Origin of the sequence: Escherichia sp. KTE114, from assembly GCF_000407765.1 — a bacterium.
GTDB classification, from domain to species: domain Bacteria; phylum Pseudomonadota; class Gammaproteobacteria; order Enterobacterales; family Enterobacteriaceae; genus Escherichia; species Escherichia ruysiae.
In genome coordinates, this window is record NZ_KE136626.1 from 2,236,116 (window position 1) to 2,351,458 (window position 115,343).

At 51.0% G+C, this 115,343-nt stretch carries 103 protein-coding genes and 3 pseudogenes (2 of these 106 cut by a window edge); 63 read left to right on the forward strand and 43 right to left on the reverse strand.

What is annotated here, in order from left to right; all coding sequences use genetic code 11:
- A protein-coding gene (gene zorC / locus WC5_RS10305; protein ID WP_000199508.1) for a type I Zorya anti-phage system protein ZorC crosses the window boundary here: on the forward strand, positions 1-1,218 show its 3' portion. Its footprint begins 570 nt before the window's first position; the window shows 1,218 of its 1,788 coding nt (coding positions 571-1,788); its start codon lies beyond the left edge, outside the window; the stop codon is at positions 1,216-1,218.
- Positions 1,218-4,457: a type I Zorya anti-phage system protein ZorD gene (zorD, locus tag WC5_RS10300; RefSeq protein ID WP_000473722.1), complete on the forward strand. Its 3,240-nt coding sequence runs from the start codon at positions 1,218-1,220 to the stop codon at positions 4,455-4,457. Before zorC ends, zorD begins: the two co-directional genes overlap by 1 nt.
- A gap of 363 nt (positions 4,458-4,820) precedes the next feature.
- Here zorD and WC5_RS10295 read toward each other — a convergent pair whose 3' ends face one another.
- A complete protein-coding gene (locus WC5_RS10295; RefSeq protein ID WP_000371334.1) occupies positions 4,821-5,453 on the reverse strand; it encodes a LysE family transporter in 633 nt (210 codons plus the stop codon).
- Positions 5,454-5,586: 133 nt separating this feature from the next.
- Positions 5,587-8,232 (reverse strand): autotransporter outer membrane beta-barrel domain-containing protein, encoded by a 2,646-nt coding sequence (locus WC5_RS24850; RefSeq protein WP_016231595.1) that lies wholly within the window; start codon positions 8,230-8,232, stop codon positions 5,587-5,589.
- A 571-nt stretch (positions 8,233-8,803) separates the two neighbouring features.
- On the opposite strand from WC5_RS24850, the gene yahO reads away from it, so the two are divergent.
- Entirely contained in the window at positions 8,804-9,079 is a 276-nt protein-coding gene (yahO, locus tag WC5_RS10290) for a DUF1471 family periplasmic protein YahO (protein WP_000848012.1), read from the forward strand.
- A 108-nt stretch (positions 9,080-9,187) separates the two neighbouring features.
- On the opposite strand, the pseudogene prpR reads toward yahO, so the two are convergent.
- A pseudogene (gene prpR, locus WC5_RS10280) lies at positions 9,188-10,774 on the reverse strand (propionate catabolism operon regulatory protein PrpR).
- Between the two features lie 238 nt (positions 10,775-11,012).
- On the opposite strand from prpR, the gene prpB reads away from it, so the two are divergent.
- The 6 genes from prpB to codA all read left to right on the forward strand — a co-directional run bounded on the left by prpB (position 11,013) and on the right by codA (position 19,664).
- Positions 11,013-11,903 carry a methylisocitrate lyase gene (gene prpB, locus WC5_RS10275; RefSeq protein ID WP_000052181.1) on the forward strand — a complete coding sequence of 297 codons (891 nt, stop codon included), beginning with the start codon at positions 11,013-11,015 and terminating at the stop codon, positions 11,901-11,903.
- A gap of 160 nt (positions 11,904-12,063) precedes the next feature.
- Positions 12,064-13,233 (forward strand): bifunctional 2-methylcitrate synthase/citrate synthase, encoded by a 1,170-nt coding sequence (gene prpC, locus WC5_RS10270; protein ID WP_001285921.1) that lies wholly within the window; start codon positions 12,064-12,066, stop codon positions 13,231-13,233.
- A 285-nt stretch (positions 13,234-13,518) separates the two neighbouring features.
- Positions 13,519-14,970 carry a 2-methylcitrate dehydratase gene (gene prpD / locus WC5_RS10265; protein ID WP_001275871.1) on the forward strand — a complete coding sequence of 484 codons (1,452 nt, stop codon included), beginning with the start codon at positions 13,519-13,521 and terminating at the stop codon, positions 14,968-14,970.
- Between the two features lie 39 nt (positions 14,971-15,009).
- A complete protein-coding gene (gene prpE / locus WC5_RS10260; RefSeq protein WP_000010246.1) occupies positions 15,010-16,896 on the forward strand; it encodes a propionate--CoA ligase in 1,887 nt (628 codons plus the stop codon).
- 235 nt (positions 16,897-17,131) lie between these two features.
- Positions 17,132-18,391: a cytosine permease gene (gene codB / locus WC5_RS10255; protein WP_000076243.1), complete on the forward strand. Its 1,260-nt coding sequence runs from the start codon at positions 17,132-17,134 to the stop codon at positions 18,389-18,391.
- On the forward strand, positions 18,381-19,664 hold the full coding sequence (codA, locus tag WC5_RS10250) for a cytosine/isoguanine deaminase (protein ID WP_010349666.1): 1,284 nt from the start codon (positions 18,381-18,383) through the stop codon (positions 19,662-19,664). The genes codB and codA overlap by 11 nt, the downstream gene beginning before the upstream one ends.
- 39 nt (positions 19,665-19,703) lie before the next feature.
- Here codA and cynR read toward each other — a convergent pair whose 3' ends face one another.
- Complete coding sequence (gene cynR / locus WC5_RS10245) at positions 19,704-20,603, reverse strand: transcriptional regulator CynR (protein WP_016231596.1); 900 nt, start codon at positions 20,601-20,603, stop codon at positions 19,704-19,706.
- Positions 20,604-20,712: 109 nt separating this feature from the next.
- Here cynR and cynT point away from each other — a divergent pair, with 109 nt between their 5' ends.
- From cynT to cynX, 3 genes are read left to right on the forward strand one after another with little or no spacing between them, the layout of a single operon-like run.
- Positions 20,713-21,372, forward strand: a complete 660-nt coding sequence (gene cynT, locus WC5_RS10240) for a carbonic anhydrase CynT (RefSeq protein WP_016231597.1) — start codon at positions 20,713-20,715, stop codon at positions 21,370-21,372.
- Positions 21,373-21,402: 30 nt separating this feature from the next.
- Positions 21,403-21,873 (forward strand): cyanase, encoded by a 471-nt coding sequence (gene cynS / locus WC5_RS10235; protein WP_016231598.1) that lies wholly within the window; start codon positions 21,403-21,405, stop codon positions 21,871-21,873.
- Positions 21,874-21,878: 5 nt separating this feature from the next.
- The gene (gene cynX / locus WC5_RS10230; protein WP_016231599.1) at positions 21,879-23,060 is read left to right on the forward strand and encodes a cyanate transporter CynX; all 1,182 of its coding nucleotides are present in this window, start codon (positions 21,879-21,881) and stop codon (positions 23,058-23,060) included.
- A 156-nt stretch (positions 23,061-23,216) separates the two neighbouring features.
- Here the strand turns inward: cynX and lacA are convergent, their stop codons facing one another.
- The 5 genes and pseudogenes from lacA to WC5_RS24035 form a co-directional block, all read right to left on the reverse strand.
- Positions 23,217-23,837 carry a galactoside O-acetyltransferase gene (gene lacA / locus WC5_RS10225; protein ID WP_001057322.1) on the reverse strand — a complete coding sequence of 207 codons (621 nt, stop codon included), beginning with the start codon at positions 23,835-23,837 and terminating at the stop codon, positions 23,217-23,219.
- A 29-nt stretch (positions 23,838-23,866) separates the two neighbouring features.
- Positions 23,867-25,120, reverse strand: a complete 1,254-nt coding sequence (lacY, locus tag WC5_RS10220; RefSeq protein ID WP_000499564.1) for a lactose permease — start codon at positions 25,118-25,120, stop codon at positions 23,867-23,869.
- Between the two features lie 51 nt (positions 25,121-25,171).
- Entirely contained in the window at positions 25,172-28,246 is a 3,075-nt protein-coding gene (gene lacZ / locus WC5_RS10215; RefSeq protein WP_016231600.1) for a beta-galactosidase, read from the reverse strand.
- A 122-nt stretch (positions 28,247-28,368) separates the two neighbouring features.
- On the reverse strand, positions 28,369-29,451 hold the full coding sequence (lacI, locus tag WC5_RS10210; RefSeq protein WP_000805868.1) for a DNA-binding transcriptional repressor LacI: 1,083 nt from the start codon (positions 29,449-29,451) through the stop codon (positions 28,369-28,371).
- Between the two features lie 36 nt (positions 29,452-29,487).
- Positions 29,488-29,589, reverse strand: a pseudogene (locus WC5_RS24035) (GlxA family transcriptional regulator); the annotation flags it as partial.
- A gap of 62 nt (positions 29,590-29,651) precedes the next feature.
- Here WC5_RS24035 and WC5_RS10205 point away from each other — a divergent pair.
- Positions 29,652-30,191, forward strand: coding sequence for a DUF2058 domain-containing protein (locus WC5_RS10205; protein WP_001096716.1), 540 nt, complete (start codon positions 29,652-29,654; stop codon positions 30,189-30,191).
- A 57-nt stretch (positions 30,192-30,248) separates the two neighbouring features.
- On the opposite strand, the gene frmA is transcribed toward WC5_RS10205, so the two are convergent.
- The 5 genes from frmA to WC5_RS10180 form a co-directional block, all read right to left on the reverse strand.
- Positions 30,249-31,358: an S-(hydroxymethyl)glutathione dehydrogenase gene (frmA, locus tag WC5_RS10200; RefSeq protein ID WP_000842099.1), complete on the reverse strand. Its 1,110-nt coding sequence runs from the start codon at positions 31,356-31,358 to the stop codon at positions 30,249-30,251.
- A 34-nt stretch (positions 31,359-31,392) separates the two neighbouring features.
- Complete coding sequence (gene frmR, locus WC5_RS10195; protein WP_001141271.1) at positions 31,393-31,668, reverse strand: formaldehyde-responsive transcriptional repressor FrmR; 276 nt, start codon at positions 31,666-31,668, stop codon at positions 31,393-31,395.
- Positions 31,669-31,871: 203 nt separating this feature from the next.
- Positions 31,872-32,645, reverse strand: coding sequence for a YaiO family outer membrane beta-barrel protein (locus WC5_RS10190; protein WP_000596110.1), 774 nt, complete (start codon positions 32,643-32,645; stop codon positions 31,872-31,874).
- 1 nt (position 32,646) lies between these two features.
- Positions 32,647-33,240: an LbetaH domain-containing protein gene (locus tag WC5_RS10185; RefSeq protein WP_237709596.1), complete on the reverse strand. Its 594-nt coding sequence runs from the start codon at positions 33,238-33,240 to the stop codon at positions 32,647-32,649.
- Positions 33,206-34,402, reverse strand: a complete 1,197-nt coding sequence (locus WC5_RS10180) for a glycosyltransferase family 2 protein (RefSeq protein WP_000860452.1) — start codon at positions 34,400-34,402, stop codon at positions 33,206-33,208. The genes WC5_RS10185 and WC5_RS10180 overlap by 35 nt, the downstream gene beginning before the upstream one ends.
- A 24-nt stretch (positions 34,403-34,426) precedes the next feature.
- On the opposite strand from WC5_RS10180, the gene WC5_RS26155 reads away from it, so the two are divergent.
- Positions 34,427-34,495 carry a hypothetical protein gene (locus WC5_RS26155; protein ID WP_420842033.1) on the forward strand — a complete coding sequence of 23 codons (69 nt, stop codon included), beginning with the start codon at positions 34,427-34,429 and terminating at the stop codon, positions 34,493-34,495.
- Positions 34,496-34,672: 177 nt separating this feature from the next.
- Here WC5_RS26155 and WC5_RS26160 read toward each other — a convergent pair.
- A pseudogene (locus WC5_RS26160) lies at positions 34,673-35,098 on the reverse strand (PIG-L deacetylase family protein); the annotation flags it as partial.
- A gap of 604 nt (positions 35,099-35,702) precedes the next feature.
- Here WC5_RS26160 and tauA point away from each other — a divergent pair.
- The 4 genes from tauA to tauD are packed head-to-tail and all read left to right on the forward strand — an operon-like array spanning position 35,703 to position 39,117.
- The gene (tauA, locus tag WC5_RS10170; protein WP_001018421.1) at positions 35,703-36,665 is read left to right on the forward strand and encodes a taurine ABC transporter substrate-binding protein; all 963 of its coding nucleotides are present in this window, start codon (positions 35,703-35,705) and stop codon (positions 36,663-36,665) included.
- A gap of 12 nt (positions 36,666-36,677) precedes the next feature.
- Positions 36,678-37,445, forward strand: coding sequence for a taurine ABC transporter ATP-binding subunit (gene tauB / locus WC5_RS10165; protein WP_000939388.1), 768 nt, complete (start codon positions 36,678-36,680; stop codon positions 37,443-37,445).
- Positions 37,442-38,269 carry a taurine ABC transporter permease TauC gene (gene tauC / locus WC5_RS10160; protein WP_000114853.1) on the forward strand — a complete coding sequence of 276 codons (828 nt, stop codon included), beginning with the start codon at positions 37,442-37,444 and terminating at the stop codon, positions 38,267-38,269. The genes tauB and tauC overlap by 4 nt, the downstream gene beginning before the upstream one ends.
- Positions 38,266-39,117 carry a taurine dioxygenase gene (gene tauD, locus WC5_RS10155; protein ID WP_000004054.1) on the forward strand — a complete coding sequence of 284 codons (852 nt, stop codon included), beginning with the start codon at positions 38,266-38,268 and terminating at the stop codon, positions 39,115-39,117. Before tauC ends, tauD begins: the two co-directional genes overlap by 4 nt.
- Before the next feature lie 40 nt (positions 39,118-39,157).
- Here tauD and hemB read toward each other — a convergent pair whose 3' ends face one another.
- A complete protein-coding gene (hemB, locus tag WC5_RS10150; protein ID WP_010352188.1) occupies positions 39,158-40,132 on the reverse strand; it encodes a porphobilinogen synthase in 975 nt (324 codons plus the stop codon).
- Positions 40,133-40,658: 526 nt separating this feature from the next.
- Between hemB and ehaB the strand changes: the two genes are divergently transcribed.
- Both ehaB and iprA read left to right on the forward strand, forming a co-directional pair.
- Positions 40,659-43,637, forward strand: coding sequence for an autotransporter adhesin EhaB (gene ehaB, locus WC5_RS10145; protein WP_000556479.1), 2,979 nt, complete (start codon positions 40,659-40,661; stop codon positions 43,635-43,637).
- Between the two features lie 85 nt (positions 43,638-43,722).
- On the forward strand, positions 43,723-44,346 hold the full coding sequence (iprA, locus tag WC5_RS10140; RefSeq protein WP_010344702.1) for a hydrogen peroxide resistance inhibitor IprA: 624 nt from the start codon (positions 43,723-43,725) through the stop codon (positions 44,344-44,346).
- Here the strand turns inward: iprA and ampH are convergent, their stop codons facing one another.
- Entirely contained in the window at positions 44,347-45,504 is a 1,158-nt protein-coding gene (ampH, locus tag WC5_RS10135) for a D-alanyl-D-alanine-carboxypeptidase/endopeptidase AmpH (protein WP_000830753.1), read from the reverse strand.
- A gap of 351 nt (positions 45,505-45,855) precedes the next feature.
- On the opposite strand from ampH, the gene sbmA reads away from it, so the two are divergent.
- Complete coding sequence (gene sbmA / locus WC5_RS10130) at positions 45,856-47,076, forward strand: peptide antibiotic transporter SbmA (protein WP_000477001.1); 1,221 nt, start codon at positions 45,856-45,858, stop codon at positions 47,074-47,076.
- A 12-nt stretch (positions 47,077-47,088) separates the two neighbouring features.
- Positions 47,089-48,183, forward strand: a complete 1,095-nt coding sequence (yaiW, locus tag WC5_RS10125) for a surface-exposed outer membrane lipoprotein YaiW (RefSeq protein WP_000084714.1) — start codon at positions 47,089-47,091, stop codon at positions 48,181-48,183.
- A gap of 57 nt (positions 48,184-48,240) precedes the next feature.
- Here the strand turns inward: yaiW and WC5_RS10120 are convergent, their stop codons facing one another.
- Positions 48,241-48,549 (reverse strand): YaiY family protein, encoded by a 309-nt coding sequence (locus WC5_RS10120; RefSeq protein ID WP_000763150.1) that lies wholly within the window; start codon positions 48,547-48,549, stop codon positions 48,241-48,243.
- A 259-nt stretch (positions 48,550-48,808) separates the two neighbouring features.
- Between WC5_RS10120 and WC5_RS25300 the strand changes: the two genes are divergently transcribed.
- Complete coding sequence (locus WC5_RS25300; RefSeq protein ID WP_016159209.1) at positions 48,809-49,021, forward strand: DUF2754 domain-containing protein; 213 nt, start codon at positions 48,809-48,811, stop codon at positions 49,019-49,021.
- Positions 49,022-49,225: 204 nt separating this feature from the next.
- On the opposite strand, the gene ddlA is transcribed toward WC5_RS25300, so the two are convergent.
- Positions 49,226-50,320 (reverse strand): D-alanine--D-alanine ligase, encoded by a 1,095-nt coding sequence (ddlA, locus tag WC5_RS10110; protein ID WP_000413687.1) that lies wholly within the window; start codon positions 50,318-50,320, stop codon positions 49,226-49,228.
- A 460-nt stretch (positions 50,321-50,780) separates the two neighbouring features.
- Here ddlA and iraP point away from each other — a divergent pair, with 460 nt between their 5' ends.
- From iraP to adrA, 4 genes are all read left to right on the forward strand, one after another.
- Positions 50,781-51,041 (forward strand): anti-adapter protein IraP, encoded by a 261-nt coding sequence (gene iraP / locus WC5_RS10105; RefSeq protein ID WP_000792966.1) that lies wholly within the window; start codon positions 50,781-50,783, stop codon positions 51,039-51,041.
- Positions 51,042-51,142: 101 nt separating this feature from the next.
- Positions 51,143-52,555 carry an alkaline phosphatase gene (phoA, locus tag WC5_RS10100; RefSeq protein ID WP_000814408.1) on the forward strand — a complete coding sequence of 471 codons (1,413 nt, stop codon included), beginning with the start codon at positions 51,143-51,145 and terminating at the stop codon, positions 52,553-52,555.
- 121 nt (positions 52,556-52,676) lie between these two features.
- Positions 52,677-52,997, forward strand: a complete 321-nt coding sequence (gene psiF / locus WC5_RS10095) for a phosphate starvation-inducible protein PsiF (RefSeq protein WP_010349022.1) — start codon at positions 52,677-52,679, stop codon at positions 52,995-52,997.
- Positions 52,998-53,098: 101 nt separating this feature from the next.
- Positions 53,099-54,214, forward strand: a complete 1,116-nt coding sequence (gene adrA, locus WC5_RS10090; protein WP_000484072.1) for a diguanylate cyclase AdrA — start codon at positions 53,099-53,101, stop codon at positions 54,212-54,214.
- A gap of 17 nt (positions 54,215-54,231) precedes the next feature.
- On the opposite strand, the gene proC is transcribed toward adrA, so the two are convergent.
- Entirely contained in the window at positions 54,232-55,041 is an 810-nt protein-coding gene (gene proC, locus WC5_RS10085; protein ID WP_010344698.1) for a pyrroline-5-carboxylate reductase, read from the reverse strand.
- A 119-nt stretch (positions 55,042-55,160) separates the two neighbouring features.
- On the opposite strand from proC, the gene WC5_RS10080 reads away from it, so the two are divergent.
- The 5 genes from WC5_RS10080 (at position 55,161) to ppnP (ending at position 57,857) form a co-directional block, all read left to right on the forward strand.
- A complete protein-coding gene (locus WC5_RS10080) occupies positions 55,161-55,619 on the forward strand; it encodes a YaiI/YqxD family protein (protein ID WP_000158148.1) in 459 nt (152 codons plus the stop codon).
- 181 nt (positions 55,620-55,800) lie between these two features.
- The gene (aroL, locus tag WC5_RS10075) at positions 55,801-56,325 is read left to right on the forward strand and encodes a shikimate kinase AroL (RefSeq protein WP_000193382.1); all 525 of its coding nucleotides are present in this window, start codon (positions 55,801-55,803) and stop codon (positions 56,323-56,325) included.
- 49 nt (positions 56,326-56,374) lie between these two features.
- Positions 56,375-56,566, forward strand: a complete 192-nt coding sequence (yaiA, locus tag WC5_RS10070) for a protein YaiA (RefSeq protein WP_001142439.1) — start codon at positions 56,375-56,377, stop codon at positions 56,564-56,566.
- A 257-nt stretch (positions 56,567-56,823) separates the two neighbouring features.
- Positions 56,824-57,501: an AroM family protein gene (locus WC5_RS10065; RefSeq protein WP_001276431.1), complete on the forward strand. Its 678-nt coding sequence runs from the start codon at positions 56,824-56,826 to the stop codon at positions 57,499-57,501.
- A gap of 71 nt (positions 57,502-57,572) precedes the next feature.
- On the forward strand, positions 57,573-57,857 hold the full coding sequence (gene ppnP / locus WC5_RS10060; protein WP_000941942.1) for a pyrimidine/purine nucleoside phosphorylase: 285 nt from the start codon (positions 57,573-57,575) through the stop codon (positions 57,855-57,857).
- 355 nt (positions 57,858-58,212) lie between these two features.
- Here the strand turns inward: ppnP and rdgC are convergent, their stop codons facing one another.
- Complete coding sequence (rdgC, locus tag WC5_RS10055; protein WP_024192210.1) at positions 58,213-59,124, reverse strand: recombination-associated protein RdgC; 912 nt, start codon at positions 59,122-59,124, stop codon at positions 58,213-58,215.
- Positions 59,125-59,248: 124 nt separating this feature from the next.
- Here rdgC and mak point away from each other — a divergent pair, with 124 nt between their 5' ends.
- Positions 59,249-60,157 (forward strand): fructokinase, encoded by a 909-nt coding sequence (mak, locus tag WC5_RS10050; RefSeq protein ID WP_001219346.1) that lies wholly within the window; start codon positions 59,249-59,251, stop codon positions 60,155-60,157.
- A gap of 125 nt (positions 60,158-60,282) precedes the next feature.
- Here the strand turns inward: mak and araJ are convergent, their stop codons facing one another.
- From araJ to sbcD, 3 genes are all read right to left on the reverse strand, one after another.
- Positions 60,283-61,467, reverse strand: a complete 1,185-nt coding sequence (gene araJ / locus WC5_RS10045) for an MFS transporter AraJ (RefSeq protein ID WP_024192211.1) — start codon at positions 61,465-61,467, stop codon at positions 60,283-60,285.
- 125 nt (positions 61,468-61,592) lie between these two features.
- On the reverse strand, positions 61,593-64,736 hold the full coding sequence (gene sbcC, locus WC5_RS10040; RefSeq protein WP_016231601.1) for an exonuclease subunit SbcC: 3,144 nt from the start codon (positions 64,734-64,736) through the stop codon (positions 61,593-61,595).
- On the reverse strand, positions 64,733-65,935 hold the full coding sequence (gene sbcD / locus WC5_RS10035; RefSeq protein WP_001221344.1) for an exonuclease subunit SbcD: 1,203 nt from the start codon (positions 65,933-65,935) through the stop codon (positions 64,733-64,735). Before sbcD ends, sbcC begins: the two co-directional genes overlap by 4 nt.
- A gap of 189 nt (positions 65,936-66,124) precedes the next feature.
- Between sbcD and phoB the strand changes: the two genes are divergently transcribed.
- From phoB to malZ, 5 genes are all read left to right on the forward strand, one after another.
- The gene (phoB, locus tag WC5_RS10030; RefSeq protein WP_000113933.1) at positions 66,125-66,814 is read left to right on the forward strand and encodes a phosphate response regulator transcription factor PhoB; all 690 of its coding nucleotides are present in this window, start codon (positions 66,125-66,127) and stop codon (positions 66,812-66,814) included.
- Between the two features lie 57 nt (positions 66,815-66,871).
- Entirely contained in the window at positions 66,872-68,167 is a 1,296-nt protein-coding gene (phoR, locus tag WC5_RS10025; RefSeq protein WP_000893607.1) for a phosphate regulon sensor histidine kinase PhoR, read from the forward strand.
- A 407-nt stretch (positions 68,168-68,574) separates the two neighbouring features.
- Positions 68,575-69,894 carry a branched-chain amino acid transporter carrier protein BrnQ gene (brnQ, locus tag WC5_RS10020; protein ID WP_000149635.1) on the forward strand — a complete coding sequence of 440 codons (1,320 nt, stop codon included), beginning with the start codon at positions 68,575-68,577 and terminating at the stop codon, positions 69,892-69,894.
- Positions 69,895-69,970: 76 nt separating this feature from the next.
- On the forward strand, positions 69,971-71,344 hold the full coding sequence (proY, locus tag WC5_RS10015) for a proline-specific permease ProY (protein ID WP_010349444.1): 1,374 nt from the start codon (positions 69,971-69,973) through the stop codon (positions 71,342-71,344).
- A gap of 153 nt (positions 71,345-71,497) precedes the next feature.
- Entirely contained in the window at positions 71,498-73,315 is a 1,818-nt protein-coding gene (gene malZ / locus WC5_RS10010) for a maltodextrin glucosidase (protein ID WP_000979373.1), read from the forward strand.
- Positions 73,316-73,319: 4 nt separating this feature from the next.
- Here the strand turns inward: malZ and acpH are convergent, their stop codons facing one another.
- On the reverse strand, positions 73,320-73,901 hold the full coding sequence (gene acpH / locus WC5_RS10005; protein WP_001009862.1) for an ACP phosphodiesterase: 582 nt from the start codon (positions 73,899-73,901) through the stop codon (positions 73,320-73,322).
- Between the two features lie 92 nt (positions 73,902-73,993).
- On the opposite strand from acpH, the gene queA reads away from it, so the two are divergent.
- From queA to yajD, 8 genes are all read left to right on the forward strand, one after another.
- A complete protein-coding gene (gene queA, locus WC5_RS10000) occupies positions 73,994-75,064 on the forward strand; it encodes a tRNA preQ1(34) S-adenosylmethionine ribosyltransferase-isomerase QueA (protein ID WP_001266509.1) in 1,071 nt (356 codons plus the stop codon).
- A 54-nt stretch (positions 75,065-75,118) separates the two neighbouring features.
- Positions 75,119-76,246, forward strand: coding sequence for a tRNA guanosine(34) transglycosylase Tgt (tgt, locus tag WC5_RS09995; RefSeq protein ID WP_016231602.1), 1,128 nt, complete (start codon positions 75,119-75,121; stop codon positions 76,244-76,246).
- 22 nt (positions 76,247-76,268) lie between these two features.
- Complete coding sequence (yajC, locus tag WC5_RS09990) at positions 76,269-76,601, forward strand: preprotein translocase subunit YajC (RefSeq protein ID WP_000007629.1); 333 nt, start codon at positions 76,269-76,271, stop codon at positions 76,599-76,601.
- Positions 76,602-76,628: 27 nt separating this feature from the next.
- A complete protein-coding gene (gene secD / locus WC5_RS09985; protein WP_000934816.1) occupies positions 76,629-78,476 on the forward strand; it encodes a protein translocase subunit SecD in 1,848 nt (615 codons plus the stop codon).
- Positions 78,477-78,486: 10 nt separating this feature from the next.
- Positions 78,487-79,458: a protein translocase subunit SecF gene (secF, locus tag WC5_RS09980; RefSeq protein ID WP_000046637.1), complete on the forward strand. Its 972-nt coding sequence runs from the start codon at positions 78,487-78,489 to the stop codon at positions 79,456-79,458.
- A gap of 150 nt (positions 79,459-79,608) precedes the next feature.
- Positions 79,609-79,851: a type II toxin-antitoxin system ParD family antitoxin gene (locus WC5_RS09975; protein ID WP_001226938.1), complete on the forward strand. Its 243-nt coding sequence runs from the start codon at positions 79,609-79,611 to the stop codon at positions 79,849-79,851.
- Complete coding sequence (locus WC5_RS09970; protein WP_000277486.1) at positions 79,844-80,125, forward strand: type II toxin-antitoxin system RelE/ParE family toxin; 282 nt, start codon at positions 79,844-79,846, stop codon at positions 80,123-80,125. Before WC5_RS09975 ends, WC5_RS09970 begins: the two co-directional genes overlap by 8 nt.
- Positions 80,126-80,212: 87 nt before the next feature.
- Positions 80,213-80,560 (forward strand): HNH nuclease YajD, encoded by a 348-nt coding sequence (yajD, locus tag WC5_RS09965; protein ID WP_000974823.1) that lies wholly within the window; start codon positions 80,213-80,215, stop codon positions 80,558-80,560.
- A 37-nt stretch (positions 80,561-80,597) separates the two neighbouring features.
- Here the strand turns inward: yajD and tsx are convergent, their stop codons facing one another.
- Entirely contained in the window at positions 80,598-81,482 is an 885-nt protein-coding gene (gene tsx, locus WC5_RS09960; RefSeq protein ID WP_001295328.1) for a nucleoside-specific channel-forming protein Tsx, read from the reverse strand.
- Between the two features lie 297 nt (positions 81,483-81,779).
- A complete protein-coding gene (locus WC5_RS09955) occupies positions 81,780-82,319 on the reverse strand; it encodes a SadB/YajI family lipoprotein (protein ID WP_001093514.1) in 540 nt (179 codons plus the stop codon).
- Between the two features lie 150 nt (positions 82,320-82,469).
- On the opposite strand from WC5_RS09955, the gene nrdR reads away from it, so the two are divergent.
- The 6 genes from nrdR to pgpA all read left to right on the forward strand — a co-directional run bounded on the left by nrdR (position 82,470) and on the right by pgpA (position 86,576).
- Positions 82,470-82,919 carry a transcriptional regulator NrdR gene (gene nrdR, locus WC5_RS09950; protein WP_016231604.1) on the forward strand — a complete coding sequence of 150 codons (450 nt, stop codon included), beginning with the start codon at positions 82,470-82,472 and terminating at the stop codon, positions 82,917-82,919.
- Between the two features lie 3 nt (positions 82,920-82,922).
- Entirely contained in the window at positions 82,923-84,026 is a 1,104-nt protein-coding gene (ribD, locus tag WC5_RS09945) for a bifunctional diaminohydroxyphosphoribosylaminopyrimidine deaminase/5-amino-6-(5-phosphoribosylamino)uracil reductase RibD (protein ID WP_001150423.1), read from the forward strand.
- 89 nt (positions 84,027-84,115) lie between these two features.
- Positions 84,116-84,586: a 6,7-dimethyl-8-ribityllumazine synthase gene (gene ribH / locus WC5_RS09940; RefSeq protein ID WP_001021161.1), complete on the forward strand. Its 471-nt coding sequence runs from the start codon at positions 84,116-84,118 to the stop codon at positions 84,584-84,586.
- A gap of 19 nt (positions 84,587-84,605) precedes the next feature.
- Positions 84,606-85,025, forward strand: a complete 420-nt coding sequence (gene nusB, locus WC5_RS09935) for a transcription antitermination factor NusB (RefSeq protein ID WP_000801125.1) — start codon at positions 84,606-84,608, stop codon at positions 85,023-85,025.
- Positions 85,026-85,102: 77 nt separating this feature from the next.
- Entirely contained in the window at positions 85,103-86,080 is a 978-nt protein-coding gene (gene thiL, locus WC5_RS09930) for a thiamine-phosphate kinase (protein ID WP_000752125.1), read from the forward strand.
- A complete protein-coding gene (gene pgpA, locus WC5_RS09925) occupies positions 86,058-86,576 on the forward strand; it encodes a phosphatidylglycerophosphatase A (protein ID WP_000154039.1) in 519 nt (172 codons plus the stop codon). Before thiL ends, pgpA begins: the two co-directional genes overlap by 23 nt.
- Positions 86,577-86,661: 85 nt before the next feature.
- Here the strand turns inward: pgpA and yajO are convergent, their stop codons facing one another.
- Genes yajO through xseB form a run of 4 tightly spaced genes read right to left on the reverse strand, consistent with a single transcriptional unit; the run spans position 86,662 to position 90,719 of the window.
- Positions 86,662-87,636 carry a 1-deoxyxylulose-5-phosphate synthase YajO gene (yajO, locus tag WC5_RS09920; RefSeq protein ID WP_001199792.1) on the reverse strand — a complete coding sequence of 325 codons (975 nt, stop codon included), beginning with the start codon at positions 87,634-87,636 and terminating at the stop codon, positions 86,662-86,664.
- 54 nt (positions 87,637-87,690) lie between these two features.
- Positions 87,691-89,553 carry a 1-deoxy-D-xylulose-5-phosphate synthase gene (gene dxs, locus WC5_RS09915; RefSeq protein WP_000006803.1) on the reverse strand — a complete coding sequence of 621 codons (1,863 nt, stop codon included), beginning with the start codon at positions 89,551-89,553 and terminating at the stop codon, positions 87,691-87,693.
- A gap of 24 nt (positions 89,554-89,577) precedes the next feature.
- Positions 89,578-90,477 carry a (2E,6E)-farnesyl diphosphate synthase gene (ispA, locus tag WC5_RS09910; RefSeq protein ID WP_000347246.1) on the reverse strand — a complete coding sequence of 300 codons (900 nt, stop codon included), beginning with the start codon at positions 90,475-90,477 and terminating at the stop codon, positions 89,578-89,580.
- Complete coding sequence (gene xseB, locus WC5_RS09905) at positions 90,477-90,719, reverse strand: exodeoxyribonuclease VII small subunit (RefSeq protein WP_001124935.1); 243 nt, start codon at positions 90,717-90,719, stop codon at positions 90,477-90,479. Before xseB ends, ispA begins: the two co-directional genes overlap by 1 nt.
- Positions 90,720-90,924: 205 nt before the next feature.
- On the opposite strand from xseB, the gene thiI reads away from it, so the two are divergent.
- Positions 90,925-92,373, forward strand: coding sequence for a tRNA uracil 4-sulfurtransferase ThiI (gene thiI / locus WC5_RS09900; protein WP_000668671.1), 1,449 nt, complete (start codon positions 90,925-90,927; stop codon positions 92,371-92,373).
- Positions 92,374-92,426: 53 nt separating this feature from the next.
- On the opposite strand, the gene yajL is transcribed toward thiI, so the two are convergent.
- Positions 92,427-93,017, reverse strand: coding sequence for a protein deglycase YajL (gene yajL / locus WC5_RS09895; RefSeq protein ID WP_001276327.1), 591 nt, complete (start codon positions 93,015-93,017; stop codon positions 92,427-92,429).
- A complete protein-coding gene (panE, locus tag WC5_RS09890; RefSeq protein WP_000705826.1) occupies positions 92,980-93,891 on the reverse strand; it encodes a 2-dehydropantoate 2-reductase in 912 nt (303 codons plus the stop codon). The genes yajL and panE overlap by 38 nt, the downstream gene beginning before the upstream one ends.
- A gap of 167 nt (positions 93,892-94,058) precedes the next feature.
- Here panE and yajQ point away from each other — a divergent pair, with 167 nt between their 5' ends.
- Positions 94,059-94,550: a nucleotide binding protein YajQ gene (yajQ, locus tag WC5_RS09885; RefSeq protein ID WP_001138897.1), complete on the forward strand. Its 492-nt coding sequence runs from the start codon at positions 94,059-94,061 to the stop codon at positions 94,548-94,550.
- 138 nt (positions 94,551-94,688) lie between these two features.
- On the opposite strand, the gene WC5_RS09880 is transcribed toward yajQ, so the two are convergent.
- From WC5_RS09880 to WC5_RS09845, 8 genes are all read right to left on the reverse strand, one after another.
- A complete protein-coding gene (locus WC5_RS09880; RefSeq protein ID WP_016231606.1) occupies positions 94,689-96,053 on the reverse strand; it encodes an MFS transporter in 1,365 nt (454 codons plus the stop codon).
- A 150-nt stretch (positions 96,054-96,203) separates the two neighbouring features.
- Positions 96,204-97,094, reverse strand: a complete 891-nt coding sequence (gene cyoE, locus WC5_RS09875; protein ID WP_000971333.1) for a heme o synthase — start codon at positions 97,092-97,094, stop codon at positions 96,204-96,206.
- 11 nt (positions 97,095-97,105) lie between these two features.
- A complete protein-coding gene (locus WC5_RS09870; RefSeq protein ID WP_000019801.1) occupies positions 97,106-97,435 on the reverse strand; it encodes a cytochrome o ubiquinol oxidase subunit IV in 330 nt (109 codons plus the stop codon).
- Complete coding sequence (locus WC5_RS09865) at positions 97,435-98,049, reverse strand: cytochrome o ubiquinol oxidase subunit III (protein WP_000179822.1); 615 nt, start codon at positions 98,047-98,049, stop codon at positions 97,435-97,437. The genes WC5_RS09870 and WC5_RS09865 overlap by 1 nt, the downstream gene beginning before the upstream one ends.
- Positions 98,039-100,030 carry a cytochrome o ubiquinol oxidase subunit I gene (cyoB, locus tag WC5_RS09860; RefSeq protein ID WP_000467154.1) on the reverse strand — a complete coding sequence of 664 codons (1,992 nt, stop codon included), beginning with the start codon at positions 100,028-100,030 and terminating at the stop codon, positions 98,039-98,041. The genes WC5_RS09865 and cyoB overlap by 11 nt, the downstream gene beginning before the upstream one ends.
- 21 nt (positions 100,031-100,051) lie before the next feature.
- Positions 100,052-100,999, reverse strand: a complete 948-nt coding sequence (cyoA, locus tag WC5_RS09855; protein ID WP_001239436.1) for a cytochrome o ubiquinol oxidase subunit II — start codon at positions 100,997-100,999, stop codon at positions 100,052-100,054.
- A gap of 458 nt (positions 101,000-101,457) precedes the next feature.
- Positions 101,458-102,933, reverse strand: coding sequence for a muropeptide MFS transporter AmpG (gene ampG / locus WC5_RS09850; RefSeq protein WP_000098460.1), 1,476 nt, complete (start codon positions 102,931-102,933; stop codon positions 101,458-101,460).
- Between the two features lie 43 nt (positions 102,934-102,976).
- Positions 102,977-103,555, reverse strand: coding sequence for a lipoprotein (locus tag WC5_RS09845; protein WP_000473501.1), 579 nt, complete (start codon positions 103,553-103,555; stop codon positions 102,977-102,979).
- 304 nt (positions 103,556-103,859) lie between these two features.
- On the opposite strand from WC5_RS09845, the gene bolA reads away from it, so the two are divergent.
- The 9 genes from bolA to fadM all read left to right on the forward strand — a co-directional run bounded on the left by bolA (position 103,860) and on the right by fadM (position 114,198).
- Positions 103,860-104,177 (forward strand): transcriptional regulator BolA, encoded by a 318-nt coding sequence (gene bolA, locus WC5_RS09840; protein ID WP_000973458.1) that lies wholly within the window; start codon positions 103,860-103,862, stop codon positions 104,175-104,177.
- A gap of 341 nt (positions 104,178-104,518) precedes the next feature.
- A complete protein-coding gene (gene tig / locus WC5_RS09835) occupies positions 104,519-105,817 on the forward strand; it encodes a trigger factor (RefSeq protein WP_001198383.1) in 1,299 nt (432 codons plus the stop codon).
- Positions 105,818-106,062: 245 nt separating this feature from the next.
- Positions 106,063-106,686 carry an ATP-dependent Clp endopeptidase proteolytic subunit ClpP gene (gene clpP, locus WC5_RS09830; protein WP_000122253.1) on the forward strand — a complete coding sequence of 208 codons (624 nt, stop codon included), beginning with the start codon at positions 106,063-106,065 and terminating at the stop codon, positions 106,684-106,686.
- Between the two features lie 125 nt (positions 106,687-106,811).
- The gene (gene clpX / locus WC5_RS09825; RefSeq protein ID WP_000130309.1) at positions 106,812-108,086 is read left to right on the forward strand and encodes an ATP-dependent protease ATP-binding subunit ClpX; all 1,275 of its coding nucleotides are present in this window, start codon (positions 106,812-106,814) and stop codon (positions 108,084-108,086) included.
- Between the two features lie 187 nt (positions 108,087-108,273).
- Positions 108,274-110,628 (forward strand): endopeptidase La, encoded by a 2,355-nt coding sequence (gene lon, locus WC5_RS09820; protein WP_001295325.1) that lies wholly within the window; start codon positions 108,274-108,276, stop codon positions 110,626-110,628.
- A gap of 190 nt (positions 110,629-110,818) precedes the next feature.
- Complete coding sequence (gene hupB / locus WC5_RS09815; protein WP_254892905.1) at positions 110,819-111,109, forward strand: nucleoid-associated protein HU-beta; 291 nt, start codon at positions 110,819-110,821, stop codon at positions 111,107-111,109.
- Positions 111,110-111,300: 191 nt separating this feature from the next.
- Complete coding sequence (ppiD, locus tag WC5_RS09810; RefSeq protein ID WP_000969347.1) at positions 111,301-113,172, forward strand: peptidylprolyl isomerase; 1,872 nt, start codon at positions 111,301-111,303, stop codon at positions 113,170-113,172.
- A 150-nt stretch (positions 113,173-113,322) separates the two neighbouring features.
- Positions 113,323-113,694, forward strand: a complete 372-nt coding sequence (locus WC5_RS09805; RefSeq protein WP_000680286.1) for a helix-hairpin-helix domain-containing protein — start codon at positions 113,323-113,325, stop codon at positions 113,692-113,694.
- Between the two features lie 105 nt (positions 113,695-113,799).
- The gene (gene fadM, locus WC5_RS09800; protein WP_001194524.1) at positions 113,800-114,198 is read left to right on the forward strand and encodes a long-chain acyl-CoA thioesterase FadM; all 399 of its coding nucleotides are present in this window, start codon (positions 113,800-113,802) and stop codon (positions 114,196-114,198) included.
- A 51-nt stretch (positions 114,199-114,249) separates the two neighbouring features.
- On the opposite strand, the gene queC is transcribed toward fadM, so the two are convergent.
- Both queC and WC5_RS09790 read right to left on the reverse strand, forming a co-directional pair.
- Positions 114,250-114,945 (reverse strand): 7-cyano-7-deazaguanine synthase QueC, encoded by a 696-nt coding sequence (gene queC / locus WC5_RS09795; protein ID WP_000817223.1) that lies wholly within the window; start codon positions 114,943-114,945, stop codon positions 114,250-114,252.
- A 64-nt stretch (positions 114,946-115,009) separates the two neighbouring features.
- Positions 115,010-115,343: the 3' end of an SgrR family transcriptional regulator gene (locus WC5_RS09790; protein ID WP_001238154.1), read on the reverse strand. 1,367 nt of this gene lie beyond the right edge of the window; only the last 334 of its 1,701 coding nucleotides appear in the window; the start codon falls outside the window, past its right edge; the stop codon is at positions 115,010-115,012.

Sequence of the window (115,343 nt, forward strand, 5' to 3'; positions counted from 1 at the left end):
GGGCGTGGAGAAATCACGGATATTTCGGTGCTGGAGAAAGTCGCGCAAATTCCGCAAACCAGCTGGTTATGGCGCAAAATTGTTAACCACCTGGTCAATGAGATTTTTTGCCTGACTGACGATGATTTTCAGCAGAAAATTAATTCTCTTATCGCCTTAAGCCGCCAGCTTACGCGGTTTAAAGATAATATTCTGGCAGCCACGCTGACCCGTTATTATCAGTCAGCTTTTAAACATCAAACGCATTTCGAACTCAAGCAATTAGCCCTGGAATATTGGGGAAATCCGCAGTTAACCAGCCGTAATAAAAGCTGGCAGGTTCACGTTGAAAATCCCGTATTACTGATGGTGCAAGGATGGTTCGCCAAAGACGACCTGAAACTGTTCTTTGAATTGCTGAAAGGCAATCGGGATGTTGACCATGCGCGCCTGTTCTACTGGCTACGTTTTGCTAATCAAATGAGCTATACGCGCATTGTGCTGGGCGAAGATGCACTGCGATCCAAAGATGCCGATTATGTTGAATTCAGGGCGAAAAACGCAGGGCGATTAAGCCGCCTGCAAGGTTCTGGTTCACGCGATAACAATGCCATGATTATGCGCATTGGCGATTATCTGTTTGTCGAATTTTCGAAAGTGGGGGCGATGTATGCCTACCATATGGGGAATGCGCCTTTTAATCCGGAAACCGGCATTCTTGATATTGATTATGATCTGAAAGATAAGCGGAATAACCGCCGTAAAGTCCGGTTGCGTTTACCGCATTTATCGCCGGTATTTCTCTACTCACTCAACCGAATTGAGGGGTGGATGAGCCGATATGATGAAGAACTTCGTAAGCTGGGTATTGATTACGTTGCGGAAGATATAAATCAGTCCTCTGTCACTTTGGATATCTCTCGCTTCAATGCGTCAAAGACCGTGAGTCGGCCTGAACCTGCATCGTTACCTGAACATGAAGTCAGTGATGTAAAGTCAGACCGGGAAGAGCAAATCAAAATCATCGCCTCCTCGTTAAAAGCCAAAAAAGAGCTCCCTGGCCGGGAACAGCAAATCCGGGAGATTATTCGTTCGGTCGATTGCAAAGTGATGGATAAACGAGGGCTGGGGGGCGCAATCCACATTCAGTTCAATGAACCTGACCATGAAGCGGCACAAAAATTACTCAGCCTTGGGTTTAAACCGGTGCTGGGTAAATTTACTTACTGGAGCAAATAGTGTTCAAAAAATTGTTGGGTAAATTTATTAAAGAGAATACCTCACTACCCGCTTCATTTGTGCCGTTGTATGTGATGAAAGAAGAGGGTTTTGCTTTCCCCTTTAGTCTTGCCGATAGCGAAGATAACTGGCCTGTCGCCTCATGCCTGGAACAGCTTCATGAGGAAGATTATGTTTCTCACTGGTCTGATTGCTGGTTTCTTGGTTGGGATGATTTTTACCGCATCCGGAAAAATGACGACTATGCCAGCAGCCTGGCGATTTTCGCTTTTCCCCCACAGCGCAATCTGACGGCTCATCTTGCTGCAACAGGAAGCATTAGCGATGACACTTTTCGCGTTTTCATTGATAAATGGACCCTGCCTGACGACTATCGCCCTGTTGAGATAACTTGCACAGGCGCCAGCTTTTCCTCTGCGGAAGGCACCTTTGTGTTAAGTGAAGAGAACTGGCAACTTCTGGACGCACTACAGCAACTCAGGTTGCAGCAGCGACAGACGCCGGGCGAAACGGTCAACCAAACCAGTTGGGCCAAAATACGGCGGCAGGCCAAAAAAGCAGGGGCAAAACTGGATGACTATCTCGCGAAAACGATCGTCATCAGGCCGGAATCGTTGCAGTTAAAACTGCGGAAATCGCTGGTGGTGGATACTCCGGTGCTGGAAATTGAACCTGTTTTTGATGAGCAGCCTGCCAACTGGTTACAGAGTTTTGACCGCACGCAACAGGTGCAGGATCGTTACCGTGTTTTAGGGGACGATGGTGTCTTAAACCATGTCATTCTTTCTCCTGAAGTCAAAGACGTTCTGACCTCCGTACACGCTATTACAGGGCGTCGCGTGGCGGGGGATGATGCGCTCTCATTTGTTCGCAACCCCTACACCTGGATTGGTGAAGAGGCGAGCCAGGTGCTCGATCCTGACGTTTATGAGCAGAATTTACAGGACGCCGGGATCTACTTTTATGATTTCCGCCTGGAACCGCAGATTGATGAAAACAGGCAAATTGCGTCGGTAACGCTTCTTCTCAGTCCCAGAACTGAGCAATCTGTGGCGGATGAAACCTATATCTTTAAACGACCTGGTGAACTGGCGGCGTTGCTTTCTGAACTGGAGCAAAAGTTAGCGGCACAACTGCCCGCCGGAGTCTGGCAGGGTTACGATCTGGAGCTTTCCAGATTCAGCCAGGAAGAACTGCAAGGTTATCAGGCATTGCTTGAAAACTGGCAGCACCAGGCGGCGGGAATGAATTTTACCCACGTCCTCGATCTGAACAAATACAGCGACCGGGTTATCGGGATCGGTGAATTTGAAAAAATAAGTTCGCCTTATCTGGTCAAAAGTGAAAGTGAAAAATGGCTTCCAGAGAACCTTGCGCAAGAGATGTGCGAGGCCATGTTCTCTGGCTGGGATCTCGATAATCATCAACATTTTCAGGAACTGGAAGAGCGGCTGGAAGAGGCAAAAGCCACGGATGCGCCGGAAGTCGCCATGCCCTGGAACGACAACCTTTTGCCCCGTGAAGAAGCAGAAATTTTCCACGATAAATGGAAAAAGAAAATCGATGGCGAAACAAATGATGGTGTCAATAGTGAGCCGGTCAGTCGCGCCGTTCTGCTGATAGAACAAAATATCGAGCAGGCGCTGTATGTTAAACAACGGCGGGACTCTTTGCTCGGTGCACATCAGGCAGAAGTCGAACTACCGATGATCCTCAAAACGTCCATTCAGCTACGTGAACACCAGCGTAAAGGGGTAGCGTGGCTCCAGCAGTTGTATCTAAAGTCGCCAACCGAGACGGCGGGATGTTTACTGGCAGACGATATGGGGCTGGGTAAAACCTTACAGATTCTAACTTTTCTCATCTGGCACCGTGAACGTTTCCCGGATGCGCCTCCTTCGCTGATCGTTGCTCCGGTGTCGTTACTCGATAACTGGGAGCGTGAGGTTGGGAATTTCTTCCTGCGCGAGCAGGTGTCGATTTTAAAACTCTACGGTAATGAACTTAAGGCGAAGAAATGCGCGAAAGAGAGCATTCCTCAGGCGCTTAAAAGTAAGGGGATTAAGAACTTACTGCAAAGTGACTGGGTGGGGGACGCGCATATTGTTCTTACCACCTATGAGACGTTGCGCGATCAGGAATTTTCGCTGGCTCGCCAACCCTGGTCCATAATGGTGTGCGACGAAGCGCAGAAAATTAAAAATCCGGCGGCATTAATTACCCAATCGGCAAAAGCCATTCAGGCACAATTTAAAGTCGCATGTACCGGGACACCAGTCGAAAATACCCTTGTCGATCTGTGGTGTTTATTTGACTTCGTTCAGCCTGGTTTGTTGGGGGCTTTAAATAATTTTGGTAAAGATTATCTGCGCCCCATTGAGCAACAGAATGATAATGCTGTCCTCGAATCGCTACGTAAATTAATAGAACCGCAGACGCTGCGCCGCACCAAAGAAGAAGTGGCGAAAGACCTGCCGGATAAGATTGAAGATCAACGCTGTAAGCAGTTGAATATGCTGCCATTGCAACGGGATCTCTATACCCACTCGGTTGCAAGCTGGCAAAACCAACAGGAGATCAGCGAAGGGCTGGATCAACGAGGCTCAGGTATGCTGGGGTTACTGCATCGCCTGAAACTTATTTGCGCATGGCCTTATTCCGTCAGTGCAGATCTGCGCTTACGGAACGATGCCCCGAAAGTAAAATGGCTGCTGGAGACATTAAATACGATTCGCCAGTCATCCGATGACAAAGTGATTATTTTTACGGAACTGCGCGATATTCAACGAGAACTGCAACATCTGATTGCGCAGCATTTTGGCTTTAAGCCTTTTATTATTAATGGTGATACCAGTACCAAATCTGGCAGCGATCAAAATCGTCAGAGCCTGATCGATGCATTTCAGTCAACGCCCGGTTTTAACGTCATTATTTTATCCACCATTGCGGTTGGGTTTGGCGTCAATGTCCAAAAAGCAAATCATGTCATCCACTTTACCCGTTGCTGGAATCCGGCGAAGGAAGATCAGGCGACCGATCGGGCCTACCGTATCGGGCAGCAGAAAGATGTTTACGTCTATTATCCGACGGTGCGTGATAGCCAGTTAATGACTTTTGAAGAAACGCTGGATGAATTACTGAACCGACGCCGGGCATTGGCGAGAGATATGCTCAAAGGGGCAACCGATCTGACCGCCGCAGATTTTGAAGCGGTGCTGGCGGGTACACCGCAGGCGTAGGGAATGCAATGGGTGATGCTAAGACTCAAAAAAGCGTGCGGAGTTGTCTTCGCTATAACCGGGCGAGTAAATCGACAGGGATTCGTTATTGCTTTATTAATGAACAACAAAGATATTTTGTGAATGTATGAGTTGACATTCATATGAAAAAAATCATAATTTCGTCATGTTTGCGTAGGGCACTTTCTGTATCTTATGCATCGCACCAGGGCCTGACAGAAAATATGCTGTAAGGTTCGTATCAAAAAACCGCCATTAGCTCATCAGGAAGAGCAGACGACAACCAGGATTGTTGTATGGTACGGGGTTCGAGGCCTCGATGGCGGTCCAACTTTTCAATCATATTAATTACCAATCATCAGCTTATTGCCGCGTCATCCCTTCATAAATCAGCCGTAGCGCGAATACACCAATAATCATCCCAATAATCCGACTGGCGACCTGCTGCATACGTCCATATGCGCGACGCACGGCAGGTAAAGAAAACGCCTGACTAAGAAATACACGCCAGATAACAGACGCGAACACGATCCCTGCCCAGGCCATTAAACGCGCCCAGGTCGGCGTTTCTGCACTTAACGTCACTGAGAAGATACTGATAAAAAATAAAACTGTTTGTGGATTAGAGAGATCGGTAATGAGTCCACGGCGGAAAAATACATACCAGGGGGCACTAAGGGGCTGCTGTAACGCGCTCATCTGTGGTGTTGATTGTCGGCGCATACTGTTCCAGGCAAACCATAAGAGATAAGCACCGCCGACGATTTTAATGAGTGAGAAAACCTCTTCACACTGGGTAATGAGCGTTGCCATCCCAAACAATCCCAGCCCGGAATAGATGGCGTCGCCCAGCGCCACACCAAGCCCGGTGAGTACGCCCGCACGACGGCCGGAAGCCAGACTGGTTTGAACCACGACAAAGAGATTTGCGCCTGGATTAAAAAATGTGATGACGAACAGTCCCACGGTCAGGTAAACGGCGTGCAAAGGATCCATAGTGATTTCATCCATAAATAAGCTGAATTAACTTCATCATATTTATAGTAAAAATGACTGAATGCGAGCGCGATCACAAAGAACGTTGATCTAAAAAGAGTGCCACCCGCACGTGACGGGCGGCAAAGTGGCATTAAAAGAGATATTTCATGCCCAGCATTCCCTGGGTATCGCTGTAACCGTTGTCACCCAACTGCTGGGCGACGTTTCCCCACAGTTGCAGACGTGGATTAAGCTGACCTTCCACCCCAACTTTTAACTCACCGATATTGCGCGTGCCGATGATCTCATCGCTGATGCCATCCATCTTCACGCTGTAATTGCGGGAGTTATAAATCCAGTTGGCTTCCACGAAAGGCTGGAAGGAACGCGCTTTATGATCATCAATAGCATTATGACCTTGCAGGTACGCTTTCACCCCCAGACGCGTTTGCAGGTTACCTTCGGTGCTGTCCTCAACCAGAGTGCCATTGTCTTCAGTATGATTATCGGCCTTCACATCCATCCACGTCAGTTGCATTTTAGGCTGCAACCAGTAGCTGGTGCGGGCATCTGCGCTTTCACCAAGACGGAAGGTATAACCCGCTTCAATGGCGGCGGTGATACCGTCAGAGTGATATTTTTCACTGGGCAGATACTCGCCGGAGACGGTGTTATCAAACCAGTTATAGAGCAACCAGCTATCAACATAAGTCCCTGTTTTATCTGCTTCGTTAGCGTACCAGGTGCCATACACGCCCACACTGTAGCCGTCGATTTGCCCGCGTGAGTTGTACCCGGTCAGGTTGGAATGTGTGTGACTCTTGCTGTTGGCATAGCCAGCCATCAGGCCGAGATGCCAACGATCGAGAGCATTACTGCTCCATTGCGCAATATCGCCGCCAAGTTGCAGAACATAACGGTTGCTCTGGGTGTTCAGTTCATCTGAGCGATCCTTAAAGCGGTTATGTCCGCCAATGTTACGTAACCACAGACTGGTCACTTTCTGCTCGCCGGTCAGGAGGTCGGTGTATTGTGTTTCCCCCAGACGGTCATGCAGTCGGGTATTAAACAGGGTATTTGCCGCCTGAATATTGGCCACATAGCTGCCAATCTCCGGGCGATACTGATGCTTTCTTTCCGGCTGCGGAACAGATGGCGTAACAGGCGGCTCCGGTGTCACTGGCGGTTCTGGTGTTACAGGGGGTTCTGGTGTTACAGGAGGCTCAGGATCTGGTTCCGGGACTACAGGCAGTTCCGGTGGGGTATACGGTCCTGCGGGAATTTCACTGGTTAAAAACCAGTTCTGGTTGTCGCTTTTGGTCACGTTGTAATCATAGGGACCGGCAACAATACGCCCCTCTTTACTGAAAACGCCCTCTGACAGGCCGTCAACCTCTACAATTTTTATCCCTTCCAGGGTATCCGCGCCCAGGCCGCCCGCATTGTTGACCATGATGCGGGTGCTACCGGAAGTATCACCTTTTACGACGAGTTTATCCGTTGCGGAATTATCATCGCCTAATACAGTATGCATGACTAACAAACCATCACTGGCAGTATAGTTGCCGTTAATGGTCAGTGTGGTCGGCGTGAACTCGTGGCCTTGTTCATACGAAGACAGCGTTGCTGTTCCAGCCAGCGCCAGCGTTTTTAACGCTTGCGAATAACCGTTTAAATCGAGGTGTCCACCACCGTCGACAATAAAATCGGAGTTGGGGCTGAAGGTATTCTCTTTACCCGTACGTAGGCTGCCTTTGGTTATATAGGTATTACCGGCATAGTTATTCATACCGGATAATGTTGTCGTCCCGGAGCCGACCTGGTTAACCTGGCCGTTTCCCTGTATAGGTGAGGCCAGGAGAAAATCGGTACTGGAGTGATTAAAGTTTACTACCGATGTGGAGGAAGCATCTGCGGCTCCCAAATGAATAAATGGCGTATTAATCGAACCTGCAGGCTGTTCAGCCTCACCTTGCGCACCACCAATATTTAAAACGCCTGTGGCGCCAGGTGCGACAGTAACCCAGATAAACGAATTGGCATTGATTGTTGCACCGTTATTAACGGTAAGGATACCGGTAGTATTAAAAGCAACATCTGGGCTGAATCCACCAAGATAAACATATTCAGCATTCAATGTTGAATTTTTACCGTCAACCAGAACCTCGCCATAACTATTACGATTTTTTGATGTACCATTGCCTGGATAAGCATATCCAATAGCTACCTGAGCTGAGGTAGTGAGTGTGCCGCCATTAGTAATACGTAAATTGCCGGTTCCCTGATCGCCAACAAGAGCAATGTTAGAGGAAACTGATGAGTTTTCCCCATCAATAACCATCAACCCTTTGGCATCACCATAATACTCACCAATCCTGAGTTCCTGCAGGCCACTTATCTTACTGCCTTCTAACACGTATACGGTGCCGGAACCTTCATTTGTACCCAAATACATTTTGGAGGTAGGGGTATCAAACTGCCAGTTGGTATGGTCGGATAAAGTGAGGGAACCTTCAGAGTTATTGCCTACGGTAGCATTAGCAGTAATAAGTGAAATATTTTCAATGAGTAATGAGCCGTTAGAGTTTTGGCCTACATTCAAAGAAGTAAAATGATTCCATCCGGGAGCATAACCCTCAGAGGCAATAACTTTTGCTTCTTCGCCATTATTAATGACAACAGTGCTATTTTCATCTGTGGGTGGGGTTACGGCCAGAGATACGGGTGTGGATAATATTGTTGAAATGGCTATAGCCAGGGTTGATAAAGCATGTTTTGCTAGTTTCATATCACTCACTTTCATCCTTAAATTTAAATGGCGAGATGTTTTTATTGCACTGTTTTTCTTCCCGAAGCCTTGTAAGGCGTAAATATACAAGTTGCTAAATGAGAATATCTGTAATATTAGATGCCATAAATTTATTAAAGTGTTAGTTGTTTATTGCATTGATAGGTTTTAGTGGTTTGTAAGTGGTGTGAATGAATTTTTCAATGTTATTATTAAAAAATAATGGCAAATCGTCTTAAGGTTAATAATGGATAAGGCAAATAATGCTTATAAAAATCAACTCAATAGATTGTTTTGTTTTTTTTGTTCAGAAAAATAATGTGGGTGGCGTAAGTTTTATATTGAATATCTGGCAGAGTGAAAATTTGAGATTTTTATAAAAAATAATTCAAATAACACCAGCGATAATTGCAGTGAAAGTTATTAACCAGTCGGACAAGAGTGGTTCGCATTAAGAACAATACAAATATATTCTCTTTTCCTGTGGATTTTTCCTAACCGCTGAACTACTTATTAATCAACCCTGATGATGACTGTTAGCTTCAGGGCATTAGCCAATCACACATTATGGAGTTCACCTATGAAAACTGGAACTAAGCTCTTAGTTGGTGCGTTAGCTTTTGTTGTCACAAACGTCTATGCCGCTGAATTGATGACTAAAGCGGAATTTGAAAAGGTTGAATCGCAATATGAAAAAATAGGTGATATTTCAACAAGTAATGAAATGTCGACCGCAGATGCAAAAGAAGATCTAATCAAAAAAGCGGATGAAAAAGGTGCTGATGTGTTGGTACTGACCTCCGGTCAGACTGACAATAAGATCCACGGCACGGCAAATATTTATAAGAAGAAGTAATTCTGAAACCATGTAAATATGCCCGATGTGCACGTCTATCGGTGAATGCAATATATTGAAATTCATGATTTTGTAGGCCGGATAGGGGGTCACACCGCATCCGGCAATTTAATTTTTCAGCCGCCGCCAGAACGTCGTTCGGCTGATGCCTAAATAATTCGCCGCTGCTGTTTTATCACCATTAAATTTCTCCAGTGCCTGTTGGGGTGTCAGCAAGGGAGAGGCGGTAATTTTCGCCGACGCGTGGGCTAATTCCGGCAGTAGCCGTTGCAAAAACTGCGGCGTTAAATCCGGCGTCGGTTCCACACTTAAAAATAGCGCCAGTCGCTCCATCATATTGCGGAGTTCACGAATATTTCCCGGCTACTCATAGTGCAATAAAACCACCTGGCAGGTATTTAACCCCTCGCGTAACGCAGCAGAAAACGGGGCGGAGAGCGCCGCCAGAGACACTTTTAAAAAGCTTTCTGCCAACGGCAGAATATCCGCACCCCGCTCGCGCAGTGGCGGCAATTGCAGACGTAAAATACTCAGTCGATAAAACAGATCACGGCGAAAACGTCCTTGCTGCATATCCTCTTCCAGATTGCAGTGGGTGGCGCTGATGACCCGCACATTTACCGGAATCGGTTGATGTCCGCCGACGCGAGTGACCTCTTTTTCTTCCAGCACCCGCAGCAGGCGAGTCTGCAAAGGCAGCGGCATTTCGCCAATTTCATCAAGAAACAGCGTGCCGCCGTGGGCAATTTCAAACAGCCCGGCGCGGCCTCCGCGTCGCGAGCCGGTAAACGCCCCTTCCTCATAGCCAAACAGCTCCGCTTTCAGCAATGATTCAGCAATCGCTCCGCAGTTCACTGCAACAAACGGATGCGACTTTTTGCCCTGTCGCGCATCGTGGCGGGCAAAGTATTCCCGATGTATCGCCTGAGCCGCCAGCTCTTTACCGGTTCCCGTTTCTCCCTGAATCAGCACCGCCGCACTGGAGCGGGCATAGAGCAAAATGGTTTGCCGCACTTGTTCCATCTGTGGCGATTGACCAAGCATATCGCTCAGAACGTAACGAGTACGCAGGGCGTTGCGGGTAGTGTCCTGGGCGTTATGCCTTAGAGACATGCGCGTCATATCCAGCGCATCGCTGAACGCCTGGCGCACGGTGGCAGCGGAATAGATAAAAATTCCGGTCATTCCGGCTTCTTCTGCCAGATCTGTAATCAGCCCGGCACCGACCACGGCTTCGGTGCCGCTAGCTTTTAGCTCGTTAATCTGCCCGCGTGCGTCTTCTTCGGTGATATAGCTACGTTGGTCGAGGCGCAGATTAAAGGTCTTCTGAAACGCGACCAGCGCCGGAATGGTTTCCTGATAAGTAACGACGCCAATCGATGAGGTGAGTTTTCCGGCTTTTGCCAGTGCCTGTAACACATCAAAGCCGCTCGGTTTAATCAAAATAACGGGCACTGACAGGCGGCTTTTCAGGTACGCGCCGTTAGAGCCAGCGGCGATGATGGCGTCGCAGCGTTCACTTGCCAGTTTCTTGCGGATGTAGGCCACCGCTTTTTCAAAGCCAAGCTGGATAGGCGTTATGTTCGCCAGGTGATCAAACTCAAGGCTGATATCGCGAAACAGTTCGAACAGACGCGTCACTGATACCGTCCAAAAAACGGGTTTATCGTCGTTCAGCCGTGGTGGATGTGCCATAGCACCCCAAAGAATTAAGAAACCGAATATTGGGTTTAGTATTGTTTCATAATTGTTGCAATGAAACGCGGTGAAACATTGCCTGAAACGTTAACTGAAACGCATATTTGCGGATTAAGTAAGAGTGTTTTTGTTAACAAATTGAAATGTATTGATTATTTTGAGTTTATCAATTGTGGCATAGCCCTTGCTTTGTGTTTATCAACGAAAATAACAAGTTGATAACAAAGGATGGGCTATGTCTCTACACTCTCCAGGTAAAGCGTTTCGCGCTGCACTCTCCAAAGAAACTCCGTTGCAAATTGTTGGCACCATTAACGCCAACCATGCGTTGTTGGCGCAGCGTGCCGGATATCAGGCGATTTATCTCTCCGGTGGTGGCGTGGCGGCAGGTTCGCTGGGGCTACCCGATCTCGGTATTTCTACCCTTGATGATGTGCTGACCGATATTCGGCGTATCACCGACGTTTGCTCGCTGCCGCTGCTGGTTGATGCCGATATCGGCTTTGGCTCTTCGGCCTTTAACGTGGCGCGTACTGTGAAATCGATGATTAAAGCCGGTGCGGCAGGATTGCATATTGAAGATCAGATCGGCGCGAAACGCTGCGGTCATCGCCCGAACAAAGCGATCGTCTCGAAAGAGGAGATGGTTGATCGGATCCGCGCGGCGGTGGATGCGAAAACCGATCCTGATTTTGTGATCATGGCGCGCACCGATGCGCTGGCAGTGGAAGGTCTGGACGGCGCGATCGAACGCGCGCGAGCCTATGTTGAAGCCGGTGCCGAGATGCTGTTCCCGGAGGCTATTACTGAACTCGCCATGTACCGCCAGTTTGCCGATGCGGTGCAGGTGCCAATCCTCGCCAACATTACCGAATTTGGCGCCACGCCCCTGTTCACCACCGATGAATTACGCAGCGCCCATGTCGCAATGGCGCTTTACCCGCTTTCAGCATTCCGCGCCATGAACCGCGCCGCTGAACATGTCTACAACGTCCTGCGTCAGGAAGGCACGCAGAAAAGCGTGATCGACACCATGCAGACCCGCAACGAGTTGTACGAAAGCATCAACTACTACCAGTACGAAGAGAAGCTCGACGACCTGTTTGCCCGTAGCCAGGCGAAATAAAAAACGCCCGTTGGTTGTATTCGACAACCGATGCCTGATGCGCCGCTGACGCGACTTATCAGGCCTACGGGGTGAACTGAACTGTAGGTCGGATAAGACGCATGGCGTCGCATCCGACAACAATCTCGACCCTACAAATGATAACAATGACGAGGACAACATGAGCGACACAACGATCCTGCAAAACAGTACCCATGTCATTAAACCAAAAAAATCTGTGGCACTTTCTGGCGTTCCGGCGGGTAACACCGCGCTTTGTACCGTAGGCAAAAGCGGCAACGACCTGCACTATCGCGGCTACGATATTCTCGATCTCGCAGAACATTGCGAATTTGAAGAAGTGGCGCATCTGCTGATCCACGGCAAACTGCCGACCCGTGACGAACTCGCCGCTTACAAAACGAAACTGAAAGCCCTGCGCGGTTTACCGGCTAACGTACGTACCGTGCTGGAAGCCTTACCGGCGGCGTCACACCCGATGGATGTCATGCGCACCGGCGTTTCCGCGCTCGGCTGCACGCTGCCGGAAAAAGAAGGGCACACCGTCTCCGGCGCGCGGGATATTGCCGACAAACTGTTGGCGTCGCTGAGTTCGATTCTTCTCTACTGGTATCACTACAGCCACAACGGCGAACGCATCCAGCCGGAAACCGATGACGACTCTATCGGCGGTCACTTCCTGCATCTGCTGCATGGCGAAAAGCCATCGCAAAGTTGGGAAAAGGCGATGCAAATTTCGCTGGTGCTGTATGCCGAGCACGAGTTTAACGCCTCCACCTTTACCAGCCGGGTGATTGCAGGCACCGGCTCTGACATGTACTCAGCCATTATCGGCGCAATCGGCGCACTGCGCGGGCCGAAACACGGCGGGGCGAATGAAGTGTCGCTGGAGATCCAGCAACGCTACGAAACGCCGGACGAAGCCGAAGCGGATATCCGTAAGCGCGTGGAAAACAAAGAAGTGGTGATTGGTTTTGGCCATCCGGTTTATACCATCGCCGACCCGCGCCATCAGGTGATCAAGCGTGTGGCGAAGCAGCTCTCGCAGGAAGGCGGCTCGCTGAAGATGTACAACATTGCCGATCGCCTGGAAACGGTGATGTGGGAGAGCAAAAAGATGTTCCCCAATCTCGACTGGTTCTCCGCTGTTTCCTACAACATGATGGGCGTTCCCACAGAGATGTTCACACCACTGTTTGTTATCGCCCGCGTCACCGGCTGGGCGGCGCACATTATCGAACAACGTCAGGACAACAAAATTATCCGTCCTTCCGCCAATTATGTTGGGCCGGAAGACCGCCCGTTTGTCGCGCTGGATAAGCGTCAGTAAGAAGAACGGCGCAGGAGGTAACAGCGTGCACAATTTGCCCGTTAGGGTGAGGGGGAAGGCCAGCTCAGGTGCGGACATATACCCTCACCCCGGCCCTCTCCCTGGAAGGGAGAGGGGGAAAAACGCGCTCCATTTTGACCAAGTGCACGAACAGTTCCCTCGCCCCTTTGGGGAGAGGGTTAGGGTGAGGGGAAAGGCCTGCTCAGAAGCAAACACTCACCCTCGATAACAGAGTAAAAAAATAACCACTTTAACTTTATAAAAAATCCGAAGGAAACGTACCCAATGTCAGCTCAAATCAACAACATCCGCCCGGAATTCGACCGTGAAATCGTTGATATCGTCGATTACGTGATGAACTACGAAATCAGCTCCAAAGTAGCCTACGACACCGCACATTACTGCCTGCTCGACACTCTCGGCTGCGGTCTTGAAGCCCTTGAATACCCGGCCTGTAAAAAACTGCTGGGGCCAATTGTCCCCGGCACCGTCGTACCCAACGGCGTGCGCGTCCCCGGAACTCAGTTTCAGCTCGACCCCGTCCAGGCGGCATTTAACATCGGCGCAATGATCCGTTGGCTCGATTTCAACGATACCTGGCTGGCGGCGGAGTGGGGGCATCCTTCCGACAACCTCGGCGGCATTCTGGCAACGGCGGACTGGCTTTCGCGCAACGCGGTCGCCAGCGGCAAAGCGCCGTTGACCATGAAACAGGTGCTGACCGGAATGATCAAAGCCCATGAAATTCAGGGCTGCATCGCGCTGGAAAACTCCTTTAACCGCGTCGGCCTCGACCACGTTCTGTTAGTGAAAGTCGCTTCCACCGCCGTGGTCGCAGAAATGCTCGGCCTGACCCGCGAGGAAATCCTCAACGCCGTTTCGCTGGCGTGGGTAGACGGTCAGTCGCTGCGCACCTACCGTCATGCGCCGAACACCGGCACACGTAAATCCTGGGCAGCAGGCGATGCCACATCCCGCGCGGTACGTCTGGCGCTGATGGCGAAAACCGGCGAAATGGGTTACCCATCAGCCCTGACCGCGCCGGTGTGGGGCTTCTACGACGTCTCCTTTAAAGGCGAGTCGTTCCGCTTCCAGCGCCCGTATGGTTCCTACGTCATGGAAAATGTGCTGTTCAAAATCTCCTTCCCGGCGGAGTTCCACTCCCAGACGGCAGTTGAAGCAGCGATGACGCTCTATGAACAGATGCAGGCAGCAGGCAAAACGGCGGCAGATATCGAAAAAGTGACCATTCGCACCCACGAAGCCTGTATTCGCATCATCGACAAAAAAGGCCCCCTCAATAACCCGGCTGACCGCGACCACTGCATTCAGTACATGGTGGCGATCCCGCTGCTGTTCGGGCGCTTAACGGCGGCAGATTACGAAGACAAGGTTGCGCAAGATAAACGTATCGATGCCCTGCGCGAGAAGATCAATTGCTTTGAAGATCCGGCGTTTACCGCTGACTACCACGACCCGGAAAAACGCGCTATCGCCAATGCCATTACCCTTGAGTTCACCGACGGCACGCGCTTTGAAGAAGTGGTGGTGGAGTACCCGATTGGTCATGCTCGCCGCCGTCAGGATGGCATTCCGAAACTGGTCGATAAATTCAAAATCAACCTCGCGCGCCAGTTCCCGACTCGCCAGCAGCAGCGCATTCTGGACGTTTCTCTCGACAGAACTCGCCTCGAACAGATGCCGGTCAATGAGTATCTCGACCTGTACGTCATTTAAGCAAACAGCGGTAAGGCGTAAGTTCAACAGGAGAGCATTATGTCTTTTAGCGAATTTTATCAGCGTTCGATTAACGAACCGGAGCAGTTCTGGGCTGAGCAGGCTCAGCGTATTGACTGGCAGACGCCCTTTACGCAAACGCTTGATCACAGCAACCCGCCGTTTGCCCGTTGGTTTTGTGAGGGGCGAACCAACTTGTGTCACAACGCCATCGACCGCTGGCTGGAGAAACAGCCAGAGGCGCTGGCATTGATTGCCGTCTCTTCGGAGACAGAAGAAGAGCGCACCTTTACCTTTCGCCAGTTGTATGACGAAGTGAACGCGGTGGCGTCCATGCTGCGCTCGCTGGGCGTGCAGCGTGGCGATCGGGTACTGGTGTATATGCCGATGATTGCCGAAGCGCATATTACGTTGCTGGCCTGCGCGCGCATTGGCGCTATTCACTCGGTGGTGTTTGGTGGATTTGCCTCGCACAGCGTGGCGGCGCGGATTGACGATGCCAGGCCGGTGCTGATTGTCTCGGCAGATGCCGGGGCGCGCGGTGGCAAAATCATTCCCTATAAAAAATTGCTCGACGATGCGATAAGTCAGGCGCAACACCAGCCGCGCCATGTTTTGCTGGTGGATCGCGGGCTGGCGAAAATGGCGCGCGTCAGCGGGCGGGATGTCGATTTTGCGTCGTTGCGCCATCAGCACATCGGCGCGCGGGTGCCGGTGGCGTGGCTGGAATCCAACGAAACCTCCTGCATTCTCTACACCTCCGGCACGACCGGCAAACCTAAAGGTGTGCAGCGTGACGTCGGCGGATATGCGGTGGCGCTGGCGACCTCGATGGAAACTATTTTTGGCGGCAAAGCGGGCGGCGTGTTCTTTTGCGCGTCGGATATCGGCTGGGTGGTGGGGCATTCGTATATCGTCTACGCGCCGTTGCTGGCGGGGATGGCGACCATTGTTTACGAAGGATTGCCGACCTGGCCGGACTGCGGCGTGTGGTGGAAAATCGTCGAGAAATATCAGGTTAGCCGTATGTTCTCGGCGCCGACCGCCATTCGCGTGCTGAAAAAATTCCCTACCGCTGAAATTCGCAAACACGATCTCTCGTCGCTGGAAGTGCTCTATCTGGCGGGGGAGCCACTGGACGAGCCGACCGCCAGTTGGGTGAGCAATACGCTGGATGTGCCGGTCATCGACAACTACTGGCAGACTGAATCCGGCTGGCCGATTATGGCGATTGCTCGCGGTCTGGACGACAGGCCGACGCGTCTGGGAAGCCCAGGCGTGCCGATGTATGGCTACAACGTGCAGTTGCTCAATGAAGTCACCGGCGAACCGTGCGGCGTCAATGAGAAAGGGATGCTGGTGGTGGAAGGGCCATTGCCGCCGGGCTGTATTCAAACCATCTGGGGTGATGATGACCGCTTTGTGAAGACTTACTGGTCGCTGTTTTCCCGTCCGGTTTACGCCACCTTTGACTGGGGCATCCGCGACGGTGACGGTTATCACTTTATTCTCGGGCGTACCGATGATGTGATTAATGTTGCCGGGCATCGGTTGGGGACGCGCGAGATTGAAGAGAGTATCTCCAGTCATCCGGGCGTTGCCGAAGTAGCAGTGGTTGGGGTGAAAGATGCGCTGAAAGGGCAGGTGGCAGTGGCGTTTGTCATTCCCAAAGAGAGCGACAGTCTGGAAGACCGCGACGTGGCGCTCTCGCAAGAGAAGGCGATTATGGCGCTGGTGGACAGCCAGATTGGCAACTTTGGCCGCCCGGCGCATGTCTGGTTTGTCTCGCAATTACCGAAAACGCGATCCGGAAAAATGCTGCGCCGCACGATCCAGGCGATTTGCGAAGGACGCGATCCGGGGGATCTGACGACCATTGATGATCCAGCGTCGCTGGATCAGATCCGCCAGGCGATGGAAGAGTAAGGTATTGTCGGATGCGTCGCGCGCCGCATCCGACAGCCGTGCGCCGATGCCTGATGCGACGCTGTCGCGTCTTATCACGCCTACCCACTGTTTTTACACAGATAATTTTTTCCCCATCTTTTTTTATTCATTCATATAAAAAATATATTCCACCACGGAAACGATTGCTTTTTATTTTCAGATGAATAGAATGCGGCGGATTTTTTGGGTTTCAAACAGCAAACGGAGGAATTTCGTGTCGCAAGATAACAACTTTAGCCAGGGGCCAGTCCCGCAGTCGGCGCGCAAAGGGGTATTGGCATTGACGTTCGTCATGCTGGGATTAACCTTCTTTTCCGCCAGTATGTGGACCGGCGGCACTCTCGGAACCGGTCTTAGCTATCATGATTTCTTCCTCGCAGTCCTCATCGGTAATCTTCTCCTCGGTATTTACACTTCATTTCTTGGTTACATTGGCGCAAAAACCGGCCTGACCACCCATCTTCTTGCTCGCTTCTCTTTTGGTGTTAAAGGCTCATGGCTGCCTTCACTGCTGCTGGGCGGCACCCAGGTCGGCTGGTTTGGCGTTGGCGTAGCGATGTTTGCTATTCCGGTGGGCAAGGCGACCGGGCTGGATATTAATTTGCTGATTGCCGTATCCGGTCTACTGATGACCGTAACCGTGTTCTTTGGCATTTCGGCGCTGACGGTTCTGTCTGTAATTGCGGTTCCGGCGATTGCCTGCCTTGGCGGTTATTCCGTGTGGCTGGCCGTTAACGGTATGGGCGGTCTGGAGGCATTGAAAGCAGTCGTTCCCGCACAACCGTTAGATTTCAATGTCGCGCTGGCGCTGGTTGTCGGTTCATTTATCAGTGCGGGCACGCTCACCGCTGACTTTGTCCGGTTTGGTCGCAATGCCAAACTGGCGGTGCTGGTGGCGATGGTGGCCTTTTTCCTCGGCAACTCGTTGATGTTTATTTTCGGTGCAGCGGGCGCTGCGGCACTGGGGATGGCGGATATCTCTGATGTGATGATTGCTCAGGGCCTGCTGTTGCCTGCGATTGTGGTGCTGGGGCTAAATATCTGGACCACCAACGATAACGCGCTCTATGCGTCGGGTTTAGGTTTCGCCAACATTACCGGGATGTCGAGCAAAACGCTTTCGGTGATCAACGGTATTATCGGTACGGTCTGCGCATTATGGCTGTATAACAATTTTGTTGGCTGGCTGACCTTCCTTTCGGCAGCTATTCCTCCGGTGGGTGGCGTGATCATCGCTGATTATCTGATGAACCGTCGCCGCTATGAGCACTTTGCGACCACGCGTATGATGAGTGTCAATTGGGTGGCGATTCTGGCGGTCGCGCTGGGGATTGCCGCAGGCCACTGGTTACCGGGAATTGTTCCGGTCAACGCAGTATTAGGTGGCGCGCTGAGCTATCTGATCCTTAACCCGATTTTGAATCGTAAAACGACAGCAGCAATGACGCATGTGGAGGCTAACAGTGTCGAATAACGCTTTACAAACAATTATTAACGCCCGGTTACCCGGCAAAGAGGGGCTGTGGCAGATTCATCTGCAGGACGGAAAAATCAGCGCCATTGATGCGCAATCCGGCGTGATGCCCGTATCTGAAAACAGCCTGGATGCCGAACAAGGTTTAGTTTTACCGCCGTTTGTGGAGCCGCATATTCACCTGGACACCACGCAAACCGCAGGGCAACCGAACTGGAATCAGTCCGGCACGCTGTTTGAAGGCATTGAACGCTGGGCTGAGCGCAAAGCGTTATTAACCCATGACGATGTGAAACAACGCGCCTGGCAAACGCTGAAATGGCAGATTGCCAACGGCATTCAGCATGTGCGTACCCATGTCGATGTTTCGGACGCAACGCTGACCGCGCTGAAAGCAATGCTGGAAGTGAAGCAGGAAGTCGCGCCGTGGATTGATTTGCAAATCGTCGCCTTCCCGCAGGAAGGGATTTTGTCGTATCCCAACGGTGAAGCGTTGCTGGAAGAGGCGCTACGCTTAGGGGCAGACGTCGTTGGGGCGATTCCGCATTTTGAATTTACCCGTGAATACGGCGTGGAGTCGCTGCATAAAACCTTCGCTCTGGCGCAAAAATACGACCGTCTGATCGACGTTCACTGTGATGAGATCGACGATGAGCAGTCGCGCTTTGTCGAAACCGTTGCCGCCCTGGCGCACCGTGAAGGCATGGGCGCGCGCGTCACCGCCAGCCACACCACGGCAATGCACTCCTATAACGGGGCGTATACCTCGCGCCTGTTCCGCTTGCTGAAAATGTCCGGTATTAACTTTGTCGCCAACCCGTTGGTCAATATTCATCTGCAAGGACGTTTCGATACGTATCCAAAACGTCGCGGCATCACGCGCGTTAAAGAGATGCTGGAGTCCGGCATTAACGTCTGCTTTGGTCACGATGATGTCTTCGATCCGTGGTATCCGCTGGGAACTGCGAATATGCTGCAAGTGCTGCATATGGGGCTGCATGTTTGCCAGCTGATGGGCTATGGGCAGATTAACGATGGCCTGAATTTAATCACCCACCACAGCGCCAGGACGTTGAATTTGCAGGATTACGGCATTGCCGCCGGAAACAGCGCCAACCTGATTATCCTGCCGGCTGAAAATGGATTTGATGCGCTGCGCCGTCAGGTTCCGGTACGTTATTCGGTACGTGGCGGCAAGGTGATTGCCAGCACACAACCGGCACAAACCACCGTATATCTGGAGCAGCCAGAAGCCATCGATTACAAACGGTAATTTCCTCTGTGTTGAAGAGCCACTGACCTGTGTCAGTGGCTACCGTGATTCATTCCCGCCAACAACCGCGTATTCCTCCAACGCCATGTGCAAAAATGCCTTCGCGGCGGCTGTCTGCCAGCTATTTTTCCGCCGCAACAAAACCGCCGTTCTCTCCAGTAGTGGCGGGGCAAGAGAAATAGCTTTAAGCCCATCATGTTGTGTGGCAATCGCTGCTGGTAACAATGTGGAAAGGGAAGTGCGGCGAATCAGCTCCAGAACCGCGCTAATTGAGTTCGCCTCAATGACCACCTGTGGATGTAACCCCGCTTTCTCGCAGTAGTGGTCAATTTGCTCTCTGGTGGCAAATTCCGCGCTGAGCAGGACCAGTTTTTCATCATGCAAGCGACTCAACGCCACCTGTTCACAGGCAGCCAGCGGATGATGTTGCGCCACGACTAACGCTAAACTTTCTGTCAGTAAAGGAATTGCCTCCAGCTCCGGCGAATGCACAGGCGCGAAAGCAATCCCAACGTCCAGCTCGTCGCGGCAAAGCAGATCTTCTATTTTCTCCTGCGACATTTCCTGTAGCCGGAGCGTGATGCCGGGGTAACGCGCATAGAAATCCGCCATTAAAGGGCCGATAAAGTAGCTCGTAAAGGTAGGGGTGACGGCGATACGCAGCGATCCTCGCGTCAGATCGGCAACATCATGAATCGCCCGTTTACCCGCTCCCAGTTCCTGTAATACCCGGCTGGCGTACTGTCGCCAGACTTCCCCCGCATCGGTGAGACGAATCGTTCGCCCGCTACGGTCAAACAGCGGCACGCCCAGACTCTCCTCTAACTGGCGAATCTGCTGGGAAAGCGCAGGCTGGGAGACGTGCAACGCACTGGCGGCACGGGTGAAGCTGCCATGTTCAGCCACGGCAAGAAAATAATTGATATGTCGAGAGAGCATTTGCCAACCTATAAGTAAATCCAATAGAACTCATCATAAATGAGACTTTTACCTTATGGCAATCGGCGAGTAGTCTGCCTCTCATTCCAGAGACAGACAGAGGTTAACGGTGAAAGAGATTATTGATGGATTCCTTAAATTCCAGCGCGAGGCATTTCCGAAGCGGGAAGCCTTGTTTAAACAGCTGGCGACACAGCAAAGTCCGCGCACACTTTTTATTTCCTGCTCCGATAGCCGTCTGGTTCCTGAGCTGGTGACGCAACGTGAACCCGGCGATCTGTTTGTTATTCGCAACGCGGGCAATATCGTCCCTTCTTACGGGCCAGAACCCGGTGGTGTCTCCGCTTCGGTGGAGTATGCCGTCGCCGTGCTTCGGGTATCCGACATTGTGATTTGCGGTCATTCCAACTGTGGCGCAATGACCGCTATTGCCAGCTGCCAGTGCATGGACCATATGCCTGCCGTCTCTCACTGGCTGCGTTATGCCGATTCTGCCCGCGTCGTTAATGAGGCGCGCCCGCATCGCGATTTACCGTCCAAAGCTGCGGCGATGGTGCGTGAAAACGTGATTGCTCAGTTGGCTAATTTGCAAACTCATCCATCGGTGCGCCTGGCGCTCGAAGAGGGGCGGATCGCCCTGCACGGTTGGGTCTACGACATTGAAAGCGGCAGCATCGCAGCCTTTGACGGCGCAACCTGCCAGTTCGTGCCACTGGCAACCAATCCCGGCGTTTGTGCCATACCGCTACGCCAGCAAGCTGCAGCATAACCATACTTTTAATCCATCAGGAGATTTACCATGATTCAGTCGCAAATTAACCGCAATATTCGTCTTGATCTTGCCGATGCTATTTTGCTCAGCAAAGCTAAAAAAGATCTCTCATTTGCCGAGCTTGCCGACGGCACCGGTCTGGCAGAAGCCTTCGTGACCGCTGCTTTGCTGGGGCAGCAGGCGCTTCCTGCCGACGCTGCCCGTCTGGTTGGGGCGAAACTGGATCTCGACGAAGACGCCATTCTACTGTTGCAGATGATTCCGCTGCGTGGCTGCATTGATGACCGTGTTCCAACCGACCCAACGATGTACCGTTTCTATGAAATGTTGCAGGTGTACGGCACCACTCTGAAAGCGTTGGTTCATGAGAAGTTTGGCGATGGCATCATCAGTGCGATTAACTTCAAACTCGACGTCAAGAAGGTGGCGGACCCGGAAGGTGGCGAACGCGCGGTCATCACCTTAGATGGCAAATATCTGCCAACCAAACCGTTCTGACAACCATGCGCGACCATCAAAAGACGTTCACAATGCTGCTGGTTCTGGTGCTGATTGGTCTTAATATGCGACCACTGCTCACCTCCGTCGGACCACTGCTACCGCAATTGCGTCAGGCGAGTGGAATGAGCTTTAGCGTGGCATCCCTGTTGACGGCTCTGCCGGTGGTCACCATGGGCGGGCTGGCGCTGGCCGGAAGCTGGCTTCATCAGCATGTCAGCGAACGTCGCAGCGTCGCCATCAGCCTGGTGCTGATTGCCGTCGGTGCATTGATGCGTGAGCTTTACCCTCAAAGTGCGCTGCTGCTCAGCAGCGCACTGCTCGGTGGGGTGGGAATCGGCATCATTCAGGCGGTGATGCCTTCGGTGATTAAACGGCAGTATCAGCAGCGCACGCCACTGGTGATGGGGCTGTGGTCTGCGGCACTTATGGGCGGTGGTGGACTTGGTGCTGCCCTGACGCCCTGGTTAGTTCAACACAGCGAAAACTGGTATCAAACACTCGCCTGGTGGGCGCTACCTGCCATTATTGCGCTCTTTGCCTGGTGGTGGCAGAGCAATCTCCAGGCCTCTTCATCTCACAACACGACAATCACTCCGGTTCGTGTGGTATTCACTCCTCGCGCCTGGACGCTGGGGCTTTACTTCGGTCTGATTAACGGCGGTTACGCTAGCCTGATTGCCTGGTTACCCGCCTTCTATATTGAGATTGGCGCCAGCGCGCAGTACAGCGGCTCCTTGCTGGCGTTGATGACGCTTGGGCAAGCCGCAGGAGCTTTGCTGATGCCTGCTATGGCTCGCCATCAGGATCGGCGCAAACTTTTGATGCTGGCACTGGCGTTACAACTGGTTGGTTTCTGTGGCTTTATCTGGCTGCCACTGCAATTGCCGGTATTGTGGGCGATGGTGTGTGGTTTAGGTCTGGGCGGCGCGTTTCCGCTCTGTTTGCTGCTGGCTCTCGACCACTCTCCGCAACCGGCTATTGCTGGCAAGCTGGTGGCGTTTATGCAGGGGATCGGCTTTATCATCGCCGGGCTTTCCCCCTGGTTTTCTGGCGTGTTGCGTAGTATCAGCGGCAATTACCTGATGGACTGGGTGTTTCATGCGCTGTGCGTTGTTGGGCTGATGATCATAACCCTGCGATTTGCACCGGCACGTTTTCCGCAGCTGTGGGTCAAAGAGGCATGAGGTGACGCTTGTTTCGCCAGATGATGGAAAATGTCGGATGTGCCCAGTGGCGCATCCGACATTTGTTCCATCGCTTTGTTCATGCCGGATGCGGCGTGAACGCCTTATCCGGCTTACGTAGAGCACTGAACTTGCAGGCCTGATAAGCGTAGCGCATCAGGCAATTTTGCTTTTGCCATCAGTCTCATAATCTTTGAAATAATATTGCTTATCCCGGTCGTTTATTTCGCGAATAACCCGACAGGGAACGCCCGCAGCTACGACGTTTGGTGGAATGTCTTTTGTGACGACACTACCCGCGCCAATAACCGAATTTTCCCCGATGGTGACGCCTGGATTAATGACCACATGACTGCCAATCCAGACATCATTACCAATCGTTATCGGAAAAGAGTACATCTCTCCGTTTTTTCTTAATTCATGGTGTACAGGGTGCCCGGTAACGGAAATAGTAACGTTGGGTGCAATCAGTACGTTATCACCGATCGTTACCGTGTAATCATCGACGATGGTTAAATTGAAATTTGCATAAAAATTGCGGCCTATATGGATGTTGGAACCGTAAGAGAAATAGACAGGCGGCTCTATCCAGGCATTTTCCCCTACCGTGGCAAACATTTCTTTAATCAGGCTTTCCCTTTTTTCAACTTCCGCTGGATGCGAGTGATTAAACTCATACATTAACGTTTTCCCACGAAGTCTTTTTTCAGGTAAGCCTTCGCACATATCGGTAAATAACTTTCCTGCTTTTATTCTTTCTGTCATCGACATGTTCATTACGATTATTCCGTTCCGACATTGATTGCTTAAGCGACTTCATTCACCTGGCGACGCAGCAGAGAAAGCGGGCCGGGGCCGCTAAGCGTGAACACGGAAATTAAGGTGAAGCCCAGCGCCACCAGACCCAGCACCAGATACGCGCCCTGGAAACCGATACTTTCATACATATTGCCTGCCAGAACAGACATAAAAATCATCGCCAGTTGCTTAAAGAAGCAGAAACAGACCAGATAAATTGTCGCTGAAAAACGCACTTCAAACTGGCTGGTAATATATTTAAAGCAGCCCACCAGCAGGAACGGTACTTCAAACATATGCAGCGTTTTTAGAATAACCACTTCCAGTGCCGAGGTGGCGAACGATGAGCCAATAATACGTACTGACATAATGGTGCCAGCCAGCAGCAGGGCGTTTTTCCCGCCGATGCGATTAATGATCAGTGGCGCAAAGAACATAATCGAAGCGTTAAGTAATTCGCCCATTGTTGTGACATAGCCAAATACCCGCGTACCCTGCTCACCGGTGGCAAAGAACGAAGTAAAGAAATTAGCAAACTGTTGGTCAAAAACATCGTAGGTGCAGGAAACGCCAATAACATACAGCGACAAAAACCACAGTTTGGGTTGTCTGAACAGTTCCAGCGCCAGCTTAAGGCTAAATGCCGAATGGTTGGCACCTACGGCATTGGCAACCGTGGCGGAAGAAGGTGCATCCGTTTTGGCGAAAAAGAGCAAAATGGCGAGAATGAGTGCACAGCCAGAACCCAGCCAGAAAACAAACTGATTATTGATGGTGAACATAATGCCGACAATCGAGGCACACAGCGCCCAGCCAACGCAGCCAAACATCCGAGCGCGACCAAATTCGAAATTACTGCGACGGCTGACCTTCTCGATAAATGCTTCTACTGCTGGCGCACCGGCGTTAAAACAAAAGCCAAGATAAATACCACCAACAACCGAACCTACTAAAATATTGTATTGTAACAGCGGGCCAAAGATAAAAATAAAGAATGGCGCAAACATCACTAACATGCCGGTAATAATCCACAGCAGGTATTTGCGCAGTCCAAGTTTGTCAGAAAGCAAGCCAAACAGCGGTTGAAATAACAGAGAGAACAGGGAAATCGCAGCGAAAATAATGCCCGTATCACTTTTGCTGATATGGTTGATGTCATGTAGCCAAATCGGGAAAAACGGGAAGTAGGCTCCCATGATAAAAAAGTAAAAGAAAAAGAATAAGCCGAACATCCAAAAGTTTGTGTTTTTTAGATAGAACATAATGGATTTCCTTACGCGAAATACGGGCAGACATGGCCTGCCCGGTTATTATTATTTTTGACGCCAGACTAACTGGTAATGGTAGCGACCGGCGCTCAGTTGGTATTCTGCCGAAACGGACGGGCTCCAGGAGTCGTCGCCACCAATCCCCATATGGAAACCGTCGATATTCAGCCAGCTGCCTTCTTCCGCGTGCAGCAGATGGCGATGACTGGTTTCCATCAGTTGTTGTTGGCTGTAGCGGCTGATATTGAACTGGAAGTTGCCGCGCCACTGGTGTGAGCCATAATTCAATTCGCGCGTCCCGCAGCGCAGACCGTTCTCGCTCGGGAAGACGTACGGCGTATACATGTCAGACAACGGCAGATCCCAGCGGTCAAAACAGGCCGCAGTAAGGCGGTCGGGATAGTTTTCTTGCGGCCCCAGCCCCAGCCAGTTAACCCGTTCTGCGACCTGTGCCAGTTGGCAGGTCAGGCCAATCCGCGCCGGATGCGGCGTATCGCTTGCCACTTCAACATCCACACTGATGGTCATTTCACCGAGTCCATCAATCCGGTAGGTTTTCCGGCTGATAAATAAAGTTTTCCCCTGATGCTGCCAGGCGTGGACAGTCGTAATCAGCACCGCGTCGGCAAGCAGATCTGCCGTGCACTGCAACAACACCGCTTCTGCCTGGTAATGTCCCGCTGCCTTCCAGCGTTCTACCCAGGCGTTCGGGTCAATACGCGTTGCTTCACTCACGCCAATGTCGTTATCCAGCGACGCACGGGTGAACTGGTCGCGCAGCGGCGTCAGAAGTTGTTTTTCATCGCCAATCCACATCTGAGAAAGAAGGCCTGACTGGCGGTTAAATTGCCAACGCTTGTTATCCAGCGCGATACAAAAATCCGTTTCGCTGGTGGTCAGTTGCGGGGCGGAGTGGAGCGCGGAAGGGAGCGTCATACTAAGGTTTTCCGCCAGTCGCCACTGTTGCCAGGCGCTGATGTGTCCGGCTTCTGACCATGCGGTCGCGTTCGGTTGCACTACGCGTACCGTGAGCCAGAGTTGTCCGGCGCTCTCCGGCTGTGGCAGTTCAGGCAATTCAATCAACTGTTTACCTTGCGGGGCGACATTCAGAGGCACTTCGCCACTTGCCAGTGGCTTGCCATCCAGCGCCACCGACCAGTGCAGGGTTTCGTTATCGCTATGACGGAACAGGTATTCGCTGTTCACTTCGATAATTCGCCCGGATAAACGGAACTGGAAAAACTGCTGCTGGTGTTTTGCTTCCGTCAGCGCCGGATGCGGCGTGCGATCGGCAAAGACCAGACCGTTCATGCAGAACTGGCGATCGTTTGGCGTATCGCCAAAATCACCGCCGTAGGCCGACCACGGGTTGCCGTTTTCATCATATTTAATCAGTGACTGATCCACCCAGTCCCAGACGAAGCCACCCTGTAAACGAGGGTACTGACGAAACGCCTGCCAGTATTTGGCAAAGCCGCCGAGGCTGTTACCCATCGCGTGGGCGTATTCACAGAGGATCAGCGGGCGCAACTCACCTGGCAGCGAAAGCCATTTTTTGATTGACCATTTCGGTACTGCCGGGAAGGGTTGATCTTCATCCACGCGCGCGTACATCGGGCAAATAATATCGGTTGCAGAGGTGTTGGCTCCGCCGCCTTCATACTGCACCGGACGTGATGGATCGACAGATTTAATCCAGCGATACAGCGCGTCGTGATTAGCGCCGTGGCCTGATTCATTCCCCAGCGACCAGATAATTACGCTCGGGTGATTACGATCGCGCCGCACCATCCGCGTTACGCGTTCGCTCATTGCTGGCAGCCACTGCGGATCATCCGTCAGACGATTCATTGGCACCATGCCGTGGGTTTCAATATTAGCTTCATCCACCACATACAGGCCGTAGCGGTCGCACAGTGTGTACCACAGCGGATGGTTCGGATAATGCGAACAGCGCACGGCGTTAAAGTTGTTCTGCTTCATAAGCAGGATATCCTGCACCATCGTCTGCTCATCCATGACCTGACCGTGCAGGGGATGATGCTCGTGACGGTTAACGCCGCGAATCAGCAACGGCTTACCGTTCAGCAGCAGCAGACCATTTTCAATCCGTACCTGGCGGAAGCCGACATCACAGGCTTCCGCTTCAATCAGCGCGCCGTCAGTGGTGTGCAGTTCAACCACCGCACGGTAAAGATTCGGGGTTTCTGCACTCCACAACGCCGGGTTTTCGACGTTCAGACGTAGCGTGACGCGATCGGCATAACCGCCACGCTCATCAATAATTTCGCCGCCGAGAGGCGCGGTGCCGCTGGCGACCTGCGTTTCCCCCTGCCACAAAGAAACCGTTATCCGCAGATCGTCGCATAGTTCGCCACACATGTGGACTTCAGCGTCGAGAACAGCGCGGCTGAAATCGTCATTAAAGTGAGTAGCAACATGGAAATCGCTGATTTGTGTGGTTGGTTTGTGCAGCAACGAGACGTCGCGGAAAATGCCACTCATCCGCCACATATCCTGATCTTCCAGATAACTGCCGTCACTCCAGCGCAACACCATCACCGCGAGGCGGTTTTCTCCGGCGCGTAAAAAGTCACTCAGATCAAATTCAGACGGCAAACGGCTGTCCTGCCCGTAACCGACCCAGCGTCCGTTGCACCACAAATGAAACGCTGAGTTAACCCCATCAAAAATAATCCGCGTCTGACCTTCCTGTAGCCAGCTTTCATCGACATTAAATGTGAGCGAGTAACATCCAGTCGGATTCTCTGCGGGAACACACGGCGGATTGACCGCAATGGGATAGGTCACGTTGGTGTAGATGGGGGCATCGTAACCGTGCATCTGCCAGTTTGAGGGGACGGGGACTGTATCGGCGTCAGGAAGATCGCACTCCAGCCAGCTTTCCGGCACAGCTTCGGGGGCGGGGAACCAGGCAAATTGCCATTTGCCATTCAGACTGCGTAACTGGCGGGAAGGGCGATTCTCGCGGACTTCTTCATTATTTCGCCAGCTGGCAAAAGGAGGATGCGCCGCAAGGCGGTTGAGTTGGGTAACGCCAGGGTTTTCCCAGTCACGACGTTGTAATACGACGGCCAGTGAATCCGTAATCATGGTCATTGCTGTATCCTGTGTGAAATTGTTATCCGCTCACAATTTCACACAACATACGAGCCGGAAGCATAGAGTGTAAAGCCTGGGGTGCTTAATGAGTGAGCTGACTCACATTAATTGTGTTGCGCTCACTGCCCGGTTTCCAGCCGGGAAATTTGCCGTGCCAGCTGCATTAATGAATCCGCCAACGCGCGGGGAGAGGCGGTTTGCGTATTGGGTGGCAGGGTGGTTTTACGTGTCACCAGTGATACGGGCAATAGCTGATTTCCCTTCACCGCCTGGCCCTGAGAGAGTTGCAGCAAGCGGTCCACGCTGGTTTGCCCCAGCAGGCGAAAATCCTGTTTAATGGTGGTTAACGGTGGGATATAACACGAGCTGTCTTCGGTATCGTCGTATCCCACTACCGAGATATCCGCGCCGACGCGTAGCCCGGACTCGGTAATGGCGCGCATTGCACCCAGCGCCATCTGATCGTTAGCAACCAGCATTGCGGTGGGAGTAATGCCCTCATTCAGCATCTGCATGGTTTGTTGAAAACCGGACATGGCGCTCCAGTCGCCCTCAAGCTCCGCTATTGGCTGTAGTTGATTGCAATCGAGATATTTGTGCCAGCCCGCCAGACGCAGACGCGCCGAGACAGAACTTAATGGACCCGCTAACAGCGCAATTTGCAGGTGACCCAACGCGACCAGATGCTCCACGCCGAGCCGTGCGCCGTCATCATGGGAAAAAATAATGCTGTTAATGGGGGATTTGTCGGAGACATCAAGAAACAAAACTGGCACGTGACCGCAGGCTGCCTCTACGGCGATGGCATCTTGTTCATCCAGGGGATAGTTGATGATCAGGCCGCTGACGCGTTGTGCGAGAAGATTATGAACCGCCGCTTTACAGGCTTCGACGCCACTGCGTTCCACCATTGATACCACTACGCTGGCACCGAGTTGATCGGCGCGGGATTTAATTGCCGCAACGATTTGTGAAGGTGCATGAAGCGCCAGGTTGGAAGTGGCAACGCCAATCAGCAGCGACTGTTTGCCCGCCAGTTGCTGTGCCACGCGGTTGGGAATGTAATTCAGCTCCGCCATTGCCGCTTCCACTTTTTCCCGCGTTTTCGCAGAAACGTGGCTGGCCTGATTTACCACGCGGGAAACGGTCTGATAAGAGACTCCGGCATACTCGGCGACATCGTATAGTGTTACTGGTTTCACATTCACAACCCTGAATTGACTCTCTTCCGGGCGCTATCATGCCATACCACGGAAGGTTTTGCGCCACCCTGCAGGGCTGACACCAAAGTGAAATTTAAAATGCTGACGCCAGGTCACATGAGAGAGAAAGCCCACTTCGATACACTCACTGTATTTACAGGTATACTCGCAAAAATTATTCAGCGGGTTTGGAAATAAAGATGGCAAAACTTACCTTACAAGAGCAGTTGCTCAAAGCAGGATTAGTCACCAGCAAAAAAGCGGCGAAGGTCGAGAGAACGGCGAAAAAATCGCGCGTTCAGGCGCGTGAAGCTCGGGCGGCGGTAGAGGAAAATAAAAAGGCACAGCTTGAGCGTGATAAACAGCTTAGTGAGCAACAAAAACAAGCTGCGTTAGCGAAAGAATATAAAGCTCAGGTGAAGCAGCTTATCGAAATGAACCGTATCACCATTACCAATGGCGATATCGGTTTTAACTTCACCGACGGCAATCTGATTAAGAAAATTTTTGTCGATAAGCTCACGCAAACGCAGTTGATTAATGGCCGTCTGGCGATTGCCCGTTTGGTTACTGACGGCAATAGTGAAGGTGAATACGCCATTATTCCGGCAAGCGTTGCCGACAAAATCGCCCAGCGTGATGCCAGCAGTATTGTGTTGCACAGTGCACTCAGCGCCGAAGAGCAGGATGAAGACGATCCGTATGCCGACTTTAAGGTGCCTGATGATTTGATGTGGTAATTATATGTCCGTCACCATCCGCGAACAGGATGGCGACGGCTTGTTACGTGCGGGATATTAATAACGAATGACGGTGCGAATGGATTTGCCTTCATGCATTAATTCAAAGGCGTCATTAATTTCATCCAGACTCATGGTATGCGTTACAAACGGCTCCAGGTCGATATTACCTTTCATCGCATCTTCAACCATACCCGGCAACTGGGAACGACCTTTCACGCCGCCAAATGCGGAACCTTTCCATACGCGACCGGTGACCAACTGGAATGGACGGGTTGAGATTTCCTGACCAGCGCCAGCCACACCAATGATTATCGACTGACCCCAGCCACGGTGAGCACTTTCCAGCGCCGCGCGCATCACATTGACGTTGCCGATGCACTCAAAGGTATGGTCGATCCCCCATTTGTTGATATCCAGCAGGACATCTTTAATCGGTTTGTCGTAGTCATTCGGATTAATGCAGTCGGTGGCACCGAAACGACGCGCCAGATCGAATTTCTTCGGGTTGGTATCGATAGCGATAATCCGTCCCGCTTTCGCCTGACGTGCGCCCTGAACCACTGCCAGACCAATAGCGCCAAGACCAAACACGGCAACAGAATCACCAGGCTGGACTTTAGCGGTGTTGTGCACTGCGCCAATACCGGTGGTAACGCCACAGCCCAGCAGGCAGACGTGTTCATGGTTTGCTTCTGGGTTAATTTTGGCCAGTGAAACTTCCGCGACCACGGTATATTCACTGAAGGTGGAACAGCCCATGTAGTGATACAGCGGTTGCCCATTGTAAGAAAAACGTGTGGTGCCGTCTGGCATCAGGCCTTTGCCCTGGGTTTCGCGAACCGCGACGCAGAGGTTGGTTTTGCCAGAACGACAGAACTCACACTCGCCGCACTCTGCGGTGTAAAGCGGGATCACATGGTCGCCAGGTTTAACGCTGGTCACGCCTTCACCGACTTCAACCACAACGCCAGCCCCTTCGTGACCGAGAACGACCGGGAATACACCTTCCGGGTCATCGCCGGAAAGGGTAAATGCGTCGGTATGGCAGACGCCGGTATGAGTGACTTTTATCAGCACTTCACCTTTTTTCGGTGGTGCAACGTCAATTTCAACGATTTCCAGTGGTTTACCGGGTGCAAATGCAACGGCAGCACGTGATTTCATATTTCGCTTTTCCTCAATAGGGTAGTGGTTTCAGCTACTTAAGATAGGCTCGAACCAGTTCAATCGTGTCATCAACGGATTGGCTGACTTCGCGGCTGTAGCAGTCATTTCGGTCAAACGTTTCCCGGATATGGCTTTCAAGCACTTCTGCCATCAGCCCGTTAGCCGCACCCCGAACGGCAGCGATCTGCTGGAGTATGGCACGGCATTCGGCATCACCCTCCAGTGACCGTTCCAGAGCATCAATCTGCCCCCGAATGCGACGAACTCGAGTAAGCACCTTTTTCTTCTCTTCCGGAGTACTGGGCATTTCGCACCTCATCTCATCTGCACGCAACATACTATAGGGGGGTATGCTATGTGTCAATGCATACCCCCCTATAGTATATAACACCGGAGAATAAAATTTATCCGATGAATGTGGGTGATGTCTGGAGGAAACGAAGAGGGAAGGAGAGTGTTTGGGCGCTAATCACGTGGGATTGCCGCCCGGATAGCAGGCGGCGGAAGGAATCAGAATTTCCAGGTCAGATTGGCAGCGAATTGCAGGCCGTTATAATCATCGGTTGGCGTGTCATACCATACTTTACCCGCCGTCAGCCCCAGATTAAGTTGCTCAGTCAACGGTTGAATACGTTGTAAACTGGCGCTCTTCATGCTGCCATGACGCGTCTCTGGCGACCAGTCGTAGGTATAAGCTCCCGTCCCACGACTAAGCCAAAGTTGAGTATAACCGCCGCCGCGAGGGTCATTCAGACGCACGGAAATCATATTGCTGTAACTGCCGCCCGCATCGCTGGAGTCATAATGGGTATAGCGATAGCTGGTGATCACCGGGCCAGTGTAGAGCGATACGCCGCCTTGCCAGGCATCGACTTCAACATCATCGTAATATTTAGTGTAGCGATAACCGGTCGTGAACAGCGTTTTTGGCAGCAGGGCCAGGTTAATATCCTGACGAAAATCCTGGCGAGCAAAGACCGGCGTATTATCCGCAAAGGCAATCCCCGTGCGGGTTGTCAGCCAGTTATTCCATTTGTACCAGACTGCACCCTGACCGCGTGTAGCATTGAAACGTTCAGTCTCATAATCACGACGCCCTTGGGAAAGATTAAAAAGCAGCGTTGCGTTTTCAACTTTTGCTACCAGTTCAGCATACGCTAAATTACGGTTGCCATGATCGCCAGAATAATCGGTAAAATCGTAGCCTGCGGTAATGGAAGTTAACCCGGCATAAGCGGGCAATGTGCTAAAGATTGCCGCTGCTAATAACGTCCGTTTTATCATTTTAATCTCCTGTACGGATAAGCTCTTGCCGGAGTGAATAATTTCCGGTAGGTAAATTGCGTTCTACAATAACGCGCGGGCCAAGTTGCGTGTTTGGCGAAATAATTCGTCCAGGTAAAATAATTACCTGCACGCCAAGACGTGAACGCTGACCAATATAACAACCTAATTTATCGCAGCCGGTAGCGATAATACCCTCTGGGGTGCGAACCGATACTGGCTGTTCATCCAGTCGATGATTACTGGTACGCACCTGTGCGCCCAAATATGCCTGGCTTGCAACAACAGAATCGGCAATAAAACATTGCGGTCCAATCATCGCTTCCGCTTCAATAACTGCATTTTTGATTTCAGTGGCAAAACCAATTTTTACGTCATTGTTGATTACCGTACCGGGGCGAATAAACGCATAATTACCTATCAGGCAGTTTGCACCAATCACTACCGGCCCTTGAATAACCACACCGTGGCAAATACGGGTATTGGCACCGATAACAACTTCACCGGCACTTTCATCAATAATCACCTGGTCAGCAATCTGAATATTTTTCTCTTTAACATTAAGCTTCAGATAGCTTTTCAGTTCCTGCGACAGAAGGTTGGGAATAAGCGGTTGGCGCTTCCACCAGTGCGGAATAACGGGTGGGTTTGTCGCGCTGAGGTTCGCGTCCAGTAAAAAAGGCAATAAGTCCATAAATAATCCAGATGGCATAAGCTAATAATACATACACAACGGAAAGTGGCGCTAAAGGCACCAACAACCAGCAACGATGAAACCAGGCGCTAAAAGCACCAATAACACAAACTACGCCGACCCAGATAAGCGGAAACATAGCCACTATTACGCCATGTGGCCCGGTGGTAATTAATTCATTAAACCAGGTGGTGAGATAAATCCCAACGCCATAGAGCACGACCAACAGCATAGGGAAAATACTGAAGATGCCGAAACGGCTAAATAAAAGCCTTTTATGCAGACGCATACATACCGCATAGCCCACAATCCAACGTCGCCAGCGACGCCACTCCTCGCGCGGGTTGTTGCATTCCTGAGGGTATACGATGCAGCGATTTGCCTGACGAATTCGGTAACCATTGGCGACCAACGTCCAGGTGAGGTCGAGATCTTCAACTTTGGTACGATCCGAGAAACCGAATTTACGCAATACATCGGTACGGAACATCCCGCAGGCACCGCTGATAATAAACGGGGCGCCGCCCAAAAGCTGTTGTAGCGTGCGCTTCATAACGATCATCGGCAGTTTCACAGTAGCGCGAATATGTGGCAGCAAACCTGCGCCTTTTAATGCTGTGGAGGGAATGCCGCCTACGGCATCAGCACCACGCTCAATTTCCGCCAACATATAACCCATGCCGTTTTTATCTGGAGGGACGTAAGTATCGGCATCGCTTAAAAAAACCTGGTCACATGTGGCGTAGTTGAGGCCGTTCATTAGAGCGCCGCCTTTGCCGGTATTTTTTTGCGTAACAGCAACAAACCGATCGCCCCATTTGCGTTTCACTTCCGCCATTACCGCTTCGGTATTATCTGTGGAACCGTCGTTAACGCAAATTACCCGACAAAAATAAGGGTTGCGCAGCAGATTTTCCAGCGACTGTGCCAGACAAGGGCCTTCGTTATAGGCAGGAATAATTGCGTCAATACAGCCTTTCTTTTGGCTGGGCTTACGCCTTAACGTACTTAAAAACCATAGCAATATTGCTACGGCCATAAATATAAAGATCCAGGTTTTCATTTAATCTACTCAAAGAATCATTTTATGAATAACAAAGCCTTCACCCAGATCGCTATTGACCTGTTGTCCGCGAAATTGTGCAACAGCACGTAAACGTTCATGACGCATATAATCACGTCGTTCCTGGCTTTTATGTTTTTTTAACGCTGCAAGTTTTACAGTAAAATATTCTTCTTTTACGGATTCAAAAACCTGGGGCATAAATGAAAGCCAGGTGCTTGGAGTTTCATAGCCGAGAATCTGTGGAATAGTACGGCAGGCAACCATTGATGCCTGATAAACTGCCAGATGATCCTGATGGCGGTCAGCATCATGCATGGTATATACCCGTATGATTTCTACATCAGCGGGAATTTGATTTTTAATAATATCTTCCAGGGAGGAAATCATATCATTGAGTTGCAGATGTGTACGGGTATCTGAAAAATTAAGATGAATAGTTTGCTGACACCCCAACATCTTTAATGCTTCGCGAGATTCTTCATGACGATCGATGATTTCGCTTACACCCGAATCGCCAGCAGTCATGACAACGGCGGTGATATAAAATCCTTTCTGCGCAAGACGAGCAAGCGATGCGCCACAACCTAATTCAATATCGTCAGGATGTGCGCCAATCGCAAGGATACCTTTCCTCTTTTCTGCTGAAGAATGCAACGCAGAATTTAAAACCTTATCCAATTCATGACACTCCATTGTAATTATTATGCTGAAAGCGCGACGAATGCAGAGCGGCAACCCTCTGCAACATACTCAGATGTTAAAAATGACACGCGGTAAAAAAGAATAATCCTGAGAACAGGTCAATTAATGCCCGGAGGGCCGTAAGCGGTATAAGTTTGATTTGTGTGTATCATATGTTAAGTATTTGTGTGTTTTGTGAGTGTGATTATATTTTTTATATATTGTATTTAGATGTGATTTAGTTTGTCAATTAATTGCATTTAAAAAATATCTTTTATCAACCATTACTTTTTATATTCGTTTTATGAATGGATTGGTATGACGAAGAGGTTTTAAAGGTTGCATCATATGAAATCAGAATAATATATCTATTTATTATTGGTTGCCTGGTTGGTGGAGTGGTGAAATAAATTTTTATCGTTTGAATTTTTATTCGTATATAAAAAGAAATGTGGCATTTCTTTGTAGGGAAACGATTGGTAAATGCATAACTCATCTATCTTTTGCCGTTTTTTTGCTAAGAATAAAAACATATTGTCCATAATGATTAATTCTTTTATCAAATTATTTTCTCCGCGAATACTGCTCCCATAACAAGACAGGGGAGCAGACAATCATGGCAATTTCATCGCGTAACACACTTCTTGCCGCACTGGCATTCATCACTTTTCAGGCGCAGGCGGTGAACGTCACCGTGGCGTATCAAACCTCCGCCGAACCGGCGAAAGTGGCTCAGGCCGATAACACCTTCGCCAAAGAGAGCGGAGCGACCGTGGACTGGCGTAAGTTTGACAGCGGAGCCAGCATCGTTCGGGCGCTGGCTTCTGGCGACGTGCAAATCGGTAATCTCGGTTCCAGCCCGTTAGCGGTCGCTGCCAGTCAGCAGGTGCCGATTGAAGTCTTTTTGCTGGCGTCAAAATTGGGTAACTCCGAGGCGCTGGTCGTTAAGAAAAACATCAGCAAACCCGAAGATCTCATTGGTAAGCGCATCGCCGTACCGTTTATCTCCACCACGCACTACAGCCTGCTGGCGGCGCTGAAACACTGGGGCATTAAACCCGGGCAAGTGGAGATTGTGAACCTGCAACCGCCAGCAATTATCGCCGCCTGGCAACGGGGAGATATTGATGGTGCTTATGTGTGGGCGCCGGCGGTAAATGCGCTGGAAAAAGACGGCAAGGTGCTGACAGACTCTGAACAGGTCGGGCAGTGGGGCGCACCGACGCTGGATGTTTGGGTGGTGCGGAAAGATTTTGCTGAGAAACATCCTGAGGTGGTGAAAGCGTTCGCTAAAAGCGCCATCGATGCCCAGCAACCGTACATTGCGAATCCGGACGCGTGGCTGAAACAGCCGGAAAACATTAGCAAACTGGCGCGCTTGAGCGGCGTACCGGAAGGTGACGTACCGGGGCTGGTCAAGGGAAATACCTATCTGACGCCGCAGCAGCAAACGGCAGAACTGACCGGAGCGGTGAACAAAGCGATCATCGACACCGCGCAGTTTTTGAAAGAGCAGGGCAAAGTCCCCGCCGTGGCGAATGATTACAGCCAGTACGTTACCTCGCGCTTCGTGCAATAAAAGGAGGCGCAGATGCTGCAAATTTCTCATCTCTATGCCGATTATGGCGGTAAACCGGCGCTGGAAGATATCAACCTGACGCTGGAAAGCGGCGAACTGTTGGTGGTGCTGGGACCGTCTGGCTGCGGCAAAACCACCTTGCTGAATCTGATTGCTGGTTTTGTGCCTTACCAGTACGGCAGCATTCAACTGGCGGGCAAGCGCATTGAGGGGCCGGGTGCAGAGCGCGGGGTGGTTTTTCAGAATGAAGGGCTGCTGCCGTGGCGTAATGTGCAGGATAACGTGGCGTTCGGCCTGCAACTGGCGGGGATGGAGAAAACGCAACGTCTGGAAATCGCTCACCAGATGCTGAAAAAAGTCGGTCTGGAAGGGGCAGAAAAACGCTACATCTGGCAGCTTTCTGGCGGTCAGCGTCAGCGGGTAGGGATTGCCCGTGCGCTGGCGGCTAATCCCCGGATGTTATTACTCGACGAACCGTTTGGCGCGCTGGACGCCTTCACCCGGGACCAGATGCAAATACTGCTGCTGAAACTCTGGCAGGAGACAGGCAAGCAGGTGTTGTTGATTACCCATGATATAGAAGAAGCGGTGTTTATGGCGACCGAACTGGTTCTGCTTTCACCGGGGCCGGGTCGTGTGCTGGAACGTCTGCCGCTCAACTATGCCCGCCGCTTTGTTGCGGGTGAGTCGAGCCGCAGCATCAAGTCCGATCCACAATTCATCGCCATGCGCGAATATGTTTTAAGCCGCGTATTTGAGCAACGAGAGGCGTTCTCATGAGTGTGCTTCTTAACGAAAAACTGCATTCGCATCGGCTGAAATGGCGCTGGCCGCTCTCGCGTCAGGTGACTTTAAGCATTGGCACGTTAGCGGTTTTACTGACTGTATGGTGGGCAGTAGCTGCGCTGCAACTGATTAGCCCGCTGTTTTTGCCGCCGCCGCAACAGGTACTGGCAAAACTGCTCACCATTGCCGGAACGCAAGGATTTATGGACGCCACGCTGTGGCAACATCTGGCAGCCAGCCTGACGCGCATTTTGCTGGCGCTACTCGCGGCGGTGTTGATCGGTATTCCGGTTGGGATCGCCATGGGGCTAAGCCCGACAGTGCGCGGCATTCTGGATCCGGTAATTGAACTGTATCGCCCGGTGCCGCCGCTGGCCTATTTGCCGCTGATGGTGATCTGGTTTGGTATTGGTGAAACTTCGAAGATCTTACTGATCTATTTAGCGATTTTTGCACCGGTGGCGATGTCGGCGCTGGCGGGGGTGAAAAGCGCGCAGCAGGTTCGCATTCGTGCCGCCCAGTCGCTGGGTGCCAGCCGTGTGCAGGTGCTGTGGTTTGTTATTTTGCCCGGCGCACTGCCGGAAATCCTCACCGGATTACGCATTGGTCTGGGTGTGGGCTGGTCTACGCTGGTGGCGGCGGAGCTGATTGCCGCGACGCGAGGCTTAGGTTTTATGGTTCAGTCAGCGGGTGAGTTTCTCGCAACTGACGTGGTGCTGGCGGGGATCGCGGTGATTGCGATTATCGCCTTTCTTTTAGAACTGGGTCTGCGTGCGTTACAGCGCCGCCTGACGCCCTGGCATGGAGAAGTACAATGAGTGAACGTCTGAGCATTACCCCGCTGGGGCCGTATATCGGCGCACAAATTTCGGGTGCCGACCTGACGCGTCCGTTAAGTGATAATCAGTTTGAACAGCTTTACCATGCGGTGTTGCGCCATCAGGTGGTGTTTCTGCGTGAACAAGCCATTTCGCCACAGCAGCAACGCGCGCTGGCCCAGCGTTTTGGCGCGCTGCATATTCATCCTGTTTACCCTCATGCCGAAGGCGTTGATGAGATTATCGTACTTGATACCCATAACGATAATCCGCCGGATAACGACAACTGGCACACCGATGTGACATTTATTGAGACGCCGCCAGCGGGAGCGATTCTGGCAGCGAAAGAGTTGCCATCAACCGGGGGCGATACGCTATGGACCAGTGGTATTGCGGCGTATGAGGCGCTCTCTGTTCCCTTCCGTCAGCTGTTGAGCGGGCTGCGCGCGGAGCATGATTTCCGTAAATCGTTCCCGGAATACAAATACCGCAAAACAGAGGAGGAACATCAACGCTGGCGCGAGGCGGCAGCGAAAAATCCTCCTTTACTACATCCGGTGGTGCGAACGCATCCGGTGAGCGGTAAACAGGCGCTGTTTGTTAATGAGGGATTTACCACGCGAATTGTCGATGTCAGTGAGAAAGAGAGCGAAGCCTTGCTAGGCTTTTTATTTACTCATATCACCAAACCGGAGTTTCAGGTGCGCTGGCGCTGGCAACCGAATGATGTGGCAATTTGGGATAACCGCGTAACCCAGCACTATGCCAATGCCGATTACCTGCCACAGCGACGGATTATGTATCGGGCAACGATCCTTGGGGATAAACCGTTTTATCGGGCGGGGTGATGGGAAAATGCCGGGTAGGGATAACCCGGCATAATGATCATTAACGCAGAATTTTCTTCTCAGCCAGATCCAGCGCAAAGTAGCTGAAAATCAGATCCGCCCCCGCGCGCTTAATCGAACCTAAGCTTTCGAGCACCACTTTCTCTTCATCTATAGCACCCGCCAGCGCGGCGAACTTAATCATCGCGTACTCACCACTCACCTGATACGCACCAATCGGCAATTCAGTACGTTCACGCAGCTCACGCACGATGTCGAGGTACGCTCCGGCAGGTTTAACCATCAGGCAATCTGCGCCCTGAGTTTCATCCAGCAGCGATTCACGAATCGCCTCACGACGGTTCATTGGGTTCATCTGATAACTTTTGCGGTCACCTTTTAATGCGCTTCCCGCAGCTTCACGAAACGGACCATAAAAGGAGGAAGCGAACTTGGTCGAATACGACATGATCGCCGTATCTTTAAAGCCCGCAGCGTCCAGCGCCTGGCGAATCGCCTGCACCTGACCATCCATTGCGGCGGAAGGTGCGATGAAGTCTGCGCCCGCAGCAGCAGCAACCACCGCTTGTTTGCCTAAATTTTCGAGGGTCGCGTCGTTATCGACGCCGTGCTCGCACAGCACGCCGCAGTGACCGTGAGAAGTGTATTCACAGAAACAGGTGTCTGACATAACGATCATTTCAGGCACGGTCTGCTTGCAAATGCGTGACATACGCGCCACCAGACCATCTTCCCGCCAGGCATCGCTGCCCGTTTCATCGGTATGGTGAGAGATGCCGAAAGTCATTACTGACCGAATACCGGCGTTGGCGATACGTTCGATTTCGCGCGCCAGATGTTTCTCTGGAATACGCATTACGCCCGGCATAGCTTCAACGGCTTTGTAGTCGTCGATTTCTTCTTCAACAAAGATCGGCAACACCAGGTCGTTAAGGCTAAGTGTTGTCTCTTCAAACATAGCGCGCAGCGCAGGAGATTTGCGCAGGCGACGAGGGCGTTGGATTAAGTCTGTCATGGTCTGCCTGATGTTTGTGGAATCGAGGGACATAGTATACCTGAAGCAGAGTGTGGGTGTTTTACGAAAGTTGTCGCGATGTTGACAAGAAGAGAATGAAAGACCGGCCTGGACATCTTTTTAATAGAAATAGCAATATTTTTATATTCACTGAAAATATTTTTAATTTTTATTAATTCTCCCTGATTATTGTTTTTAGTCGTTTGGCTATGCTGTCAAAAATAGGATGGTTAAAAGTTCATTGTTTATAAATACATTATTTGTCTAATTTGCTGGTGTAATATTTGTAGAGTATATGATTTTGAAATTAATGCGGTAATTAACAGATTGAAATGACAGGTTTTTATCTATTTTTGTGATCTGTGCTTACACGTGATTTATATATGTCCGCATTCGGACTTAGGGGAAAGAATAATTGAACCATTCATCTGTAACGCCGCATAATCGTAAACGCGAAACATAATATGTTTTCTATGCATTGATAATTGATGGATCAACTTATTACGTCCCTGAGGAGGGATGACAAATGCACTCCTGGAAAAAGAAACTTGTAGTATCACAATTAGCATTGGCTTGCACTCTGGCTATCACCTCTCAGGCTAATGCAGCGACCAACGATATTTCTGGTCAAACTTACAATACTTTCCATCACTACAACGACGCCACCTATGCTGATGACGTTTACTATGATGGTTATGTAGGCTGGAACAACTATGCCGCTGATAGCTATTACAACGGCGATATCTACCCGGTCATTAATAACGCTACCGTTAATGGCGTGATTTCTACCTACTATCTGGACGATGGTATTTCTACCAATACCAACGCTAATAGTCTGACAATCAAAAACAGCACTATTCACGGTATGATTTATTCCGAGTGCATGACAACTGATTGTGCTGATCGTGCGAATGACTACTACCATGATCGTCTGGCGCTGACTGTTGATAATTCAACGATCGACGACAACTACGAACATTATACTTACAATGGCACCTACAATAATGCCGCTGATACTCATGTTGTAAACGTATATAACATTGGTACAGCTATCACTCTGGATCAGGAAGTTGATCTGTCCATTTCTAATAACTCTCACGTAGCAGGTATTACGCTGACTCAGGGTTATGAGTGGGAAGATATCGACGACAACACTGTCAGCACCGGTGTAAACAGCAGCGAAGTGTTTAATAACACCATCACTGTTAAAGATTCTACCGTGACCTCTGGTTCATGGACTGATGAAGGTACTACTGGCTGGTTTGGTAATACTGGTAATGCAAGTGATTACAATGGTAATGGCTGGATCGCTGACGATATCGCATTAGCAGTTATTGCACATCCTGCTGCTGATAATGCCATGCAGACTACTGCAACATTCGATAATTCCACACTGATGGGCGATGTACTCTTCTCAAGCAACTTTGATGAGAACTTCTTCCCACATGGCCGTGATAGCTATCGTGATGCTGATGGTGACGTAGATACTAACGGTTGGGATGGTACTGATCGTTTGGATCTGACCCTGAACAATGGCAGCAAGTGGGTTGGTGCGGCAATGTCTGCGCACTTAACTGTAGATATCGATGATGATGGTGTGCCAGATACTTACGGTCCTGTTTACAATGAGAACGGGGTTGTTGTTGATACCAGCACAGGCACCGAAGCAACTGCAACTCTGATTGATATTGCTGCAAATAGCCTGTGGCCTTCTTCAACGGTTGGTGTTGATAATACCAATACCCAATATGACGAAAATGGTCATATTGTAGGAAATGAAGTTTATCAGAGCGGTCTGTTCAATGTGACCCTGAACACCGGTTCACAGTGGGATACCACCAAAACTTCTCTGATTGACACCCTGAGCATCAACAGTGGTTCAACTGTTAATGTTGCTGATTCAACGCTGATTTCTGATTCTATCTCTCTGACAGGTCTTTCTGCGCTGAACATCAACGAAGATGGTCATGTTGCAACTGATTCACTGACTGTCGACAACAGTACCGTAACCATTTCTGACGAAGTTTCTGCTGGTTGGGCTGTAGGTGATGCAGCTCTGTATGCGAACACCATCAACGTTACTAACGACGGTATTCTGGATGTCGGTAACACTGCGGCGAATGCTCTTCAGGTTGATACTCTGAACCTGACCAGCACCACTGATACCAGTGGTAACATTCATGCAGGTGTGTTCAACATCGAAAGCAACCGCTTCGTACTTGATGCCGACCTGACCAACGACCGTACCAACGACACTACCAAGTCAAACTACGGTTATGGCTTAATCGCAATGAACTCTGATGGTCACCTGACCATTAACGGTAACGGCGATAACGATAACACTGCTTCTATCGAAGCTGGTCAGAACGAAGTTGATAACAACGGTGACCATGTTGCAGCTGCAACCGGTAACTACAAAGTTCGTATCGACAACGCTACTGGTGCTGGTTCTATCGCTGACTACAACGGCAACGAGCTGATTTACGTTAACGACAAAAATAGCAACGCTACCTTCTCTGCTGCTAACAAAGCTGACCTGGGTGCATACACCTATCAGGCTGAACAGCGCGGTAACACCGTTGTTCTGCAACAGATGGAGCTGACTGACTACGCTAACATGGCGCTGAGCATCCCGTCTGCGAACACCAATATCTGGAACCTGGAACAAGACACCGTTGGTACTCGTTTGACCAACTCTCGTCATGGCCTGGCTGATAACGGCGGCGCATGGGTAAGCTACTTCGGTGGTAACTTCAACGGCGACAACGGCACCATCAACTATGATCAGGATGTTAACGGCATCATGGTCGGTGTTGATACCAAAATTGACGGTAACAACGCTAAGTGGATCGTCGGTGCGGCTGCAGGCTTCGCTAAAGGTGACATGAATGACCGTTCTGGTCAGGTAGATCAAGACAGCCAGACTGCCTACATCTACTCTTCTGCTCACTTCGCGAACAACGTCTTTGTTGATGGTAGCTTGAGCTACTCTCACTTCAACAACGACCTGTCTGCAACCATGAGCAACGGTACTTACGTTGATGGTAGCACCAACTCCGACGCTTGGGGCTTCGGTTTGAAAGCCGGTTACGACTTCAAACTGGGTGATGCTGGTTACGTGACTCCTTACGGCAGCGTTTCTGGTCTGTTCCAGTCTGGTGATGACTACCAGCTGAGCAACGACATGAAAGTTGACGGTCAGTCTTACGACAGCATGCGTTATGAACTGGGTGTAGATGCAGGTTATACCTTCACCTACAGCGAAGATCAGGCTCTGACTCCGTACTTCAAACTGGCTTACGTCTACGACGACTCTAACAACGATAACGATGTGAACGGTGATTCCATCGATAACGGTACTGAAGGGTCTGCGGTACGTGTTGGTCTGGGTACTCAGTTCAGCTTCACCAAGAACTTCAGCGCCTATACCGATGCTAACTACCTCGGTGGTGGTGACGTAGATCAAGACTGGTCCGCGAACGTGGGTGTTAAATATACCTGGTAATATTCTTCACTGCGAAGAAATAGGTAATTTAATCTAAATAATGCCCGTCAAGGATTTGACGGGCATTACTGCAAAGGACGCGCAAATGTTATCTGTAGTTAAACCTCTTCAGGAATTTGGTAAGCTCGATAAATGTTTGTCCAGATACGGCACGCGCTTCGAGTTTAATAATGAAAAGCAAGTTATATTTTCAAGTGACGTTAATAGCGAAGATACATTCGTTATTTTAGAAGGTGTTATCTCTCTGCGTAGAGAAGAAAATGTGCTTATCGGTATTACCCAGGCTCCTTTTATTATGGGACTGGCTGATGGTTTAATGAAAAACGATATACCATACAAATTAATATCAGAAGGAAACTGTACGGGATATCATCTGCCTGCCAAACAAACCATTTCTCTTATTGAACAACATCAACTCTGGCGTGACGCTTTTTACTGGTTAGCCTGGCAAAATCGAATTCTGGAATTACGCGATGTTCAGCTCATTGGACATAATTCTTACGAACAAATTCGCGCCACTTTATTATCAATGATTGACTGGAATGACGAATTACGCGCACGTATTGGTGTGATGAATTATATCCATCAACGTACACGCATATCACGTTCCGTCGTCGCAGAAGTTCTCGCGGCTTTGCGCAAAGGCGGTTATATCGAAATGAATAAAGGCAAACTGGTCGCTATCAACCGTTTGCCTTCAGAGTATTAATCAGGACGCGGGGATGACCAGCGGTTTATTCCCGCTCAGTTCGGTTACCAGATCATTGATACCATCGCTCATGTTTTTAAAGCGAGTCAACGGCGAGCGAGTGACGACCACAAAAGCACCAATATTTTTTTGCGGGATCATCGCCATATAGGTAATGAATCCGCCGCCGCCGCCAGTTTTCTGAATAATTCCCGGACGCCCATCTTTCGGCGCCATATATACCCAACCTAAACCGAGCGCATCCGCTCTGCCAGGTACATCCATGCCGATCACTTTCGTAAACTGCGCGCGTTGATAAATCAGCGTCTGCATACGATCCGCCTGGTTGCTGCGCTGATAAAAATCAGACGACAAATACTGCTGCATCCAGCGCATCATATCGCCAGGTGTGGAATAGACACCGCCACTACCAATTGCCGCCAGCGTGTTATTACACGGGCTGGCACCGCGCTCGGCAACCATTAAACGTCGGCACTGATCCGGCGATGGCGTGTAGGTGGTGTCTTTCATCCCCAACGGACGAGTGATTTGCTCTTCAAACAACTGCGTATAAGGCTTGCCAGACGCATTCGCCAGCGCATCCGCCAGCAGATCGAACGCAAGGTTAGAGTATGCAGCCTGGCTGCCGGGTGCGGCTTTTAGCTTCGCCGTAGAAAGGTATTTCCAGCGTTGTTCGCGCGTTGGCCAGACAAACACCGGACGATTTGCTGCTCCGCCAGGCTGTTCACGCGGCAGGGCGCTGGTATGGGTTGCCAGATTCACTAGCGTAATGGGTTTTCCATTGTAGGTCGGTACTCGTGTGCCTGGTGGAGCATATTTACTTAACGGATCGTTTAACTTCACCGTGCCTTGATCGAGCAGCTTAACCAGCATTTCACTGGTCATCAGTTTAGTGAGGGACGCAATTCGCACCACAGAGTCTAATTGTGGGCGAACGTTATTACCGGGACGCGTTTCCCCATAACTGCGAAAGACGCGCTGATTACCGTCAATAACGACCAGTGCCATCCCCGTGGCACCGCTGCCGTAAAAAATATGATCGGCATAGCGATCGACAATATCAGAGGCGAACTCCGGTTCGGTGATCGGCTGCGCCGCATGGACGGAGGTCAATGACGCCGCACACAGCACGGCAGAAAAAAGCAGACTACGTTTCAACGGTGGTGTCCATAAATTAAATGAAGGTAACTGAGCGTATTTATACTACTCATAGATGGATTGCAAAGGGCGAATTAGTGCAATAATAGTGCTAAAAACGTAACGGCGCGTAAACACGATCTTTTTCCTGAGCACCAATGTCTGCATTTGTGATCCTGCGCGTGTGAATCTGCTAATGTAAACAATCCTTTGTTTGTGAAATCCGCCGAAACAATTCTTACGGTCAGCATGACGAACTAAGTACCTTGCCATTGGTCACAATGGGCGGTTTCATTTAGCTGGCTCCTTGGAGCAATCATGCGGTTAATGCACAGCAGTTGTTAAAACGATAAGAAGTTAGCAGGAGAGCATATGTTTAAGTCTTTTTTCCCAAAGCCGGGAGCCTTTTTTCTCTCGGCCTTTATTTGGGCACTGATTGCCGTGATCTTCTGGCAAGCCGGTGGTGGTGATTGGGTGGCACGTATTGCCGGAGCTTCTGGGCAGATCCCGATTAGCGCCGCACGTTTCTGGTCGTTAGACTTCCTGGTTTTTTACGCTTACTACATTGTTTGTGTAGGACTTTTTGCGCTGTTCTGGTTTATCTACAGTCCGCATCGTTGGCAATACTGGTCAATACTCGGCACTGCGCTGATTATCTTCGTTACCTGGTTTTTGGTGGAAGTTGGGGTTGCCGTCAACGCCTGGTATGCGCCGTTCTATGACCTGATTCAAACTGCGCTAAGTTCACCGCATAAAGTCACCATCGAACAATTTTATCGCGAAGTGGGCGTCTTTCTGGGAATCGCGCTGATTGCTGTGGTGATCAGTGTGCTGAACAACTTCTTTGTCAGCCATTACGTGTTTCGCTGGCGTACGGCGATGAACGAATACTACATGGCGAACTGGCAACAACTGCGTCATATCGAAGGTGCCGCCCAGCGTGTGCAGGAAGACACTATGCGTTTTGCCTCAACGCTGGAGAATATGGGTGTCAGTTTTATTAACGCTATCATGACGTTAATCGCTTTCTTACCGGTACTGGTGACGCTCTCCGCACATGTACCGGAATTGCCGATTATCGGGCATATTCCATATGGTCTGGTGATTGCTGCCATCGTCTGGTCGTTGATGGGAACCGGATTGCTGGCGGTTGTGGGTATCAAACTGCCGGGGCTGGAGTTTAAAAACCAGCGTGTAGAAGCGGCTTATCGTAAAGAGTTGGTCTACGGTGAAGATGATGCATCGCGCGCGACGCCGCCAACGGTACGTGAGTTGTTCAGCGCCGTGCGGAAAAACTATTTCCGCCTCTATTTTCACTATATGTATTTCAACATCGCCCGCATCCTCTATTTGCAGGTCGATAACGTTTTCGGTTTGTTCCTGCTGTTTCCGTCGATTGTTGCCGGTACGATTACGCTCGGACTGATGACGCAAATTACCAACGTTTTCGGTCAGGTTCGTGGTGCTTTCCAGTATCTGATTAACTCGTGGACTACGCTGGTTGAGCTGATGTCTATCTACAAACGTCTGCGTAGCTTTGAACATGAGCTGGATAGTGACAAAATTCAGGAAGTAACCCATACGTTGAGTTAAAAAGGAGAGGTAATGTCGCAGGTCACTCGTCTTTCTTCGCTTTCATTATTGGTAGTTCTGGTTTTAGCGGGGTGTAGTAGTCAGGCTCCGCAACCGTTGAAAAAGGGCGAAAAAGCGATAGATGTGGCGAGTGTGGTGCGGCAGAAGTTACCCGCCAGCGTGAAAGACCGCGATGCCTGGGCGAAAGATCTTGCCACTACTTTTGAAAGTCAGGGACTGGCACCGACGCTGGAAAACGTCTGCTCGGTGCTGGCAGTGGCGCAGCAGGAGTCAAATTATCAGGCAGATCCGGCTGTTCCGGGCTTAAGCAAAATCGCCTGGCAAGAGATTGACCGTCGCGCCGAACGGATGCACATCCCCGCGTTTTTGGTTCATACCGCGCTAAAAATTAAATCGCCAAACGGCAAAAGTTACAGCGAACGGTTAGATTCCGTGCGTACAGAAAAGCAGTTAAGCGCGATTTTTGATGATCTGATCAGCATGGTGCCGATGGGGCAGACGCTGTTTGGTTCGCTCAACCCGGTGCGCACCGGTGGGCCGATGCAGGTCAGCATTGCTTTTGCCGAACAGCATACCAAAGGTTATCCGTGGAAAATGGACGGAACGGTACGTCAGGAAGTCTTCAGTCGTCGCGGCGGATTGTGGTTCGGTACTTACCATTTACTGAATTATCCAGCCAGTTACAGCGCGCCAATCTTCCGTTTTGCCGATTTTAACGCTGGCTGGTATGCCAGCCGTAACGCCGCATTTCAGAACGCGGTCAGTAAAGCCAGCGGCGTGAAGCTGGCGCTGGATGGTGATTTAATTCGCTATGACAGCAAAGAGCCTGGGAAAACAGAACTGGCAACGCGCAAACTGGCGGGCAAACTGGGAATGAGCGACAGTGAAATCCGCCGACAGTTAGAGAAAGGGGATAGCTTCTCTTTTGAAGAGACGGCGCTGTACAAGAAAGTTTATCAGCTTGCAGAAGCGAAAACGGGAAAATCTCTGCCACGAGAGATGTTGCCTGGCATTCAGCTGGAAAGCCCGAAAATCACCCGTAACCTTACCACCGCATGGTTTGCGAAGCGCGTTGATGAACGACGCGCGCGTTGTATGAAACAGTGACCAATAGAGAACACCAGCCAGATAAAGCGTTTTAGGCCGCATCTGGCAAAGTAAATCTTACTGGCGGCGATGTCGCCAGTGCAGCCATAGCGCCACCACTGCAAAAATGAAGCAGCCAACTAAAAACGGGATCAGCCCGAAAATAGTGCCGACTCCCAGACCAATTTCCACCCGTGGACGGCCTGTCTCTTGCACCTGCATCAAACGCTCGTAAACACCGGGCGCATGTACCAGGAGATTAAGCAATTGCGCCCCAGCCCAAAAGCAAAACAGTACAAACAGCGCATAGGCAATGTTGCCAGGCGTTGAAGAGGCGTTGCGATATTTTCCGCTAAACAGCGATTTTGACAGGGTGAAATCAGCCATAAAAACCTCCGGAAGTCATCTGCTTCTCTTCTGGTGTGATACCAGCGGCTTATGGCAAGTCTGACAGGTCATTTAGATTGTCAATATCAGAATCATGGTAAATTGATGGTGGGAATATTCCCGAAGCGTGAATATTCGCCATGAGTCACAAAACAATAACTTTAAGTTAAATTTTTTAACGATACGGGAAATGCTGTCTACACCACAGACGTATGTTATCGATTATGCGAGGATGTTATTTTTCGTTAACGGAGCCGCCATGAATCTGCCTGTAAAAATCCGCCGTGACTGGCACTATTATGCGTTCGCTATTGGCCTGATTTTCATTCTTAACGGTGTGGTGGGGTTGCTGGGATTTGAAGCAAAAGGCTGGCAAACCTATGCAGTCGGTCTGCTGACGTGGGTGATTAGTTTCTGGCTGGCGGGGATGATTATTCGTCGTCGCGAAGAGGATACTGAAAACGCCCAATAACAGAGGATTGGGCGTTCTGGAGTGCTGACAAAGTGTTCGTTGTTTATGCCGGATGCGCGCGAACGCCTTATCCTGCCTACAAAATGATGCAAAATCAATACATTGCAATTATCTGGTAGGCCTGATAAGCGGAGCGTATCAGGCAATTTTACGTTTGCCATCAGTCTTAAACGCCCAATAAAAATATTACCGGGCGATTGAAAATTACATAGTGGTTTTCAGTGCGTTATCCGCAGCGTGACGTTCCAGTGCCAGCTCAATCAAACGCGTGATCAGGTCGGTGTAACTCAGGCCGCTGGCTTGCCACAACTTCGGATACATGCTGATGTTAGTGAAGCCCGGCAGCGTGTTGATCTCGTTGATCACCACCTCGTTTTCCGGCGTTAAAAAGACGTCTACACGCGCCATGCCAGCACATCCCAACGTCTGGTAAGCCTGAACCGCAATCGCCCGGATCTTATCGTTGATTTCTGGCGCAATGGCAGCCGGAACCACCACTTTTGCACCATCTTCATCAATGTATTTGGTGTCGTAGGCGTAGAAATCACTGGTCAGTACGATCTCGCCACAGGTGCTGGCCTGCGGATTGTCATTGCCCAGAACCGCGCATTCGATCTCACGCCCTTTGATCCCTTGCTCCACGATCACTTTATGATCGAACTCGAACGCCAGATCGACGGCAATCGTATATTGTTCTTCGCTGGTTACTTTGCTGACGCCTACGGAGGAACCCTGGTTAGCCGGTTTTACAAACAGCGGTAAACCCAGTTTAGACTTCACTTCGGCAAAACTGATGTTGTGGCGATTGGCGCGCGTCAGGGTAATAAATGGCGCGATGTTCAACCCGGCATCACGCAGTAGACGTTTGGTGACGTCTTTGTCCATACATGCAGCGGAAGCCAGAACATCGGAACCGACAAATGGTAAATTGGCGACACGCAACATCCCCTGCAGGGAGCCATCTTCACCCAGCGTACCGTGGACAATCGGGAAAATGACATCCACCGTTGGTAATGGTTGACCATTCTGTGCATCAATAAGCTGGTGTTCATGTTTACCCGGCACCTGCGCAAGGCTGGTCGCCGAAGGACGCAACGCAATATGGGCAGGATCGTCTGCGTTTAGCAGATAATTGCTGGCATCACTGACGTGCCATTGCCCTTGTTTATCAATGCCCAGCAGCACAACGTCGAAGCGACTTTTATCAATGGCATCGACAATGTTTTTTGCCGATTGCAGAGACACTTCATGTTCCGCTGATTTTCCACCAAAAACGATACCTACCCGCAGTTTTTCCATCTTAAAAACCTATCCCGTCGAACATAAAGCACATACATTACCACGACAAAACGGTTGATTCGCGGCCTTCTGACAGAATGTTGCAATCTTCTGGTCACAAAGCGCCCAGCGTACTGACGGAGAAATATCAATGGCTAAATTATGTGCGTTAGATCACAAAAATGATGAACGGGAAGCGAATTTATCTCTGGTATTAACCATGGTTCAATCAGTGAATAGCTTAATAATAAGTTAACGAAGTAAATATATTCCATAACTTTTTATTATATTAAGGCTTTATAATTGAATAGCTGTTTTATTTATAAGGGAATTATTTAAATAAGAGAAACGTTTCGCTGATAAATATGTGAAAATATTTGTGCAAAGTATTTCCTTCGTCATAAAAATACTACTTACAACCCCTATGCAGTTATGAAGCATAATGTTAACTTCTCCATACTTTGGATAAGGAAATACAGACATGAAAAATCTCATTGCTGAGTTGTTATTTAAGCTTGCACAAAAAGAAGAAGAGTCGAAAGAACTGTGCGCGCAGGTTGAGGCACTGGAGATTATAGTCACCGCGATGCTTCGCAATATGGCGCAAAAAGACCAACAGCAGTTGATTGATCAGGTTGAGGGAGCACTGTACGCGGTAAAGCCCGATGCCAGCATTCCTGACGACGATACGGAGCTGCTGCGCGATTACGTAAAAAAGTTATTGAGGCATCCTCGTCAGTAAAACGTTAAACCTTTTCAACCGTTGTCATAAAGCTGTCACGGCAGAGACTTATAGTCGCTTTGTTTTTATTTTTTACTGTATTTGTACATGGAGAAAATAAAGTGAAACAAAGCACTATTGCACTGGCTCTCTTACCGTTACTGTTTACCCCTGTGACAAAAGCCCGGACATCTGATGTACCCATTCTGGAAAAACGAGCTGCACAGGGAGATATTACTACGCCGGGCGGCGCTCGCCGTTTAACTGGCGATCAGACTGCTGCCTTGCGTGATTCTCTTAGCGATAAACCGGCGAAAAATATTATTTTACTTATTGGCGATGGGATGGGGGATTCGGAAATAACTGCCGCACGAAATTATGCCGAAGGTGCGGGCGGTTTTTTTAAAGGAATCGATGCCTTACCGCTTACCGGACAATACACCCACTACTCGCTGGATAAAAAAACCGGTAAACCGGACTATGTCACCGACTCCGCTGCATCCGCAACCGCCTGGTCAACTGGCGTCAAAACTTATAACGGCGCGCTGGGCGTCGATATTCATGAAAAAGATCATCCAACGATTCTGGAGATGGCAAAAGCCGCAGGACTGGCGACCGGCAACGTTTCAACGGCAGAATTGCAGGATGCCACACCCGCCGCGCTGGTGGCGCATGTGACATCGCGCAAATGCTACGGACCGAGCGTGACCAGTGAAAAATGCCCAAGTAATGCGCTGGAAAAAGGCGGTAAAGGTTCCATTACCGAACAACTTCTTAACGCCCGTGCCGATGTTACGCTTGGCGGCGGTGCAAAAACGTTTGCAGAAACCGCAACCGCCGGTGAGTGGCAGGGAAAAACGCTGCGTGAGCAGGCGCAGGCTCGCGGCTATCAGTTAGTGAGTGACGCAGCATCGCTGGAGGCAGTAACGGAGGCAAATCAGGATAAACCGCTACTTGGGCTGTTTTCTGACGGCAATATGCCAGTTCGTTGGGAAGGGCCGAAGGCGTCTTATCACGGTAATATCGATAAACCCGCAGTAACCTGTACCCCGAATCCGCAACGAAATGACAGTGTGCCGACGTTAGCGCAGATGACCGATAAGGCCATTGAGTTATTGAGCAAAAACGAGAAAGGATTCTTCCTGCAAGTCGAAGGTGCATCTATCGATAAACAGGATCATGCCGCTAATCCTTGTGGACAAATTGGTGAGACGGTTGACCTCGATGAAGCGGTACAACGGGCGCTTGAGTTTGCCAAAAAAGATGGCAATACATTAGTGATAGTCACCGCTGACCACGCTCACGCCAGCCAGATTGTCGCGCCGGATACCAAAGCACCGGGTCTGACTCAGGCATTAATGACCAAAGATGGCGCGGTAATGGTAATGAGCTACGGTAACTCGGAAGAAGATTCACAAGAACATACCGGCAGCCAGTTGCGTATTGCCGCTTATGGTCCGCACGCTGCCAACGTGGTTGGTCTGACCGATCAGACCGATCTCTTCTACACCATGAAAGCCGCGCTGGGTCTGTAGTCAAAACGCATCCGGCGGTGAATTTTTGCCGCCGGTTGGTATTTTTTCTGTTAGCAACCAGACTTAAAGGCAGATCACGGGCGCAAACGCTCCTGGTTAAAATGTGAAGAGGGATGGTGCTATGAAAATAACATTACTGGTTACCCTGTTATTCGGTTTAGTTTTTTTAACCACTGTCGGCGCTGCCGAGAAGACGTTAACCCCGCAACAACAACGTATGACTTCCTGTAATCAACAGGCGACGGCGGAGGCGTTGAAAGGGGATGCCCGCAAGACGTATATGAGTGATTGTCTGAAGAACAGCAAATCTGCGCCCGGCGAGAAGAGTTTGACGCCGCAGCAGCAGAAGATGCGTGAATGCAATGGCCAGGCGACGCAGCAATCTCTGAAAGGCGATGATCGCAATAAGTTTATGAGTACCTGTCTTAAGAACGCCGCCTGATCCCTGATAGTGCTAACGGGTGAGCTAAGAAAATGGCTCACCCGAAATATCATACTTCCGCTTTTCGCCCCGTCTCTATAATTTGGGAAAATTGTTTCTGAATGTTCCCAAAAATAATGAATGATGAAAATTTTTTCAAAAAAGCGGCGGCGCACGGGGAGGAACCACCATTAACTCCTCAAAACGAACATCAGCGTTCCGGGCTGCGCTTCGCCCGGCGCGTCAGGTTACCCCGTATGGTAGGACTGGCGGGGATGTTCTTACCGATTGCTTCAACGCTGGTTTCGCATCCGCCGTCGGGCTGGTGGTGGCTGGTGTTAGTCGGCTGGGCTTTTGTCTGGCCACATTTAGCCTGGCAGTTAGCGAGCAGAGCCATTGATCCGCTTGGTCGGGAAATTTACAACTTAAAAACCGATGCGGTGTTAGCGGGAATGTGGGTCGGCGTGATGGGCGTAAACGTGCTGCCTTCGATCGCAATGTTGATGATTATGTGTCTGAATTTGATGGGAGCCGGCGGCCCTCGTCTGTTTGTCGCTGGTCTGGTGCTGATGGTCGTTTCCTGCCTTGTCACCCTCGAACTGACGGGTATCACGGTATCACTAAATAGTGCGCCGCTGGAATGGTGGCTCTCACTGCCCATTATCGTCATTTATCCTCTGCTGTTTGGCTGGGTCAGCTACCAGACGGCAACAAAACTTGCAGAACATAAACGCAGATTGCAGGTCATGAGTACCCGCGACGGTATGACGGGTGTTTACAACAGGCGTCACTGGGAAATAATGTTGCGCAATGAGTTTGATAACTGTCGGCGACATAACCGCGATGCGACGTTGTTAATCATCGATATCGATCATTTCAAAAGCATCAACGACACCTGGGGCCATGATGTGGGCGATGAGGCAATAGTTGCTCTCACCCGTCAGTTACAAATTACTCTGCGCGGTAGTGATGTGATTGGTCGTTTTGGTGGGGATGAATTTGCGGTGATTATGTCTGGTACGCCAGCAGAAAATGCCATTACCGCCATGTTACGGGTACATGAAGGGTTAAATACATTACGTTTACCAAATACGCCGCAGGTAATGTTGCGGATAAGTGTCGGTGTTGCGCCGCTGAGTCCGCAAATGAGTCACTATCGTGAGTGGCTGAAATCGGCAGATATGGCACTTTATAAAGCAAAGAAAGCCGGACGTAACCGCACCGAAGTGGCGGCCTGACGTCCGGGGAGAGTTCATCAGGACTTGCTAAGTTTTTCTGATTTTTCCATACACTTCGTCATTGCTTCGATCACTGCGGCACGGAAGCCTTTCTCTTCCAGCACGCGCACTGCTTCAATGGTAGTGCCTCCCGGTGAGCAAACCATATCTTTCAACGCGCCCGGATGTTCTCCGGTTTCCAGCACCATTTTTGCAGAACCCATTACCGCCTGAGCGGCAAATTTATACGCCTGCGCGCGTGGCATTCCCCCCAGCACGGCAGCGTCGGCCATTGCTTCGATAAACATAAAGACATAGGCAGGAGAAGAGCCGCTCACGCCGACCACCGGATGGATCATCGGTTCGGCAATGACTTCCGCCTCGCCAAAGCAGCGGAAAATGTTCAGCACATCGGCAGTATCTTCAGGCGTAACCAGCGCGTTTGGCGTTACGGAAGTCATCCCGGCATTGACCAGCGCGGGGGTATTTGGCATAGCGCGGATAATTTTCCGGTCATGGCCCAGCGCCCGGGCAAGTTGGTCGAGCGTGACGCCCGCTGCAATAGAGACAACCAGCGAGTCTTTATTCAGGCTGGAGGTGATTTCACTAAGCACTTTGATCATGATGCCCGGTTTAACGGCGGCAAAAACGATGTCGGTGATTTGTGCCACTTCTTGCGCCGATTCTGCGGCGTTGATGCCGAACTGATCGTGTAAAGCAGCGACTTTGTCCGGGGAGGGGGTATACACCCAGATTTGCCCTGGAAGCACCTGACCACTGGCAATCAGACCGCCGAGAATGGCTTTTCCCATATTACCGCAGCCAATAAAACCGATTTTCTTTTCCATTGCCTCACTCCTGCCGTGAAATTCATTGTTTTGATAATCGCTGGCAGAAGCATAAACAGAACTATGCCGGAAGGCAAAAGCGCGACACAATAGAGGATTACCCAACAAAGGATGAGTTTATGACAATTTGGGTGGACGCCGATGCGTGTCCCAATGTAATTAAAGAGATTTTGTATCGCGCGGCTGAACGTATGCAAATGCCGCTGGTACTGGTGGCTAACCAGAGTTTACGTGTACCGCCATCGCCGTTTATTCGCACGCTGCGCGTCGCGGCAGGTTTTGACGTTGCCGATAATGAAATTGTACGCCAGTGTGAAGCGGGCGATTTGGTGATCACCGCAGACATTCCTCTGGCTTCTGAAGCCATTGAGAAGGGAGCTGCGGCACTTAATCCACGTGGTGAACGTTACACGCCAGCGACCATTCGTGAACGTCTGATGATGCGCGATTTTATGGATACCTTACGCGCCAGTGGTATCCAGACCGGAGGGCCAGATAGCCTTTCGCAGCGTGACCGCCAGGCATTCGCCGCCGAACTGGAAAAGTGGTGGCTGGAAGTGCAACGTAGTCGCTCGTGAATGTAATTTATTAGTTACAGTTCTTTCTTGAGTATTTCTTGGTATAGTAAGGGTGTATTGAAATTTTCACCTTAAGTGGAATTATTTCTTTACAGTCGAAATTGTACTAGCTTGATGGTATGATCGCTATTCTTACGAACCCGGCTTTCGCCGCATTGCGACCTTTTGGGGAAAACCCACGATGACACAACCTCTTTTTCTGATCGGGCCTCGGGGCTGTGGTAAAACAACGGTCGGAATGGCCCTTGCCGATTCGCTCAACTGTCGGTTTGTCGATACCGACCAGTGGTTGCAATCACAACTCAATATGACGGTCGCGGAGATCGTCGAAAGGGAAGAGTGGGCCGGATTTCGCGCCAGAGAAACCGCAGCACTGGAAGCGGTGACAGCACCATCGACCGTTATCGCCACGGGGGGCGGTATTATTCTGACGGAATTTAATCGTCACTACATGCGTAATAACGGGATTGTGGTTTATCTGTGTGCGCCAGTAGCGGTACTGGTTAATCGTCTGCAAGCGGCACCCGAAGAGGATTTGCGACCAACTTTAACCGGAAAGCCGCTAAGTGAAGAAGTTCAGGAAGTGCTGGAAGAACGCGATGCGTTATATCGCGAAGTCGCGCATATTATCATTAACGCTAACAATGAACCCAGCCAGGTGATTTCTGAAATTCGTAGTGCCCTGGCACAGACGATCAATTGTTGATTCCCGAGCGCCTATACTTAACGTTCATCCCGTGAAATAAGGAAGAACGATGCCAACGAAACCGCCTTATCCTCGTGAAGCATATATTGTAACGATTGAAAAAGGAAAACCAGGGCAGACCGTAACCTGGTATCAGCTCAGAGCCGATCATCCCAAACCTGACTCTTTAATCAGCGAACATCCGACCGCTCAGGAAGCGATGGATGCTAAAAAACGCTATGAGGATCCTGACAAAGAGTGACCGTATCAGACTGCTCGGAAGGGACTCTGAGTGCTACTACAAAGGATCTGCGTCACATTTTTCACAATTCATGTTTTTCAAATAATTAGAATATTAAACAATAACAATCTATTACTGGAATCATTTGGAATCTTTACATTATGCCGGGCGCGTCTACTGCTACGCTTTTTGTCATTTGTAGCACAGGTAAGTGCCAGCAGTGGTGCTTAACATTTGCCCGGTAATTAACGACGAAGTAAAAGTAAGGTGGAATAACAATGAGTGCGTCGTTGGCGATCCTGACCATCGGCATTGTACCTATGCAGGAAGTTTTACCGCTCCTGACTGAGTACATTGACGAAAATAACATTTCCCATCATAGCCTGCTGGGGAAGTTAAGCCGCGAAGAAGTGATGGCGGAGTATGCGCCAGAAGCAGGCGAAGAAACGATTCTTACATTATTAAATGACAATCAACTGGCTCACGTTTCGCGTCGTAAAGTAGAACGCGATCTGCAAAGCGTGGTTGAAGTGCTTGATAACCAGGGGTACGACGTCATTTTGTTGATGAGTACGGCAAACATTAGCAGTATGACGGCGCGTAATACAATCTTTCTGGAACCGTTGCGTATATTGCCACCGCTGGTTTCTACCATTGTCGAAGGTCATCAGGTCGGTGTAATCGTACCGGTTGAAGAACTGTTGCACGTTCAGGCGCAAAAATGGCAAATCCTGCAGAAACCGCCTTTGTTTTCTCTGGGGAACCCCATTCATGATTCTGAACAGAAAATCATCGATGCCGGGAAAGAACTACTGGAAAACGGTGCGGATGTCATCATGCTGGATTGTTTGGGATTTAACCAGCGCCATCGTGATTTACTGCAAAAACAGCTCGATGTTCCTGTTTTGCTCTCTAACGTATTGATTACAAGGCTGGCTGCAGAATTACTGGTGTAATTTTGCGTGACAGCCAGCGCCTCTGGCCCCTATAGTGAAGTAGACGTTCAACTACCAGACAGGGCCAGTTTATGCTTCAAAGTAACGAGTACTTTTCCGGCAAAGTGAAATCGATCGGCTTTTCCAGCAGCAGCACTGGTCGCGCCAGCGTTGGTGTCATGGTTGAAGGCGAATACACCTTCAGCACCGCCGAGCCTGAAGAGATGACGGTAATCAGCGGGGCGCTGAATGTGTTACTGCCTGACGCGACCGACTGGCAAGTGTATGAAGCCGGCTCCGTATTTAATGTTCCCGGCCACAGCGAGTTCCATCTGCAAGTTGCTGAACCGACCTCTTATTTGTGCCGCTATCTGTAATATCTCGCCTTCCCATTTAATGGGAGGGCATTTTTCTGAAATATTCTTTATTTTGGTAATAATAAACGCCAATGGCTGCTGGTTTTTATATTTCCGATATATACATAAAATATCAAATAGATATAAATTTTAGCGAAGATTGTTAATAAAATTAATGCGTTGATAACTTGTATTACTGACTTTGACGAACCGTCTATAAATTCATTGCATCAGTTATCCGTGCGTAATTCAAAATAGTGGAAGCACCAGTTGTCGCCTTAAAAATCGCGAATGATTATATCAATGTCAGGTGTGACTTTGTACGCCGGATAAGACGCGCCAGGCGTCGCATCCGGCATTAAAGGCAAATCAGCAATTAACGTTGTGCTTCGCCACCCAATCCTTCGATCAGGTTTTGAATTAACGCCGCCAGTTCACCGGTCATCAGGATGAAATCGGCATCAAAACGCTGGGCGAAATCTTCGCGGTCGATATCTTCGTTTTGATCGCGCAGTTCATCGCAGAATTTCAGGCGTTTGAGCGAACCATCATCACACATCACAAACTGAATGCGCTGCTGCCAGTCGAGCGTCAGTTTAGTCACCACTTTTCCAGCTTCAATGTGATTGGTGATCTCTTCGCTGGTCAGATCTTGTTTCTTCGCGCGGATCACGCCGCCATCTTCCAGCAGCGATTTCAGCTCGGCTTCATCAAGCAACTGGAAGCCCTGCGCTGCGCTACCGGAGCGTACCCATTCGGTCAGCGTCAGTTCAATCGGGTTTTCCATGGTCAATGGCACAACCGGTAACGACCCCAGGCTTTTACGCAGCAGTGCCAGCGTATCTTCCGCTTTTTTGGCGCTGGCGCAGTCCACCATAATCAGCCCGTTAACCGTGTCGATCCACATCATGGTCTGGCTGAAGCGGCTGAATGCGCGCGGCAACAGAGAGTGCAGCACTTCATCTTTCAGCGAATCTTTTTCGGTTTTCTTCAGCTTACGCGCCTGTTCCGCTTCCAGTTTGGCGATTTTCGCTTCCAGCGCCTGTTTAATCACCGGAGACGGGAGGATTTTTTCTTCTTTGCGCGCGCAGATAACAATTTGACCATTGGCAACGTGCGTTAACGCATCGCTGTGCGATCCCATCGGAGGAACCCAGCCCATCTTCGCCATGTCCTGGCTGCCGCATGGGGTAAATGCCATCGAGGCTAGCTGTTTTTCCATCTCTTCTGCACGCAGCGAAATCTCGCGGCTAAGACGGTAAACCATTAAATTTTTGAACCACAGCATGATAATTTCCACGGCCTTGTCGTTAAATTTAGCGGGCATGATAACGAATTGTCGGCGGCCTTGCATTGCCAATCCGGTTGTCCGTCTCTACGCTATTGATATTGAAAAAAATAAGGAGAGTACCGTGCGTATAGGTATCGATTTAGGCGGCACCAAAACTGAAGTGATTGCACTGGGCGATGCAGGGGAGCAGTTGTACCGCTATCGTCTGCCCACGCCGCGTGATGATTACCAGCAGACTATTGAAACGATCGCCACGTTGGTTGATATGGCGGAGCAGGCGACGGGGCAGCGCGGAACAGTAGGCATGGGCATTCCCGGCTCGATTTCGCCCTACACCGGCGTAGTGAAAAACGCTAATTCAACCTGGCTTAACGGTCAGCCATTCGATAAAGACTTAAGCGCGCGGTTGCAGCGGGAAGTGCGGCTGGCAAATGACGCCAACTGTCTGGCGGTTTCGGAAGCGGTAGATGGAGCGGCTGCGGGAGCGCAGACGGTATTTGCCGTGATTATCGGTACGGGATGCGGCGCGGGCGTGGCGTTCAATGGGCGGGCGCATATCGGCGGTAACGGCACGGCAGGCGAGTGGGGACACAATCCGCTACCGTGGATGGACGAAGATGAACTGCGTTATCGCGAAGAAGTCCCTTGTTATTGCGGTAAACAAGGCTGTATTGAAACCTTTATTTCGGGCACGGGATTCGCGACGGATTATCATCGGTTGAGCGGACATGCGCTGAAAGGTAGTGAAATTATCCGCCTGGTTGAAGAAAGCGATCCGGTTGCAGAGCTGGCATTGCGTCGCTATGAGCTGCGGCTGGCAAAGTCGCTGGCACACGTGGTGAATATTCTCGATCCGGATGTGATTGTGCTGGGGGGCGGGATGAGCAATGTTGACCGTTTATATCAAACAGTTCCGCAGTTGATTAAACAATTTGTCTTCGGCGGTGAATGTGAAACGCCGGTGCGCAAGGCGAAGCACGGTGATTCCAGCGGCGTACGCGGCGCCGCGTGGTTATGGCCGCAAGAGTAAAAAAACCAGGCAAGCGGCGCATCATGCCTGATGCGACGCTTGCCGCGTCTTATCAGGCCTACAAATGGCCGGATAAGGCGCTCGCGCCGCATCCGGCAACAAGCAACGCGCACCGTGACTGCAACTTACCCCAGTGGTTTCGCCAGCACCGGATTGTCCGCCACTTGCTGGCGCTTATAGCGACCATACAACAGCAACGACGACATTGCAGCAAACGAGAGCACGGCGGCTGGCAGTGCGACGTAATTATACGCCAGCCCCAGCGTCAGTATCATGCCACCGCAATATGCGCCGACGGCGCTACCGAGGTTAAACGCTATTTGCCCGCCTGCGGCACCTAATAATTCTCCGCCTTTGGCATTTTGCAGTAACAATATTTGCAGCGGCGCCGAAAGGGCAAATAACCCTGCGCAACAAATAAAAGCAAAAATAAGCGACGTTGTTTTCATGCCGCCGAAGAAAAAAAGCATGAGCAACGCCAGCACAATAATGAAGTCAGTTACTGCTGCAATACGCAAAGGTGAGTAACGTCCTGAAATACGTCCACTTAGAATATTTCCCAGAACCATCCCCAGCCCAACTAACATCATAATAAAGGTCATCGCCGTTTCCGAAAAACCGGAGATAAACATCATGTAAGGTTTTACGTAGCTGAACCAGGCAAATACACCTGCATTGCCAAACATCGTAGCGGCGAAAATTAACCACGGGGCCGGGCTACGCAAAAAGTGAAATTGTTCGCGCAGCTTTCCTTTCGCCTCGTCGCGAATATCCGGCACCCAAAAATAGACCGATGCCATCACCGCAATATTAAAAACAGCGATCAATAAAAAAGTGTAGCGCCAGCTAAATTCCTGACTTAAATAGGTTCCCAGCGGAATGCCCAGCAGATTGGCGACCGTCATCCCTGAAACCATACCCGCCACGGCAGCGGTGACTTTGCCGGGCTTGATAATTTTCGATAACACAATCGCCCCGACGCCAAAAAATGCGCCATGCGGAAAGCCGGAAACCAGGCGACCAATGGCGAGCATCAGGTAAGACGAAGAGAGCGTGAACATGGCGTTACCGATGACGCACAAGGTCACCAGAAACAACAAGATATGTTTAAGCGAGTAGCGGCTGGAAAAGAGCGCGATGATCGGCGCGCCGACCACCACACCCAGCGCATAATATGAGATCATATGCCCGGCGGCAGGAATCGAAATTCCTACATTATGTGCCAGCTCTGTGAGCACGCCCATAATGCCAAATTCGGCCATCCCCAAACCAAACGTGCCCAGAGCCAACGATAAAATGACTTTTTTCATACCACCATCACAACCACCAGGACGGCTACGAATCACCGTAGCCAATAAAGTGATAGCTTGCAGGATAACGACCAGCGAGGCCAAGAGATAATTCGCCCTTCTGTATTCATTATCCTGCTGAATAGTTATTTCACCGCAAACGTGTTGTCCAGTTTGCTGTAGCCCAGTCCGTTGATCTTCTTCACTTTGATCTGCACCGGAATACGCTCTTTCATCGCTTCAACGTGGCTAATCACGCCGATAGTTTTACCACTGGCGTTCAGGGCATCCAGCGCATCAAGGGCGGTATCCAGCGTTTCGCTATCCAGCGTGCCGAAACCTTCATCGAGGAATAACGAGTCAATGCGCGTTTTATGGCTGACCAGATCTGAAAGCGCCAGCGCCAGTGCCAGACTGACGAGAAAACTCTCGCCGCCGGAAAGCGTTCGGGTATCGCGTACCGCATCTGCCTGCCAGGTATCGACAACCTCGACTTCCAGCGCCTCGCTGGCTTTGCGCTGTAACAAATAGCGCCCGTGCAGACGGGTAAGTTGCTGGTTAGCGAGATGAACTAAATTATCCAGCGTCAGCCCCTGGGCAAACTTACGGAATTTATCGCCCTCTTTGGAGCCAATCAGCGAATTGAGATAACCCCAGTCTTCAACCTGCTGTGTTGTCTGGGCAATTTGCTGCATTAAGGTTTGTTGTTGCTGACGGTTGTCTGCATCCTGTTTCAACTGCTGGCGAATTTCGCCCTGACTGGTGGTGTTTTCACGCAACTTTTGGTTAGTTTGCGCTAACTCTTGTTGAATCTGTTCCGCCGTCACAGTGAGATCCAACCCATCAGGCCGGTGTTGCTGATGCTGTGCCAGCGTTTCTGTTGTCTGAGTTGCCAGCGTTTGCGCCTGACGACGCTGGTTTTCCAGATTCTGCTTGAGCTGTTCCAGTTGCGTTAGTGTTTCTTCATCCATCAGTGCCGCAAGGAACGCCTGCTGATCGGCAAAGACGCTGGCCTGTAGCGCGGTGTCAAACTGCGCCTGGGCTTTTTGCAGACTTTGCGCCGCCAGAACTTCTTGTTGCTGCAAGGTTTGCCGCTGGCTTTGCAACGCGAGACATTGCTCATGAACTTGCCGCCAGTTTTCCAGCGTCACAGTAGCTTCGCTGTGTGGCAGTTCATCATTTTGCGGCAATGTGTCCAGAATCGGCGTCAGCTGCTGAATACGGTTTTGCAGCTCGGTTAATTCGTTCTGGCGCTGCTGCCAGCTCTGCGCTTCTTGCTGACGTGTTGCCAACCAGCTCTCTTCTTCATCTTCTTGTGGCAGTGCCAGTGCGTAACCCGTTAACGCCGCAGAGAGTTGCTGATGGCGTTGTTCAATCTGTTGTTGATACTGGACAATTTGCTGATTGTGCGCGGCAATTTGTTCCTGCAATTCATGACGCTGATTGAGTAATTGCAGTTGCTTTTCATGCTCTTCCTGGGTGGCAAGCCATGGTTGAATATCGTCCTGCGGCTGCAAAGTGATACTGAGGCTGGCAGTTAGTGTATGCCATTCCTGAGTAAGTGCTTGCTCATCTTGTCGGAGGCTTTGTGCTTCGTTCTCATCCCGCTGAAGCTGCTTCGTTAAGGCGTCCAGTTGCCCACGTAGCGCCGCGCCTTCTTCACCGAGCTTTTTAACTTCATTTTCCAGCGCCAGTAATCGAGACTGATTAACGCCTGGTTCCAGCGCCCGATACGCCTCGACCGCCGGGTGGCTGGTGGAACCACAAAGCGGACAAGGCTGACCTGCCTGTAATTGCGCTCGCTGGGCTTCCAGCGTTTTAATGCGTGCTTCCTGTTCGCAAATGGTTTTGACATCGGCAAGCTGTTGCGTCTTCTCTTTATAACGTTGGCGCATTTCAGTGAGCGCGGCGTTACGTTGTGTCTGTTCCTGCGTAACGCTCTGAATAGCGGCCTGTAGCTGCGCCAGGCGTTTTTGCTGGGGAACAATTTGCCCATGTAGCGCGATCAGGCGCTGACGCAGCGGACGTTGTTCGGTATGTTGTGCCTGCGCAGCGGCAACTTCGGCGGCGGTTAAAGTTAAAGAGATCGCCGGAAGGGCATTAAGTTTTTGCTCTGCATGGGTTAATTGCTGTTGCCATTGCCGCAGATGCTTGCGATCGCTGGCCTGTTGGGCGAACTGCGCACGCCAACCCGCCAGTTCGTTGTTCCACTGCCGGAAGCGGTCGTGTTCGTGTAACCACGCATTCAGATTTTGTTGCTGCTGTTGTAATTCTGCCGACTGCTTCGCCGCGTGGTGACGAATGCTTGCGCGAAGCGCCATTGTGCGATGTAAGCGAGTATTTACTTCTTCAATCTGCTGGCGAGTATGCGCCAGCGCCGTATTGTGTTCTGCAATACGTTCCCAGTGCGGACGAAGATTTCGTGCGGGTTGTGCCAGACTGAGCGCCGCCAGTTGAGGTTGCGCTTTTTCTTCCTCGGCTAACGCCTGTTGCAGTGCCTGCTGACGGCGGCTGGCGTCTTTTTGCAATTCATCCAGACGCGTTAACCAGTTAAGCGATTGTTGTTCTTGCTGCTGTGTGGCGAGTAACTGTTTTTCTTCGTCAGTGAGTACCTGCAAACTTTCTGTCAGCGATTGCACCTGTTCTGGCGCTAATAATGCGACGCCGCTAGCCTGCGCTTGCAGCTTCTCCAGTTCAGTGCGAGCCGATTTATGTTGTTCAAAAACCATCGCGGAGATTTGCCCGTAGATTTCGGTGCCGGTTAACTCCTCCAGCAATTCCGCGCGCTCTTTCGGTTTGGCATTCAGGAAGGCAGCAAATTGCCCCTGCGAAAGCAGCATCGAACGGGTGAAACGCCCGTAATCCAGTCCGGTTAACGTCGCCGTTAATTCCAGCTTATCTTTCACTTTATCGGCGAGGATTTTGCCGTCTGCACAACGCGCCAGCTCTACGCGCGGCACCTGCAAATTACCGTCCGGCTGGTTACGTGCCCGATTCTGGCTCCAGAATGCGCGGTACGCTTCACCTTTGACTTCAAACTCCACTTCCGCCAGACATTCGGCGGTATCGCGGGTCATCAGATCATTTTGCGATTGCGAAACGTTGGAGAGGCGCGGAGTTTCGTGATACAGCGCCAGGCAGATGGCATCGAGCAGCGTGGTTTTCCCCGCGCCGGTTGGGCCGGTAATCGCAAACAGACCGTTGCTGGCGAACGGCTCGCGGGTGAAATCAATCTTCCATTCGCCTTTTAATGAATTCAGGTTTTTCAGGCGCAGGCTGAGAATTTTCATGCTTCGTGTTCTCCGGCGAGGCTATGCAACGTCGTGGCGAAAAGATGCTGCAGACGTTGCTGCTGCGATTCATCAAGTTCTTCCAGTGCCAGACGGCGATTGAACACCTCTTCGACGCTGAGTTCGCTGAGGGTTTCACGCTGTTGGCTGGCTAACACACGCTCGCGCTGTTCACGACTCCGGCGTACCAGCAATACTTCGACAGGTAATGATTCGGTTAATGCCTGGATTTTGCGCTGAATATCATGCAGATACTCATCGGTAGTGATTTCAATATCCAGCCAGACAGGTGGCTCCTGTGGCACATCGCGCCATTGTTCAAGCTGTTCGGTAATCGACGCCAAATCGCCTTTCAGCACCGCCATCGGTTGCGTTACCGGTACGTTCAGGTTTTCCACGCTCTCTAATTTGCCGTTTGAAAAAGTCACCAGATGGACATATTTACTCTTACCGCATTCATCAAAACTCAGTGGAATGGGGGAACCGCAATAGCGAACATGTTCCATGCCGCCAATAATCTGCGCGCGGTGAATATGCCCGAGTGCGATGTAGTCGGCTGGCGGAAAGTTTTGTGCCGGAAACGCGTCCAGCGTGCCAATATAGATGTCACGCACGGCGTCACTTTTACTGGCACCCACGGTCGTTAAATGCCCCGTGGCGATGATGGGCAGAGGTTGATCGCTGCGCAGCTTGCAGGCATCTGCATAGTGTTGTTGATAATAATCGGTGATTGCTGCCAGCAAATGCTGCTGTTTTTCAATGCCGTTAAGCCCCGCCTGGCTGGTAATAATGTCACGCGGGCGTAAAAAAGGAATGGGGCACAGCACTGCGCCCGGTGTCCCGTCGCGACGAGGCAAGATTTGCGGCTCATGTCCGGCACTGGCGACGACGGTGGTATTGAGGAACGCCATGATATCGCGCGATTCATTCAGCGTGGCGACCGAGTCATGGTTTCCCGCCAGTACCACCAGATGACAGCCAGTTTGCTGTAAATTGACAACAAAACGGTTGTATAACGTGCGGGCGTAACTGGGCGGCGAGCCGGTATCGAAAACATCACCGGCAACAATAATCGCATCCACCTGACGGGTTTGTGCTGTCTCCAGCAACCAGTCAAGAAAAGCCTGATGTTCAGCTTCGCGGCTTTTACTGTAGAAATTCTGGCCGAGATGCCAGTCTGAGGTGTGAAGGATGCGCATAACGATTCCCTGGCGAAAAAGCATGGGCGCGATTATACCCAAACAGATGTGTCATTTGCTTTTTTCTGCGCCACGGAAATCAATAACCTGAAGATATGTGCGACGCGCTTTTCATAAATCTGTCATAAATCTGACGCATAATGGCGTCGCATTAATGATCGCAACCTATTTATTACAACAGGGCAAATCATGGCGAGACGTATTCTGGTCGTAGAAGATGAAGCTCCAATTCGCGAAATGGTCTGCTTCGTGCTCGAGCAAAATGGCTTTCAGCCGGTCGAAGCGGAAGATTATGACAGTGCTGTGAATCAACTGAATGAACCCTGGCCGGATTTGATTCTCCTCGACTGGATGTTACCCGGCGGCTCCGGTATCCAGTTCATCAAACATCTCAAGCGCGAGTCGATGACCCGTGATATTCCGGTGGTGATGCTGACCGCCAGAGGGGAAGAAGAAGATCGCGTGCGCGGCCTTGAAACCGGTGCGGATGACTATATCACCAAGCCGTTTTCGCCGAAGGAGCTGGTGGCGCGAATCAAAGCGGTAATGCGCCGTATTTCGCCAATGGCGGTGGAAGAGGTGATCGAGATGCAGGGGCTAAGTCTCGATCCAACTTCTCACCGGGTGATGGCGGGCGAAGAGCCGCTGGAGATGGGGCCGACCGAATTTAAACTGCTGCACTTTTTTATGACGCATCCCGAGCGCGTGTACAGCCGCGAGCAGTTGTTAAACCACGTCTGGGGAACCAACGTGTATGTGGAGGATCGCACGGTCGATGTCCACATTCGTCGCCTGCGTAAAGCACTGGAACCCGGCGGGCATGACCGCATGGTGCAGACCGTGCGCGGTACAGGATATCGTTTTTCAACCCGCTTTTAACGCCTTGCTCATCGGACGCAGAGCAGGGCTTATGATTTCATAACTGGAGTATCTTACGTGCTGGAACGGCTGTCGTGGAAAAGGCTGGTGCTGGAGCTGCTACTTTGCTGCCTCCCGGCTTTCATCCTGGGTGCATTTTTTGGTTACCTGCCCTGGTTTTTGCTGGCATCGGTAACAGGACTGCTTATCTGGCATTTCTGGAATTTATTGCGCCTTTCATGGTGGCTGTGGGTAGATCGCAGTATGACACCGCCACCGGGGCGTGGTAGCTGGGAACCGCTGCTATATGGCTTACACCAGATGCAGCTGCGAAATAAAAAACGCCGCCGCGAACTGGGCAATCTGATTAAACGTTTTCGTAGCGGTGCGGAGTCGCTGCCCGATGCGGTGGTTCTGACCACAGAAGAGGGCGGTATTTTCTGGTGTAACGGACTGGCGCAACAGATTCTAGGCCTGCGCTGGCCGGAAGATAACGGGCAGAATATCCTTAACCTGCTGCGTTACCCGGAGTTTACGCAATATCTGAAAACGCGTGATTTTTCTCGCCCGCTCAATCTGGTGCTCAACACCGGGCGGCATCTGGAAATTCGCGTCATGCCTTATACCCATAAACAGTTGCTGATGGTGGCGCGTGATGTCACGCAAATGCATCAGCTGGAAGGTGCGCGGCGTAACTTTTTTGCCAACGTGAGCCATGAGTTACGTACGCCATTGACGGTGTTACAGGGTTACCTGGAGATGATGGATGAGCAACCGCTGGAAGGCGCGGTACGCGAAAAAGCGTTGCACACCATGCGCGAGCAGACTCAGCGGATGGAAGGGCTGGTGAAGCAGTTGCTGACGCTGTCGAAAATTGAAGCCGCACCGACGCAGTTGCTCAATGAAAAGGTGGATGTGCCGATGATGCTGCGCGTTGTTGAGCGTGAGGCTCAGACTCTGAGCCAGAAAAAACAGACATTTACCTTTGAAATCGATAACGACCTCAAAGTGTCTGGCAATGAAGACCAACTTCGCAGTGCGATTTCGAACCTGGTCTATAACGCCGTGAATCATACGCCGGAAGGTACGCATATCACTGTACGCTGGCAGCGAGTGCCGCACGGTGCTGAATTTAGCGTTGAAGATAACGGGCCGGGTATTGCGCCGGAGCATATACCGCGCCTGACCGAGCGTTTTTATCGTGTAGACAAAGCGCGTTCCCGACAAACAGGCGGTAGTGGGCTGGGGTTAGCAATTGTTAAACATGCGGTGAATCATCACGAAAGCCGCCTGCATATTGAGAGTACGGTAGGTAAAGGTACGCGTTTCAGTTTTGTTCTGCCGGAACGTTTAATTGCCAAAAACAGCAATTAATCTGCCTTTGTCATTTATTGTTGCCATAAGCCAGCCGATGCTGGCTTTTTTTCTTTGCAGTCAAAAGATGGACGCTAAATTTTTACAACGGCTGGTGATTTTTTGTTCGCATGATAAGCCATGTCTTTTTCATGGAAATAGTGTTTTATACTGGTTGGTGATTTCTTATCGCTATATACCTCTGGTTTTTAGATCCCTTCTTGCTTTAAAACGTTATAAGCGTTTAAATTGCGCTTCAGGTGCTGTCATACTGACTGCATTCACGCGGTAAATCGAAAAACTATACTTCGCCGCGCCTGGTTGGGAGTATTTCTCGCTAAAATTGTTTAAATATACCGCTGTATCATCCCCAGGGATTGGCACAAAAATTTAACGTTACAACACCACATCCACAGGCAGTATGATTTATGACCCATCAATTAAGATCGCGCGATATCATCGCTCTGGGCTTTATGACATTTGCGTTGTTCGTCGGCGCAGGTAACATTATTTTCCCTCCTATGGTCGGCTTGCAGGCAGGCGAACACGTCTGGACTGCGGCATTCGGCTTCCTTATTACTGCCGTTGGTCTGCCGGTATTAACGGTAGTGGCGCTGGCGAAAGTTGGCGGCGGTGTTGACAGTCTCAGCACGCCAATCGGTAAAGTCGCAGGCGTACTGCTGGCAACGGTTTGCTACCTGGCTGTGGGGCCGCTGTTCGCCACGCCGCGTACAGCCACCGTCTCCTTTGAAGTGGGGATTGCGCCGCTGACGGGGGATTCCGCGCTGCCGCTGTTTATCTACAGCCTGGTCTATTTCGCTATCGTTATTCTGGTTTCGCTCTATCCGGGCAAGCTGCTGGATACCGTGGGCAACTTCCTTGCGCCGCTGAAAATTATCGCGCTGGTCATCCTGTCTGTTGCCGCAATTATCTGGCCGGCGGGTTCTATCAGCACGGCGACTGAGGCTTATCAAAACGCTGCATTTTCTAACGGCTTCGTCAACGGCTATCTGACAATGGATACGCTGGGCGCAATGGTGTTTGGTATCGTTATTGTTAACGCGGCGCGTTCTCGTGGCGTTACCGAAGCGCGTCTGCTGACCCGTTATACCGTCTGGGCTGGCCTGATGGCGGGTGTTGGTCTGACTCTGCTTTACCTGGCGCTGTTTCGTCTGGGTTCAGATAGTGCGTCGCTGGTTGATCAGTCAGCAAACGGTGCGGCTATTCTGCACGCTTATGTTCAACACACCTTTGGCGGCGGCGGTAGCTTCCTGCTGGCGGCGTTAATCTTCATCGCTTGCCTGGTAACGGCGGTTGGCCTGACCTGCGCCTGCGCAGAGTTCTTTGCCCAGTACGTACCACTCTCTTACCGTACGCTGGTATTTATCCTCGGCGGCTTCTCGATGGTGGTGTCTAACCTCGGTTTGAGCCAATTGATTCAGATCTCTGTACCGGTGCTGACTGCCATTTATCCGCCGTGTATCGCACTGGTTGTATTAAGTTTTACACGCTCATGGTGGCATAATTCGTCCCGCGTGATTGCTCCGCCGATGTTTATCAGCCTGCTTTTTGGTATTCTCGACGGGATCAAAGCATCTGCATTCAGCGATATCTTACCGTCCTGGGCGCAGCGTTTACCGCTGGCCGAACAAGGTCTGGCGTGGTTAATGCCAACAGTGGTGATGGTGGTTCTGGCCATTATCTGGGATCGCGCGGCAGGTCGTCAGGTGACCTCCAGCGCCCACTAAATCACTGAAAATTTGTTTTAACCACGGGGCTGCGATGCCCCGTGGTTTTTTTATTGTGTTGATGGGTTAGGAATTGATGGAAAGTAAGAACAAGCTAAAGCGTGGGCTAAGTACCCGACACATACGCTTTATGGCACTGGGGTCAGCAATCGGCACCGGGCTGTTTTACGGTTCGGCAGACGCCATCAAAATGGCCGGTCCGAGCGTGTTGTTGGCCTATATTATTGGTGGGGTCGCGGCATATATCATTATGCGTGCGCTGGGGGAAATGTCGGTACATAACCCGGCTGCCAGCTCTTTCTCGCGTTATGCGCAGGAAAACCTCGGTCCGCTGGCAGGTTATATCACCGGCTGGACCTACTGCTTTGAAATCCTTATTGTCGCCATTGCCGATGTGACCGCTTTCGGTATCTATATGGGCGTCTGGTTCCCGACGGTGCCGCACTGGATTTGGGTGTTGAGCGTGGTGCTGATTATTTGCGCCATCAACCTGATGAGCGTGAAAGTGTTCGGCGAGCTGGAGTTCTGGTTCTCGTTCTTTAAAGTTGCCACCATTATCATCATGATTGTCGCCGGTTTCGGCATCATCATCTGGGGGATTGGCAACGGCGGGCAACCGACGGGTATCCATAACCTGTGGAGCAACGGTGGTTTCTTCAGTAACGGCTGGCTTGGCATGGTGATGTCGTTGCAAATGGTGATGTTTGCCTACGGTGGGATCGAAATTATCGGGATTACCGCCGGTGAAGCGAAAGAGCCAGAGAAATCCATTCCGCGCGCGATTAACTCAGTACCGATGCGTATTCTGGTGTTCTATGTCGGTACGCTGTTCGTCATTATGTCTATCTACCCGTGGAATCAGGTCGGTACTGCCGGTAGCCCGTTTGTGCTGACATTCCAGCATATGGGGATTACCTTTGCCGCCAGTATTCTTAACTTCGTTGTGTTGACTGCCTCACTGTCGGCAATCAATAGTGACGTATTTGGCGTAGGTCGTATGTTGCACGGCATGGCAGAGCAGGGCAGCGCACCGAAAATCTTCAGCAAAACCTCGCGTCGCGGTATTCCGTGGGTAACTGTGCTGGTGATGACCACTGCGCTACTGTTCGCGGTGTATCTGAACTACATCATGCCGGAAAACGTCTTCCTGGTGATCGCCTCGCTGGCAACCTTTGCTACGGTGTGGGTGTGGATTATGATTTTGCTGTCGCAGATTGCCTTCCGTCGCCGTCTACCGCCGGAAGAAGTTAAGGCGCTGAAATTCAAAGTACCTGGCGGGGTGGCAACGACTATCACGGGGCTGATTTTCCTGGTCTTTATCATCGGGCTGATCGGTTATCACCCTGAAACACGAATCTCTCTGTACGTTGGTTTCGCGTGGATTGTTCTGCTGTTGATTGGCTGGATGTTTAAACGCCGCCATGACCGCCAGTTGGCTGAAAACCACTAATTTCCTCGTTTGTAAGCCGGTTCAGGGTACATCCTGAACCGGTTATTCCGAAAGTTATCCGCCCCCGACCTCCTCCCCCAAATATCCTTCAGACGATGAGTGATCCTGCTGTAGGCTATGGCAATGTGATCAGATTTTCATCACAGGGGAATTATGATGTTGAATGCATGGCACCTGCCGGTGCCCCCATTTGTTAAGCAAAGCAAAGATCAACTGCTTATTACACTGTGGTTGACGGGTGAAGAACCGCCGCAGCGCATTATGCTGCGCACGGAAAACGATAACGAAGAAACGTCAGTACCGATGCACAAACTGCGCAGTCAGCCACAGCCTGGCGTAACGGCATGGCGGGCGGCTGTCGATCTCTCCACCGGACAACCTCGGCGGCGATATAGTTTCAAATTGCTGTGGCACGATCGCCAGCGATGGTTTTCGCCGCAAGGTTTTAGCCAAATACCGCCAGCGCGGCTGGAACAGTTTGCTGTTGATGTGCCAGATATTGGGCCACAATGGGCCGCAGACCAGATTTTTTATCAGATCTTCCCGGATCGTTTTGCCCGTAGTTTGCCACGCGAAGCCGGGCAGGATCATGTCTATTACCATCATGCTGCCGGGCGAGAGATTATCCTGCGCGACTGGGATGAACCGGTCACAGCACAGGCTGGGGGCTCAACGTTTTATGGCGGAGATCTGGACGGTATCAGCGAAAAACTGCCGTATCTGAAAAAACTCGGCGTGACGGCGCTGTATCTCAATCCGGTGTTCAAAGCTCCCAGCGTGCATAAATACGATACCGAAGATTATCGCCACGTTGACCCGCAGTTTGGCGGCGACGGAGCATTGCTGCGCTTACGCCACAATACACAGCAACAGGGAATGCGGCTGGTACTGGACGGCGTGTTTAACCACAGTGGCGATTCCCATGCCTGGTTTGACAGGCATAATCGAGGAGCGGGTGGCGCTTGTCACAACCCCGAATCGCCCTGGCGTGACTGGTACTCGTTTAGTGATGATGGCACGGCGCTCGACTGGCTGGGCTATGCCAGCCTGCCAAAGCTGGATTATCAGTCGGAAAGTTTGGTTAATGAAATTTATCGCGGCGAAGACAGCATTGTCCGCCACTGGCTGAAAGCACCGTGGAATATGGACGGTTGGCGGCTGGATGTGGTGCATATGCTGGGGGAAGCGGGTGGGGCGCGCAATAATTTGCAGCATGTCGCCGGGATCACCGAAGCGGCGAAAGAAACCCTGCCGGAAGCCTATATTGTTGGCGAGCATTTTGGCGATGCGCGGCAATGGTTGCAGGCTGATGTGGAAGATGCGGCCATGAACTATCGCGGCTTTACTTTCCCGTTGTGGGGATTTCTCGCCAATACCGACATCTCTTACGATCCGCAGCAGATTGACGCACGAACCTGTATGGCCTGGATGGATAATTACCGCGCCGGTCTTTCTCATCAACAACAATTGCGTATGTTTAATCAGCTCGATAGCCACGATACTGCGCGATTTAAAACCTTGCTCGGTCGGGATGTTGCGCGCCTGCCGCTGGCGGTGGTCTGGCTGCTCACCTGGCCTGGCGTGCCCTGTATTTATTACGGTGATGAAGTGGGGCTGGATGGTAATAACGATCCATTTTGCCGTAAGCCATTCCCGTGGCAGTCGGAAAAACAAGATGCGGAGCTACTTTCGCTGTATCAGCGAATGATTGCGCTGCGTAAGAAGAGCCAGGCACTGCGTCGCGGTGGCTGTCAGGTGCTGTACGCGGAAGATAACGTGGTGGTGTTTGTGCGCGTGCTAAATCAGCAGCGTGTGCTGGTGGCGATCAACCGTGGCGACGCCTGTGAAGTAGTGCTGCCCGCATCGCCGTTGCTTAATGTCGCGCAATGGCAACGTAAAGAAGGTCACGGGCAACTGGCGGATGGCATTTTGACATTGCCTGCGATATCGGCGACGGTGTGGATGAATTAACGCCTTATAACGTCTTGTTCGACGCCTGCGCCATCATCCGGGGATAAAACTGCCAGAAGCGGGTTTCAAGGGCATCGTAATGGGCGTCTAAATCGTACCAGGAGTCACGCAGGGCATCCAGGCGTGGACGACGGCTTGCCATACCGTTTAACACGCTCTGGATGAAATCCATATCGCGATAACGCACCAGCCACTGCTCTGACCATAAGTAGTTGTTCAGATTGATAAAGCGTGGTGGGGAGTCCGGTAAAATCGTCATCACTTGTTCGCGGGCATAACAGACAAATTCCTCTAGCGGAAAATTGGGTGAGAGCTGCGACCAGTGGCGGGAAAGAAAATGATCCCACATGACATCCAGCGTGATAGGCGCAACCCGGCGGGTTTCACTACGAAACCACTCCCGCGCTTCGCGGACTTCCGGCAGATTGTCGGTTAATACATCGATTCGCCGATGCATATGAATACCAGCCACGACGTCGGGTGGATAAATTTCATCGGGGTTTCCGCGAACGAAATCTGCCAGTAAGTTGCCAGAAAGCGAGCTTTCAGCGAGATGGGCTAAATGCAGGTGAGCTAAAAAATTCATCGATTATATTCTATCCAAATGGGGGTAAAGGTTGCAGGGAGAGCGCCCCGGCACTAGACTACCCGCCTCTTATTTTAGTCTGAGTCAGTGTCATGCGCGTTACCGATTTCTCCTTTGAATTGCCCGAATCCCTGATTGCCCACTATCCCATGCCTGAACGCAGTAGCTGTCGTTTACTGTCGCTGGACGGGCCAACGGGCGCGCTGACGCACGGTACTTTCACTGATTTACTCGATAAGCTCAACCCCGGCGATCTTCTGGTTTTTAACAATACCCGCGTGATCCCGGCACGCCTGTTTGGGCGTAAAGCCAGCGGCGGCAAGATTGAAGTGCTGGTTGAGCGGATGCTCGATGACAAACGCATTCTTGCGCATATTCGCGCTTCGAAAGCACCAAAACCAGGCACTGAACTGCTGCTGGGCGATGACGAAAGCATTAAAGCAACAATGACTGCCCGCCACGGCGCATTGTTTGAAGTCGAATTTAATGATGACCGCTCGGTGCTGGATATTCTCAACAGCATCGGTCATATGCCGTTGCCTCCGTACATCGACCGCCCAGACGAAGATGCCGACCGCGAACTTTATCAAACGGTTTATAGCGAAAAACCTGGCGCGGTAGCAGCGCCGACCGCTGGACTGCATTTTGACGAACCGTTGCTTGAAAAATTGCGCGCCAAAGGCGTGGAGATGGCATTTGTGACCTTGCACGTTGGTGCGGGCACCTTCCAGCCGGTGCGCGTCGACACCATTGAAGATCACATCATGCACTCGGAATACGCTGAAGTGCCGCAGGAGGTGGTTGATGCGGTACTAGCGGCGAAAGCGCGCGGTAACCGGGTGATTGCGGTTGGCACCACCTCAGTACGTTCGCTGGAAAGCGCAGCACAGGCGGCGAAAAACGATCTCATCGAACCGTTCTTCGACGATACCCAAATCTTTATCTATCCGGGCTTCCAGTACAAAGTGGTCGATGCGCTGGTGACTAACTTCCACCTGCCAGAGTCGACGCTGATTATGCTGGTTTCGGCATTTGCCGGTTACCAACACACGATGAACGCCTATAAAGCGGCGGTAGAAGAGAAATATCGCTTTTTTAGTTACGGTGATGCGATGTTTATCACGTACAATCCGCAGGCAATTAATGAGCGCGTCGGGGAGTAATTCTGCGGCGCTGGTTTAAACGTTGGACTGTTTTTCTGACGTAGTGGAGAAAAAATGAAATTTGAACTGGATACCACCGACGGTCGCGCACGCCGTGGTCGCCTGGTCTTCGAGCGTGGCGTAGTGGAAACGCCTTGTTTTATGCCTGTTGGCACCTACGGCACCGTAAAAGGGATGACGCCGGAAGAAGTTGAAGCGACCGGCGCACAGATTATCCTTGGTAACACTTTCCACCTGTGGTTGCGCCCAGGTCAGGAAATCATGAAGCTGCATGGCGATCTGCACGATTTCATGCAATGGAAAGGCCCAATCCTCACCGATTCCGGTGGTTTCCAGGTCTTCAGCCTTGGCGATATCCGTAAAATCACCGAACAGGGCGTACACTTCCGTAACCCGATCAACGGCGATCCGATTTTCCTCGATCCCGAAAAATCGATGGAGATTCAGTACGATCTTGGTTCAGATATCGTCATGATTTTTGATGAGTGTACGCCATATCCTGCTGACTGGGATTACGCTAAACGTTCGATGGAGATGTCTCTGCGTTGGGCGAAGCGTAGCCGTGAGCGTTTTGATAGCCTCGGTAACAAAAATGCGCTGTTTGGTATCATTCAGGGTAGCGTTTACGAAGATTTACGTGATATCTCTGTTAAAGGTCTGGTAGATATCGGTTTTGATGGCTACGCTGTCGGCGGTCTGGCTGTGGGTGAGCCGAAAGCAGATATGCACCGCATTCTGGAGCATGTGTGCCCGCAAATACCGGCAGACAAACCGCGTTACCTGATGGGCGTGGGTAAACCGGAAGATCTGGTTGAAGGCGTGCGTCGCGGTATCGATATGTTTGACTGCGTAATGCCAACACGTAATGCGCGTAACGGTCATCTGTTCGTGACCGATGGCGTGGTGAAAATCCGCAATGCGAAGTATAAGAGCGACACAGGGCCGCTCGATCCTGAGTGTGATTGCTACACCTGTCGCAATTATTCACGTGCCTACTTGCATCATCTCGACCGTTGCAACGAAATATTAGGCGCGCGACTCAACACCATTCATAACCTTCGTTACTACCAGCGTTTGATGGCGGGTTTACGCAAGGCTATTGAAGAGGGTAAATTAGAGAGCTTCGTAGCTGATTTTTACCAGCGTCAGGGGCGAGAAGTACCACCTTTGAACGTTGATTAATATTAATAATGAGGGAAATTTAATGAGCTTTTTTATTTCTGATGCGGTAGCGGCAACGGGTGCACCGGCGCAAGGTAGCCCGATGTCTTTGATTTTGATGCTGGTGGTATTCGGTCTGATTTTCTATTTCATGATCCTGCGTCCACAGCAGAAGCGCACCAAAGAACACAAAAAGCTGATGGACTCCATTGCCAAAGGTGATGAAGTTCTGACGAACGGTGGCCTGGTTGGTCGCGTAACCAAAGTAGCGGAAAACGGCTACATTGCTATCGCGCTGAATGACACCACTGAAGTAGTTATTAAACGTGACTTCGTAGCTGCCGTCCTGCCGAAAGGCACCATGAAGGCGCTGTAATTAAAATTTTTCCCTAAGGGAATTGCCGTGTTAAACCGTTATCCTTTGTGGAAGTACGTCATGCTGATCGTGGTGATTGTCATCGGTCTGCTGTATGCGCTTCCCAACCTGTTTGGTGAGGATCCGGCTGTTCAGATCACTGGTGCGCGCGGAGTCGCCGCCAGTGAGCAAACGCTGATCCAGGTCCAGAAAACGTTACAAGAAGAAAAAATAACTGCTAAGTCTGTGGCACTGGAAGAGGGCGCTATTCTTGCGCGCTTCGACTCCACTGACACCCAACTGCGCGCCCGTGAAGCGTTGCTGGATATTCTGGGTGATAAGTACGTCGTGGCGCTTAACCTTGCTCCGGCAACGCCACGCTGGCTGGCAGCTATTCACGCTGAGCCGATGAAGCTCGGTCTTGACCTGCGTGGCGGCGTTCACTTCCTGATGGAAGTGGATATGGACACCGCGCTTGGCAAGCTCCAGGAACAAAATATCGATAGCCTGCGCAGCGACCTGCGCGAAAAAGGCATCCCGTATACCACCGTTCGTAAAGAAAACAACTACGGCCTGAGCATCACCTTCCGTGACTCTAATGCGCGTGATGAAGCCATTGCGTATCTGAGCAAGCGTCATCCTGATCTGGTGATTAGCAGTCAGGGCAGCAACCAGCTGCGTGCGGTAATGAGCGATGCACGTCTGAGCGAAGCGCGTGAATATGCGGTGCAGCAGAACATCAATATTCTGCGTAACCGTGTAAACCAGCTTGGTGTTGCTGAGCCTGTGGTACAGCGCCAGGGCGCCGACCGTATCGTTGTTGAACTGCCGGGTATCCAGGATACCGCTCGCGCGAAAGAGATTCTGGGCGCGACGGCAACGCTGGAATTCCGTCTGGTAAACACCAACGTTGACCAGGCCGCTGCTGCGTCTGGCCGCGTACCGGGTGACTCTGAAGTGAAACAGACCCGCGAAGGTCAGCCGGTTGTGCTGTACAAACGCGTGATCCTGACCGGTGACCATATCACCGACTCCACTTCCAGCCAGGACGAATACAACCAACCGCAGGTTAACATCTCGCTCGACAGCGCAGGTGGCAACATCATGTCTAACTTCACTAAGGACAACATCGGTAAACCGATGGCGACCTTGTTTGTGGAGTACAAAGACAGCGGTAAGAAAGATGCTAACGGTCGTGCTGTACTGGTTAAGCAGGAAGAGGTGATTAACATCGCTAATATCCAGTCTCGTCTGGGTAACAGCTTCCGTATCACTGGTATCAACAACCCGAACGAAGCCCGCCAGCTGTCACTGCTGCTGCGTGCTGGTGCATTGATCGCGCCAATTCAGATTGTTGAAGAACGTACCATTGGTCCGACTCTGGGTATGCAGAACATTGAACAGGGGCTGGAGGCGTGTCTCGCCGGTCTGCTGGTTTCTATTCTGTTCATGATCCTCTTCTATAAGAAGTTTGGTCTGATTGCGACCAGTGCTCTGGTTGCCAACCTGATCTTGATCGTCGGTATTATGTCACTGTTGCCAGGTGCAACGCTGAGTATGCCTGGTATCGCGGGTATCGTCTTAACCCTTGCGGTGGCGGTCGATGCGAACGTACTGATCAACGAACGTATTAAAGAAGAGTTGAGCAACGGGCGTACTGTTCAGCAGGCAATTGATGAAGGTTATCGCGGTGCATTCAGTTCCATCTTCGATGCGAACATCACCACTTTGATCAAAGTCATCATCCTGTACGCAGTGGGAACCGGGGCAATTAAAGGGTTCGCGATTACTACCGGTATCGGTGTGGCAACGTCGATGTTTACCGCGATTGTTGGTACGCGTGCCATCGTAAACCTGCTATATGGCGGCAAGCGCGTCAAGAAGCTGTCAATCTGAGGAGTGCGATGTGGCACAGGAATATACTGTTGAACAACTAAACCACGGCCGTAAAGTCTATGACTTTATGCGCTGGGACTACTGGGCTTTTGGCATCTCTGGTCTGCTGTTAATCGCCGCTATCGTCATTATGGGCGTGCGAGGCTTTAACTGGGGGCTGGATTTCACCGGTGGTACGGTTATTGAAATTACGCTCGAAAAGCCGGCTGAAATCGACGTAATGCGTGATGCATTGCAAAAAGCCGGTTTTGAAGAGCCGATGCTGCAAAACTTCGGTAGCAGCCATGACATCATGGTTCGTATGCCGCCTGCTGAAGGCGAAACGGGCGGTCAGGTGCTGGGCAGCCAGGTTCTGAAGGTGATTAACGAATCCACCAATCAGAACGCGGCGGTGAAGCGTATTGAGTTTGTCGGTCCGAGCGTGGGTGCAGACCTTGCGCAAACCGGTGCAATGGCGTTGATGGCGGCGCTGCTGTCTATCCTTGTGTACGTAGGTTTCCGCTTTGAGTGGCGACTGGCGGCAGGGGTCGTTATCGCGCTGGCGCACGACGTTATCATTACGCTGGGTATTTTGTCGTTATTCCATATCGAGATTGACCTGACCATTGTGGCATCGCTGATGTCGGTTATCGGTTACTCGCTTAACGACAGTATCGTGGTATCGGACCGTATTCGTGAAAACTTCCGCAAGATCCGTCGCGGTACACCTTACGAAATCTTTAACGTGTCCTTGACTCAGACGCTGCACCGTACCTTGATCACATCCGGTACTACCTTGATGGTTATCCTGATGCTGTATCTCTTTGGTGGCCCGGTGCTGGAAGGCTTCTCGCTGACTATGCTTATCGGTGTTTCCATCGGTACGGCATCTTCCATCTATGTTGCATCGGCGCTGGCTCTGAAACTGGGCATGAAGCGTGAGCACATGCTGCAGCAGAAAGTGGAAAAAGAAGGGGCGGATCAACCGTCAATTCTGCCGTAAGTGTGTTTTAAAGTAGTTCAGTTAAAAACCGTGGCGTTTTTGCGCTGCGGTTTTTTTTCGGTTATTGCATATTGAACTGAATACAGCTTTGGTTGTAGAAATAGTTCTGACATATACTTTGTATTAATAGTTAATACATGGAGATCGCTTATGCGCAAAATTACCTCAGTAAGCGTTGGCGAACAACTGGATAGTTTCATCACCCGGATGGTCCAGTCTGGTCGTTATGGTTCGGCCAGTGAAGTGATGCGTTCGGCGCTTCGTCTATTGGAACAACAAGAATCCAGGGATGAGGCTGTCAGAAATGCTGTTATTGAAGGTCTTGAGAGCGGTGAAAGTTCGATGACGCTTCGTGATATCGCAGCAGAAAGGAAGCAAAAACATCGTGTATAAGCTTAGCGGAAAAGCTGTTGAAGATTTCAGAGGGATCTATGACTACACGCTGGGAAAGTTTGGTGAGGAGCAGGCGGATCGCTATACCGACTCTCTTGGCATTTTTCTGGATACACTCTCTCAAATGCCTGAGATAGGGCAAGACTATGATGCGGTTCCAGAGGTAAAGAAGATCGCATTTAGGTTTCACACTGTTTATTACGTTATAAGAGTAGATGACATTCTCATTGCGCGTATTCTTCATCAGCAGATGGAACCTCGCCGTCACTGGTAATGTTAGAATTTCTTTACTCAGGATTGCGAAAATCTCCCCATCTTGGGAAACTGCGCGTAACCCTACATTTTATCCAGGTAACTTTTCATGGCTATCATCCCAAAAAACTATGCGCGGTTAGAAAGCGGTTATCGCGAAAAAGCATTAAAACTCTATCCGTGGGTGTGCGGTCGTTGTTCCCGCGAATTTGTCTATTCCAACCTGCGTGAACTTACCGTTCACCACATTGATCACGACCATACCAATAACCCGGAAGATGGTAGTAACTGGGAATTGTTGTGTCTGTATTGCCACGATCATGAGCATTCGAAATATACCGAAGCGGATCAGTATGGTACGACCGTTATCGCAGGGGAAGATGCGCAGAAAGATGTCGGTGAAGCGAAATATAATCCGTTCGCTGATTTAAAAGCGATGATGAATAAGAAAAAGTGATAAAAAATGCCGGATGTTGCATCCGGCATTTCAACTATTAGAAGTTGTAACCTACCACCAGGTAACCACCCCAGCCGGTAGAGCGAACGTTGAAGTTGCCGTTACCAAAGTTCAGCTCTGCATCGTCGTTCCACTGACCACCGTCGTGCCAGTAACGAGCAACGACAGAGTAGTGCCAGTGATCGTAGTTCAGAGCCAGAATATGGCTGGAAGCGATAGAGTTATTGGTACGCGTCTTAATACCGTTGATTGCGTTACCGCTGTCATCACCCAGATCGGAACCCCAGTCGAAGTTGGTGAAGCCGATGTAGCTCAGCTGACCGCCCCACAGATCGGTAATCGGCACAAAGTATTTAATTTTGAAACGGTAACCATCCCACTCGTTTTCGTTCGCTGCGCCGTAGTTCTGCCACTGGTATTTCGCATACACGTTCATGGACAGGCTCATCGGCAGGCCAGTGTCGATGTCCGTACCCAGACCCATGTACCAGGTGCTCTGGCGACCATCTTTATTACGACCCATGTCGTAAATGTAGTTGTTCGCGAAGTACCACTCTTTGAACGGACCGAAGCTAAGGTCAGTATTGGTCAGCTTGTCGATGGAGAAACGCGGTTCGATTTCCATAAACAGCGGAGAACCGTGGTTCCAGATACCTTTTGCATCGGAGTTACCGCCGAAGAATACCGGCGCATCCGCATAACCATAGAAGTCGAACCAGTCTTTTTTAGCGAATGCTTCGTACTCGAGGTAGGTATCGTTGCGGATCTGCGGTCCGAAACGGGTGTGATAACTTCCGACAACGTTAACGCTCTGGTGCCACCAGTCGGAGAGATACTGCGGTTTGTCGTTTTCAGCTGCGTTGACAGTAAAAGACGAAGAGAGCGCCAGTACCGCACCGGCTGCCAGTAATGTTTTTTTCATATGTATGCCACTGTTTAAAAATCCCTTGCGGGAGTGAAAAAGGCGCAAATTGCGTTTCTAAATATTACGTATACAGAGGAGCCTATTATAAAAATCATTGCTCACAAAAATATGTTGCGTTTCACAGTTCTATCATTTACGTAATCGATTGCGTTCACGTTTACACATATTCGGGCGGGGATTGTACTGACTTTCACCCTTGTTGCAAACTTTTACTATCAATCCGGGTGATGTAAGTGGAGTAACAAAATAATGGGGGAAGATGTTGCGAGACGCACAAAACGCCCCGCCAAACGTTTATTGCATAACAGGCTGAATGTCGTGAATGCGTACAAAGCCTAATTGTTCAGGTGTGATGCCATTTAACTGTAGCGGGATGTCAACATCGCTGGGGGTGAGGAGACTTGCCGGTGCGTTAATCAATTGATTCTGCACATTGATTTCCTGAAAGTTATCTATTGTTCCCTGAATTTGCCCATATTCAACGGTTCCGCTGAATGCGGGTAAAGGGTCATTGGATTCGCCCTGAATCCGTAAGGTCAGCGTAGTGCCATCTGCATTTGGCGCAATATTCATAAGCGACATTCGTAAGGTGCCGATCTGACTTTCCAGACGTGCGGCTGTTTTCGAGCCCGGCAGAAGGTAAACCCCACTGCTGGATTTTTCATTCAGCCTGTTTTGCTGAGTGATTTTGATGGTTTCTTTATTGAGCTGCGTCATCTCTTTATTCAGCGTGCTGACGCTGTGCTTCATCTGGCGCACTTCACTTTGCTGTACACAGGCACTTAAGCTGAACAGGCTTCCCAGCAGGAGTAGTCGAATAACTTTAGTGTTCATAGGTCGTCCCTTTCTTGTCGCAATTAGCTTAATAGTAGAGCGTAAAAACAGCGAAAACATCGATCCTTTGTCTCAAAAGCGTTGCGCCTTTGTTGTATCGTCAGTTCAGGGTAAAATAGGTTTCTGTTAACCACCTGGTCAGGACGCCGTATGCATTGCCCATTCTGTTTCGCCGTGGACACTAAAGTTATTGACTCTCGTCTCGTGGGCGAGGGTTCATCCGTACGCCGCCGTCGGCAGTGTCTGGTGTGTCATGAACGTTTCACCACCTTTGAAGTGGCGGAACTGGTTATGCCGCGCGTTGTAAAAAGCAACGACGTGCGTGAACCGTTTAATGAAGAGAAATTGCGCAGCGGAATGCTGCGGGCGCTGGAAAAACGTCCGGTAAGTTCCGACGACGTCGAAATGGCGATCAACCATATAAAGTCACAGCTCCGCGCCACCGGTGAGCGTGAAGTGCCGAGCAAGATGATTGGCAATCTGGTGATGGAACAATTGAAAAAACTCGATAAAGTCGCCTATATCCGTTTTGCCTCTGTCTATCGCAGTTTCGAAGATATCAAAGAATTTGGCGAAGAGATCGCGCGCCTGGAGGATTAAACCGTGCAGGACGAGTATTACATGGCGCGGGCGCTAAAGCTGGCGCAACGAGGACGTTTCACTACTCACCCAAACCCAAATGTTGGGTGTGTCATTGTGAAAGATGGCGAAATTGTCGGCGAAGGTTACCATCACCGTGCGGGTGAACCACACGCTGAAGTACATGCGTTGCGTATGGCGGGTGAAAAAGCCAAAGGCGCGACTGCTTATGTCACTCTCGAACCTTGCAGTCATCATGGTCGAACGCCGCCGTGCTGTGACGCACTCACCGCCGCTGGCGTAGCGCGCGTGGTCGCTGCGATGCAGGATCCGAATCCGCAGGTCGCCGGACGTGGACTTTACCGCCTGCAACAGGCTGGCATTGACGTCAGCCACGGTTTGATGATGAGTGAAGCCGAGCAATTGAATAAAGGCTTTCTTAAACGAATGCGCACCGGCTTTCCTTATATCCAGTTAAAACTTGGCGCATCGCTTGATGGTCGTACGGCGATGGCGAGCGGTGAGAGTCAGTGGATCACTTCCCCCCAGGCGCGGCGTGATGTTCAACGTCTGCGTGCGCAAAGTCATGCCATTTTAACCAGCAGCGCCACGGTGCTGGCGGACGATCCGGCCTTAACGGTGCGTTGGTCTGAACTGGATGAACAAACTCAGGCGCTCTATTCGCAAGAAAATCTGCGTCAGCCGGTGCGCGTCGTCATTGACAGTGATAATCGCGTGACGCCAGAACACCGCATTGTGCAACAGCCGGGCGAGACCTGGTTTGCCCGAACGCAGGATGACGCCCGCGAGTGGCCGGAAACAGTGCGCACCTTGCTGATCCCGGAACATAACGGGCATCTGGATTTGGTTGTGCTGATGATGCAACTGGGCAAGCAACAAATTAATAGTGTGTGGGTAGAGGCGGGATCAACGCTCGCTGGCGCACTGCTACAGGCCGGTTTAGTCGATGAGCTGATTGTCTATATCGCACCTAAACTTTTAGGTAGCGACGCCCGTGGATTATGTACGCTGCCGGGGCTTGAGGAGTTAGCTGACGCCCCCCAATTTAAATTCAAAGAGATACGTCATGTAGGCCCGGATGTTTGCCTGCATTTAGTGGGTGCATGATCTCCCGGCTCGAAAGGGAAGCAGCGCACGAAATATTATGCTAAAATCCGCCCCCCTGCGGGGCCATAACTCGAACCCGAAGGAAAAAAATGAACATTATTGAAGCTAACGTTGCTACCCCGGACGCTCGCGTCGCCATCACCATTGCGCGTTTCAACAACTTTATCAATGACAGCCTGCTGGAAGGTGCGATTGACGCACTGAAACGTATTGGTCAGGTAAAAGATGAAAATATTACCGTTGTTTGGGTGCCAGGTGCTTATGAGCTGCCGCTGGCGGCAGGCGCACTGGCTAAAACCGGTAAATACGACGCGGTGATCGCGCTGGGTACGGTTATTCGTGGTGGCACTGCCCACTTTGAATACGTCGCTGGTGGTGCAAGCAACGGCCTGGCACATGTTGCCCAGGACAGCGAAATTCCGGTTGCTTTTGGTGTGCTGACCACCGAAAGCATTGAACAAGCGATCGAACGTGCTGGCACCAAAGCTGGTAACAAAGGTGCAGAAGCTGCACTGACCGCGCTTGAAATGATTAATGTATTGAAAGCCATCAAGGCCTGAAATTAGTAAGGGGAAATCCGTGAAACCTGCTGCTCGTCGCCGCGCTCGTGAGTGTGCCGTCCAGGCGCTCTACTCCTGGCAGTTGTCCCAGAACGACATCGCTGATGTTGAATACCAGTTCCTGGCTGAACAGGATGTAAAAGACGTTGACGTCCTGTACTTCCGTGAGCTGCTGGCCGGGGTGGCGACTAACACCGCATACCTCGACGGACTGATGAAGCCATATCTGTCCCGCCTGCTGGAAGAGCTGGGTCAGGTAGAAAAAGCAGTACTGCGCATTGCGCTGTACGAGCTGTCTAAACGTAGCGATGTGCCGTATAAAGTGGCCATTAACGAAGCGATCGAACTGGCAAAATCGTTCGGCGCAGAAGACAGCCATAAGTTCGTCAACGGCGTACTCGATAAAGCAGCACCTGTGATTCGCCCTAACAAAAAGTGATATCCAGGCCGGCAGAGTAACGGAAAGCATTTCCGTACTCTCCGGCCTTTTCTTTTTTACCTGCTGAGGCATAACGTATGGCATGTGGCGAGTTCTCCCTGATTGCCCGTTATTTTGACCGTGTAAGAAGCTCTCGTCTTGATGTCGAACTTGGCATCGGTGACGATTGTGCACTTCTCAATATCCCCGAGAAACAGACCCTGGCGATCAGCACCGATACGCTGGTGGCGGGCAATCACTTCCTCCCTGATATCGATCCTGCGGATCTGGCATATAAAGCACTGGCGGTAAACTTAAGCGATCTGGCGGCGATGGGTGCCGATCCGGCCTGGCTGACGCTGGCATTGACTTTACCGAACGTAGACGAAGCGTGGCTTGAATCTTTCAGCGACAGTCTTTTCGAGCTGCTTAATTATTACGATATGCAACTCATTGGTGGCGATACCACGCGTGGACCGCTATCGATGACGTTGGGTATCCACGGCTTTGTCCCGATGGGACGAGCCTTAACGCGCTCAGGTGCGAAACCGGGTGACTGGATTTATGTGACCGGTACGCCGGGCGATAGCGCCGCCGGGCTGGCGATTTTGCAAAACCGTTTGCAGGTTGCCGATGCTAAAGATGCGGAGTATTTAATCAAACGTCATCTCCGCCCATCGCCGCGAATTTTGCAGGGGCAGGCATTGTGCGATCTGGCGAGTTCAGCCATCGATCTCTCTGACGGTCTGATCTCCGACCTCGGGCATATCGTGAAAGCCAGCGACTGCGGCGCACGCATTGACCTGACATTGTTGCCATTCTCTGACGCACTTTCACGTCACGTCGAACCGGAACAGGCGCTGCGTTGGGCGCTGTCTGGCGGTGAAGATTACGAGTTGTGTTTCACTGTACCGGAACTTAACCGAGGCGCGCTGGATGTGGCTTTGGGACATCTTGGCGTACCGTTTACCTGTATCGGGCAAATGACCGCCGATATCGAAGGGCTTTGTTTTGTTCGTGACGGCGAACCTGTCACGTTAGACTGGAAAGGATATGACCATTTTGCCACGCCATAAAGATGTCGCGAAAAGTCGCCTGAAAATGAGTAACCCATGGCACTTATTGGCTACGGGGTTCGGGAGTGGGTTAAGTCCGATTGTTCCTGGTACGATGGGCTCGCTGGCGGCGATTCCATTCTGGTATCTGATGACCTTTTTGCCCTGGCAGCTTTATTCGCTGGTGGTGATGCTGGGGATCTGTATCGGCGTCTATCTTTGCCATCAGACTGCGAAGGATATGGGCGTGCACGATCACGGCAGTATCGTCTGGGACGAATTTATCGGCATGTGGATCACCCTGATGGCGCTGCCGACCAATGACTGGCGGTGGGTTGCCGCCGGGTTTGTGATTTTCCGTATTCTGGATATGTGGAAACCGTGGCCGATCCGTTGGTTTGATCGCAATGTGCATGGCGGAATGGGGATCATGATCGATGATATCGTCGCCGGGGTGATTTCCGCTGGAATACTCTATTTTATCGGCCATCACTGGCCGCTGGGTATTCTGTCGTAGGCCGAATAAGGCGTTCACGCCGCATCCGGCGGTTGCGCACTGATGCCTGATACGACGCTTGTTGCGTCTTATCAGGCCTGGATTTCTATTTAAATCCCACCACCGGATGCGGTTTATACGGTGTTTCCAGTTCGGCAATTTGTTCCGGCTTCAGGGTGATATCCACCGCATTCAGTAACTCATCTAGCTGTTCTTCCCGCGACGTTCCGATAATCGGTGCGGCAATGCCCGGTTTGCTCAATAACCACGCCAGAGCCACTTGTGCCCGCGTAGCACCCAATTCTTCACTCACGCCCGTTAATCGTTCTGCAATCCGCGCGTCATTTTCGTCGCTTTCGTTGTAGAGATTTTTTCCTACTTCATCGGAAACCAGTCGTGCAGTGGTCTCTCCCCACGGACGAGTCAGACGGCCCCGCGCCAGCGGGCTCCATGGAATCACCGCCACGCCCTCCTGATAACACAGAGGCAGCATCTCGCGCTCTTCTTCACGATAAATCAGATTGTAGTGATCCTGCATACTGACAAACTGCGCCCAGCCGTGCTGTTTTTGTAGATCCAGCGCCTGAGCAAACTGGGAGGCGTGCATGGATGACGCGCCGATATAACGCGCTTTCCCGGCTTTTACCACGTCATTCAGGGCTTCAAGCGTCTCTTCGATCGGCGTGTTGTAATCCCAGCGATGAATTTGCAGGATATCGACATAATCCATACCGAGACGACGCAGGCTGTCGTCAATAGAGCGCAAAATTTGTGCGCGGGATAATCCTTCTGGTAAATCACCAACGCGATGGAATACTTTGGTGGCAACGACCACATCTTCACGGCGGGCGAAGTCCCGCAATGCGCGACCGACGATCTCTTCGCTGCTGCCGTCAGAATAACTGTTGGCGGTATCAAAGAAATTTATGCCGCCTTCCAGCGCCCGTTTGATGATTGGACGGCTGCTCTCTTCCGGCAGTGTCCATGCGTGGTTACCGCGATCTGGCTCGCCAAAGGTCATACAGCCGAGGCAAAGTCGGGAAACGCGAAGATCTGTTTTTCCTAAGGGGTTGTATTGCATGTTGCCACTCCTGCCATGAATAATTTCTTAAGCATAGCAGGAGTGGAGTAGGGATTATGCCAGCCAGGCCTTGATTTTGGCTTCCATACCGGCGGCATCGAGGCCGAGTTCGGCGCGCATTTCTTCCTGAGTTCCTTGCGGAATAAAGAAATCCGGCAGGCCAATGTTCAGTACTGGCACGGGTTTACGATGAGCCATCAGCACTTCGTTCACGCCACTGCCCGCGCCGCCCATAATGGCGTTTTCTTCAACGGTGACCAGCGCCTCATGGCTGGCGGCCATTTCCAGAATTAACGCTTCATCAAGCGGCTTAACAAAACGCATATCAACCAGCGTAGCGTTCAGCGATTCGGCGACTTTCGCCGCTTCTGGCATTAGCGTACCAAAGTTGAGGATCGCTAGCTTTTCACCACGACGCTTCACGATGCCTTTGCCAATCGGCAGTTTTTCCAGCGGCGTCAGTTCCACGCCGACGGCATTGCCGCGCGGGTAGCGCACCGCTGACGGCCCCTCGTTATAGTGATAGCCGGTATGGAGCATTTGGCGACATTCGTTTTCATCGCTCGGGGTCATAATGACCATTTCCGGTATGCAGCGCAGGTAAGAGAGATCAAAAGCGCCCTGATGGGTTTGACCGTCAGCACCAACAATGCCCGCGCGGTCGATGGCGAACAGAACCGGTAGCTTTTGAATCGCCACGTCATGCAGTACCTGATCATAGGCGCGTTGCAGGAAGGTGGAGTAGATCGCCACGATTGGTTTGTACCCCCCAATCGCCAGACCCGCAGCAAAGGTCACTGCGTGTTGCTCGGCAATTGCCACGTCGAAGTAGCGATCCGGGAATTTACGTGAAAACTCGACCATGCCAGAACCTTCGCGCATCGCCGGTGTAATCGCCATCAGCTTGTTGTCTTTCGCTGCCGTTTCGCACAACCAGTCGCCAAAGATTTTTGAATAGCTTGGCAAACCGCCACTGCTTTTGGGCAGGCAACCGCTGGAGGGATCAAATTTAGGTACGGCGTGGAAGGTGATTGGGTCTTTTTCTGCCGGTTCATAACCACGACCTTTTTTGGTCATGATATGCAGGAACTGCGGGCCTTTCAGGTCGCGCATGTTCTTTAGCGTAGTGATAAGCCCCAGCACATCGTGACCGTCAACCGGGCCGATGTAGTTAAAGCCCAGCTCTTCAAACAACGTGCCAGGCACCACCATGCCTTTAATATGTTCTTCGGTACGTTTGAGCAGCTCTTTAATTGGCGGCACGCCAGAGAAAACTTTTTTCCCGCCTTCGCGCAGAGAAGAGTAAAGCTTACCGGAAAGCAGCTGCGCCAGATGGTTGTTGAGCGCGCCGACATTTTCGGAAATCGACATTTCATTGTCGTTGAGGACTACCAGCATATCAGGACGGATATCACCCGCATGGTTCATCGCTTCAAACGCCATGCCAGCGGTAATCGCGCCGTCGCCAATTACACAGACGGTGCGGCGATTTTTGCCTTCTTTCTCGGCAGCAACCGCAATACCAATTCCGGCACTGATGGAGGTTGATGAATGCCCGACGCTTAATACGTCATATTCGCTTTCACCGCGCCACGGGAACGGGTGCAGACCACCTTTCTGACGGATGGTGCCGATTTTGTCGCGGCGTCCGGTCAAAATTTTATGCGGATAAGCCTGATGTCCCACATCCCAAATCAATTGGTCAAACGGGGTGTTATAGACGTAGTGCAGCGCCACGGTCAGTTCGACCGTGCCCAGCCCGGAGGCGAAGTGCCCGCTGGAACGGCTCACGCTGTCGAGTAAATAGCGGCGCAGTTCGTCGCAGAGTTTCGGTAAACTCTCTTTTGGCAACAGTCGTAACTCCTGGGTGGAGTCGACCAGTGCCAGGGTCGGGTATTTGGCAATATCAAAACTCATCAGGGGCCTATTAATACTTATTGTTTATTTATTACGCTGGATGATGTAGTCCGCTAGCGCTTCCAGTGCCGAGGTATCGAGTGACTGTTCAGCCAGTTGTTTCAGCGACTGGCGGGCATCGTCGATCAGATCCCGGGCTTTCTTCCGGGCTTGCTCAAGACCCAGAAGTGCAGGGTAGGTGCTTTTACCAAGTTGCTGGTCGGCACCCTGGCGTTTTCCCAACGTTGCAGTATCTCCCACCACATCCAGGATGTCATCCTGAACCTGGAAGGCAAGGCCGATGCTTTCTGCATACTTGTCGAGTACTGGCAGTGCATTTCGTCCTTTATCTCCGGCGCTTAATGCACCAAGGCGAACGGCGGCGCGAATCAATGCGCCGGTTTTATGGCGATGAATACGCTCGAGTGCGTCCAGAGGTACGTGTTTGCCCTCCGCGTCTAAATCTAATGCCTGACCGCCGCACATACCGGCAATACCGCTAGCGTTCGCCAGTTCAGAAATCATCGCAATTCTGTCGCGATCTGACACTTCCGGCATATCGGCATCGCTTAAAATCGAGAACGCCAGCGTTTGTAAAGCATCGCCAGCGAGAATCGCGTTCGCTTCACCAAATTTCACATGGCAGGTCGGCAACCCACGACGCAGATCGTCATCATCCATTGCCGGTAAATCATCATGAATTAATGAGTAAGCGTGGATACACTCTACGGCGGCAGCGGGTGCGTCTAACGTGCTCATGCTAACGCCGAGCATTTGACCAGTAGCATAAACCAGGAAAGGTCGCAGGCGCTTACCACCTAATAATGCGCCATACTGCATGGTTTCTACCACGGGAGTGTTCTGAAAGGGCAGTGGGGCGATAAAACGGCTCAGCGCCTGGTTGGCCTGCTTAACACAGGCTTCGAGTTGCTGCGGAAAGTCCATTACTCATTGTCCGGTGTAAAAGGTGTAAGAGAGGCGTCTTCGTTGTCAGACAGCAGGATTTGTACGCGCTGTTCGGCTTGTTGTAATTTGGCCTGCCCTTGACGTGCCAGCTGCACGCCACGTTCGAACTCGTTCAGTGCCTCTTCCAGCGGCAGGTCGCCACTTTCCAGACGGGTCACAATCTGTTCCAGCTCGCTTAGCGCCTTTTCAAAGCTGGCGGGCGCCTCATTTTTCTTCGGCATAATGAATGTCTGACTCTCAATATTTTACGCCCCGCCATGGTAACGGACTCAGGGCAAATAGCAAATAACGCGCAATGGTAAGGTGATGTGCGCAGCAAAGCGATGTTAGTGGTATACTTCCGCGCCTGGATGCAGCCGCAGGTGTGGGCTGCTGTATTTTTCCCTATACAAGTCGCTTAAGACTTGCCAACGAACCATTGCCGCCATGAAGTTTATCATTAAATTGTTCCCGGAAATCACCATCAAGAGCCAATCTGTGCGCTTGCGCTTTATAAAAATCCTTACCGGGAATATTCGTAACGTTTTAAAGCACTATGATGAGACGCTCGCTGTCGTCCGTCACTGGGATAACATCGAAGTTCGCGCAAAAGATGAAAACCAGCGTCTGGCCATTCGCGACGCCCTGACCCGTATTCCGGGTATCCACCATATTCTCGAAGTCGAAGACGTGCCGTTTACTGACATGCACGATATTTTTGAGAAAGCGTTGGTTCAGTATCGCGATCAGCTGGAAGGAAAAACCTTCTGCGTACGCGTGAAGCGCCGTGGCAAACATGATTTTAGCTCGATTGATGTGGAACGTTACGTCGGCGGCGGTTTAAATCAGCATATTGAATCCGCGCGCGTGAAGTTGACTAACCCGGATGTGACAGTCCATCTGGAAGTTGAAGACGATCGTCTGCTGCTGATCAAAGGGCGCTACGAAGGTATTGGTGGTTTCCCGATCGGCACCCAGGAAGATGTGCTGTCGCTGATCTCCGGTGGTTTTGACTCCGGCGTTTCCAGCTATATGTTGATGCGTCGCGGCTGCCGCGTGCATTACTGCTTCTTTAACCTCGGCGGCGCGGCGCATGAAATCGGCGTTCGTCAGGTGGCACATTATCTGTGGAACCGCTTCGGTAGCTCTCACCGCGTGCGTTTTGTCGCCATTAACTTCGAGCCGGTAGTCGGGGAAATTCTTGAGAAAATCGACGACGGTCAGATGGGGGTTATCCTCAAACGTATGATGGTGCGTGCCGCGTCTAAAGTGGCTGAACGTTACGGCGTACAGGCGCTGGTCACCGGCGAAGCACTGGGCCAGGTGTCCAGCCAGACGCTGACCAACCTGCGCCTGATTGATAACGTCTCTGATACGCTGATCCTGCGTCCGCTGATCTCTTACGACAAAGAGCACATCATCAACCTGGCTCGCCAGATTGGCACCGAAGACTTTGCCCGCACGATGCCGGAATATTGCGGTGTGATCTCCAAGAGCCCGACGGTGAAAGCGGTTAAATCGAAGATTGAAGCGGAAGAAGAGAAGTTCGACTTCAGCATTCTCGAGAAAGTGGTTGAGGAAGCGAATAACGTTGATATCCGCGAAATCGCCCAGCAGACCGAGCAGGAAGTGGTTGAAGTGGAAACCGTCAATGGCTTCGGTCCGAACGACGTGATCCTCGATATCCGTTCTATCGATGAACAGGAAGATAAGCCACTGAAAGTCGAAGGGATTGATGTGGTTTCTCTGCCGTTCTATAAACTGAGCACCAAATTTGGCGATCTCGACCAGAACAAAACCTGGCTGTTGTGGTGTGAGCGCGGAGTGATGAGCCGCCTGCAGGCGCTCTATCTGCGCGAACAGGGCTTTAACAATGTGAAAGTGTATCGCCCGTAATTTGTAGTTTTAACGTCGCATCTGGTCAGATGCGACGCTTACCGCATCCGACACTACTCGTAATAATTATAAATCCCTGCCGCCATCACCAGTTGTGATGCCACCTCATGGGCTTTCTCGCGCCCAACCAGCAGGTCGATAATTTTCAGACCAAAATCAATAGCCGTGCCCGGCCCCTGGCTGGTCAGCAATTTTACCCGTGCATCCCAGACGACGCGCTTGTCCTGCCATTGTTCTGCGGGAATCTTGTCTTTCAGCGTCGGGAAGCCGGTCATATTGCCAATCGGGAAGATATCGTGCGGCACCAGCACGGTAGCTGGCGTGGCGCAAATAGCGGCAACGATACGCCCGGAACGGTGGAACTGTGTAACAGTTTCGACCAGCAGGGTGCTATCGCGAAAACACTCCGCGCCTTTAATGCCGCCAGGCAGCACGATCACGTCATAATCACCATCCGCCACTTCGACCAGGGGCGCATCTGCCAGCAGCTTTACGCCGCGCGAGCAGGTAATTGCCAGGTTGCCATCGCTGGCGACGCTGGCAGTGGTGACATTAATGCCACCGCGAACCAGCAGATCGATAGTGGTGACCGCTTCGGTTTCTTCACTACCAGGGGCGAGGCAAACCAGTGCTGATGCGCTCATATTCACTCTCCTTTCTTTTTACCATTTCAAACAGGCGGGTGTTTTCCGGTACAGCAATCCCATGCGCGCGGGCGCGGCGTAAGAGAAAACCATTGATATAGTCGATTTCTGTATGGCGCATTGCGCGGATGTCCTGCAACATCGACGAAATGTTTTCTGCTGTGGCATCAATCACCTGCATCACATAATCACGTAAATCTTCCGCTGAAGTATGATGCCCTTCGCGTTCGATCACCGCCGCGACTTCTTCGCATATCTGCATAATCTCTTGCGAATGATGACGTAATTCACCGTTCGGGCAATTCCAGATGGCAGTGAGCGGATTAATCACACAGTTTACCGCCAGCTTGCGCCACAGCTCGGCGCGAATATTGTTATGCCAGGCAACGTCAGGCAACACGGTTTGCAAAATATCCGCCAGATAACTGTAATCGCCGTCCTGTTGCCGTGCCGGGCCGATATGTGTGATACCGTTTGCCACGTGAATGATGACGTTGCCGTCGCGGCGCGCTGCATGGGTGGTCGTGCCCATCAGTAACGGTTGCCCGATGTTCTGTAACTCTTCAATGGTGCCCATGCCGTTGTGGATCAGCAAAATTGGCGTGGTTACAGGTAGCGTCGACGCCAGGCTTTTGACGGCATCAGACACCTGCCAGGCTTTCAGCGTCACCAGTAGTAGATCGCTGGTGGCCAGAAAATCAGGATCATTGGCGGTCAGCGATTCGTTAAATATCGAACCGTCTGTCTCCACCAGATTCACGCTACAATAAGGTTGCGGTACGCGCAGCCAGCCCTGAACCTCGTGACCCTGTTTGCAAAATGCTGTAAGCCATAATTGCCCTAAGGCACCGCATCCCAATACGGTAATTTTCATTGTTCCTCCTCACCCGCAACCACACCGGGTGTTCAATAAGGCTATCCCTTAATTGTGCATGGTGTTGTGACCATGCACAATTAAGGGATACGTCCTGGCGCAGGACTGTCTGTTATTTAACTTTGCAGGTATTATGCTTCGCATCAAAAATGAAGGGAGAGAAAAAGATGCCATCTTTCGATATTGTCTCTGAAGTTGATCTTCAGGAAGCGCGTAACGCGGTCGATAACGCGAGTCGCGAAGTAGAGTCTCGTTTTGACTTCCGTAACGTTGAAGCGTCGTTTGAGCTGAACGACGCCAACAAAACTATCAAAGTGCTGAGCGAGTCCGATTTCCAGGTCAATCAGTTGCTGGATATTCTGCGTGCCAAACTGCTCAAACGCGGCATTGAAGGCAGTTCGCTGGATGTGCCGGAAAATATCGTTCATAGCGGTAAAACCTGGTTTGTGGAAGCGAAACTGAAGCAGGGCATTGAGAGCGCGACTCAGAAGAAAATCGTCAAGATGATCAAAGACAGCAAACTGAAAGTGCAGGCGCAAATTCAGGGCGATGAGATCCGCGTAACTGGCAAATCCCGTGACGATTTGCAGGCTGTGATGGCGATGGTTCGCGGTGGCGATCTCGGTCAGCCGTTCCAGTTCAAAAACTTCCGCGATTAATCTCGACAACGTGCGCTCTGTTCATGCCGGATGCGGCGTGAAGGCTTTATCCGGCCTGCAATAGTTTGTGATTTCAAAAGATTACAGCAACTTTGTAGGCCTGATAAGCGTAGCGCATCAGGCAATTTAGCCTCGTTTTTATGCCTGGCGAATTGCCTGTTCAACCTCAAAGCGATTCGTCACTTTGCTGTCGATCTTCACGTAAGCCGAATGTTCTTCTTCTGCAATCAACACTTCTTTGACGCCTTCAGTTTCCAGCAAACGCACTTTTAACGCCTCGTTTGCGGCAACTTCAGCCGGGATTTCAATGCGCAAGCTGCTGACATATGGCGGTTCTTTCATGGTACTGGCGACTGCCAGCCACACCGCAGCCAGCATTGCACCAGCGAGAAATACGCCCTGACCGTCAAACATGCCGTCAATCCAGCCGCCCAGCGAACCGCCAATCGCCACGCCAAGAAACTGGCTGGTGGAGTAAACGCCCATCGCCGTGCCTTTGTAACCTGCTGGCGACTCTTTACTGATAAGTGAAGGCAGAAGGGCTTCCATCAAATTAAACGCCACAAAGAAAAGCTGCACGCCGACCACCAGTTGCCAGAACTGCGTTTGTGCGTTCCACAGTACAATTTCCGCAACCACGATCAACCCGACGCAGAAGACAAAAACTTGCTTCATCTTGCGCTTAACTTCGGCGTAGATAATGAAAGGCACAACCGAGCCAAAGGCGATTAACATCGTCGCCAGATAGACCTTCCAGTGTTCAGCCGCCGGAAAACCCGCGTTAGCCAGTTGCCCTGGCAGAGCAACAAACGTCGACATCAGCAACATGTGCAGACACATAATGCCGAAGTTGAGTTTCAGCAGGCGTGGTTCCGCCAGCACTTTACTGAAACTGCCTTTCACCATCCCGGACTCACGATTAAGTACGTGCGTGCGGCTGTTAGGCACAACCCAAATGGTCAACGCAATGCCGGTCGTTGCCAGAATAGCGATCATCCAGAAGAGCGCGTGTAGCCCAAGTTTGTGAGTGATGATCGGACCAAGCACCATTGCAATGGCGAAGGTAATGCCAAAACTGACACCGATAAATGCCATCGCTTTGGTGCGGTTTTGTTCACGAGTGAGATCGGAAAGCAGCGCCATAACGGAGGCGGCAATCGCACCGGAACCTTGTAACGCCCGACCCAGAATGATCCCCCAGATGGAGTCGGAAAGCGCGGCAATCACGCTACCCGCGACAAACACAGCTAACCCGCCAACGATAAGCGGTTTACGGCCTATGCGGTCGGAAAGCAGGCCAAATGGAATCTGAAAAACGGCCTGAGTCAGACCATAAATGCCAATCGCAATACCGATCAACGCTTCACTGGCGCCTTGCAGAGCCATGCCGTACGTGGTCAGAACCGGCAGAACCATAAACATGCCCAGCATACGCAATGAAAATACGGTTCCTAAACCCCAGGTCGCGCGCCGCTCGCCTGGCGTCATTTTATAATCGTTCATTACCACCTCTGTTTTAAATTCGCGACTAGTGTAAAGCGGCAAACGAATGGGGTAAACATGCGGATTTTTTAGTAAATATTTCGTGAGGGATATGTTTCTAATGCTAAGAAAAAAGGTGCCGTAGCACCTTTTTTAACAGGGAAGTCGCAGTTACCAAACTGCAGCCAGCAGCGTATGCGAGTCCGGCACCATAAAATCAACGGACATCATTACCGAAAGGGCAGTGATGGCGATGATAGAGAAGCCGAATAGCTTGCGCGCCCAGATTCGGTCATCAGCAACTTTATAACCACGCAGAGCCATACCTAACCACCAGACGCTGACTGCCGCAGCGACCACCAGATATTTGTATCCAGCGTAACCGCCAAGAGAGAGCATCAGCGTGGCAACAGCAAAGGCGATGATGTACAGCGTGATGTGGTTCTTCGCTACCGAAATGCCTTTCACCACCGGCAGTACCGGAATGTTCGCCGCCTGATAATCCTTAAAGCGGAAAATGGCGATGGCATAAGAGTGGGGCATTTGCCACAGGCTGAAGATAGCCAGCAGGATTGCTGCACCGCTATCGAAGTCGCCTGTCACTGCACAGTAGCCAATCACCGGCGGCGCTGCGCCGGAGAGAGAACCAATCAACGTGCCGTAGACAGAGTGGCGTTTCATGTACAGGCTATAGACGCCGACATAAACCACAAAGCCCATCACCCCCAGCCAGCAGGCCAGCGGATTCGCGCCAAACCACAGCAGCATAAAGCCAGCAATACCCAGCAAGGTGGCGTACACCAGCGAGACAGCAGGAGAGATCAGGCCTTTAACCAGCACCCGATTCTTCGTCCTTTCCATCTTTCTGTCGATATCCCTGTCGATGTAGTTGTTAAACACACAACCCGACGCCACAACCAGTGACACCCCAACCAGCGTGTAGATAAACAGGGGATAATCAATGCTGCCCTTTGAGGCCAGCAGGAATCCCCCTATCACCGAGATCAGGTTGCCAAAGATGATGCCTGGTTTCGTTACTTGCAGGTATTGCTTAAACATCATAACCGCCGCTCTTAGTGCATCATCATGTTGTAGTTAAGGTTCCACATGATCCAGATGGAGCCTACAACCAGGATAGCGATGATTAGCACGGTGAAGACAAACGCCGTCATGTTCCAGCCTTCATCTGATTTGGTATTCATGTGCAGGAAGCACACCAGATGCACCAGAACCTGTACCACTGCCATTGCCAGGATTGTTCCCAGAATTACGGCCGGAGAGGCAGAACCTGACATCACCATCCAGAACGGAATCACCGTCAGAATGATCGACAGGATAAACCCTGTCATATAGGTTTTTACGCTGCCATGGGATGCGCCGCCGCTCACGTTAGAATGACTCATTACATCGCCCCCATCAGATAAACAACAGTGAACACACAGATCCACACCACATCCAGGAAGTGCCAGAACAGGCTCAGACACATGATGCGGGTACGGTTAGTGCTGGTCAGGCCGCGACGGGCGATTTGCACCATCAGCACCGCCATCCAGATAAGACCGGAAGTGACGTGCAGACCGTGTGTCCCGACCAGCGCAAAGAACGCTGACAGGAAGCCGCTGCGATCCGGGCCCATGTCGTTAACAATCAGGTGATGGAATTCATAGAGTTCCATCCCGATAAATCCGGCACCAAACAACCAGGTCAACGCCAGCCAGGAGATAACCTGGCTTTTGTTGTTTTTGTACATGGCGATAGCCGCCATGCCGTAGGTGATGGAGCTGAACAACAGCAAGAAGGTTTCAACCAGAACGAACGGCAGTTCGAAAATGTCCTTACCTGTCGGGCCGCCTGCGGTGCCGTTCACCAGAACGGCATAGGTAGCAAACAAGATAGAGAACAGAATGCAGTCGCTCATCAGGTAGATCCAAAATCCGAAGATTTTGGTTCCGCCTGCATCGTGGTGCCCGTGTTCGTGCGCGTGGGCAGTCGCGTGCGTCAAAGTATCAGTTGCCATTTTTCAGCCCTGCCTTAGTAATCTCATCGAAATGCTGGTTTTCCAGTTTTTCGATTTCTGCCACCGGCACGTAGTAATCCACGTCCTCGTCGAAGCTTTTCACGATCCAGGTGATGATCATGCCTGCGAAGCCAACAATCGCCAGCCACCAGATATGCCAGATCATGGCGAAACCGAAGATGGTGGAGAAAGCCGCAATGACGATACCTGCACCGCTGTTTTTCGGCATATGAATTTCTTCATAGTGGTCAGGCTTTTTATACGCTTCGCCTTTCTCTTTCATTTCCCAGAATGCATCACGCTCGTGAACGTGTGGCACAACGGCAAAGTTATAGAACGGAGGCGGGGAAGAGGTTGCCCACTCCAGCGTACGGCCACCCCACGGGTCGCCAGTCAGGTCACGGTTCTGGTCGCGGTCGCGAATAGAAACGTACATCTGAATCACGAGGCAGAGAATACCCAGCGCAATCAGTACCGCACCGCTGGCTGCAATCATCAGCATAGTGTGGAACTGCGGGTCAATCTGCTGGCTCAAACGACGGGTCATACCCATAAAGCCCAGCGCATACAGCGGCATAAAGGCAACGAAGAAGCCGATGATCCAGAACCAGAACGCGCGTTTACCCCAGGTTTCGTTCAGTTTGAAACCGAACGCTTTAGGCCACCAGTAGGTCATCCCTGCGAAGCAGCCGAAGACCACGCCGCCGATGATAACGTTATGGAAGTGCGCAATCAGGAACAGGCTGTTATGCAGAACGAAGTCCGCGCCCGGTACTGCCAGCAGCACGCCAGTCATACCGCCCACCGAGAAGGTGACGATAAAACCGATGGTCCACAGCATCGCGGAATGGAACACGATGCGACCCTGGTACATGGTGAACAGCCAGTTGAAGATCTTCACCCCGGTCGGGATGGCGATAATCATTGTGGTGATACCAAAGAAGGCGTTTACGTTCGCGCCCGCACCCATCGTAAAGAAGTGGTGCAGCCAGACGATGAACGACAGCACGGTGATACAGACGGTTGCCCATACCAGCGAGGTATAACCAAACAGACGTTTACGCGAGAAGGTTGCCGCAATTTCGGAGAACACACCGAAAACAGGGAGGATCAGGATGTAAACTTCCGGGTGTCCCCATGCCCAAATCAGGTTGATGTACATCATCATGTTGCCACCCATATCGTTGGTAAAGAAATGGGTGCCCAGATAGCGATCCAGGGTCAACAACGCGACGGTAACCGTCAGAATTGGGAAGGAAGCAATAATCAGAATGTTTGCGCACAGTGATGCCCAGGTAAATACTGGCATCTTGAACATGGTCATGCCCGGTGCGCGCATCTTCAGAATGGTAACGAAGAAGTTGATACCGGTTAGCGTTGTACCAATACCGGATAGCTGGAGACTCCATATCCAGTAATCGACACCGACCCCTGGACTGTACTCTATTCCCGATAGCGGTGGATAGGCCAGCCAGCCGGTCTGCGCAAACTCGCCCACACCGAGAGAAACGTTAACCAGAATCACACCAACAACGGTAAACCAGAAGCTTAAGTTGTTGAGGAACGGGAACGCAACGTCACGCGCGCCGATCTGCAGCGGAACCACAAGGTTCATCAGACCGATAACGAAAGGCATCGCCACGAAGAAGATCATAATCACGCCGTGCGCGGTGAAGATCTGATCGTAGTGGTGAGGTGGCAGGAAGCCAGCTTCGCCCGCCGAGGCAAGAGCCTGCTGGCTACGCATCATAATGGCGTCAGCAAAACCACGCAGCAGCATCACAATTGCCACGATGATATACATGATACCAAGGCGTTTATGGTCGACGGAGGTCAGCCACTCTTTCCACAGGTAGGTCCACTTACCGAAGTAAGTGATCAGGCCAACGAGCGCCAGACCTCCCAAAATAATGGCAGCGATCGTAACCATGACGATAGGTTCATGGAACGGGACTGCATCAAGTGATAATTTTCCGAACATCTTTATTCTTCCTCAACCCCTTTAATGGGCGGATTCCGCGTGGCTCATGTCCATGCCTTCCATACCTTCGTGTGCGCTGTGCTCACCTTCTGGCTGGGTCATGTCCATGCTCTTACCGTGAGCCATAAACTTGTTAATCACATCGGCAAACAAATCTGGTTTCACGTTGGAGAAATATTCCACCTGGTTGTATTCGCTAGGCGCGGCCAGTTTTTCGAACGCAGCCATGTCAGACATGGTGTTCGGCGACTGTTTGGCTTTAGCGACCCATTGGTCGAATGCGGCACGATCCGGCGTTGCGATAGCTTTGAACTTCATGCCTGAGAAGCCTGGGCCGCTGTAGCTGGCGGAGATACCGTCATAAGTACCGGGTTCGTTGGCGATCAGATGCAGGCGAGTCTGCATACCGGCCATGGCATAAATCTGGCTACCCAGACGCGGAATAAAGAAGGAGTTCATCACGGAGTTGGAGGTCACTTTGAAGTACACCGGAGTGTTCGCCGGGAAAGCGATTTCATTCACGGTTGCAATGCCCTGTTCCGGGTAGATGAAGAACCATTTCCAGTCCATGGAAACCACTTCGATGGTAATGGGCTTCTCGTCGTGTGCCAGCGGCTTGCTAGGCTCAAGAGCGTGAGTGGTTTTCCAGGTCAGTACCGCAAGGAAGATGATGATTAAGATAGGCACCGTCCAGACCACAGCTTCCACTTTATTGGAGTGTGACCAGTTCGGGCTGTACTTAGCATCTTTATTGCTCGCACGGTACTTCCAGGCGAAACCAACAGCCATCAAGATTGCGGGAATAACGACAATCAACATCAGGCCAAATGCCGTCAGTATCAGTGAACGTTGCTCCAGACCAATCTGTCCTTTGGGATCTAACAGCGCAGAATTACAACCACTGAGCAATACAGTGCCTGCAAATAATGACAACCATCCCAAACTTTTATTGTATTTCCTGAGTCTCATTTAACGACCTCAATTCCACGGGATCTGGTGGCGTTTAAAGTGTGTGGGCATTTTACGGGAAGGTTACATTACTGTAAACATGATTAAATTCCTGTTACTTGGATTTGGCTGTCAGGTCACATATGTTGCAAAACATATCAGGTTGATTTTAAGAACCTGTTGCAAAAGGGCGTTATAACGAAAGGGGAGTGCAGAAGGTGGTGGGGATGGTAATTGGTATAACCAATCTAAAATAAAACAATTATTTAACAATTAATTATCATGAAAGTGACAAAGCAGGCGTGGAAAAATAAAGAGTCATTAGCTGAATCGTGTAAAAAAATAAAACATATAAATTACGTCAATAATTTCCGAAATCTAAGCCGCACAAAAGAACAAATATTATTAAGCGATGCTGATGCTTATTTAGCCGTAATAATTACGTCGTGTGATTACTACAGCTAAATTATATTCACAGATTACGTCAGATGCGTTTTTCGTAGCGCCAGATAATCCAGAAAACCGCCAAGCACGACGCCGCCTAGGGCGACTAAAACGCCGACTTCCAGCAGAGCTGGCAGGAAAGAGAAGTGCGTCAAATCCAGCGCGTCCAGCGTCAACAACAGTAACCACACGGCTAACAGACTGACGCCCGCCGCCAGTGTCCACATGGCAAAAGCATAACCTGACGGATATTCGGTACGTGGGATAAAGTTGTCGTTGACCCGTATATATTCAAGCGTCTGGCGGCAAACCAGCAGTAAAATAAGCCCAGGTACGGCGGCGGCGACGGAGAAAAGATAGAATGTCGACCAGCCGTGTGACTCAACAAACCAGCCCGCCACGGGGCCGACATAAACCCGTCCGACAGCGGAAAGCGCCGAGAGCAGGGCAAACTGAGTAGCGGAGAATGACTTATTACACAGCGTCATTAACAGCGCCACAAATGCCGATGTGCCCATCCCGCCACACAGGTTTTCGAAAAAGACGGCTGCGCCCATGCTGTAGAGATGCTTATCAGTCACCGAAAGCAGCCAGTAACCGGCGTTGGACGCACCTTGTAAAAGGCCGAAAATCAGTAATGCACGGAACAGCGAAAGACGCTGCATCAGAATACCACCGTACAATGCGCCGACGATGGTCGCCAGCAGACCGAGCGTTTTGTTAACCACGCCTACTTCACCGGCATCAAACCCGACGCCGCGAATCAAAAAGGTGGTAGTCAGACTCATGGCGAAAGCATCGCCCAGCTTATACAGCACGATTAAAAGCAGAATCAGCCATGCGTTATTGCGGCCAAAGAAATCACGCAACGGTGCTACAACGGCTTGTTCCAGCGTTTTGGGTACAGGAATAGTGTCGGTTGGTTCTGGCGCAAGCAACGTTGCGATAATGCAGGGGATCAGCAGAGCCGCCATCAACCAGTACATGCCTTGCCAGCCCAGCCATTTATCTGCCAGCCATAAGGCTAAACCACCAGAAACCAGCATCCCTAAACGGTAACCCAACACGCTGATTGCTGCACCTGCGCCGCGTTCTTCCGCAGGAAGTACATCCGTTTTCCACGCATCAAAGACAATATCCTGAGAAGCGGAGCAAAAAGCGATAACCACCGCCAGTGCCGCCATCCAGCGAAGTTGCGTACCTGGTTCGAGAAAACCCATCGCCGCAATCGCCAGTAACAGCAACGCTTGCGTAGCGAGCAGCCATCCGCGTCGACGTCCGAGGAACGGCGGGGTATAGCGGTCCATCAGCGGCGACCAGAGAAATTTAAATACGTAAGCCTGGCCCACCAGAGAGAAGAAACCAATGGTTTTAAGATCGATATTCTCGACTGTCATCCACGCCTGTAACGTGCCGGATGTCAGGGCGAGCGGCAGCCCGGAAGCAAAACCCAGGATCAGCAAAATAGCTGAACGTGGCTGTTGGAAAATACGTAAATATTGACTGGACATGGGCGTCTACAGGCCCGATTTACATCGGGCCAGAGGGCAGAAATTAACGTGCGTTCTGCTTGATAAATTCGTGGATGCTGGTGTCCTGAGACATATCAGCAATGGTATCGGTCAGCACACTGTTAACCGCATCAGCGATGTTTTTGTTGGAGGCCTGGAACGCACCTTCAACGTTGTAGCTGGCACGATAGTTTTTAGTCATTTTGTTGCCATTCTGCGCGGTGGCAATGATGGCGATATCTGCTTTGGTAGCAATGTTGTAGCGCACGTTGCCCTGGGACACGTCGGCATACAGTTGGCTAACGATGATTTGCAGATTAACCGGGCCATTCGGGCCAACCATATAACCGCGAGCGGTCATCTGTTTTTCCAGCACTTCTTGCAGCAGGAAACGCAGATCGCGGGAAGCGGTCAAGGTAACGATTTGATTATCGCGGGTGACTTTTGCCAGCGCCTGATCGGTACGCTGATCGGCACCATTAATGCTAACGGTGACGCCCATCAGACTTGGATCTTGCTGTGGCAGCGTCATCGTCGGAGAAACTTCAATGGTTGTTGGCGGTTTTGCACATCCTGCAAGCATAAACAGAGCAACTAACGGGAAGAGGATTTTTTTGAACATGTTCTGGCTCTCAGAGACTTTTTAGCGTGTTTGGTAAAGATTCCCGCCATCATAACATCGCCAACGACGAGGGGAAGTGGGTAAGACATGTAAATTCATTATGTTGACGAAATAATCGCCTTGGGTAAAAGAAACACCGATGTGAAGCCGGTGAATCAATCTTTAAATCAGTAAACTTCATACGCTTGACAGAAAAAACAGGATGAAAGCTAATTATTTGTTGTTAAGCTGTAATGGAAACGGTTAAAGCGGCTAGTATTTAAAGGGATGGGTGACATCTCAGCGTTGTCGGAGGAGATATTTCATGATGATACGTGAGCGGATAGAAGAAAAATTAAGGACGGCGTTCCAACCCGTATTCCTCGAAGTTGTGGATGAAAGCTATCGTCACAATGTCCCAGCCGGCTCTGAAAGCCATTTTAAAGTTGTGCTGGTCAGCGATCGTTTTATGGGTGAACGTTTTCTGAATCGTCATCGAATGATTTACAGTACTTTAGCGGAGGAACTCTCTACTACCGTTCATGCGCTGGCTCTGCATACTTATACCATTAAAGAGTGGGAAGGATTGCAGGATACCATCTTTGCTTCGCCTCCCTGTCGTGGAGCAGGAAGCATTGCCTAAACGCATTTGCAACAGTTAGCGTTTTTCCAGTATGTTGTTAAAGATTTTATGAAAAACGGCCTGCGGGCCGTTTTGTTTTGTCTGGATTTTGCGCTTTTTGCCCAGCATTCAGACGAAAATTACCTGGGAATTGTGAAAAAATACGCGGCAGCGCGCAATAACCGTTCTCGACTCATAAAAGTGATGCCGCTATAATGCCGCGTCCTATTTGAATGCTTTCGGGATGATTCTGGTAACAGGGAATGTGATTGATTATAAGAACATCCCGGTTCCGCGAAGCCAACAACCTGTGCTTGCGGGGTAAGAGTTGACCGAGCACTGTGATTTTTTGAGGTAACAAGATGCAAGTTTCAGTTGAAACCACTCAAGGCCTTGGCCGCCGTGTAACGATTACTATCGCTGCTGACAGCATCGAGACCGCTGTTAAAAGCGAGCTGGTCAACGTTGCGAAAAAAGTACGTATTGACGGCTTCCGCAAAGGCAAAGTGCCAATGAATATCGTTGCTCAGCGTTATGGCGCGTCTGTACGCCAGGACGTTCTGGGCGACCTGATGAGCCGTAACTTCATTGACGCCATCATTAAAGAAAAAATCAATCCGGCTGGCGCACCGACTTACGTTCCGGGCGAATACAAGCTGGGTGAAGACTTCACCTACTCTGTAGAGTTTGAAGTTTATCCGGAAGTTGAACTGCAGGGTCTGGAAGCGATCGAAGTTGAAAAACCGATCGTTGAAGTGACCGACGCTGACGTTGACGGCATGTTAGATACTCTGCGTAAACAGCAGGCGACCTGGAAAGAAAAAGACGGCGCTGTTGAAGCAGAAGACCGCGTAACCATCGACTTCACTGGTTCTGTAGACGGCGAAGAGTTCGAAGGCGGTAAAGCGTCTGATTTCGTACTGGCGATGGGTCAGGGTCGCATGATCCCGGGCTTTGAAGACGGTATCAAAGGCCACAAAGCGGGCGAAGAGTTCACCATCGACGTGACCTTCCCGGAAGAGTACCACGCAGAAAACCTGAAAGGCAAAGCAGCGAAATTCGCTATCAACCTGAAGAAAGTTGAAGAGCGTGAACTGCCGGAACTGACTGCTGAATTCATCAAACGTTTCGGCGTTGAAGATGGTTCCGTAGAAGGTCTGCGCGCTGAAGTGCGTAAAAACATGGAACGCGAGCTGAAGAGCGCCATCCGTAACCGCGTTAAGTCTCAGGCGATCGAAGGTCTGGTAAAAGCTAACGACATCGACGTACCGGCTGCGCTGATCGACAGCGAAATCGACGTTCTGCGTCGTCAGGCTGCACAGCGTTTCGGTGGCAACGAGAAACAAGCTCTGGAACTGCCGCGTGAACTGTTCGAAGAGCAGGCTAAACGCCGCGTAGTTGTTGGCCTGCTGCTGGGCGAAGTTATTCGCGCCAACGAGCTGAAAGCTGACGAAGAGCGCGTGAAAGGCCTGATCGAAGAGATGGCTTCTGCGTACGAAGATCCGAAAGAAGTTATCGAATTCTACAGCAAAAACAAAGAACTGATGGACAACATGCGCAATGTTGCTCTGGAAGAACAGGCTGTTGAAGCTGTACTGGCGAAAGCGAAAGTGACTGAAAAAGAAACCACTTTCAACGAGCTGATGAACCAGCAGGCGTAATTTAAGCAGCATAACGCGCTAAATTCGCACAAAGGCCCGTCACCGCCAGGTGGTGGGCTTTTTTTTGTCATGAATTTTGCATGGAACCGTGCGAAAACCCTCTTTCGGTGTTAGCGTAACAACAAAAGATTGTTATGCTTGAAATAGGATGATGCCGTACCCATAACACAGGGACTAGCTGATAATCCGTCCATAAGGTTACAATCGGTACAGCAGGTTTTTTCAATTTTATCCAGGAGACGGAAATGTCATACAGCGGCGAACGAGATAACTTTGCACCCCATATGGCGCTGGTGCCGATGGTCATTGAACAGACCTCACGCGGTGAGCGCTCTTTTGATATCTATTCTCGTCTACTTAAGGAACGCGTCATTTTTCTGACTGGCCAGGTTGAAGACCACATGGCTAACCTGATTGTGGCGCAGATGCTGTTCCTGGAAGCAGAAAATCCAGAAAAAGATATCTATCTGTACATTAACTCCCCAGGCGGGGTGATCACTGCCGGGATGTCTATCTATGACACCATGCAGTTTATCAAGCCTGATGTCAGCACCATCTGTATGGGCCAGGCGGCCTCGATGGGTGCTTTCTTGCTGACCGCAGGGGCAAAAGGTAAACGTTTCTGCCTGCCGAATTCGCGCGTGATGATTCACCAGCCGTTGGGCGGCTATCAGGGCCAGGCGACCGATATCGAAATTCATGCCCGTGAAATTCTGAAAGTTAAAGGGCGCATGAATGAACTTATGGCGCTTCATACGGGTCAATCATTAGAACAGATTGAACGTGATACCGAGCGCGATCGCTTCCTTTCCGCCCCTGAAGCGGTGGAATACGGTCTGGTCGATTCGATTCTGACCCATCGTAATTGATGCCAGAGGCGCAACTGTGCCGCTATACTTATTCAGAGCGGCACAACGCTGTAAGCGGCTTGCGCCTGAGAATGGCATTTGCGTCGTCGTGTGCGGCACAAAGAACAAAGAAGAGGTTTTGACCCATGACAGATAAACGCAAAGATGGCTCAGGCAAATTGCTGTATTGCTCTTTTTGCGGCAAAAGCCAGCATGAAGTGCGCAAGCTGATTGCCGGTCCATCCGTGTATATCTGCGACGAATGTGTTGATTTATGTAATGACATCATTCGCGAAGAGATTAAAGAAGTTGCACCGCATCGTGAACGCAGTGCGCTACCGACGCCGCATGAAATTCGCAACCACCTGGACGATTACGTTATCGGTCAGGAACAGGCGAAAAAAGTGCTGGCGGTCGCGGTATACAACCACTACAAACGTCTGCGCAACGGCGATACCAGCAATGGTGTCGAGTTGGGCAAAAGTAACATTCTGCTGATCGGTCCGACCGGTTCTGGTAAAACGCTGCTGGCAGAAACGCTGGCGCGCCTGCTGGACGTTCCGTTCACCATGGCCGACGCGACCACGCTGACCGAAGCCGGTTATGTAGGCGAAGACGTTGAAAATATCATTCAGAAGCTGTTGCAGAAGTGCGACTATGACGTACAGAAAGCGCAGCGCGGGATTGTCTACATCGATGAAATCGACAAAATTTCTCGTAAGTCGGACAATCCTTCTATTACCCGAGACGTTTCCGGTGAAGGCGTACAGCAGGCACTGTTGAAACTGATCGAAGGTACGGTTGCCGCCGTTCCACCGCAGGGTGGGCGTAAACACCCGCAGCAGGAATTCTTGCAGGTTGATACCTCTAAGATCCTGTTTATCTGTGGTGGTGCGTTCGCTGGTCTGGATAAAGTCATTTCCCATCGTGTAGAAACCGGCTCCGGCATTGGTTTTGGCGCGACGGTAAAAGCGAAATCCGACAAAGCAAGCGAAGGCGAGCTGCTGGCGCAGGTTGAACCAGAAGATCTGATCAAGTTTGGTCTGATCCCTGAGTTCATCGGTCGTCTGCCAGTTGTCGCAACGCTGAATGAACTGAGCGAAGAAGCCCTGATTCAGATCCTCAAAAAGCCGAAAAACGCCCTGACCAAGCAGTATCAGGCGCTGTTTAATCTGGAAGGCGTGGATCTGGAATTCCGTGACGAGGCGCTGGATGCTATTGCTAAGAAAGCGATGGCGCGTAAAACCGGTGCCCGTGGTCTGCGTTCCATCGTAGAAGCTGCGCTGCTCGATACCATGTACGATCTGCCGTCCATGGAAGATGTCGAAAAAGTGGTTATCGACGAGTCGGTAATTGATGGCCAAAGCAAACCGTTGCTGATTTATGGCAAGCCGGAAGCTCAGCAGGCATCTGGTGAATAATTAACCATTCCCATACAATTAGTTAACCAAAAAGGGGGGATTTTATCTCCCCTTTAATTTTTCCTCTATTCTCGACGTTGAATGTGGGGGAAACATCCCCATATACTGACGTACATGTTAATAGATGGCGTGAAGCACAGTCGTGTCATCTGATTACCTGGCGGAAATTAAACTAAGAGAGAGCTCTATGAATCCTGAGCGTTCTGAACGCATTGAAATCCCCGTATTGCCGCTGCGCGATGTGGTGGTTTATCCGCACATGGTCATCCCCTTATTTGTCGGGCGGGAAAAATCTATCCGTTGTCTGGAAGCGGCGATGGACCATGATAAAAAAATTATGCTGGTCGCGCAGAAAGAAGCCTCAACGGATGAGCCGGGTGTAAACGATCTTTTCACCGTCGGGACCGTGGCCTCTATATTGCAGATGCTGAAACTGCCTGACGGCACCGTCAAAGTGCTGGTCGAGGGGTTACAGCGCGCGCGTATTTCTGCGCTCTCTGACAATGGCGAACATTTTTCTGCGAAGGCGGAGTATCTGGAGTCGCCGACCATTGATGAGCGGGAACAGGAAGTGCTGGTGCGTACCGCAATCAGCCAGTTCGAAGGCTACATCAAGCTGAACAAAAAAATCCCACCAGAAGTGCTGACGTCGCTGAACAGCATTGACGATCCGGCGCGCCTGGCGGATACCATTGCCGCGCATATGCCGCTGAAACTGGCTGACAAACAGTCCGTTCTTGAGATGTCCGACGTTAACGAACGTCTGGAATATCTGATGGCGATGATGGAATCGGAAATCGATCTGCTGCAGGTTGAGAAACGCATTCGCAACCGCGTTAAAAAGCAGATGGAGAAATCCCAGCGTGAGTACTATCTGAACGAGCAAATGAAAGCTATTCAGAAAGAACTCGGTGAAATGGACGATGCGCCGGACGAAAACGAAGCCCTGAAGCGCAAAATCGACGCGGCGAAAATGCCGAAAGAGGCAAAAGAGAAAGCGGAAGCAGAACTGCAGAAGCTGAAAATGATGTCTCCGATGTCGGCAGAAGCGACCGTGGTGCGTGGCTATATCGACTGGATGGTGCAGGTGCCGTGGAATGCGCGTAGCAAGGTCAAAAAAGACCTGCGTCAGGCGCAGGAAATCCTTGATACCGACCATTATGGTCTGGAGCGCGTGAAAGATCGCATCCTTGAGTATCTTGCGGTTCAAAGCCGTGTAAACAAAATCAAGGGGCCGATCCTTTGCCTGGTTGGGCCGCCAGGGGTAGGTAAAACTTCTCTGGGGCAGTCCATCGCCAAAGCTACCGGACGTAAATATGTCCGTATGGCGCTGGGCGGCGTGCGTGATGAAGCGGAAATCCGTGGTCACCGCCGTACTTACATCGGTTCTATGCCGGGTAAATTGATCCAGAAAATGGCGAAAGTGGGCGTTAAAAACCCGCTGTTCCTGCTCGATGAGATCGACAAAATGTCTTCTGACATGCGTGGCGATCCGGCCTCCGCACTGCTTGAAGTGCTGGATCCAGAGCAGAACGTCGCGTTCAGCGACCACTACCTGGAAGTGGATTACGACCTTAGCGACGTGATGTTTGTCGCGACGTCGAATTCCATGAACATTCCGGCACCGCTGCTGGATCGTATGGAAGTGATTCGCCTCTCCGGTTATACCGAAGATGAAAAACTGAACATCGCCAAACGTCACCTGCTGCCGAAGCAGATTGAACGTAATGCACTGAAAAAAGGTGAGCTGACCGTCGACGATAGCGCCATTATCGGCATTATTCGTTACTACACCCGTGAGGCGGGCGTGCGTGGTCTGGAGCGTGAAATCTCCAAACTGTGCCGTAAAGCGGTTAAGCAGTTACTGCTCGATAAGTCTCTAAAACATATCGAAATTAACGGCGATAACCTGCATGACTACCTCGGTGTTCAGCGTTTCGACTATGGTCGCGCAGATAACGAAAACCGTGTCGGTCAGGTAACGGGTCTGGCGTGGACGGAAGTGGGCGGCGACTTGTTGACCATTGAAACCGCGTGCGTCCCGGGCAAAGGTAAACTGACCTATACCGGATCGCTTGGTGAAGTAATGCAGGAGTCCATTCAGGCGGCGTTAACGGTGGTTCGTGCGCGTGCGGAAAAACTGGGGATCAACCCTGATTTTTACGAAAAACGCGACATCCACGTTCACGTACCGGAAGGTGCGACGCCGAAAGATGGTCCGAGTGCCGGTATTGCCATGTGCACTGCGCTGGTTTCTTGCCTGACCGGTAACCCGGTTCGCGCCGATGTGGCGATGACTGGCGAGATTACTCTGCGTGGTCAGGTGTTGCCAATCGGTGGTTTGAAAGAAAAACTGCTGGCGGCGCATCGCGGCGGGATTAAAACAGTGTTAATTCCGTTCGAAAATAAACGCGATCTGGAAGAGATTCCGGACAACGTGATTGCCGATCTGGACATTCATCCTGTGAAGCGTATTGAGGAAGTTCTGACTCTGGCGCTGCAAAATGAACCGTCTGGTATGCAGGTTGTGACTGCAAAATAGTGACCTTGCGCAAATTGCACTAATAAAAAAAGGGCTGGCGGGCCAATTCGGACTTGCCAGCCTTTTTTTGTCTCGTTAAGTTAGAGGGCGGATTAGGCTTGCCCTTATTAAGGGGTGTTGTAAGGGGATGGCTGGCCTGATATAACTGCTGCGCGTTCGCACCTTGAAGGATTCAAGTGCGAGATAAATTATAAAGAGGAAGAGAAGAGTGAATAAATCTCAATTGATTGACAAGATTGCTGCAGGGGCTGATATCTCTAAAGCTGCGGCTGGCCGTGCGTTAGATGCTATTATTGCTTCCGTAACTGAATCCCTGAAAGAAGGGGATGATGTAGCACTGGTAGGTTTTGGTACTTTTGCCGTTAAAGAGCGTGCCGCCCGTACTGGTCGCAACCCGCAGACCGGTAAAGAGATCACTATCGCTGCAGCTAAAGTACCGAGCTTCCGTGCAGGTAAAGCACTGAAAGACGCGGTAAACTAAGTGTTGTCCCCATTGGGGATGTGACGAAGTTCAAGGGCGCATCTACTGATGTGCCTTTTTTATTTGTATTCCGTGACTTTCTGCGCATTGTGGGCTGACAATTGCCCCCGTTTCTTGTCACAATAGGCCTTTGCGCGCAGCGATATGTTGCGTGAGGTACACAGTCATCTACAGCGGAGTGTTGTTACACCATGATGGACAGCTTACGCACGGCTGCAAACAGTCTCGTGCTCAAGATTATTTTCGGTATCATTATCGTGTCGTTCATATTGACCGGCGTGAGTGGTTACCTGATTGGCGCAGGCAATAACTACGCCGCAAAAGTGAATGACCAGGAAATCAGCCGTGGGCAGTTCGAGAACGCCTTCAACAGCGAGCGTAATCGTATGCAGCAACAGTTGGGCGATCAATACTCTGAGCTGGCGGCGAACGAAGGCTATATGAAAACCCTGCGTCAACAGGTGCTGAATCGTCTGATCGACGAGGCGCTGCTGGATCAGTACGCTCGTGAACTAAAACTGGGTATCAGCGATGAGCAGGTTAAACAGGCGATTTTCGCAACTCCGGCTTTCCAGGTTGACGGCAAGTTCGATAACAGCCGCTACAACGATATCCTTAACCGAATGGGAATGAGTGCCGATCAATACGCGCAGGCGCTGCGTAACCAGCTCACCACCCAACAGCTGATTGCTGGCGTTGCCGGCACCGACTTTATGTTGAAAGGTGAAACCGACGAACTGGCGGCACTGGTAGCTCAACAACGTGTAGTGCGTGAAGCGACTATCGACGTTAACGCGCTGGCAGCTAAACAAGCTGTGACCGAACCAGAAATCACCAGCTACTACGAGCAAAACAAAAACAATTTCATGACTCCGGAACAGTTCCGCGTGAGCTACATCAAGCTGGATGCCGCCACGATGCAGCAACCGGTTAGCGATGCGGATATCCAGAGCTACTACGATCAGCATCAGGATCAATTCACCCAGCCACAGCGTACCCGCTACAGCATCATCCAGACTAAAACTGAAGATGAAGCGAAAGCAGTACTTGAGGAGCTGAATAAAGGTGGTGATTTTGCTGCGTTAGCAAAAGAAAAATCTGCCGATATTATCTCTGCCCGTAACGGCGGCGATATGGGTTGGTTAGAAGATGCCACTATCCCGGACGAACTGAAAAATGCCGGTCTGAAAGAAAAAGGCCAACTGTCTGGTGTCATCAAATCTTCGGTCGGTTTCCTGATTGTACGTCTGGACGACATTCAGCCAGCGAAAGTGAAATCGTTAGACGAAGTACGTGACGACATTGCGGCGAAAGTGAAACACGAAAAAGCCCTCGATGCGTACTACGCGCTGCAGCAGAAAGTGAGCGATGCGGCAAGCAACGACACCGAATCTCTGGCTGGTGCAGAGCAGGCTGCGGGCGTTAAAGCCACTCAGACTGGCTGGTTCAGCAAAGATAACCTGCCGGAAGAGTTAAACTTCAAGCCGGTGGCAGACGCTATCTTTAACGGCGGTCTGGTAGGTGAAAACGGTGCGCCGGGCATCAACTCTGACATCATCACCGTAGACGGCGACCGCGCATTCGTACTGCGCATCAGTGAGCACAAACCGGAAGCGGTGAAACCGCTGGCAGATGTTCAGGAACAGGTTAAGGCGCTGGTTCAGCACAACAAAGCTGAGCAACAGGCGAAAGTAGATGCTGAAAAACTGCTGGTTGATTTGAAAGCGGGTAAAGGTGCGGAAGCTATGCAGGCTGCCGGTCTGAAATTTGGCGAGCCGAAAACCTTAAGCCGTTCCGGTCGTGACCCGATTAGCCTGGCGGCGTTTGCACTGCCACTGCCAGCGAAAGACAAACCGAGCTACGGTATGGCGACCGATATGCAAGGCAATGTCGTTCTGCTGGCGCTGGACGAAGTGAAACAAGGTTCTATGCCGGAAGATCAGAAAAAAGCGATGGTGCAGGGCATCACCCAGAACAACGCACAAATCGTCTTTGAAGCTCTGATGAGTAACCTGCGTAAAGAGGCGAAAATCAAAATTGGCGATGCGCTGGAACAGCAATAATCTGGAAGCCGCCTCGCAAAAAAATGCTTTGCAGCTGTAACAAGAAAAGGTCGCTTTCGCGGCCTTTTCCATTTCTGAACATTGCCATTTGTTTACTGTTTTCACTGCCGTTAAGGTGATTCCACTGTTAACAAACAAGGAGAAAACAGTATGAAACACGGAATTAAAGCATTGTTCATTACCCTGTCCCTGGCCTGTGCCGGAATGTCTCATAGTGCGCTGGCAGCAGCTCCTGCGGCGAAACCGGCAGCGGTAGAAACCAAAGCGGAAGCTCCTGCAGCACAAAGCAAAGCGGCAGTACCGGCAAAAGCCAGTGACGAAGAAGGCACCAGGGTCAGCATTAATAATGCCAGCGCGGAAGAGTTAGCCCGCGCGATGAATGGCGTTGGCCTGAAGAAAGCGCAGGCAATTGTCAGTTATCGCGAAGAGTACGGCCCGTTTAAAACGGTGGAGGATCTAAAACAGGTGCCGGGAATGGGCAATTCGCTGGTGGAACGTAATCTGGCGGTATTAACCCTGTAATTAATTTGCATAGTGGCAATTTTTTGCCAGACTGAAGAGGTCATACCAGTTATGACCTCTGTACTTATAACAGTTCTTATAACAACAACGTAAGGTTATTGCGCTATGCAAACACAAATCAAAGTTCGTGGATATCATCTCGACGTTTACCAACACGTAAACAACGCCCGCTACCTTGAATTTCTCGAAGAAGCCCGCTGGGATGGGTTGGAAAATAGCGACAGCTTTCACTGGATGACGGCCCATAACATCGCCTTCGTGGTGGTGAATATCAATATTAACTATCGTCGCCCGGCGGTATTAAGCGACCTGTTAACCATTAACAGTCAGTTGCAGCAATTAAACGGTAAAAGCGGCATCTTAAGTCAGGTCATTACTCTTGAGCCGGAAGGGCAGGTGGTGGCAGATGCGCTTATCACGTTTGTTTGTATCGATCTCAAAACGCAGAAAGCATTAGCTCTGGAAGGGGAACTGCGCGAAAAACTGGAGCAGATGGTTCAGTAAAAATTTTGTTGTGCCGGATGCTCAAGCCGCATCCGGCGAGACCCCGAATAATTACTGCAATCCGGTTTTCTGCTTCATCGCTGCCATCACCGCCGGTTTATCAGCCAGATAATGATTCAAACCGTTGGCGCGTAAATTACACGCTGCACAATGACCGCAACCGTCACCTTTAATGCCGTTATAGCAGGTCAGCGTTTCGTTACGTACTAAATCCAGCTTGCCGTAATAATCCGCCAGCGCCCAGGTTTCCGCTTTATCAATCCACATTAGCGGCGTTTCAAAACGAATATCTTTCGCCATGCCCAGACTGACGGCATGGTTCAGTGCTTTCACAAACTCATCGCGACAATCCGGGTAACCGGAGAAATCTGTTTCGCAGACGCCGGTGATCACTGCTTCTGCTTTAACCTGATACGCATATATCGCCGCCAGCGTCAGGAACAAAATATTACGCCCAGGGACAAACGTATTCGGGATACCATCGGCTTCAGGTTCATAATCAGGCACCGGAATGCTGTCACGCGTCAGGCTGCTGACCGCCAGCTCGTTGAGTAGCGTCACATCCAGCACCTTATGCGCGCGTGCACCCAGTTTCAATGCCAGTTCGCGTGCCACGTCAATCTCAGCGCGATGGCGCTGACCGTAATCGAACGTCACGCAATGGACTTCATCATATTGCTGCAATGCCTGTACCAGACAGGTGGTTGAATCCTGACCTCCACTAAACACAACGACGGCACGTTTCATAGATAATCCTGCTAAATCGATAAAAACGTTATGGTAACGCCTGCGGTTAACCCCGACCAGTGCTTCATTGCGACGGCGCGGGAAGCCAGGCTTCGGTAAATTCAAACCAGCCGCGCGGTGTCAGTCGCACACCATTTACTCCAGGCGGGGCGCTAATGCGATAGTGATAATTGAACAGCGGCGTCAGCGTTGCTTCTACCATTAACTGGCTAAACACGGTTTTCAGCGCGTTATTCCGCTTTTCTTCATCAGCCATCAACTGCACGGTATCCAGTGTCGATTGCAGATGTGCATATGCTGGAGCGTCGAAAACATATGACCAGAGTGGATCGCAACGCAGCCATTGCTCCAGGGTATATTCCGGCGCTTCGCCAATTAACCTGTCGCCCATCATCAAA

Excerpts from the sequence above, each read along its gene's own strand:
- WC5_RS10295 (WP_000371334.1), bottom strand. The coding sequence starts at position 5,453 with ATGGATCCTTTGCACGCCGTTTACCTGACCGTGGGACTGTTCGTCATC.
- yahO (WP_000848012.1), top strand. The coding sequence starts at position 8,804 with ATGAAAACTGGAACTAAGCTCTTAGTTGGTGCGTTAGCTTTTGTTGTC.
- prpB (WP_000052181.1), top strand. The coding sequence starts at position 11,013 with ATGTCTCTACACTCTCCAGGTAAAGCGTTTCGCGCTGCACTCTCCAAA.
- prpC (WP_001285921.1), top strand. The coding sequence starts at position 12,064 with ATGAGCGACACAACGATCCTGCAAAACAGTACCCATGTCATTAAACCA.
- prpD (WP_001275871.1), top strand. The coding sequence starts at position 13,519 with ATGTCAGCTCAAATCAACAACATCCGCCCGGAATTCGACCGTGAAATC.
- prpE (WP_000010246.1), top strand. The coding sequence starts at position 15,010 with ATGTCTTTTAGCGAATTTTATCAGCGTTCGATTAACGAACCGGAGCAG.
- cynR (WP_016231596.1), bottom strand. The coding sequence starts at position 20,603 with ATGCTCTCTCGACATATCAATTATTTTCTTGCCGTGGCTGAACATGGC.
- cynS (WP_016231598.1), top strand. The coding sequence starts at position 21,403 with ATGATTCAGTCGCAAATTAACCGCAATATTCGTCTTGATCTTGCCGAT.
- cynX (WP_016231599.1), top strand. The coding sequence starts at position 21,879 with ATGCGCGACCATCAAAAGACGTTCACAATGCTGCTGGTTCTGGTGCTG.
- lacA (WP_001057322.1), bottom strand. The coding sequence starts at position 23,837 with ATGAACATGTCGATGACAGAAAGAATAAAAGCAGGAAAGTTATTTACC.
- lacY (WP_000499564.1), bottom strand. The coding sequence starts at position 25,120 with ATGTTCTATCTAAAAAACACAAACTTTTGGATGTTCGGCTTATTCTTT.
- lacZ (WP_016231600.1), bottom strand. The coding sequence starts at position 28,246 with ATGACCATGATTACGGATTCACTGGCCGTCGTATTACAACGTCGTGAC.
- WC5_RS10205 (WP_001096716.1), top strand. The coding sequence starts at position 29,652 with ATGGCAAAACTTACCTTACAAGAGCAGTTGCTCAAAGCAGGATTAGTC.
- frmA (WP_000842099.1), bottom strand. The coding sequence starts at position 31,358 with ATGAAATCACGTGCTGCCGTTGCATTTGCACCCGGTAAACCACTGGAA.
- frmR (WP_001141271.1), bottom strand. The coding sequence starts at position 31,668 with ATGCCCAGTACTCCGGAAGAGAAGAAAAAGGTGCTTACTCGAGTTCGT.
- WC5_RS10190 (WP_000596110.1), bottom strand. The coding sequence starts at position 32,645 with ATGATAAAACGGACGTTATTAGCAGCGGCAATCTTTAGCACATTGCCC.
- WC5_RS10180 (WP_000860452.1), bottom strand. The coding sequence starts at position 34,402 with ATGAAAACCTGGATCTTTATATTTATGGCCGTAGCAATATTGCTATGG.
- tauA (WP_001018421.1), top strand. The coding sequence starts at position 35,703 with ATGGCAATTTCATCGCGTAACACACTTCTTGCCGCACTGGCATTCATC.
- tauB (WP_000939388.1), top strand. The coding sequence starts at position 36,678 with ATGCTGCAAATTTCTCATCTCTATGCCGATTATGGCGGTAAACCGGCG.
- tauC (WP_000114853.1), top strand. The coding sequence starts at position 37,442 with ATGAGTGTGCTTCTTAACGAAAAACTGCATTCGCATCGGCTGAAATGG.
- tauD (WP_000004054.1), top strand. The coding sequence starts at position 38,266 with ATGAGTGAACGTCTGAGCATTACCCCGCTGGGGCCGTATATCGGCGCA.
- hemB (WP_010352188.1), bottom strand. The coding sequence starts at position 40,132 with ATGACAGACTTAATCCAACGCCCTCGTCGCCTGCGCAAATCTCCTGCG.
- ehaB (WP_000556479.1), top strand. The coding sequence starts at position 40,659 with ATGCACTCCTGGAAAAAGAAACTTGTAGTATCACAATTAGCATTGGCT.
- iprA (WP_010344702.1), top strand. The coding sequence starts at position 43,723 with ATGTTATCTGTAGTTAAACCTCTTCAGGAATTTGGTAAGCTCGATAAA.
- sbmA (WP_000477001.1), top strand. The coding sequence starts at position 45,856 with ATGTTTAAGTCTTTTTTCCCAAAGCCGGGAGCCTTTTTTCTCTCGGCC.
- yaiW (WP_000084714.1), top strand. The coding sequence starts at position 47,089 with ATGTCGCAGGTCACTCGTCTTTCTTCGCTTTCATTATTGGTAGTTCTG.
- WC5_RS10120 (WP_000763150.1), bottom strand. The coding sequence starts at position 48,549 with ATGGCTGATTTCACCCTGTCAAAATCGCTGTTTAGCGGAAAATATCGC.
- WC5_RS25300 (WP_016159209.1), top strand. The coding sequence starts at position 48,809 with ATGAATCTGCCTGTAAAAATCCGCCGTGACTGGCACTATTATGCGTTC.
- ddlA (WP_000413687.1), bottom strand. The coding sequence starts at position 50,320 with ATGGAAAAACTGCGGGTAGGTATCGTTTTTGGTGGAAAATCAGCGGAA.
- iraP (WP_000792966.1), top strand. The coding sequence starts at position 50,781 with ATGAAAAATCTCATTGCTGAGTTGTTATTTAAGCTTGCACAAAAAGAA.
- psiF (WP_010349022.1), top strand. The coding sequence starts at position 52,677 with ATGAAAATAACATTACTGGTTACCCTGTTATTCGGTTTAGTTTTTTTA.
- adrA (WP_000484072.1), top strand. The coding sequence starts at position 53,099 with ATGTTCCCAAAAATAATGAATGATGAAAATTTTTTCAAAAAAGCGGCG.
- proC (WP_010344698.1), bottom strand. The coding sequence starts at position 55,041 with ATGGAAAAGAAAATCGGTTTTATTGGCTGCGGTAATATGGGAAAAGCC.
- WC5_RS10080 (WP_000158148.1), top strand. The coding sequence starts at position 55,161 with ATGACAATTTGGGTGGACGCCGATGCGTGTCCCAATGTAATTAAAGAG.
- aroL (WP_000193382.1), top strand. The coding sequence starts at position 55,801 with ATGACACAACCTCTTTTTCTGATCGGGCCTCGGGGCTGTGGTAAAACA.
- yaiA (WP_001142439.1), top strand. The coding sequence starts at position 56,375 with ATGCCAACGAAACCGCCTTATCCTCGTGAAGCATATATTGTAACGATT.
- WC5_RS10065 (WP_001276431.1), top strand. The coding sequence starts at position 56,824 with ATGAGTGCGTCGTTGGCGATCCTGACCATCGGCATTGTACCTATGCAG.
- ppnP (WP_000941942.1), top strand. The coding sequence starts at position 57,573 with ATGCTTCAAAGTAACGAGTACTTTTCCGGCAAAGTGAAATCGATCGGC.
- rdgC (WP_024192210.1), bottom strand. The coding sequence starts at position 59,124 with ATGCTGTGGTTCAAAAATTTAATGGTTTACCGTCTTAGCCGCGAGATT.
- araJ (WP_024192211.1), bottom strand. The coding sequence starts at position 61,467 with ATGAAAAAAGTCATTTTATCGTTGGCTCTGGGCACGTTTGGTTTGGGG.
- sbcC (WP_016231601.1), bottom strand. The coding sequence starts at position 64,736 with ATGAAAATTCTCAGCCTGCGCCTGAAAAACCTGAATTCATTAAAAGGC.
- sbcD (WP_001221344.1), bottom strand. The coding sequence starts at position 65,935 with ATGCGCATCCTTCACACCTCAGACTGGCATCTCGGCCAGAATTTCTAC.
- phoB (WP_000113933.1), top strand. The coding sequence starts at position 66,125 with ATGGCGAGACGTATTCTGGTCGTAGAAGATGAAGCTCCAATTCGCGAA.
- brnQ (WP_000149635.1), top strand. The coding sequence starts at position 68,575 with ATGACCCATCAATTAAGATCGCGCGATATCATCGCTCTGGGCTTTATG.
- proY (WP_010349444.1), top strand. The coding sequence starts at position 69,971 with ATGGAAAGTAAGAACAAGCTAAAGCGTGGGCTAAGTACCCGACACATA.
- malZ (WP_000979373.1), top strand. The coding sequence starts at position 71,498 with ATGATGTTGAATGCATGGCACCTGCCGGTGCCCCCATTTGTTAAGCAA.
- acpH (WP_001009862.1), bottom strand. The coding sequence starts at position 73,901 with ATGAATTTTTTAGCTCACCTGCATTTAGCCCATCTCGCTGAAAGCTCG.
- queA (WP_001266509.1), top strand. The coding sequence starts at position 73,994 with ATGCGCGTTACCGATTTCTCCTTTGAATTGCCCGAATCCCTGATTGCC.
- tgt (WP_016231602.1), top strand. The coding sequence starts at position 75,119 with ATGAAATTTGAACTGGATACCACCGACGGTCGCGCACGCCGTGGTCGC.
- yajC (WP_000007629.1), top strand. The coding sequence starts at position 76,269 with ATGAGCTTTTTTATTTCTGATGCGGTAGCGGCAACGGGTGCACCGGCG.
- WC5_RS09975 (WP_001226938.1), top strand. The coding sequence starts at position 79,609 with ATGCGCAAAATTACCTCAGTAAGCGTTGGCGAACAACTGGATAGTTTC.
- yajD (WP_000974823.1), top strand. The coding sequence starts at position 80,213 with ATGGCTATCATCCCAAAAAACTATGCGCGGTTAGAAAGCGGTTATCGC.
- tsx (WP_001295328.1), bottom strand. The coding sequence starts at position 81,482 with ATGAAAAAAACATTACTGGCAGCCGGTGCGGTACTGGCGCTCTCTTCG.
- WC5_RS09955 (WP_001093514.1), bottom strand. The coding sequence starts at position 82,319 with ATGAACACTAAAGTTATTCGACTACTCCTGCTGGGAAGCCTGTTCAGC.
- nrdR (WP_016231604.1), top strand. The coding sequence starts at position 82,470 with ATGCATTGCCCATTCTGTTTCGCCGTGGACACTAAAGTTATTGACTCT.
- ribH (WP_001021161.1), top strand. The coding sequence starts at position 84,116 with ATGAACATTATTGAAGCTAACGTTGCTACCCCGGACGCTCGCGTCGCC.
- thiL (WP_000752125.1), top strand. The coding sequence starts at position 85,103 with ATGGCATGTGGCGAGTTCTCCCTGATTGCCCGTTATTTTGACCGTGTA.
- pgpA (WP_000154039.1), top strand. The coding sequence starts at position 86,058 with ATGACCATTTTGCCACGCCATAAAGATGTCGCGAAAAGTCGCCTGAAA.
- yajO (WP_001199792.1), bottom strand. The coding sequence starts at position 87,636 with ATGCAATACAACCCCTTAGGAAAAACAGATCTTCGCGTTTCCCGACTT.
- dxs (WP_000006803.1), bottom strand. The coding sequence starts at position 89,553 with ATGAGTTTTGATATTGCCAAATACCCGACCCTGGCACTGGTCGACTCC.
- ispA (WP_000347246.1), bottom strand. The coding sequence starts at position 90,477 with ATGGACTTTCCGCAGCAACTCGAAGCCTGTGTTAAGCAGGCCAACCAG.
- xseB (WP_001124935.1), bottom strand. The coding sequence starts at position 90,719 with ATGCCGAAGAAAAATGAGGCGCCCGCCAGCTTTGAAAAGGCGCTAAGC.
- thiI (WP_000668671.1), top strand. The coding sequence starts at position 90,925 with ATGAAGTTTATCATTAAATTGTTCCCGGAAATCACCATCAAGAGCCAA.
- yajL (WP_001276327.1), bottom strand. The coding sequence starts at position 93,017 with ATGAGCGCATCAGCACTGGTTTGCCTCGCCCCTGGTAGTGAAGAAACC.
- panE (WP_000705826.1), bottom strand. The coding sequence starts at position 93,891 with ATGAAAATTACCGTATTGGGATGCGGTGCCTTAGGGCAATTATGGCTT.
- yajQ (WP_001138897.1), top strand. The coding sequence starts at position 94,059 with ATGCCATCTTTCGATATTGTCTCTGAAGTTGATCTTCAGGAAGCGCGT.
- WC5_RS09880 (WP_016231606.1), bottom strand. The coding sequence starts at position 96,053 with ATGAACGATTATAAAATGACGCCAGGCGAGCGGCGCGCGACCTGGGGT.
- cyoE (WP_000971333.1), bottom strand. The coding sequence starts at position 97,094 with ATGATGTTTAAGCAATACCTGCAAGTAACGAAACCAGGCATCATCTTT.
- WC5_RS09870 (WP_000019801.1), bottom strand. The coding sequence starts at position 97,435 with ATGAGTCATTCTAACGTGAGCGGCGGCGCATCCCATGGCAGCGTAAAA.
- WC5_RS09865 (WP_000179822.1), bottom strand. The coding sequence starts at position 98,049 with ATGGCAACTGATACTTTGACGCACGCGACTGCCCACGCGCACGAACAC.
- cyoB (WP_000467154.1), bottom strand. The coding sequence starts at position 100,030 with ATGTTCGGAAAATTATCACTTGATGCAGTCCCGTTCCATGAACCTATC.
- cyoA (WP_001239436.1), bottom strand. The coding sequence starts at position 100,999 with ATGAGACTCAGGAAATACAATAAAAGTTTGGGATGGTTGTCATTATTT.
- ampG (WP_000098460.1), bottom strand. The coding sequence starts at position 102,933 with ATGTCCAGTCAATATTTACGTATTTTCCAACAGCCACGTTCAGCTATT.
- WC5_RS09845 (WP_000473501.1), bottom strand. The coding sequence starts at position 103,555 with ATGTTCAAAAAAATCCTCTTCCCGTTAGTTGCTCTGTTTATGCTTGCA.
- bolA (WP_000973458.1), top strand. The coding sequence starts at position 103,860 with ATGATGATACGTGAGCGGATAGAAGAAAAATTAAGGACGGCGTTCCAA.
- tig (WP_001198383.1), top strand. The coding sequence starts at position 104,519 with ATGCAAGTTTCAGTTGAAACCACTCAAGGCCTTGGCCGCCGTGTAACG.
- clpP (WP_000122253.1), top strand. The coding sequence starts at position 106,063 with ATGTCATACAGCGGCGAACGAGATAACTTTGCACCCCATATGGCGCTG.
- clpX (WP_000130309.1), top strand. The coding sequence starts at position 106,812 with ATGACAGATAAACGCAAAGATGGCTCAGGCAAATTGCTGTATTGCTCT.
- lon (WP_001295325.1), top strand. The coding sequence starts at position 108,274 with ATGAATCCTGAGCGTTCTGAACGCATTGAAATCCCCGTATTGCCGCTG.
- ppiD (WP_000969347.1), top strand. The coding sequence starts at position 111,301 with ATGATGGACAGCTTACGCACGGCTGCAAACAGTCTCGTGCTCAAGATT.
- WC5_RS09805 (WP_000680286.1), top strand. The coding sequence starts at position 113,323 with ATGAAACACGGAATTAAAGCATTGTTCATTACCCTGTCCCTGGCCTGT.
- fadM (WP_001194524.1), top strand. The coding sequence starts at position 113,800 with ATGCAAACACAAATCAAAGTTCGTGGATATCATCTCGACGTTTACCAA.
- queC (WP_000817223.1), bottom strand. The coding sequence starts at position 114,945 with ATGAAACGTGCCGTCGTTGTGTTTAGTGGAGGTCAGGATTCAACCACC.